The sequence below is a fragment of the Sanguibacter sp. TS_SC_8 genome (genome assembly GCF_055361235.1).
The window spans coordinates 455,627-570,969 of sequence record NZ_CM143955.1 but is presented as its reverse complement, the minus strand read 5'-3'; the positions used below and the strand labels follow the sequence as shown (position 1 = coordinate 570,969).

Genomic DNA, 115,343 nt, shown 5'->3' with positions numbered 1-115,343 from the left:
CGGGGTTCACCCGCTGGATCTTCTTGTAGCCCCCGTCGCTGTAGTCGTCGCCCGAGCCCTTGGCTGCAGTGAACAGGTACCCGTCGATCGACCAGGCGGTGGCCACCTCGAGCGGCTCCTCCCACGGGCTGTCGCCGTCCTCGGTGATCGCCTCGAGGGTGTAGGTCGAGGAGTACTCGTCCTCTGCGTCCTCTGCCTCGAGGGAGAGCACGGAGCTGCCCACCGACAGGAGGCGCTCGCCCTCCCAGACCGTCGTGCCGTCGAGGGTGGACAGCACCTCGACGCCTTCGTCGTCAGAGAGACTGATCTGCCCGGCCGTGAAGGTGGACGGGTAGGCCAGGGCGTTGATCTCGTTCTCCCACAGCGGGTCCGCGTCGAGCGAGGTCGGGTCGAGACGGCTCATCACTTGCTCGTCATCGTCCCCGTCGCCGTCGCTGACCACCAGCAGTGCGCCGTCGAGCCCGAAGACCGATGCGATGCCGTCGACGGTGGTGGTGGAGATCACGGAGCCGTCGCTCGCATCGAGCGTCCCGATCGTGGTGCTCTGCTCGGTGCTCATGTCGTCCCACCCCGACACCAGCGAGACCGCGACCGTGGCGCCACCGTCAAGGCTCACAGCGCTGACGAACCAGGTGTGGTCGACGTCCGGCTCGACCGAGACCAGGTCGACCGTCCATCGCTCCTCGCCGTCCGTGATGTCCAGGAGGGTGACGGACGGGACGAAGTCGACGGCCACCGGGGCGGGGATCCGGCTCTCGTCCACGTCGTTGCCGTAGACGGTGTCTTCGAACCCGGCGTAGTAGCCCAGGTACTCGTAGTCGTAGTCGTCCCAGTCGCTGACGAAGTCGGCCGGCCAGAAGTCCGCGTAGTCCGGCCAGTCGACGTCAGCGGTCCAGTCGTCCTCGTAGAGCTGCTCGGCCGCCTCCTCGGCGTCGAGGTAGGCCGTGCCGTTGATGACGCCGAGGTCGTAGTGGGCGTCGAACTCCTCGTACCAGCCGCTGCTGTCGGTCTGCTCCATCTCCCAGGTGTAGGCGTCGAAGGTGGACCACACGAGGGCCAGGTCATCGCCCACCGCCACCGGGATCTCGGTGGCGACGTAGTCGGCGTAGGTGTCGGCTTCGTCGAGCAGGTCCACGGTCCACGCCGACGTCGGCTTGGTCGCGAGGTCGACGACGCGCGGGACGGTCTGCGCGGCGGAGGTGCCGTCCCCCGGGAGCACGAGTGCGAGCGTCACCCCGATGGCGGCGACGACGACGACGGCACCCGCCGCCACCAGCAGGCCCTTCTTCGCCCGAGGCTTGCGAGGAGCGGTCGGTGGCCACTGTGCGGGCGGCTGCTGCCCGTAGGGCCCGGGGTACGGCTGCCCGGGGTACCCCTGACCGGCAGGCGGCTGGGCCGGGTACTGCTGGGCCGGGTACTGCTGGGCCGGGGACTGCTGGGCCGGGGACTGCTGGGCTGGGTACTGCTGGGCTGGGTACGGCTGGGGAGCGGCGGGCGCCCAGGGCTGCTGCGGGGCGGGTGGCTGCGGCGCGGGCTGCTGCGCGGCCGGTGGCTGCCACTGCTGCTGGGGCTGCGGGGGCTGCGGGGGCTGCTGCTGCCACTGCGCCTGCTGCGCTGGGTCCTGCGATGCCGCGTCACCAAGAAACCTGTCGTTCATGCCAACCCCTCGAACCACATCGCGGACACCGTGGATGATCTTCCACGCCGAATCGTAGCGATTCTGGCGAGACGATTGACCGAGATGCCGTCCAGTGACCGGAATTCACCCCCTGGACGGATCCGACCTCCACCCACCGGCGCGGCCGCTAGACCGACGGCGCCCGATCATCGGCAGTCCGCAGCCGCGCAGCCGCGAAGCGCAGGTGCTCGGCGTCCTGGAACGGTCCGCCGTTCTCGTGCCCGTTATAGGGGTAGACGACCATCTCCTTCTCCCCCGCATAGTGGTTGAACGCCGCATACACCGTCGAGGGAGGGCAGATCTGATCCATCAGGCCCACCGAGAACAGCCCCGGCACGGTGACCCGCGCGGCCAGGTTCACGGCGTCGAAGTAGCTGAGCGTCCCGAAGGCCGTCTCGACGAGGTCACGGTGGGTGTGGAAGTACTGGATGAGCTCGGCGTAGGGGCCGGCGTCGGTCAGCACGGAGGCCCGGCGCACGTGCGACAGGAACGGCACGTCGACGATCGCGGCCCGCAGCGGCGGGTGGCCGAGCCCGTCGCGCAGCTCGGTGAGCGCGGCCGCGGCCAGGGAGAGCGCACCGCCCTGGGACCCGCCCGAGACCATGACGTCGGTCGGGTCGACGGCGTCGTGGCTGCGCGCCACCCGCACGGCGCGCTCGGCGTCGGTGAAGATGCGCCGGTAGTAGTACGTCTCGGGAGAGTCGATCCCGGAGGTGAGGAACCCGGCGGCGTGCGCCCCGGTGGACCCCGCGTCGCCGGTGCTGCCGATCTGATGGCCGCTGCCCTGACCGCGGTTGTCCATGACCAGGTGCGCCCGCCCGGCGACGGCGTGCAGCACGTGCTCGTGGCTCAGCCCGCGCCCACCGCCGTACCCGATGTACGTCACCACGGTCGGCAGCGGGCCCCTCGCCCGAGCGGGCCGGTGCAGCCACCCCTTGATCGGCTGCCCGCCGAACCCCGTGAACGTGACGTCCTCGGTGATCACCTCGCTCAGACCGGTGTCGACCCGATCGAAGGTCGCCTCGAGCGGGTGCGCGTCGTCCTGCTCGGCGAGGGTGCGGAGCCAGAACTCCTCGAAGTCGGCCGGTTCCACGCGCTCGGGCCGATAGGCCTCGAGCTCGGGGAGCGACAGGTCGAACTGAACCATGACGGTGTCCTTCAGGTGTCAGGAGTGGTGAACGGGGTGGGTCAGGGGTGCCAGGTGGTCAGACGCCCGCACATGCCGTACCCCAGGCCCGGGTCGGGCGGCGTCGAGGAGACGCGGGCACGGCCCAGGTGCGGGGCCATCCCGGCGGCCAGGTCGACCAGCGCCTGGTCGGTGGTCCGGGCCGCGGCGGCGACCGTCGTCTCCCAGGTGGCGCGCCATCCGGGGACGCGGTCGCGGACGAGCCGCGCGGCGGCGTCGTACAGCTCCTGCATCGGGCCGGCGGGGCCCTCGGCGAGGACCCGGTCGCGCAGCGCGCCGAAACCCTCGACCGCCAGGTCGCGGCGGGCCCGCGCGGCCGCGGCGAGCGCGGCGTCGTCGGCCCCGGGCCGCACGACCGGCAGCGCCGCGGCGTCCCGGTACCGCCCGACGTCGGCCAGCACCTGGGGCGGGAACGTCATGATCGCGTCCCCGGCCTCGGGCAGGCCGGCGTTGGACATGATGACGAGGATCTCCAGGTCGCCGTCGTTGACCAGCCGGTGCACGACGCCGGGCTGGAACCACAGCACGGTCCCCTCCTCCAGCGGGTGCTCGGCATAGCCGTCGGGGCCGAGGGTCTGGACCGCTCCCGTCCCGCCGAGCACGACGTAGCCCTCGTCGGAGGCGGTGTGCAGGTGCGGGGTCCCCCCGCCGACCGCACCCGCGCCATCCGTCGTCGGCCAGTCGTAGACGCGCAGGCGGGAGATGCTCGTGCCACCCGGGAACGGGTGCGCTGGGGCGGCGGTCGGCGTGGTCGGCGGTGGGAGCTGCGGGGAGGGGTCCGTCATCAGGCCGGAGCGACCTCGGGGCGGTGCGCGAGCACGCCGCGACCCACCTCGGCCAGGTCCGCGCCGCGCGCGGGGTCGGCGCCGCCGTCCGCCACCACGACCGCGTAGCGGAAGGTCAGGGAGTCCTGGGGGGCGAAGGGGATCTCCTCGCTGTAGAACGGCGCCGCGCACACGCAGGCGAACCATTCGTTGCGGGCGAACCACTCGGGGTCCTGGCCCGGGGAGGCCGGACCGCGGGGGTTGGACGCGTCGTCGACCATGACGAGGGTGGACTGGCGGGCGCTCTCGTCGTGGGTGCCGGTGAAGCCCATCCACGGTGCGCGCTGACCGCGGATCTCCTCACCGCCCGCGAAGTCGGGGGCGAGGATGGTGCCGCCGGTGAAGGACCGCGGTCCACGCCAGAACAGTCCGCCGTAGCCGGCGTTGTCGCGGCCGTTGGTCGTGGGGCTGCCGATGGGCAGGTCGCCGCCGGAGACGTTGGTCAGGGTGGAGGAGAAGGTGAGGACCCAGGCGGCGGGGCCGGCGGGGTCGGCGGTGGTGGTCTCGCTCGGCTCGGCGAGGGTCACGGAGAAGGACCGCACCTCGGTGACCACGCGCTCGCCGGCCTGGGTGAACCAGGCCAGGGACTGCGTGACGCTCACGCCGTCGTCGTCGGCCTGCTGCGAGGTGAAGCCCTCGTGGACCATCGAGCCGTCGTTGTCGAGCTGGACGTATCCCTCGTCCTTGACGAAGGTTGGGCCGCCCCAGAAGTTGTGCGGGCCGACGTTGGGCAGCGACCACGCGATGCCCTTGTGCCACACGTGGTCGTGCGGCCGGAACAGGCTGACCACGTCTCCCCCGACGGTGCGGATCGGGTGGAAGTACGGTCGCGGCGACTCGAGCTGGACGTCGGTGGGCTGGTAGACGTACCGGACCAGCTCGGTGGTGGCGCTCGCGCCGGGCGCGGGGGCGAGGTGGACCGTGAGGGCCGTGCCGTCGTCGGACAGGGTGAGGCGGGTCATCGGATCTCCTCGGGAGCAGTGGTCGTGGGGGTGGTCGTGGGAGTGGTGCTAGGGGCGCTCGTGGTTGCGGGCGTCGTCGCCCACGGGGCGCCGGTCCCGTTCATCGCGGCACCGAAGGGGTGGGCGGCGTCGATCTCGCCGCGGCGGACCGGGTGCCCGGTGAAGGCCGAGGCGTAGAGCGCGGCGACGAACTCGATGGTGCCGCGGGCATCCGTGGCGCTCACCGGCAGGGGCTGCCCGGCGTCGAGCGCGTCGAGGATCGCGACCACCTGGGAGGAGTGGCTCGACGTCGCGGCGTCGGGGTCAGCGACCCACAGCTCCTTGAGCTCTTCGTGGCCGGGGGCCGGGGTGAAGGTCCAGTCCGCGTCGGTGTAGCCGTAGAGGTGCTCGAGCTCGATCGTGGCGCGGGTGGTGTCGAAGCGCAGCGAGGAGGTCTGGCGGGGGGAGACGACCGAGTTGACGATGGTCGCCAGCGCGCCGCTCTCGAAGCGCACGATCGCCATCGACACGTCCTCGGTGTCGGTGTCTCGGGCCTGCCGGCCAGCCATCGCGGTGACCTCGGCCCAGGGGCCGAGCACCGCGAGCAGCAGGTCGAACTGGTGGATCCCGTGACCCATCGTCGGGCCGCCACCCTCGGTGTCCCACCGCCCGCGCCACGGCGCGGCGAAGTACTCCGCGTCGCGGTACCAGAGGGTGTTGCACAGCGCGACGAGCGGTCGACCGAGGGGCGACGGCGCGCCCTCCATCAGGGCCAGCAGCCGCTGCGCACCGGCGCCGAACCGGTGCTGGAACACGACGCCCACGTGCGCGCCGGTCGTCTGCTCGAGCGCGATGAGCTCGTCGAGCTCGGCCAGGGAGAGCGTCGGCGGCTTCTCCAGGAGCACGTCGACGCCGGCGGAGAGCACCTGCACGGCGAGGGCGAAGTGGGACTGCGGCGGCGTGCAGATGTGCACGAGGTCGAGGGGCTCCCCCGCCTCACGGGTCCTGGCGAGCACGTCCGCGAGGTCGGTCGAGGCGACGACGGGCTCGGCGCCGTCGGTGGTGAAGCGCTCGGCGAAGGCCGTCGCCCGGGCCTGGTCGACGTCGATCGCGTGGGTCAGGCGCACCCGGCCGGCGGCGTCGGTGAGGGCTTGGGCGTGCGCGTGCGCGATCCCGCCGGTGCCCACGATCGCAGCCCGGTAGAGGCGGGTCATGAGGTGACCAGCTCGGGTGAGCCGGCGGCGTCGGGCACGGTGCGCGGGGGCGGGACCGGCCGCGGGACGGTGATGTCGATGCCGAGCGCGAGCTCGTCGACGACCACCGGCAGTCCGCTGACCAGCGAGGTGTTGCCGGAGATGCCGACAGCGACGGCGCGCACGCCGTCGACGTAGCCGGCCGGACGACCCAGCGGGTCCGCACGAGGCCCGTCGACGGGAGACCGGAACACGTCCTGCAGGAGGATCGCGTCGCCGCCGCCGTGCCCGCCGATCCCGGCCGGGATGGCCACCCGACGTGCCCGCTCCCAGTGCTTCTGGACGGTGAGGGTGTCGCCGAAGGGGCGCACGTCGTCGCCCTCCCACGCGCCGGGGGTGGCCGAGGGGTCGAGGATCGAGCGGCCCCGCTCGTCGAACTCGATCGAGCCGCGCTCGACGACCTCGAGCTCGGCGCGACCCTTCGTCCCGTTGACCGTGACGCGGTAGCCCTCCCAGGGGCCGTGGGCGTTGAGGGAGTAGGTGAGCGTCGCGCCGCGGCGGTAGTCGACGAGGAGCGCGAGGTTGTCCTCGATGGTGATGCCGGGGCTGAAGACGTCCTGGTCACGGATGTAGCCGTCGTGGTGCTCGGCGTCGAGGTAGAGCTCGGCGAGGCGCTCGTCGGCGCGCAGGTCGAGGGACCATCGGTCCCCGGTGCGCCCCTCCCAGCCGCGTGTGCCGTCCGCGCTGCCGGTCCCGCGCGCGGGGCGCGGCGGCAGACCGGCGGCGGCGTCGGCGTCGGCCATCTCGCGCGCGACGACGGAGGTGTCGCCGTAGAACTTCAGCCCGCCGCGGGCGTACACCCGCTCCGGGGCGTCGCTGATCCACCAGTTGACGAGGTCGAAGTGGTGGCTGGACTTGTGGATGAGCAGCCCGCCGGAGTTCGCCTTCTCCCGGTGCCAGCGGCGGAAGTAGTCCGCGCCGTGCACGGTGTCCAGGACCCACTCGAAGTGCACCGAGGTGACCTCGCCGATCTCACCGGAGTCGATGACGCGCTTGAGCTCGCTGTTGCGCGGGGCGTAGCGGTAGTTGAACGTCATGACGACGGTGCGCCCGGTCTCCTCGACCGCCGTGGTGATGATGCGGCAGCCCTCGGCGGAGATGGTGAGCGGCTTCTCCACGACGACGTCGGCCCCCGCGCGCAGGGCACGGTCCACGAGCTGGGCGTGGGTGTGGTCGGGGGTGGTGATGATGACCGTGTCGACGCGCTGCTCGCGGATCATCTGCTCGAGGGCGTCGGGGGTGTAGCCCGGGACGGTCACCCCTGCCGATTCGGCAATCGCGGTGTAGGCCGCGAGACGGGTCGGGTTCGGCTCGCAGTAGGCGACGAGCTCGGCGACGTCGGCGTGCTCGCCGAGGATCGCGGTCACATACATCGAGCTGCGGTGGCCGAGGCCGGTGACGGCGTAGCGGCGACGGACGGGGGTGGTGTTCTCGGAGGTCACGGACTCTCACTGCTCCAGGCGCGTTTCGACGGTGAATTGCGGTATTGGTGCTGCGGCGTCAACGACGACGCCGCTCTTGAATCGTTATAACCATAGCCTGCCGAGGGGGGTTCGGGTAGCGCTTTCCCGAACCGCCCGCCAGCACCGCCGAACTCGTGAGCGGCCCGCCGAACTCGTGAGCCAGGCCTGCTTCTCGCCGGATTCGGCGCCTCGCTCACGAGGTCGACGGCTGGCCCACGAGCTCGGCTAGCCGTTGGGATCACGCTCGGAAGAAAGTTCGCTCAGATCGTTTCGATTCTGGGCGAGATCGGGTACGGTTCTTGGCAAGCCACTCCACCACGTGGATTTCTCGCTACGGAGGCATTACAACGATGGAATACACCGCAGAGACCGACGCCAAAGACGGCGCCGCTCAGACCACCCCGGTCACCGCGACGATCACGCTGCACCCCGACTACCAGGTCGGCGCGATCGACCGCCGCCTCTTCGGCTCCTTCGTGGAGCACCTGGGCCGCGCCGTCTACACCGGCATCTACGAGCCCGGCCACGCCACGGCCGACGAGCACGGCTTCCGCCGCGACGTCGCCGACCTGACCAAGGAGCTCGGCGTCTCGATGGTCCGCTACCCCGGCGGCAACTTCGTCTCCAACTACGTCTGGGAAGAGGCGGTCGGCCCGGTCGAGAACCGCAAGCCCTTCATCGACCTCGCCTGGCGCACGGTCGAGCCGAACATCGTCGGCACGGACGAGTTCCTGCAGTGGGCCGAGCGCGAGGGCATCGAGCCGATGATGGCCGTCAACCTCGGCACCCGCGGGGTCTCGGCCGCCGTCGGGCTGCTCGAGTACTGCAACGGCGTCGCCGGCAGCAAGTGGGCCGACATGCGCATCGCCAACGGCCGCGCCGAGCCGTACAACGTCAAGCTCTGGTGCCTGGGCAACGAGATGGACGGCCCGTGGCAGATCGGCCACAAGGACGCCCACGAGTACGGCAAGCTCGCCGCCGAGACCGGCAAGGCCATGCGGCTCACCGACCCGAGCATCGAGCTCGTGGCCTGCGGCTCGTCCTCGATGTACATGGACACCTTCGGGGAGTGGGAGCGCACGGTGCTCTCCTACACCTACGACATCGTCGACCACATCTCCATGCACGCCTACTACGAGGAGAAGGACGGCGACCGCACCAGCTTCCTCGGCTCGGCGACCGCGATGGACCGCTTCATCGAGCGGGTCGTGGCCTCGGCCGACTCGATCGCCGCCCAGAAGCGCTCGGACAAGAAGATCACCATCTCCTTCGACGAGTGGAACGTCTGGTACCTGGAGTCCCGCTTCCCGGGCGAGAAGAACCTCCCTCTGCAGCGTGACGCCCCGCGGATCATCGAGGACGTCTACTCCGCGCTCGACGCCGTCGTCGTCGGCGACCTCATGATCACCCTCCTCAACCACGCTGACCGCGTCCCGGTCGCCGCGCTCGCCCAGCTGGTCAACGTCATCGCCCCGATCATGACCGAGCCCGGCGGCGACGCCTGGCGCCAGACGACGTTCCACCCCTTCGCCAACACCGCCCGCCTGGCCCAGGGATCCGTCCTGGACCTGCGCGTCAACGTGCCCCAGGTGACAACCAAGGCGCACGGCGACGTGCCCCTGGTCACTGCGGCGGCGACCTGGGACGAGTCCGGTGACGCGGGCGCGGTCGGCGCACTGTCCCTGTTCCTCGTCAACCGCTCGACCGAGCCGGCGTCGGTCACCATCAGCTACTCGGGCCTCGACGTGGCCCTCGACGGCGGCCTCGAGCTGCTCGCCGACCACGTCGGCATGCGCGAGGGCAAGGAAGCGGCCGAGCTCGTCTCGACCGCCGTCCGCACCGCCCCCGCCTCGGAGAACGGGACCGTCACCCTGACCCTGGCACCCGAGTCCTGGTCCGCCTGGCACGGAACCGCCAAGCGCGCCTGACCCCCCGGTAGTCGCACCCGGAGGTGCCGAGCCCTTGCTCGGCACCTCCCGGGATGCGAGCCCCGTCAGCCCACCGCCCCGTCAGGCCGCCAGCCCGCCCGGCCGCCCTGTCACTCGGTACGTGCATTCGTCTTCGGTGCGCGTATTCGAACACGCGCAACGAAGACGAGTAGGCGCACCGTCCGCAGCCTGCGGGCCGCTGAACTGCGGCGAGCCGCCCACGTCCAGGAACGGTGGACGGCAATCCCCGTCGGGCAGGGGTCAGCGTCGGGCCGACGGAAGGAGGAGGTGCCGGATCGGCTTGCAGTTCGCCGCGACCTCAGGCGGGAGGAGCGCCAGGATTCGACGGATGAGCCGTTCCGGATCGCGGAAGTCATACTTCGTCACCCGGAGGATTCGGTAGCCGGCCTCCACAATCGCATCCTGGCGTCGCTTCTCCCGGATCAGAGCGTCCGACGGCGCACCGTCAGGATGGTCCTGGTACTTGTCCGTGCCGTCGTACTCGAGGAGCACTCGCCACTTGGCCCACCCCAGGTCAGCCCAGAAGTCACCCAGGTGGGTGGAGACGCGCACCTGGCTCTCGGGACGCGGCAAGCCATATGCCCACACGAGGTAGCGCAGGTGCGACTCCCCCGGCGACTCCGCACCGGCGTCTCCGGCGTCCAGCACCAGCCTTGCCAGCCGCGCACCGTTGCACGGCCCTCTCTCGTCGAGCGCGTTGGCGACGTCCGTTCGGCCCACGCCCATCGACAAGAAGGAGTCCGCCACGACCAAGCCCGGGAGGGCGGGCATCGTCGTCAAGCAGTCGACCAGGGTCCGGACCGGCGAGGTGACCTGGATCCCGGAGCTCATCAGGATCTCATCTGGTCGGAGCGCCCCCTTGTGCCGGACGATGTCCGGGGCTCGCGTGCTCGAGGCAGAGACTTGTTGGGTGAGGTGAACCCGCGACGGACAGCGCCACAGGAATCCCCCCAGTACGAGTGCGGCGGAATCGTGGCTGATGGTCCCCTTGCCGTTCCCCTGCGCGGACACCGCCGCAACTCGTGCGAGGTGCATCCGCCGCTCATCCTGAGGACTGCGCGACCCCGCTGGCGGTGCCGCCTCGACCGGGAGATAGGCGCCGCGCCGTACTCGAACCCACTCCCCGGACCGCACAGCCCTCGCGACGACCGGTATCGGCAGATCACGAGCCACAAGAATCGATGACGGATGCGGCATCGTGACCGGCCGTCGATTCCGGCCCGGCACGCGCGTCCAGTTTTCCTCCCGTGCGCCGTCGACGGACAACCTGCTAGGTCGGGCAGTCCCTGGGTCGGCAGTGTCGAGCGGTCGATGCCGCGACTGGTGTGTCGGGTCGGGCTGCACAGGGGCGCGAAGTGGTCCTTCCGGGGCAGACGACAGCGGGGGGTGCGGGCGCGACGCGCAGGTAGGCATGGCGGCGGTGTCGCCCTCAGGTCCAGGTTCCATGCTCCATCTCACAGGCTCAGATGCGACGCGCGTCCACCCACCCGCAGCCCCTGTGGACAAAGGTCGTGTCCGCTCTCCCACCGTCCACAGATTCCTAGTGCACGGGCCGCACCCGATCGCCCGATCGGACCTGGCGTCGGTGCCACACCGCCCGCCCAGCCCGCCTACCCGATCCCCTGCCACCCCACCCCGAGATCCGCCCAATTCACAGCTACGCGTGGCTACGGTGCGTGCATTCGTCGCGGGTGCGCGTGTTCAAACACGCGCACCCGCGACGAATGCACGCACCGTATGAACGGAGGGACGGGAGGGGACAGAGCAGGGGTCCCGCTGAGCTGGCGGGCTCAGCGGGACCCCCTGACACAGGTGCGAGGCACCCGGCGACCGGCAACGACCTACCGCGCAGGCCGCGCCGTCCGGAACTCCACGCCCACCACCGCGAAGGCGACGAGCCCGCCGACGATGATGACCAGCGGCTTGAGCATCCACACGAGCACGACGCACATGACGACTGCGGCGAACAGCATGAGCGAGCCCGCAGGGTCCTCGCCGATCTCCCGCATGCCCCGGCGGACCAGCGGGAACCACCGGTCACCCGGCGTCCACGCGCTCGCCGCCCGCAGCAGCGCGACGCTCAGCGCGACGCCGAGGCCCGCGCTGACCACGCCCACGACCGGGCCGCCGGGAAGGGACCCGGTGCTCACAGCCCACAGGTTGAGCGCGACGAGGAAGAAGGCCAGCAGCGACCCGACGGCCACGAGCCACACGCCCGAGCAGGCGGACCTGAAGTCCTCCCACAGCTCGGCCACGCCGTCACGCTCCCCGCGCAGGTGCCTGCGCAGGTGCCCGACGCCGGCCGTGACCGCCGGCAGAGCCGTCACCACGGCGAGGCTCAGCACAGTGACATACACGCCGGTGAGCAGCACCTCGGCGAAGAGGGCGAACTTCCCGAAGCTGCCCGGGACCGAGTCCGCCGACCTGCGTCGGCGTGCTTCCTTGCGGGCGTCCTTGCTGGGTGCATCCATGGTGACGACTCTTGCCGACATCGCTCAGCCCTTCAAGCCCTGGGTGGAGACGCCGTCGACGATGAACCGCTGGAAGATGATGAAGAAGATCAGCACCGGCAGCAGCGCCAGGACGGCCATCGCCATCTGTGCTCCGTAGTCGGAGACCGAGGTCTGGTCGACGTAGAGGCGCAGGGCGATCGGCAGGGAGTACAGGTCAGGCTTCTTCAGGTAGAGGAGCGGACCGAAGAAGTCGTTCCAGCTCCAGATGAAGGCGAAGATCGAGGCCGTCATGATCGGCGGCTTCATGAGCGGCAGCATGATCGAGCGGAAGATCCGCACGTGCCCGGCCCCGTCGATGCGGGCCGCCTCGTCGAGCTCGCGCGGCAGGTTGCGCATGAACTGGACCATGAGGAAGACGAAGAACGCCTCCGCCGCGAGGAACTTGCCGATCAGCAGCGGCACGAAGGTGTTCACCAGTCCGAGCTGGTTGAAGATGATGTACTGCGGAATGATCACCACGTGGAACGGCAGCAGCAGCGTCGCGATCATCAGCGTGAAGAAGACGGCGCGGCCCGGGAAGTCGATCCGGGCGAAGGCGTAGGACGTGATGGTCGAGGACAACGTGATGCCGATGACCGACATCACCGCCAGGAACAGCGAGTTGCCGAAGAACGTCCAGAAGGACACTCCGCCGATCCCGCTGAGCGCCTTGGCGAAGTTGTCGAGGGAGGCGTCGGTCGGGATGATGCTGATGTTGCCGATGATGTCGCTCGTCGGCTTGAGCGAGGACATGAACATCCACACGGCCGGATAGAGGATCACCACGGTCACCGCGAGCACGAACACGTGGAAGAGCACCGACTTCACGGTGCTCTTGCGCTTGTGCGCCTTGCGCAGCAGGGCGCTCGCGTCGAGGTCGTCGGGCGAGGACGAGCCCGCGGAGTTGATCTTGGTCAGGTGTGGCGCGGTGGCGGTCATTTCGTCTCCCCCGAGTAGTGGACCCAGCTCTTCGACGTCTTGAAGAAGACGAAGGTGATGAGGCCGACGACGAGCACGAGCACCCAGGCCATCGCCGAGGCGTAGCCCATCCGGAAGTCGGTGAAGCCGCGCAGGTAGAGGTACAGGGTGTAGAACATCGTCGATCCGGCAGGACCACCGGTGCCGCCGGAGATGATGAACGCGGACCCGAAGATCTGGAACGAGTGGATCGTCTCGAGCAGCAGGTTGAAGAAGAGGACCGGGGAGAGCATCGGCAGCGTGATCTTGAGGAACTTCCGCACGGAGCCGGCTCCGTCCATCTCGGCCGCCTCGTAGAGCTCGGTCGGGATCTGCTTGAGCCCGGCGAGGAAGATGACCATCGGCGCACCGAACTGCCAGACGGTCAGCAGGATCATCATCGGCATGGTCATGCTCGGGTCACCGACCCAGCCGCCGGCGTCGCGCCCGAAGAACTGGCCGATCTGGTCGACGATGCCGTCGTCGATGAACATCGCCTTCCACACGATCGCGATCGACACGCTCGCTCCGATGAGGGAGGGGGCGTAGAAGATGGACCGGTAGGCGCCCTGGCCGCGGCGCTTGTTGTTCAGCAGCATCGCCACCGCGAGGGCGGACGCGAGCTTGATCGGGGTTCCGACCAGCACGTAGATGCCGGTGACCTTGACCGACTGGATGTAGCGCGGGTCGTTGAAGAGCTGGGTGAAGTTGTCGAGACCGACCCACTGGGGGGCGGAGAACATGTTGTAGTCCGTGAATGCCAGGTAGAGAGACGCCAGCATCGGTCCCGCGGTGAGCAGGAAGAAACCGAGTAACCAGGGGGCAAGGAACGCGTAACCAGCGCGGGCCTCGGCTGCCCTCCGAGAGCGTCGCGCAGGCGAGCTCTTCGGGGAGGTGACAGCGCGAGTTCCGGTCGCCTCGTCGGTGAGGGACACGATGGGAATCCGATCAGTCGTTTGTTGTCAGTGCAGCTGCGTGCGGTGGGCCGCACCGGCGTCGAGCACGATGCCCGACGCCGGTGCGAGCCTTGGCACCCAGCGACCGGAGGTCGCTGGTCACCGGTCACGCGAGAGCGTTCGGAGGCGGTGAGGCCTCAGATCACTTGTTGACAGTCATCGCCGCTTCGGCGAACCACTGCTCGACGAACTGGTCGACAGTGATCGTGCGGTAGGCGAACTCTTCGCCCAGGCGCTTGAACTCAGCCTCGATGGAGCCGAAGCCCATGACCGGGAGCGGAGCGGAGGCCGTGACGTCACCGGCGACGGACTCCTCGTAGGCCATGACGCGCTCGTCGATGGAGCCGGCCTCGACGTTCATCGCGTCGCGCTGAGCTGCGACGGCGGGAACACCCTTGGACGTTCCGAAGATCGTGCCGACCTCAGGGTCGTTGATGAGGAAGTTGATCAGCGTGGCGGCTGCAGCCGGCTCTTCGGAGTTCGCAGAGGCGGAGAGCAGCATCGACGGCTTGAAGAACATGTGCTTCTTGCCGTCGTCGCCCGAGGGGATCGGGAGCATGCCGATGTTGTCGGTGCCCGAGTCGGCCGAGTAGCCGGCGAGGAAGTTGTCCCAGCTGAACTCGGAGGCGACCTCGTTGACCGTGAACCCGCCGAGCGGCTCGAGCTGCTTGCCACGAGCGATCGGGTAGGTCGAGTCGACCGGTGCGCGGATGGCCTCGGCCGAGTTCAGCCACTCGGTCATGTGCTCGGGGGTGAAGTTGAGCTCACCCTCTTCGGTGAACGGCTCGATGCCCTGCTGGATGAGCCACTGGATGAAGAACCAGAAGGTCAGCGTGTAGTCGCCGCTGCCGTAGAGGACCGGGTCGGACGCTGCACCTGCGGCGGAGACCTCGTTGACGAAGGTGTTGTACTCCTCCCACGTGTAGTCGGCCGCAGGCACCTCGATGCCGAGCTGCTCGAGGAGGTTCGGGTTGTAGAACATCGCGAGCGTGTTGGTCGACGTCGGGATGCCGAACTGCGAGCCGTCGAGCTGGCCGGAGCCGAGCAGCGCATCGTCCAGGCCGGACACGTCGAGGGCCTTGCCGTCGCCGACCTGGCCGTCGAGGTTGAGCAGCTGGTTGGTCGAGCCGTACTGGCGCAGGTAGGACAGGTCCATCTGGAAGACGTCGGGGAGCGAGCTGCCCGCGGCCTCGGTGCTGCGTGCAGTCCAGTAGTCCGGGAAGGCCTGGAAGCTGGTCTGCACCTTGATGTTCGGGTACTTCGCCTCGAAGAGGTCGATGGACTCCTCGTACTTGGCTGCGCGGTCGTCGTTGCCCCACCACGCGAAGGTGATGGTGACTTCCTTGGCCTCGTCGAGGGTGGCCGAGGGCGCGGGGGCTGCTGCTCCCCCACCGCCACCGGAACATGCGGAAAGTGCCAGTGCCGCGAACGCTGCGGCGGCGATACCCTTGAGGGTTGATCGCTTGATCGACATCTGAGCCTCCTTGCTCATCGTGAATGAAAGCGCATTCCCGACGTTAGCCGCGCCGCCCTGCGCGCTCAACGATGGAAGTGAATCGTTACAATACCGTTGTTGGACGAGAAGTCCAGCCCCCGAACGCCCCCGAACGCCGCCGTTCGCCGCCGATTCCCGCCAAAACTGCGGATTCTCGCGGTTCTTGACAGTCAGATCTCGTGCCAACCTGTTTCGCCAACCCGGACAATTTGACTCCGGGTCGTTGAATCCATTCACAGTCCACCCAGTCTGAGGCCTCCCGCCATGCCCCACTCGCTCGGCCAACCACCCGTCCGCTCGATCCTGCGCAACCACAACTACCGGCTCTTCCTCCTCGCGCAGTTCTTCGGCGGGACGGGCACGTGGATGCTCCGCCTGTCCCAGGACTGGCTCGTCCTCAAGCTCACAGGCAGCCCCGCCGCCGTCGGGATCGTCGTCGCGCTCCAGTTCGTCCCGCTGCTCACCTTCGGCCCGCTCGGCGGTGTGATCGCGGACCGCCACAACAAGCGCCACCTCGTGATGGCAGCCCAGGCCACCGGCGCGATCCTCGCCGCCACCCTCGCCGGGCTGACCATCGGCGGCCTGGTGACGGTCCCGCTGCTCTACGTCTTCGCGCTGCTCTCCGGATGCGTCGCGGTCTTCGACCAGCCCGCCCGTCAGGTCCTGGTCAACGAGCTCGTCGGGGACGGTCAGCTGCGCTCGGCGATCAGTACCAACAACGCGCTCAACCAGCTCAGCGGCCTCGTCGGACCGGCCCTGGCCGGAGTCCTCATCCACCAGCTCGGCCAAGGGTGGGCGTTCGCGACCAACGCGGCGCTGTGCCTCGTCGTGGTCGCGCTCGTGGCGGCCATGCGGGTGGACCAGCTCCACCGGGTGCCGACGGTCGCACGGTCCCGCGGGCAGCTCAAGGAGGGTTTCCGCTACATCCTGGACCGGCCACGTCTCCTGTGGGTGGTCATCCTGGCGGGCTTCATGGGCGCCTTCGGCATGAACGGACCGGTCGTCCTGGCGGCCTTCGCCGACTTCGAGTGGGAGACCGGGTCCGGCGGCTTCGGGTTGTACAACTCGGTCGGCGCCATCGGCGGGTTGATCGGGGCGATCACCGCCGCGCGGATGGCCAGTCTCCGGGTGCGCACGATCGTGGTGGGTGCGGGCGTCTTCTCCGGCGTCGAGATCATGGCGGCCCTGTCACCGACCCACGGGGTCTTCCTCGTCATGCTGGCGGCCGTCGGCGCCGCAACGATGTTCTTCCTGACCAGCGCGGGGACCTACGTCCAGCTCACCGCGTCGCCCCGGGTGCGCGGGCGGGTCATGGCCGTCTACCTGCCGCTCCTGCTCGGCGGGCACGCAGCCGGCGGCCTGCTCCAGGGGTGGTTCACCGAGCACCTCGGCGTGCGCGGCGGCCTCGTGCTGACTGGTGGGCTCGGGCTGCTGGCCACCCTCGGCGTCGGGCTCGCGCTCGCGCGGCTGCGGCGACGAGGCGCCGGCACCACCGACGGCACCGCCGCTGTCGCCGTCGACACCGACCCCAGCACCCCCGACACCACCAGCACCCACCCCGCCTAGACGGCTCCGCTCATCTCCGCTCACCCCCGCACCCGCTCCTGGTCCCGGCGCCGTCTCCTTGCTACGGTCGGTCATGACCTCGGACCCGACCCGCACGCCGGTGATCGACGCCCACATGCACGTGTGGGACCCCTCCCGCTCGCGGTATGCGTGGCTCACCCCGGCCAGCGATCCGTCGCTGGCTGTCCTGGATCACGTCTTCGACCTCGCCGAGGTCAGCCATTCGCTCACCGAGCACGGCATCGATGCCGTCGTGCTCATCCAGTCGGCCGACACGGTCGAGGACACCCTCATCATGTTCGACCAGGCGGCACTGTCCGGTGGACGGGTCGCGGGGGTCGTGGCCTGGGTCCCCCTCGACCGGCCCGACGCCGCAGCCGACCTCCTCGACGCCTGGTCCGCCCAGCCGGTGGTCGGCGTCCGGCACCTCATCCACCGCGAGCCTGACGAGCGCTGGCTGCTTCGCCCCGATGTCGACGAGGGCCTCGCGCTGCTCAGCGAGCGAGGTCTCGCCTTCGACGTGTGCGCGGAGTCCGTGGCGCTGCTCTCGCTCGTGCCCGCCATCGCCGAGCGGCACCCGGCTCTGCGGATGGTCATCGACCACCTCGCGAAGCCGCCGGTCGCCCCGCGGTGGCAGGACCGGCCCGGCGCGGGACAGGTCGGCAGCAGCCAGGCGTGGCGGCCGTGGGCGCAGGCCCTGGCGGCCGCGGCCGAGGCGCCGTCGGTCTACGTCAAGCTCTCCGGGCTCACCACCGCGGCCCCTCAGGGCGCTTCTGCGGAGGCGCTCCAGCCCTACGTCGACCTGGCGCTCGAGGCGTTCGGGGCCGAACGCACGCTCATCGGGTCGGACTGGCCCTTCGCTCGCCTGTCCGTCGAGTCGTTCGGGCAGGCGTGGTTCCAGACCGTGGAGACGGTGACCCACCTCGCCCCCGCCGATCGTGCACGCGTGCTCGGCGGGACCGCGCGGGCCGTCTATCGCCTGGGTGAGGTCACGCTCCCACCGCCTGAGCCGAGCAGGTGATCGTCCGGACGGGTGAACTGTCAGGGATGGGAAGAACTGGGGGGTGAACTGGCGGGTGAACCTTGACGATCCAGTGAGCCAGGGCCTCGCGCACCCGGCTGGGGCCCAGAGATCTGGTCCATACTCTCTGCTATGTCACGCACAGATGAGGTGGTCGACGGGATCAAGTCGATGCTCCTGGACGGCCGTCTCTCCCCTGGGGACCGGCTGCCCATCGAGAAGGACCTCGCGGTCGAGCTCGGCGTGTCCCGCGGGTCCCTGCGCGAGGGCCTGCGGGCGCTGTCGACGCTCGGCATCGTCGACAGCCGTCAGGGTGACGGCACCTACATCACCAGCCTCGACCCGGGGCGGCTGCTCGCCCCGCTCTCCTTCGTCGTCGACCTCCAGGGCGACGGCGACGCCTCGGACTTCCACGGTGTCCGCCGGGTCCTGGAGACCGAGGCCGCCGGCCTGGCCGCGCTGAGGATCGACGCCGACGGACTCGCCCGGGCGCGCCGTCCCCTCGACGAGGCGGCGAGGATCCTCGCCGCCGACGAGGTCGACCACGACCGCCTGCTCGAGACGGACATCGCCTTCCACCGCGAGATCGCGGCGAGCTCGGGGAACGCCGTCCTGAGCGCCCTCGTCGAGACCCTGGCCAGCCGCACGGTCCGGGCGCGGATGTGGCGCGCGCTCACCGAGGAGGGCGTCGAGCACCGCACCCATCGCGAGCACGAGGCGATCCTCGCGGCCCTGGTCGCCGGCGACCCCGACCGCGCCCGCCTCCGCATGGCCAACCACCTCCTCGAGATCGAAGACTTCGTCGGCTCCACCCCCGACCTCCCCCCCACCTGACCCGACCACCCGCCTCCCCCGTGAGTGCTGGGTTCTCCACGCGAAACGCCGGGGCAAAGTCATATGGTCAGAGCAACGCTCGTCTGAATGGAGCGTGTGATGGTCAAGTTGTTCCCTGCTGGGACTCGGACGAAGTTCGTGGATCTGGTGTGTTCGGGGGTGTCCGTTCAGGTCGCTGCTCAGCGTGTCGGGGCTCATCCGGCCAGTGGCTCGAGGTGGTGGGCTCAGTCTGGTGGCATGGAGATCTCGCGTGGTGCCACTGGTGGTTTGCCCGGTCCGGTTCCTCCTGCTGAGCCTGGGGGCCGGGAGGTGACGCTGGCCGAGCGCGGCATGATCCAGGCGGGCCTGCATGACGGCTGGAGCTACGCCAAGATCGCCCGGCTCGCGGGTCGCAACAAGTCGGTGATCTGGCGGGAGGTCAAGCGCAACACCAGCCCCGACGGCGTCTACTACGCCTCGGTCGCCCATCGCAAGGCCTTCCAGGAGCGCCGGCGCCCCAAGGCCCTCAAGCTCGTCGACAACGCGCCGTTGTGCGACTTGATCGCGGTCTGGATGGACGACGGGTGGAGCCCGAAGCTCATCTCGTCGATGCTGGAGTTCCACTTCGCCGGCGACGAGACTATGCAGGTGAGTCACGAGACGATCTACCAAGCCCTCTACGTCCAGACCCGCGGGAGTCTGCGGGCCGACCTGGCAAAGAACCTCTCGTTGAAGCGCCGCAGACGCGTCCCCAACATCGACACCCGGCCCAACAACAGCCCCTACAAGGACGCGTTGAAGATCAGCGACCGGCCCGCCGAGGTCCAGGACCGGGCGGTCCCGGGGCACTGGGAAGGGGACCTGATCATCGGGTGCGACGGGACCGCGATCGGGACCCTGGTGGAGCGGGCCACGCGGTTCACGATCCTGCTGCACCTGCCCGGTGACCACACCGCCGAGACGGTCGCGGCTGCGATGATCGAGGAGATGAAGGACCTCCCTGACCACCTGCGCCGCTCGATCACCTGGGACCGCGGAACCGAGCTGGCCCAGTACGCCCAGATCCAGACGGCCCTGGACCTGCAGCTGTACTTCTGCAACCCCCACTCGCCCTGGCAGCGGGGCACCAACGAGAACACCAACCGGCTCCTGCGGTTCTGGTTCGAGAAAGGCTCAGACCTGTCCGTTCACACCCCCGACGACCTCCGCCAGGTCGCCGCCAAGCTCAACCGCCGGCCCCGCCCCACCCTCAACCTCGACACCCCCGCCAACCGCCTCAACGACCTGCTGCTGGCGGCATAGCCCACCCCGTTGTCCTGACTACTTGACTTTGCCCCGGGGAATGCGCGTATTTTCCAGCACTCAGCGGGGTTGGAGGGGCTAGCGGGGCTGGAGGGGGGCTGGGGTGGGGTGGTGGGCTCTGAGGTGGAGGGTGTGGGTTGATCGGCCGGTCGGGGTGGGCAGGCGCAGCGTCACCGTGCGGTCGGCGTCGGCCGTGAGCACGACCTCCTGCACGACGCCGCCGCGCCAGACCGCGTCGACCGTCACCGCCCCGCGGGCCCGCAGCCCGCGCAGCGACCCGTCGAACCACTCCTGCGGGAGCGTCGGGAGCAGGTCGATGACTGTCTCCTGCGCGCTCGTGGCGTGGGACTGCACGAGCATCTCCCCCACCCCGGCGGTGAAGCCGAAGTTGCCGTCGATCTGGAACGGAGGGTGGGCGCAGAACAGGTTGGTGTACACCCCGGCCGCGGACGACCCCGGCTCAGCGTCCGCCATGGGCGCGAGGAAGGTGCGCAGCGCGGCGACCGCACCGTCGGCGTCGCGCAGCCGCGCGCGCAGCGCCAGCCGCCAGGCGAGGGACCACCCCGTCGACTCGGGGCCGCGCGCGTCGAGGGTCGCCAGCGCCGCCGCGGCGAGGTCGGGCGCCGCGTCGGGGTCGATGTGGCCGCCCGGGTACGCCCCGTAGAGGTGGCTCTGGTGGCGGTGCTCCGGTTCGGCGTCGGCCGGGTCGTGCGCCCACTCCGCGAGCCGGCCGTCCGGCAGGACCCGCTCCCCGGGCAGACGCCGCAGCGCTGCCTCCGCGCGCACCCGCCACAGCCCACGGTCGTCGAGGTCCGCACCGCGCCTCGCGTCCGGGCCCGCCCGGTCGCCGTCCCCGGCCAACGTGTCGACCGCGTCCAGCGCGTCCAGCCCGTCCAGCGCGTCGAGGCAGCGGCGCAGCAGGTCACCGATCATGACCAGGTCCGAGGTGGTCGACGTCGTCACCGCGGCGGGCAGACCGTCGGCGGCGACGTAGTGGTTCTCCGGCGACGTCGCCGGTGAGGTGCCCAGGGTGCCGTCGGACAGCTCGACGAGCCAGCTCAAGGCGAAGTCCGCCGCGCCGCGCATGAGGGGCCACGCCTGCTCGCGCAGGAAGGCCTGGTCACGGGTGTAGTCGTAGTGGTCCCACAGGTGCCGGGCCAGCCAGACTCCACCGAGCGGCCACGCCGTCCAGCCCGGGTCGCTGATCCCGTCGCCCGCAGGCAGGGCAAAACCCCACGCGTCGGAGTTGTGGTGGACGGCCCAGCCCGGCCGGCCGTAGAGCCCGTCGGCCACCGTCGTCCCGGTCGAGCGCAGGTGGCCCACGAAGCGCAGCAGCGGCTCGTGGCACTCGCTGAGGTTGGCCGGCTCGGCGGGCCAGTAGTTCATCTCGGCGTTGATGTTCGTGGTGTAGTTGCAGGACCAGGGCGGACGCACGGCGTCGTTCCAGATCCCCTGCAGGGTCAGCGGCAGCGTCCCGGGCCGTGAGCCCGCAATCATGAGGTACCGGCCGTACTGGAACATCAGGGCGGCGAGACCGGGGTCCCGGTCCCCGGCCGCGAACCGGCTGAGCCGGACGTCGGTGGTGACGGCGGGACCAGGACCGAGATCCAGCTCCACCCGGCCGAACAACACCTCGTGGTCGCTCACGTGCCGGGCCTGCGCGGCGTCGAGTCCCGGGACGGCTCCGGACCCGCCTTCTGCGGCCGGGTCGCCGGCGCCCGTCCCCCCGGCCACCAGCGTCTCGACGAACCGGTCGAGTCGCTCACCCACCGCGGCGCGGACTGCCGCGCCGTCACCGTGGGGGGAGGTGAGGGGATCGACGTAGTCGGTCCCCGTCGCGAGCACGACGACGATCTCGCTCGCCCCGGTCACCTCCAGCGTCACCTGCTCGTCGTGGTGCACGGCCCTGACGACGCCGTCGGTCAGCACGCGCACGAGCACCTCCGCGGTCACCGCGGCCCCGGCCGCGAGGTCGTAGGTCACTGGCTCGGGTGAAGGTTCGTGGGTGGGGAAGACCTGCGAGGGCATCCGCACCTCGGCCACCAGGCCGTGCCCGTCGTCGGCGCCCACCCGGGCATCGACCCGTGCTGTCGGGTGCGCCGACGTGATCGAGACGACCGTCCGCGGAAGCTGCCCCGCGCTCGCGCGGCGGTGCACCACGAGGGCTTGGTCGGGGGCGCTCACCCAGGACCTGGTGCTCGTGCGCCCGGCGCCGCTGTTCCAGGAGTGCTCCGCGACCGCGGACCGCAGGTCGAGCGACCGCCGGTAGCCCGGCGCCGCCGCAGCAGCCCCGTCCCCCGCGCGGGCCGGCTCGTCCGCCGGGCCCGCCGGGGACGGCTCCTCGCTCTCGGTCAGCCACAGGTCGACCAGCGGCTGATAGGCCTGGGAGTGCCCGTGCTGCAGCCGCTGGACGTGACGCTCGGCCGCGCGCACGTCACCGGCGGCCAGGGCAGCCCGGGCCTCCTCGACGATCGAGGGTCCCTCGCCCGCGCGCAGAAGCGGACTGCCGGCAGCCGTCGCCGGCGACCCCGACCAGCAGGTGTCGTCGTTGATCTGGAACCGGTCCCGGACCGTTCCCCCGAAGCACATCGCCCCGATCCTGCCGTTGCCGAGCGGGAGCGCGTCCGTCCACTCCTGGGCGGGCCGGTCGTAGGCCAGCAGCAGCGGGGCCGGCCCACCACGCGTGTGGCGGCCCGGGAGGGTCGTTGCTGCCTGGCTCACGCCTGCGGAGGTCGAGTCGCTCACAGAGAATCACCCTTGATCGTCGTGACAGTGCAAGCACCCACGGTAGCCGAAGGTCCGATCTTTAAGGCGGACGGGCCCATTGTTCGAGGGCGCATCGCAACTTTCAGCGCGATCAACCCTCGGTTCTACGGGACCGAATACGACCGCACCCCTCACGGCGCGGAGGGCGGCTTCAACCCACGGACCGCCCGCCAGTGACGATGATCTGATGAATTGCCCTCGACGAGGCATTGCGGAGCAGGCAATCACATGCGGTTGACGCCCCCGGTTAGGCTGGTTTGCTAACATACTCAGGGTTACGTCGGACAGAGCTGTCCGACGACCAAGGGGGGGTGCTGCGTCCATGCCGTCCTCACACCTGTCCCCGCTCGGTGCCCCCCTCGAAGCCAGGCCTGGTCGCCCGGTCCTCCTGCAGACCCGGGCCCACGAGGTCAGGCTCGCCGTCGACGCGGTGAGCCGCGGGCAGGGTGGCTACATCTGGACCGCGCCGGTCGGCAGCGGCAAGAGCTCCCTGCTCGAGTTGATCCTGGACGCGTTGGCGGACTGTCCGCCCAACCAGCCCCACGTCGTCGTGCACCTGACCGCCCGGCCGCCGGCCGGTGTCCAGGCACCCATCTCCCCCGGTGGCACAGAGACTGCCAGTGGACACTGGTCGGGGCCTGCACACGCTGCGCAGAACCTGATGGCAGCAGCGGACACCCTGATCAGCCAGCTCGCCCGGCACTCCGGCGTCGATGCCCCTGAAGACCTGCGCGGGTTCCTCTCCGGCACGACCGATCACCACCACAGCCCCGAGCTCGTCGGTGCGGCACTCGCGCGCTACATCCATGCCGCACTCACCGGCACGACCATCGTGGTGGTCGTCGACGACATGGACGACCTCGACCACGGGAGCCGCGCCCTTGCACTCGACCTCGTCGCCCACCACCAGATCCCCTCGGTCCTGCTCGCCGCCGCCGCCCGGATCACCTGGGACGCCCCGCTGCCGTACCCGGTGGTGGTGCGCAAGATCGCTCCCCTCTCCGCCCAGGAAGCTCTCCGGCTGCTCACCCACCACCACCTCATGGAGGCCAGCACGCTCGGCCTCTCCCCCACCACAGCCCGGGGAGGCGTGGCCCCGACGGTGGCGGGCGCCCTCGCCCGCCAGCTCAGCGGGAACACCGCGTGCCTCATCCAGACCGCTGCCGAGCTCACCTCTGCCCAGCTGGACGGCACATCGATCCTGCCGAACCCGCTGCCCGCCGTGCCTGCACTGGCCGAGCTGCACGGCCCGGACCTCGTCGATCTGACACCAGCGCAGAGGCGCGCCCTGCTCATCGCCGCGGTCACCGTCGTCGACCGCATCGACGTGCTGCTCGGTGCTGCCTCGATCACCATGGACGAGATCCTCGCAACCCCGCTCGCCACCGTGCTCCGGTTCGCCGGAGGGCGCTTCGCCTTCGCCCATCTCGGTGTCCGGGCCCTCGTGCACTCCGAGGCCACGGTGGCCGAGCGCACCGAGGCCCACGCGGCGCTGGCCCAGACCCTGTCGGCGTCAGACCCGGACGACGCCGCCACCTGGCACCGGACGCTGGCAAGCCTGGCCGGCGACCCCCGCGTGTGCCCCGACCTGCTGACCATCGCCGAGCGGCTCATCGACCGCGGTGACGTGGTACACGCCCACGAGGTCGCCCGCGAGGCTGCCTGCCAGGGTGAGGGCTCCGACCGCGCTGCCGCCGAGCGGCTCGCCGGAGTAGCTGCGCTGCGCTCGGGGCACATCCGTGACGCAGCCGAGTGGCTGCGCCCAGCCATGCGATCCGACGACCGCGAGGTCGCCGCCTGCGCCCTGCCCGCCTACGTCGTGGCCGTCGCCGCTCTCCATGGCCAGGTGCCCGACGACGAGATCGCGCAGCTGGTCGAGAGCCTTGACCCCGCTGCGGACAGCCCAACAGTGACCGACGGCCTCGTCCGGGCGCTGGCAATCAGCGGCCGGATCCACGCCGAGCGCGGGGACGCCGATCTCGCCGTCACTGCTCTCGAGGGGGCACGGACGCTGGCACGCGGGGAGGTCACCGCCACGACCCGAGACGCACTCAGCGTGGAGACGGCGTGGGCCTCGATGTTCGCCGCGGCCGTGGGGACGTCCCCACCGGCGGTCGCAAGTGCCCGCAGCGCCGACCGCCAGACCTTCGCCAGCACCGCCCGCGCGCTGCACCTCGCTCTTGACGGCGACCTCGGGGGCGCTGCCCGAATACTCACGCATGCGTTGACCACCCTGTCCCCGCTGGACGACGGTGGACCCTGGTGGGCGGTGTCCCACCGTGCCGCATCGCCCTTCGCGGAGGCGCACCTGCGCGTCGCAAAGGCATTGGTGGACATGTGGTCCGGTGACTTCCTGCGGGCCGGGGACGAACTGCACGCAGCCGCCTTCCGGCTCCCCCTCTCGCTGCCCTTCGCCGGCCTGGGCACCGCAGCCGCACGACGGCTGAGCATCCTGCAGAACGGCCATCTGGACGACGTCGCCACGGCGCTCAGCGCTGTGAGCACCGCTGCCGCTCCACACCCGGTACGGAGGGAGGCCCACATCGACCGGTCCATCCTGGCCGCCCTCTCAGGCCAGCCCCACCGCCGGGACACCAGTACCCGGATCACAGAGGAGAGCGCCAAAGCCGAGCTGAGCGACGCATCCGAGACCCGTTTCCCGGAGCTGCCCGGAATGGCCGATGCCACGACACTCGGTCCACCCGGCCCTGCCTCGGCGTATCAGCGCGCGCACTACGAGCTCATGACGGCTCGCGGGCTCGCGGCCGGGACGCCTGAGCGTGCCCTCGAGCATCTGCAGTCGGCGGTCGAGCTGTTCTCGAGCACCGGGGCGCATGCCTGGACCCGGATCGCCGAGGCGGACATCGACCGGCTCTCCCGGGCCGGGGCCAGCCCGGCCGATGAGGCCTTGCCCACAGCGCTGTCCACGCAGCTGCACGGACGCTGGGGTGCTCACCTCACCCAGCGTGAGCTCGCCGTCGCTCTGCTGGTGGTGCAGGGTGCGTCCAACCGCGACGTCGCCCAGGCACTGCACCTCTCGGTGCGAACGGTCGAAGTCCACCTCGGACGAGTCTTCCGCAAGACAGGGGCGCGCTCACGCGTCGGCCTCACTGTGCTGGCCCACACAACCCTCTGATCAGTCGCCGTGTAGGTGATTCCCCGTAGGCCCGGCGCCGCGGCCGTTATCGATCATGTGGGAACACCTGATGTTTCGCCCGGGTGAAGAACCTACGGTGGCGATGTCCCAGTGACGGACACCCTCCGTACGGAGCGTGGCCCCGGAGATGACGCGCAACGTGGCGGAGTCGTCCCTTCCTAGTGAGGCACATCCATGCATCTTCCCAGTTCACGGCGGCGCAGCAGAGCTGCTGCGGCCGTCATGACAGCGGCGCTCGTCCTGGCCGCGTCGCTCTCAGCCAGCGCCGCCGCCCAGGCCGCTGCCCCGGCCTGCGCACCCGCCTGGAGCGCGTCCGACGTCTACACCGGCGGCGCGCAGGTCTCCCGCGCCGGCGTGAACTACACAGCCCGGTGGTGGACCCAGAACAACGCCCCGTCAGCCGAGCCCTACGGCCCCTGGGCCTCCACCGGAGCCTGCGGCTCGACGCCGGACCCGGACCCCACCCCGGATCCGACGACGGAACCGAGCACCAACCCCACCAGCGAGCCGACCACCGAGCCGACTACCGATCCCACGGGCGAACCGACCACCGACCCCGGCAACCCTGACGAGAAGTGCCGTCCGGACGGGCTCGCGGGCACACCCGGCCTGGACATCCCCTACTGCGACGTCTACGACGCCGACGGCCGCGAGATCCTCCCCAACGGCCTCGACCGTCGGATCATCGGATACTTCACCAGCTGGCGGACCGGAGCGAACGACGCCCCCCAGTACCTCGCAAGCGACATCCCCTGGACCAAGCTCAGCCACATCAACTACGCCTTCGCCCACATCGGCGCCGACGGCAAGGTCTCCGTCAACGACGCCGCCACCGGCAACGCCGCCACGGACATGACCTGGCCGGCCGAGCCGGCCGCGGCGATGGACCCGGCGTACCCCTACACGGGCCACTTCAACCTGCTCAACAAGTTCAAGAAGGCGAACCCGGGCGTCAAGACGCTCGTCTCCGTCGGCGGCTGGGCCGAGACCGGCGGACACTTCGACGCCGCGGGTGACCGCGTCGCCGACGGCGGCTTCTACACGATGACCGAGTCCCAGGCCAAGATCGACGCCTTCGCCGACTCTGCGGTGGAGTTCATCCGCACCTACGGCTTCGACGGCGTGGACATCGACTACGAGTACGCCACCTCGAACACCAAGGCCGGCAACCCGGACGACTTCGCGTTCTCCGACGCCAAGCGGGCCACGCTGTTCAAGAACTACTCGGCGCTGATGAAGACTCTCCGGGAGAAGCTGGACGCCGCGAGCGCGGCCGACGGTGAGTACTACATGCTCACTGTCGCGGCACCGGCCTCCGGGTGGCTGCTGCGCGGTATGGAGGTCCACCAGGTCGTCGAGTACCTCGACTACCTCAACATGATGTCCTACGACCTGCACGGTTCGTGGAACGAGTTCGTCGGTGGCAACGCGCCGCTCTTCGACGACGGCAAGGACGCCGAGCTGTCCGCCGGAGGGGTCTACAACGCCTACAAGGGCATCGGATATCTCAACGGCGACTGGGCGGCGCACTACTTCCGCGGTGCCATGCAAGCCGGACGGATCAACCTCGGCGTGCCGTTCTACACCCGTGGGTGGCAGGGCGTGACCGGCGGCACCAACGGCCTGCACGGCAAGGCAGCCCTCCCCGACCAGGCGAAGTGCCCGCCAGGGACCGGCACGAACATCGGCTCGACCGCCAAGTGTGGCAACGGAGCGACCGGGATCGACAACCTCTGGCACGACCTGGGCGCAACCGGCGCTGAGGTCCCCTCGGGCGTCAACCCCATCTGGCACGTGCTCAACCTGCAGAAGGGTGTCCTGCCCGACTACATGTCGTCCTACGGAGCACCGTCCGGCCCGATCGTGGGCACCTACGAGCACCACTACGACCCTGTCTCGGCGACCGAGTGGTGGTGGAACCCGCAGACTCAGGTGTTCCTCTCGGGCGACTCCGACCAGGCCATCGCCGACAAGGGCGACTACGTCGCCGACAGCGGTCTTGGTGGCGTGATGATCTGGGAGCTGGCCGGTGACTACGACTACGACGCGACCGCCGGTGAGTACACCATGGGCGACACCCTCGTGACCCAGCTGCACGGCACGCTCTCGGCGACCACGCCCTACGGCGCCACGAAGTCCAACGCACCGATGCCGACCAAGGCCATCGACCTGGACATCACGTTCACCGAGTTCGCTCTCGGCGACAACAACTACCCGATCAACCCGAAGGTCAACTTCACCAACAACAGCTCGGCCCCCATCCCGGCCGGTTCGACGATCACCTTCGACTACGCGACGTCCACCCTGGCGGACATGGGCGAGCAGAACGGCTGGGGCATCAAGCAGATCTCAGCCGGTCACACCGGGAACAACATCGGTGGGCTCAAGGGCGACTTCCACACCGCACAGCTCACGGTCCCGCAGGGCGGCATCGCCGCCGGGGCCAGCAGCTGGGCCAAGCTGTCCTGGACCATCCCGATCGCGCAGATCTCCAACGTGCGCGTGACGATCAACGGGACACCGTACGCGACCACGTACGACCACCCGCGGGGAGTGACTGTCGTCGTCCCCGGCGGCGGATCCGGCGGTGGGCCCGGTGGTGGGCCCGGTGGTGGCACGACTCCCGGCACCTGCACCGCACCGGCCTGGTCGGCTACCGACGTCTACTCCGGTGGGGCGAAGGTCTCCCTCGGCGGCCACACATGGACCGCCCGCTACTGGACCCAGGGCAACGCCCCGGGCGCCAGTGACTGGGGGCCGTGGGCAGACACCGGCGTCTGTTGATCCCCCCGCTCTCGCGGAGCCGGTGGCTTACCACCGGCTCCGCACCCCAGGCGGCGCGGGCTCGACGTCCGCGTGGCTACCCTCTCCCCACAGTAAGGAAGACCATGAAAATCCGTGCAGCACTCCTAGCCGTCGTTCTCGGATCGGCGGCGATCGTTCCGGTCGCCGCCGCCCCGAGCGCGCAGGCCCACGGCTGGGTCACGTCCCCGGCCAGCCGCCAGGACAACTGCGCCACAGGCGCGACCTCCTTCGACTGCGGTCAGGTCAAGTACGAGCCGCAGAGCGTCGAGGCACCCAAGGGATCGACCCAGTGCAGCGGAGGCAACGCCGCCTTCGCGATCCTGGACGACGCATCCAAGCCGTGGCCCGTCACCGACGTCAAGTCGAGCATCGAGCTCAAGTGGAACCTCACCGCAGCGCACAACACGAGCCTGTGGGAGTACTTCGTCGACGGCAAGCTCTTCAAGACCTACGACCAGGGTGGCGCTCAGCCCGCCAAGAACATCACGCACTCGCTGACGAACCTGCCCAACGGCAAGCACACGATCCTCGCTCGCTGGAACGTCTCCAACACCGCGATGGCGTTCTACAACTGCGTCGACATCAACGTGACCAACGGCGCCGTCACCCCGACGCCCGAGCCCACGACGCCGCCGACCACACCCACGACGCCGCCCACCACCCCCCCGACCACTCCGGGCACCTGCGCGGCAGCCGCCTGGGTTGCCGGAACCGTCTACACCGGCGGCAAGGAGGTCAGCCACGCCGGTCACACGTGGAGGGCCAAGTGGTGGACCCAGACCGACGTGCCGGGCACGGGTGGCACGTGGGGGGTGTGGACCGACCTCGGATCGTGCACGACCCCGCCGGTCGACCCACCCGTCGACCCCACCGACCCGCCAGTCGACCCCACCGACCCGCCAGTCGACCCGACCGACCCGCCGGTCGTCACCCCCGGTGACCCCAACGCCCGTGTGGTCGGGTACTTCACCAACTGGGGCGTCTACGGTCGCAACTACCACGTGAAGAACATCGAGACGTCAGGTTCGGCCGACAAGCTCACCCATATCCTCTACGCCTTCGGCAACGTCAAGAACGGGCAGTGCACGATCGGTGACGCCTACGCCGACTACGAGAAGACCTACACCGCCGCCCAGAGCGTCGACGGTGTAGCCGACCAGTGGGATTCCCCGCTCGCCGGAAACTTCAACCAGCTGCGCAAGCTCAAGGCCCTCCACCCCGATCTCAAGGTCATCTGGTCCTTCGGTGGCTGGACCTGGTCCGGTGGATTCGCCCAGGCTGCAGCCAACCCGGCCGCCTTCGCCAAGTCCTGCCGGAACCTTGTCGAGGACCCGCGCTGGGCTGACGTCTTCGACGGCATCGACGTCGACTGGGAATACCCCAACGCCTGCGGCCTGACCTGCGACACCAGCGGGTTCTCCTCCTACAAGAACGTCATGTCCGCGCTGCGCACAGAGTTCGGCACAGACCTGGTCACCTCGGCGATCGGCGCCGACGCGACCGCCGGCGGCAAGATCGAGGCCGCTGACTACGCAGGCGGCGCCGCATACGCGGACTGGATCATGCCGATGACCTACGACTACTTCGGTCCGTGGGAGAAGAACGGCCCGACTGCACCACACTCGGCCCTCACGACCTTCACCGGCACACCGAAGGTCGGATTCGACTCCACCACCACGATCAACAAGCTCACGAGCATGGGCATCCCCTCGGACAAGCTGCTGCTCGGCATCGGCTTCTACGGCAAGGGCTGGACCGGGGTCACGCAGTCGGCTCCGGGTGGCTCCGCCACGGGTGCCGCTGCGGGCAAGTACGAGGCGGGCATCGAGGACTACAAGGAGCTCAAGGTCTCCTGCCCACCCACGGGAACCGTCGGTGGAACGGCCTACGCCTTCTGCAACGGCAACTGGTGGAGCTATGACACCCCTGCCACGATCACCACGAAGATGGAGTACGCCAAGCAGGAGGGCCTCGGCGGTGCGTTCTTCTGGGAGCTCTCCGGCGACACGAGCGACGGTGAGCTCATCACCGCGATCGACTCGGGCCTGAAGCAGTAGTCTCCTCGCACGACGCACGACGCCCGTGAGGACCTCGGTCCTGACGGGCGTCGTGCGTCCGGCTGTCAGCCTCGCGACCGGTTCACCTACAGGGGGATGTCGGGAAGCATCATGTGCGGCACCGGGGCCATCGGGTCGATCAGCCACTCGGCGCGCAGCTCCTCCCACACCTCGACCGGCACGGCCGTGTGGGAGTGCGCGAGGAAGGACTCGACCTGGCCCGCGCCGCGGGCACCCACCACGGTCGAGACGACCGCCGGGTGCGCCCGGACGAAGGCGAGCGCGGCGTCGGGCAGGGAGACGCCGTGGCGTTCGCAAATGTCGGCGATCTGGTTCGTCTTGGCCAGCAGCTCGGCCGGGGCGGCCGCGTAGTTGTACTTCGCGTCCTCGGGCGGCCGCGGGCGGGCGAGCAGGCCGGAGTTGAACACCCCTGCGATGACCACGCCCACCGACCGCTCGAGAGCGGCGGGCAGCAGGTCGGCGAGGGCACCCTGCTCCAGCAGCGTGTACCGGCCGGCGCACATCACGAGGTCGATGTCGGTCTCGCGGACGAAGCGGGTGAGCATCGGGGTCTGGTTCATCCCCACCCCGATGGCGCGAACCACACCTTCGTCCCGCAGCTCGACGAGGGCGGGGATCGCGAGCCGGGACGCGTCGTCCCAGTGGTCGTCGGGGTCGTGCAGGTAGACGACGTCGACGTGGTCCATCCCGAGCCGGTCCAGGGACTCCTCGAGGCTGCGCCGGATGCCGTCGCGGGAGAAGTCCCAGACCCGGCGCAGGTCCGCCGGGACGACGAAGTCGGTGTCCTGTTCCTCGGCCGTCTCCGGAGACGGCACGAGCAGCCGGCCGACCTTGGTCGAGACGACGTAGTCGTCGCGCGGGTACTGCGCGAGGTGGGCGCCCAGGCGCCGTTCGGACAGCCCCAGCCCGTAGTGCGGGGCGGTGTCGAAGTAACGGACGCCACCGGCCCAGGCGGCCTCGACCGCGCCTGCTGCCTCGACGTCCGTCGTCGTGCGGAACAGGTTGCCCAGCTGTGCGGCGCCCAGACCGAGGGTGCTCAGATTGACGCTCATCTGCCCAGAGTGGCAGGTCATGGGGCTGCGTGCACGTCGGGCCGCGGGGTCGAGCCGCTTCCGGGACGCCCGTGGGGCCCGACGACGGCTGGTGCCGCCGGCGGACCCCACGGGTCTGTCCCGGGTCGCGGGTGCATGGCGCCCCGCGCGAGGGCTACCGGACCGTCACCACGATGGTCCGGGTCCCGGTGATGCCCGCGGCGTTCTCGAGCTCAGCCAGGTACTCGTACCTGCCCGGCGCCCGACCGGACACGGCCGTCGTGGCGTGCTGCGCGCCCGGGGTGGCGGCCGTGAGCGACTGGGTGTCGAGCAGCGCGCCATTCTCGTACAGGCGGTAGGTGGTCGCGTTGGACCCCCACCACATGTTCATCGAGACGGTGTAGCTGCCGTCGCGGTCCCAGTTGTCATGGGACAGCGTCCCGGCCCCCGGTCCGGCGTCGCGCACCACGACGGTGTGCTCACCGCAGGAACCCTGCGGACCGCCGACCGTGCCACCGGCGTTGCTCAGCTCGCAGGTGTACACGTACGTGCCGTTCGGCTTCCCGCTGATCGCCGCCGTGGCTTTCTGGGCCGCCGGGGTGGCGTCGGTGAGCTGGACGGTCTGCACGGCCGTGCCGTTCTCGAAGAGCGTGTAGCTCGTCGCGTTCTGTCCCCACCACATGTTCATGGTGATGGTGTAGTCGCCGTCGAGCAGTCCCGTGTCCCAGCCGTTGTCGTCGCTCAGCGTGCCCCGTGCCGGAACAGGTCCGGTCGGGGGTGCGACAGGTGCGTTGACGTAGCTGATGGACGGCGCCGGCGGCGTCTGCATCCCGGCACCGAGGAAGTAGCTCGTGTGCGGGGGCTGGTTGTAGGAGATGTTCTGCCACGTGACGCCCAGTCGGTAGACCGGGTCGTGCATGAGGGTGCGCAGCTTGTGCTCGGTGACGTCGGTCGTGGTGAAGATGCGCAGCGCGGACGAGTCGTCCGTGCGGTAGACGAGCTCTTCACGCCAGTCGCCGAAGAGGTCCGCCTGGATCGCCGGGTTGCCCTTCGTGTCGTTGCTCGTCCGGGTACCGGTGAAGCGTTCGATCTCGACCGACTCTCCGGTCTCCCAGTCCCACTTGCTCACCGTCGGCACGCCCACCCGGGTGGTCGCGTCGAAGGAGTGGTCGGTGATCTCCCGCAGGAGGTCGCCGTCCCACCAGGTGAGGAAGTTGGCCGCCGGGATGGCCGTGCCGATCTCCTCACCGGTCGCTGCGCGCAGGGACCCGGTGGGCGAGTTCCACGCGTAGTCGCCGCCGATCGCCCAGGCCTCGGCGCCGGGGTGCGTCGGGTCGATGTCCGCGGCGGCGCCGCGGCCGGTGTCACGGTCTCCGGGGATGTCCCAGATGATCTCCCCGGTCCCGGCGTCGCGCATGGTCGCTGCCCGGCCGCCGGAGTCGCCGATGCTCTCGTGGACGGCGAAGACCTCGAGCCCCGGACGGTCCGGGAGGTGGTCGGAGAGGTGCATGGCGTCGCCGTGACCGAGCTCGGTCGTGTACAGCCCGGTCCCGTCGTCGTCGATCGTCATGGAGCCGAAGACGATCTCGTCCTTCTGGTCACCGTCCACGTCGGCGACAGACAGGTTGTGGTTGCCCTGGTGCGCCCACTCGTCGCCGGCGACGTCGGAGTCGAAGACCCAGCGCTGGGCGAGGCTCGTCCCGTCGAAGTCGTAGGCGGCCAGGACGGTGCGCGTGTAGTAGCCACGGGTGAAGACGGCGCTCGGGTGTTCACCGTCGAGGTACGCGACCCCGGCGAGGAAGCGGTCGACCCGGTTGCCGTAGGTGTCGCCCCACGCGCCGACGTCGCCGCGCACAGGGGTGTAGTCGATCGTGTCGATCGCCGCTCCGGTCCGGCCGTCGAAGACGGTGAGGAACTCCGGCCCGGTGAGGACGTAGCCGCCCGAGTTCCGGTAGTCGGCCCCGGCGTCGCCGATGACTGTGCCTGCACCGTCGACGGTCCCGTCGGCGGTCTTGACCATGACCTCGGCCTTGCCGTCACCGTCGAAGTCCTGGGCGAGCACCTGGGTGTAGTGGGCGCCGGCACGGATGTTGGGGCCCATGCCGATGCGCCACAGCTGGGTGCCGTCGAGCTCGTACGCGTCGAGGTAGACGAGGCCGGTGTAGCCGCCCTGGGAGTTGTCCTTGGAGTTGGACGGGGACCACATGACGACGTACTCGTAGGCGCCGTCGCCATCCAGGTCAGCCACCGACGTGTCGCCGGCGTAGTAGGAGTAGGGCTGACCATCCTTGGTGTAGGCGTCGGCGGGCTTGGTCAGCAGGATGTCGATCGAGCCCTGCGACCAGACGCCGAAGTCGGCGGTGGCGCCGGTCTCGGTGCCACCGATCACAGGGACCACCCGGTAGACGGAGGCCGCAGTCCCGGACGTGTCGGCGTAGTTGGTGGTGCTGCCGAGCGGGCGCGGCGTGATCTTCTTCCCGTCGCGGTACACGTTGAACGCGATGTACTCCGGGTCGAGACCGAGCATCCGCCAGCCGAGGTAGACCCCGTCGTCGCCGGAGACCGCGACCGGGGACCGGTCCAGGTATTCCATCTGGCGCGCGAGGACGGTGTCCGCGGTGGACTCCAGCCGCGCGGAGCGGGCCGACTCACCACCGGCGTTGACGGCGGTGATCTCGTAGAAGAACGGCACGGTCGTCAGGACGGTCGTATCGGTGTAGGTCGCCGACGTCGAGGTGCCCAGGTAGGTGGCCTCACCGCCGGCGGTCGTGGCCCGGTAGACGGAGTAGAACAGCGCGCCGTCGTCGGCCTCCCAGGTGAAGGTGACGTCGTTCTTGCCCACAGCGCCCAGGGTCAGGCCGGTGGGCGCCGCGAGGACCGCGACGTCCGGGTCGATCGTGGTCACCTCGAGCGCGTTGGACGCGACGGACTCCATGCCCGTGGCGTCCACCGCAGTCACGGTGTACGTGTAGGCCTGCCCGACGGCGGCCCCCGTGTCGGTGAGGGTCGTCCCGGCCTGCTCGGCGACGAGCACGGCCTCGGCGGCCGTGGCGGCCTTGCGGTAGACGCGGTAGGAGGTCGCGGCGTCGACTCCCTGCCAGGACAGCGCGACCGCGACGTCCGCGCCGGTGATGGTCAGGTCGTCGAGGGTGAGTGCGCCGGGGGCGAGGAGCAGCGGGGTGACCTCCACCCCGTTGAGGCGTGCGCCCGTGCCTGAGATGGCCAGGTTGAGCTGGCCGTCGGTCACGAGGACCGGGGTGTTCATCTTCTCCGAGACGGCGGCCTTGCCGGCGTTGGATGCCCCGTAGCTCTTGTCCTCGATCGTGATGTTGGTGCGGCTCGAGCCGATCCAGTCGCCGTTGTAGGTCTTGACCGCGTACGTGCCGTTGGGCACGTCGAGGGCGAACACCTGGGTGGGGCTGGGCAGCAGGAAGTCGCGCTGCAGCGCGTTCGGCGGCGGGGTGTACCCGTCGCCGCGGTCGCGCCCGGCCAGGCCGGCGGCGTCGAGGAAGCCGTAGCCGATCTCCGCGGTGTACCCGGAGTTCTGGTTCACCTCGGTGTAACCGGGCATGAGGAGGTTCCCGGCGAGCTGCATGTCGAACTTGTAGAGCGCGTTCGAGGTGGTCACCCGCACCGGCAGGGACGGTTCGGAGTCGCCGCGGCCGTTGACGGCCACGACCCGGAAGTCGTAGGACGCGCCCTCGGCGAGCCCGCCCACGGCGAGCTGGGTGAGGGTCGAGGTGCCCACGAGCGTGTAGGTCTCATCACCGGCGGCGGCGTCCTTGCGGAACACCTTGTAGATGTCCGCGCCCTCGGTCGCGGCCCACTTGATGAGTGCGCCGGCGTTGGAGACGTCTCCGGCGACCACCGAGAGGGGTGCGGCGGGGACGGCGTCGGGCAGGTCGACCTCGGCGACGAGGCCGGCCAGCGGCGTGTCCAGGCTCTTGATCTCCGTGCCGATGAGCCGGGCCATCTGGATGGCGCCGTACTCCTGGAAGTGGGTGTCGTCCGCGGTGCCGCTCGGGCGGCCCGCGTAGACGCCGGCCGGCACGTGCAGGAACACCGACTTGGCGGCCTCGAAGCCGAGGGTGTCGAGGTACTCCCGGCTCGCGCGGGACAGGTCGACGAGCGGGACGCCCTCCTGTGCGGCGAGGTCGGTGGCGGCGGCCACGTACTCCGGGAAGGAGACGGTGAACTTCCCGGCGGCGTCGACGCTGCGCCGGGAGACGGGGGTGACCACGATCGGGGTGGCCCCGCGCTGGACGGCGCCGTCGACGAAGGTCCGCAGGTAGTTCGCGTAGTCGGCCGGGCCCGCGTAGCGGTCGTCGACCCCGTAGGAGTTGTCGTTGTGACCGAACTGGACGAAGAGGTAGTCGCCCGGCTTGATCTGGCGCAGCACCTCGTCGAGACGGCCCTGGGAGATGAAGTTCTTCGTCGAGCGTCCGCCGATGGCGTGGTTCTTGAACGCGACGCCGTCGGTGAAGAACCGGTCGATCATCTGTCCCCAGCCCGCCTGCGGGGCGTAGTCGGAGGTGTAGCTCTGGACGGTGGAGTCACCGGTGATGAAGGCCGTCGGCGTGGTGGCCGCGGTGCGGTCGGCCTTCCGGGTGATGGTCAGGGCGTTGAGGTTCGCGGCGGCGCCGTCGAGCTCGAGGTTGAGCTGGCCGTCCACGAGGGCCACGTCGAAGGACATCTCGAGGTACTCACCGGCGACCTTGGAGGTGGACTGGACCTTGGCCATCGTCTCGGCGGTGACGGCGATGGTCGTCGCACCCGCGGAGTCCCCGGCGACGAGGGAGACGGTGTAGTCCCCGTTCGGCAGGTCGGCGATCAGCTCGGTGTCACCGATCGTCACGAAGTCCGTGCGCAGCGGGTCGCTCGCACCGGCCCCGCGGTCGCTCGCGCTGACCTTGGCCGGCTCGACGAACCCGATCCGCGTCGCGGCGGTGTAGGCCGAGCTCGCATCGAGCGCGGTGTAGCCGGGTGCGACGGCGCCGGAGCCGAGGTCGAGGCGCAGCACGCCGCCGTCGGGCAGCGGAGCGGGCGCGGCGAGCGGGCTCGCGGTGATCGCGGAGTGCGGGGACCTGCCGGCGGTGGTGAGGGCGTGGACCCGGTAGTAGTTCACGGCGGTGGTGTCCGCGGCGGGGTCGACGAGCGTGAAGATCCTCTCGCCGGTGCGTCCCACCTCGGTGAACGTGCCGTCAGGAGCGTCGGATCGGCTGAGCACGTAGCCGGTCGCGCCGGCCACCTGGTCCCAGCGCACGGTGATCGCGTCCTCGGTGACCTGGGCCATCCGGACCCAGGCCGGGGCCTTGAGCACGGGGTCGAGCGGGTCGGCCGGGTCCGGCGGTGTGGTCGGGTCGGTCGTGGGATCGGTCGTGGGATCGGTGGTCGGGTCTGTGGTCGGGTCGGTCCCGGGGTCGGTTGCGACCGGGGTGAGCGTCACGGAGTTCACGTACGCGCCGACCCCCGCCCCGGTGAAGTACACCGAGAGCTGGCCGTCGGCCACGACGGCACGCCAGGTCTGGGAGACGACCCCCTGGCGGGCTTGGACGGTGCCCGCGAGGACGCCTTCGAGGGAGACGACGGTCTTCGTCGTGCTCGTCCCGGCGAGGGTGTCCCCCGAGGTCACGGTCACGTCGTAGGAGCCGTTGGGGACATCGACGAAGAAGGACCAGGCGGTGCCGATGACGAAGTCACGGTCGGCGTCGCTCTGGGTCGCCCCGCGGTCGCGGGAGGCGAGGGCGACTCCGGCGTCGGGGACGACGCCGTAGCCGAGGTCCGCTGTGTAGGCGAGGGTCTCGTGCACCCCGTCGGCGCCTGCGGCGACGGGGCTGATGGCGGTGCCGAAGTCGAAGACCCGCGCGACGGCTGCGGGATCCGGGTCGGCGGCCTGGGCGGGGAGGACGGTGAGTCCGGCGAGTGCGGTGGAGAAGGCGGCGATGCCTGCAACCGTGCGCATGAGGCTGCGGCGCCCGGGCGCGGACGCCTCGGCGCTGTGCGTGCCCGGGCGATGTGCCCCGGGTGGGGTGGTGTGGTCCATGAAGGTCTCCTGCTCGTGGAAGCTCGATGGGTGAGTTCCGACGCAGGCGTGATGTGCGTGCCTGCGACAGGGGTGTGCGCGTCCGGGGCGACTCCTGTGTCCCGGGTCTCGGGCCAGGGGACCGTGGCGCTGTTGCCACGGTCGTCGGCGGACGCGATGGTGCGGGTGGTGCAGGTTGTGCGGCGGTGACCCGGTGCGGACCGGTCGCGGCGGGTGGTGCACGGAGCACCGACCTGCTTTGAATCGATTCAACACCGCGAGCGAATTCGTCCGTGAATCTGCTCGTGGAGGTCACCTGACCTGGGAAGCGCTTCCCAACTTCACCCGACCCTGACAGGGTGAAGTTTCAATGTCAACAGGTAGCGGCCAATCGGTGCCGGCCAGCGGCGCGTGCGTCGGCCAGTCTCAGCCGGGGTCGAGAGCGGTCAGCACCCGCTGGACGCTCGAGGCCAGCCCCCACCGCGTGGCGAGCACGTCGAGGGTTTCGGGGTCGGCCGGGGTGGTGGGCAGGGCGTCGTGCACGACGCCGACGGGAGCGTCCGGGGCGACCCGCACCACGGCGGGGGCGACGTCGAGGTAGGCGGCGGCACCGAGGAGGCGCGTGCGCTGGCCGGCGGTCATCCCGGCGTCGCCGGAGTCGCGTGCGGCGAGGATCCCTGCGAGGTCGCCGTAGCGGGCGACGAGCGTCGCCGCGGTCTTCTCACCGATCCCGGGCACGCCGGGGAGGCCGTCGCTCGCATCGCCGCGCAGCACCGCCATGTCCGCATAGGCCTGGCCCGAGGCGACCGCGTACTTCTCCGCGAGCCGCGCCTCGTCCACGACCTCGAGGTTCTTGATGCCGCGCTGGGTGTAGAGCACGCGGACCCGGGCGTCGTCGTCGACGAGCTGGAACATGTCACGGTCGCCGGTGATGACGTCGATCGGCGAGCGGTCGGCGGCCGGCCTGCCGCGCTCCTGGGCGACGAGAGTGCCGATGACGTCGTCGGCCTCGTAGCCGGGCGCACCGATGCGGGCGATCCCGAGGGCGGCGAGTACGTCGACGATGACGGGAACCTGCGGCGCGAGCAGGTCGGGGACCTCCTCGGCCGCCACCCCGCCGGGGAGGATCTCGGCGACGCGGTGCGCCTTGTACGTGGGGATGGCCGCGACGCGGAAGGCGGGGCGCCAGTCGTCGTCCCAGCAGGCCACGAGGCGCGACGGCCGGTGGTCGGTGACGAGCCGGGCGATCATGTCGAGCAGCCCGCGGACCGCGTTGACGGGTGTGCCGTCGGGGGCCGTGACCGTGTCGGGGACGCCGTAGAAGGCGCGGAAGTAGAGCGAGGCGGTGTCGAGCAGGAGGAGCGGGCGGCGTTCCGTCATGACGTCACGGTACGACTGCGGGGCTCAAGCCGTCGAGCACCTTGAGGGCTGTGGCGACCTCCCCCGGGTCGACGTCGCGGGCGAGCGTGGCGAGCACGGCGTCGGCGCGGTCGAGCAGGCTGCGCCCTGCCGGAGTGAGCACCACCTCCTTGTCTCGGCGGGAGCCGGGCGAGGCGTGCGCGGCGAGGTGGCCGTCCTGCACGGCGGCCTCGACCTGGCGGCTGATGCTGCTCTTGTTGAGCCCGAGCGCGGCGGAGATCGCCTGCTGGTTGGTGGCGCTGCCGGGCGACCCGGTCGCGCAGAGGAGTGCGTAGCGGGGCGAGGAGATGCCGACCTCGGCCTGGAGGCGCGACTCCATGGCGCGCTCCAGCGCGGCCACCGCGCGACGGGCGCCGAGCCAGAGATCGACGAGCTGCTCGCCGCCCACGCACTCCTGCCCGTGTGCGGGCGGGGTCCGGTCGTCTGTGGGGGTGTCGGTCATGGGTCCAGTGTTGACCCATGACCGTCCCATGTGCAACCGTTGCACACGCAACCGTTGTCTCGTCGCCAGCCTCAGGAGAGCCCGTGCACGTCCTCGTCGTCTTCGACCACCCCTACGGCGCGACCGCGTCGGACAACGTCCCCCACCGGCGGAGCCTCTCAGCCGCCATGCTCGCCGCCACCCTCGCGGGCCTCGACGCAGCGGGCCACACCCACGACGTCGTCGATCTCGCCGCCGAGGGATTCGACCCCGTCCTCTCCGCCGAGGACCTCGTCGCCTGGCGCACCGGGGCACCCCCGCGCGCCGACGTCGCGCGGCTCCAGGCGCGGCTCGCTGCCGCCGACCACCTCGCCCTCGTGTTCCCCACCTGGTGGATGGCGATGCCCGCCGGGACGAAGGGGTTCCTCGACCGCGTCCTCACCCGCGGCTTCGCCTTCGACGAGCCCCGCCCCGGCGGCGCGCTCGTCCGGCGGCTCGACCGGCTCGGTGGCGTCACCGTCCTCACCGCCATGACCACCCCGCGAGCGCTCTACCGCTCCTGGTTCGGCCGCCCGGCGCACCGCGTCCTCGTCCAGGGGACGTTCCGGCTCATCGGCATCCGCCGCGTGCGCTGGATCGCCGTGCACCGCTCCGAGCAGCGCGGCGCCGCGAGCCGGCAGAAGTCGCTCGCGCGCATCACCGAGCGGTTCCGCACCCTGAGCTGAGGCTGCGACGATGGGATCCACCCTCCAGCCGAGAGCGAGAACCCCACGATGACCCTCGACGACCTCCTCGCCGACCTCGACGCCGGCCGCACGATCACCGGGGACTCCCCGCTGCACGCCGTCATGCACGAGGTGAGCCAGCAGGCGCTGCGCATCACCGCCGAGCTCAACGGGAGCTACCACGAGCCGGCCCGGGTGCGGGAGCTGCTCGCGGAGCTCACCGGGCGGGACATCGACGCGTCAGTGGCGGTCTTCCCGCCGTTCTCCGCCGACTTCGGGCGGAACATCAGGCTCGGGAAGCGCGTCTTCATCAACTCCGGGTGCCGGTTCCAGGACCAGGGCGGCATCGTCATCGGCGACGACTGCCTCATCGGTCACAACGCCGTCCTGGCCACGCTCAACCACGACCTCGACCCGGGCCGCCGGGCGGACATGCACCCTGCCCCCATCGTCATCGGTCGCAACGTCTGGCTCGGCGCGAACGTGACCGTCCTGCCGGGCGTGACGATCGGGGACGACGCCGTCGTCGGCGCGGCGTCCGTCGTCACCAAGGACGTCCCCGCGGGCTCGGTCGTCGTCGGCTCGCCGGCGCGAGTGGTGCGCTCACTGCGCTGACCGTCGCCCTACCCGTCCTCGCCCACCGGCTGGAAGCGTCCCAGCAGGTCTGTGACGTGCCGCTCGAGGGCAGCCTGGAAACCCGCATGCTCTGCGACGGCGTCCGGGAACACCTGACCGAGCGTGAGCATCCGCGCGACGAGGCCGTCGTCCGGCCCGGTCGCAGTCCGCCGCAGCTCGGCCGCCAGCGGGTCGTCCAGGACGAGAGGCGTACCGGCGAAGGTCTTGCCCCGGGCGACGAACACCATCCACGCGGCGACGGCACGTGCCGCCCCCTCCGGGACGACGCTCGCGGCGAGGCGGTCAGCCACCGTCCCGAGCAGTCGGAAGGGCAGCTTCTTCGATCCGTCCATGGCGACCTGGATGGTGGTGTGCCCGGTGCTCGGGTTCCTGAACCGCTCGATGAGCGACTCCGCGTACTCGGTGAGGTCGAGGCCGGGGGGCGCCTCCAGGGTCGGGACGACGTCGTCGAGCAGGAGGGTGCGGGCGACCGCCTCGAGCTCGGGGTCGTTGATCGCGTCGGCGATGAGGCGGTGACCGGTGAGCGCACCGAGGTAGGCGAGCATCGAGTGGGTCCCGTTGAGCATCCGCAGCTTGGCCTGCTCGTACGGCGCGACGTCGCTGGTCAGGGTCGCGCCGGCGCGCTCCCAGGCGGGGCGGGGCCCGGCGAAGGAGTCCTCGATGACCCACTGCGTGAACGGCTCGGCGACGACGAGCCCGTCGTCGCGCAGCCCGGTGAGCTCCTCCGCCTCGGCGCGGTGGGCCGGCGTCGTGGCCGGGACGATGCGGTCCACCATGGTGCACGGGAAGGTGACCGACCCGGCCAGCCAGGCGCGCAGTCCGTCCCATCGCTCCGCGGAGGCGGTGCCCTCCTGCGCACCGGACGCAGCACCGGCCTCGATGAACTGGGTCACCAGCGCCTGCACCACCCGGCCGTTGTCGACCATGTTGTCGCAGGTCATCACGGTGATAGGCGGGCCACCGTTGGCCTGGCGCAGGGCCAGGCCACGCACCAGCAGACCGATCGGCGAGCGCGCGGGGACAGCGTCGCCCGACGCCGCCACGCCCGATCCCGCCACCTCAGATCCCGCCTTTTCGGCGTCGGCACCCGACCCGGCCATCTGCGCGACGAGAGCCGCCAGGTCGGCGCGGACGTCGTCGTCGGACAGGTCGAGGGCGCCGTCCCCGCCGATCCGGTAGCCCTTCTCGGTCACGGTCAGGGTGACCACGTGGGTCGTGCTCGCCGCGAGCGCCGCCAGCACGAGCAGGGTGTCGGTGCCGGGATAGGCGACGCCGCGCAGCGAGCCGATGATCCGCAGCGAGGACGCGTCGGCGCCCTTGGTGAGCACCCCGTAGAGGCCGTCCTGAGAGGCGAGCTGGTCCACCACGGAGGCCGAGCGCTGAGTGACCCCGAGGATCCCCCAGCCGGTCTCCCCGGTGGCCGCCGCAGCGTCCTCGGTGAAGACCGCCTGGTGGGCGCGGTGGAACGCGCCGATGCCCAGGTGGACGATCCCCACGGTGACGGCGGTCGGGTCGACGACCGGTCCGCTCACCTTCGGTCGAGCCTGCGGTCGGGCCTGCGGTCGGGCCTGCGGTCGGGCGAGCGCCTGGTCGAGGGTGGCCAGGCTGAGTCGAACGGTGTCGAGGACGGGCGCGCCGGGGGTGAGTCGGGGACTCTGGGGACTGCGCATCTGCACTTACCTTTCTAGCCGGCTGCGGGACCCGCCACCGGCACGGAGGTGGAGTTCCTGATGATGAGCTCGACAGGAAGCACGGTTCGGGTGGTCACGTCGACGGCGCCTTCGAGACGCTCGACGAGGAGGTCGACGCCTCGCCGTCCCAGGGCCGCGAGCGGGATCTGGACCGTCGTGAGCGCGGGTGAGACGAGAGAGGCGACGGGGACGTCGTCGAAGCCCACGACAGACATGTCGCCGGGGACGGAGATGCCGCGGTGCCGGAGCCGGTCGATGACGCCCAGCGCCATGACGTCGTTGTAGGCGATGACTGCGGTCGCACCGCTTGCCACCGCGAGGTCGGCGGCAGGATAGCCGCCGGAGAAGTAGGGACGGAAGTGGCCGAGCTGGACCACGGTGAGGTCGGGGAACGCCTCGGCCACCGCTGCCATCCCTCTGCGCCGCTCCTCACCGGACCACGAGTGGGCGGGCCCGCTCGCGTAGGCGATCGTGCGGTGCCCGAGGGCCCGCAGGTGGCTGACCGCCTGGAGGATCCCGTCGGCATTGTCGATCGTGATGGACGGGATATCCCCGACCTCACGGTTGAGCATGACCACGGCCTTCCCCGCGACGGCGTCGAGGAGCTCCGCGCTCACGGCTCGGGGCGAGGCGAGGATGATGCCGTCGACCCGGGCGGCCAGGCTGCCGATGAGCTCGATCTCCTGCGCGGGGTCCTCGTCGGAGTCCGCGACGAACACCGCGTAGCCGGCCGCCCGAGCTCTGCTCTGCACGCCCTTGGTCACGGAGGCGAAGAAGGGGTTCTCGAGGTCGGGGATGAGCAGGCCCAGAGTGTTCGTCCGGCCCACACGCAGGCCGCGAGCGGCCGGGTTGGGACGGTAGTCCAGCTCCCGCGCCGCGTCGATCACGCGTCTCCGGGTGGTCTCGTTGACCATGCTCGGGGCGGACAGTGCGCGGGAGACTGTGGAGATGGAGACCCCGGCTTTCGCTGCGACGTCACGCGCTGTCACCATGGGTCACCTCCCTGTCGCAGTAGTCGTCAACCCAGTCTGCAAACGATTGTAGGGATCCGTCAAGTCCTCGGCACAGTCCTCGGTACGCGGGTTGCTTTCTCATGGCGAGGCGCGCACGATGGACTGCAAACGATCGCAGCATTTCATCACTGCATGGTTCAACGAGGAGGCGGCGTGACGTCACAGCAGGCAGCAGGGACCCCCACAGCGGGACCCGCCCTGACCACCACCGACCAGGCCGGCAGCCCCGAGCACTGGACCCTGCACCCGGACCGGGCGCTGCCCGCCGACCCGGTCACCAGGGCGCTCGCCCGGGAGATCTACGCCTCAACGGCCCGCCTGCCGATCGTCTCGATGCACGGTCACGTCGACGCCCAGGTGCTCGACGAGAACCCGCTCTTCGGCGACCCGACCGAGCTGCTGATCATCCCCGACCACTACCTCGTGCGGATGATCGTGTCCCAGGGCACGAGCCCCGACGGCGTCGCCCACATGGGAGTCGCGCCGCTGGACCCCACCAGCCCGGTCATCCCGCGCACCGACCACCGCGCGATCTGGCGCACCTTCTGCGAGAACTGGCACCTGTTCCGCGGCACGCCCACGCGGTACTGGATGGAGCACGAGCTCGTCGAGGTGTTCGGGGTGCACCGCCGCCCCAGCGCCGAGTCCGCCGACGCCATCTACGACCACCTCTCCGAGGTCCTGACCACCGACGCCTTCCGGCCACGTGCGCTCTTCGACCGGTTCAACATCGAGATCCTCGCCACGACCGACCCGGCCAGCAGCGACCTCGCCCACCACGCGAGCCTCGCCGCTCAGGGCTGGGGCACCAAGGTCGTCCCGACGTTCCGCCCCGACCCGCTGCTCCACCTCGACCGCGCCGACTGGGCCGGCGAGATCGCCGACCTCGGTGCGGCGTCGGGCATCGACGTCGTCTCCTACGCGACCTTCCTCGCCGCGCTGCGCCAGCGCCGCCAGGCCTTCATCGCAGCCGGCGCGCGCGCCACCGACCACGGCCACCTGCTCGCCGACACCACCCCGCTATCCGGCGCCGAGGCGAACCGGATCTTCGACCTCGCTCTGGGCGCAGGGCACGTCGACGCCGCCGCGGCCCAGGCGTTCAGCGGGCACATGCTCTTCCAGATGGCGGCCATGTCCGCCGAGGACGGCCTCGTCATGCAGCTGCACCCCGGGGTGCTGCGCAACCACGACCAGGCCCGGCTGGAGACCTTCGGCGCGGACAAGGGGTACGACATCCCGATCGCGGTCGAGTACACCCGGGCGCTGCGCCCCCTGCTCGAGGCGTTCGGCCACCACCCCGGCTTCCGGATCATCGTGTTCACGATCGACGAGACGGTCTACTCCCGCGAGCTCGCCCCGATGGCCGGGGTGTACCCAGCCATGAAGCTCGGCGCGCCGTGGTGGTTCCTCGACTCCCCGGACGGCATGCGCCGGTTCCGGGACACCGCGACCGAGACCGCCGGCTTCTACAACACGACCGGCTTCGTCGACGACACCCGCGCCTTCGCCTCCATCCCGGCCCGGCACGACCTCTCCCGCCGGATCGACGCCGGGTACCTGGCCCGGTTGGTCGCCGAGCACCGCCTCGACCTCGACGAGGCCGTCGAGACCGCGGTCGACCTCGCCTACAACCTGCCCCTCGCGGCGTACACGCAGCGGCGCTGACCGCACCTCCCTCTTCCTGGATCGGATCCTCATGTTGATCAGTGATGTCAGCGTCGTCGTGACCAGCCCTGGTCGGAACTTCGTCACGCTCAAGATCACCACCTCCGACGGCGTCGTCGGGCTCGGCGACGCGACCGTCAACGGCCGCGAGCTCGCCGTCGCGAGCTACCTCACCGACCACGTCGCCGCGCTGCTCGTCGGCCGCGAGGCGAACAACATCGAAGACACCTGGCAGTACCTCTACCGGGGTGCCTACTGGCGCCGCGGGCCGATCACGATGGCAGCGATCGCCGCGGTGGACATGGCTCTGTGGGACATCAAGGCCAAGGTCGCCGGGCTGCCGCTCTACCAGCTGCTCGGCGGCGCGTCCCGGATCGGGGCGCTGGCCTACGGCCACGCCTCCGGCTCAGACATCCCGGCCCTGTTCGACTCGATCCGCAACCACCTCGAGCTCGGCTACAAGGCCATCCGCATCCAGACCGGCGTGCCGGGCCTGGGCCAGGTCTACGGCGTCGCCTCCGACCAGAAGCCGGGCGCGCGGTACGACTACGAGCCCGCGAAGCGCAACGTCGTCGACGGCCGCCCGCTCCCGGTCGAGGAGGCGTGGGACACCCGCGCCTACCTGCGGCACGTGCCGGCGGTCTTCGAGGCGGTCCGGGGCGAGTTCGGCCCCGAGCTGCCGCTGCTGCACGACGGCCACCACCGGATGACCCCGATCCAGGCCGCCAAGCTCGGCAAGTCCCTCGAGCCCTACGACCTGTTCTGGCTCGAGGACTGCACCCCGGGCGAGGACCAGGACGCGCTGCGCCTGGTCCGTCAGCACACCACGACGCCGATCGCGATCGGCGAGGTGTTCAACTCCGTCTACGACTACCAGACGCTCATCACCGAGCGCCTCATCGACTACGTGCGCTCCGCCGTCACGCACACCGGCGGGGTGACCGCGATGAAGAAGCTGCTCGACTTCGCGGCGGTCTACGGCATCAAGTCCGGCATGCACGGGCCGACCGACATCTCCCCGGTGGGGATGGCCGCCGCGCTGCACATCGACCTGGCCATCCACAACTTCGGCATCCAGGAGTACATGAAGCACTCCGCCGAGACCCTCGAGGTGTTCCAGACCAGCTACACCTTCACCGGTGGGCTGCTCCACCCGGGCGAGAACCCCGGGCTGGGTGTGCACCTCGACGAGGAGATGGCGGCGAAGTTCGAATACACGCCGGCGTACCTGCCGGTCAACCGGTTGCAGGACGGGACAGTGCACGACTGGTAGTCGCGCCCGGGCGCGCAGTCGCGTTCTGCGCGCCCGAGCCGTCGCGTGTGACGATGGGTGATGACCTCACCGGCTCCCCTGCCCGACGACGACCTCGCCGCCGCTCTTGTCGAGCGCCGGCGCACCCTCACCCTCGACCTCGAGCGGGTGGTCGAGGACCTGCGCACGGTCCGCGACTCCCGCGGCACACAGTCCGACGACGACGAGCACGACCCCGAGGGCGCGACGATGTCCGCGCAGTGGTCGCACAGCACGGGCATCCGCACCGAGCTCGAGGCGCGCCTCGTCGAGGTGGAACGAGCGCTGCTGCGGATGGAGCTGGGGACCTACGGCGCGTGCGTGCGGTGCGGGGACGAGATCCCGCGCGAGCGCCTGCAGGCCCGCCCGGAGGCGGACCGGTGCGTCACCTGTGCGCTCAGGTGACGGTCCCCAGCTGCCACGGGATGAACTCGTCCTGTCCGAGGTCGAGGTCCTCGGAGACGGTGACCTTCCCCGACGCCACCGCGAGGATCTCGGCGAAGATCTCCCGGCCCACCTCCTCCACCGTCGCGGTCCCGTCCACGATCCGGCCGCAGTTGATGTCGATGTCCTCACCCTGGCGAGCGTAGAGCTCGGAGTTGGTCGCGAGCTTGATCGACGGCGTCGGCTTGGCCCCCAGGACCGACCCGCGCCCGGTCGTGAAGCAGACGATGGTCGCCCCGCCGGCGATCAGCCCGGTCACCGAGACCGGGTCGTAGCCGGGGGTGTCCATGAAGGAGAAACCCTTCGCGGTGATCGGCTCGGCGTACTCGTAGACCGCCACGAGGTCGGCCTGGCCGCCCTTGGCGACCGCCCCGAGGGACTTCTCCAGGATCGTGGTGAGCCCGCCGGCCTTGTTCCCGGGTGAGGGGTTGTTGTCGAGGGAGCCGCCGCCGTCGGCCGCGTACTGCTGCCACCAGTCGATCCGGCGCAGCAGCTTCTGCCCGACCTCCTCGGTCACCGCGCGCCTCGTGAGCAGGTGCTCGGCGCCGAACACCTCGGGGGTCTCGGCGAGCACGGACGCCCCGCCGTAGGAGACGAGCAGGTCGGAGGCGAAGCCGAGGGCGGGGTTCGCGGTGATCCCGGAGTAGCCGTCCGAGCCGCCGCAGTTGAGCCCGAGCACCAGCTCGCCGACGTCGCAGGTCTCGCGGCGGCGGCTGTTCACCTCGGGCAGCATCTCCCGGATCGCGGCGACGCCCTGGCGCACGGTCGCGCGGATCCCGCCGGACTCCTGGATGGTCAGGTGCTTGAGCACGGTGTCCGGGGAGAGGTCGAGGCCGTCGATGAGCGAGCCGACCGCGATCATCTCGCAGCCGAGCCCGACCACGAGGATCCCGGCGAAGTTGGGGTGCTCGGCGTAGCCCTTGAGGGTCCGCACGAGCATCCGGGCACCTTCGCTCACCGGGACGAGACCGCAGCCGGAGGAGTGGGTCAGCGCCATGACGCCGTCCACGTCGTCGAAGGCGTCCAGGACGGGGCCGCGGAACTGGTCCGCGATCATCTTCGCGGTGCTCGCCGAGCAGTTCACCGAGGTGAGGATGCCGATGTAGTTGCGGGTGCCCACCCGCCCGTTCGCGCGGCGGTACCCCTGGAAGGTCGGTCGCGGTCCGTCTGGGACGGTGAGCTCGTGGTGCACGGTGGCGAACTCGTGCTCGCGCTCGGCCAGGTCCATCCCGAGGTTGTGGGAGTGCACGTGCTCCCCCGCACCGATATCGCGGGTCGCCACCCCGATCGACTGCCCGTACTTGCGCACCTGCGCGCCGGCCGCGATCGCCCGTGTCGCCACCTTGTGCCCACGCGGGATGCCGGGCAGGTCGCGGATGGTGACCGCGACGTCGTCGCCGGCGAGCAGCAGCAGGGCGGCGCCGGCGGGGACGCCGGGGGCGAGGTCGGTCGGGGTGAGGTCGGTGGACATGGGGTCCTCGATCGTCGTGGGTGCGAGCGTGCGGAAACGTTTACATGCTAGCGTTTCTCGTGGACGCAGACCAGTCCCGCGCACCCGGACGAGAAGTGAGGACGTGATGGTTTCCCTGCCGAAGGCCGCGACCATCAAGGACGTCGCCGCCGCAGCCGGCGTTTCGATCGCGACCGTCTCCCGCGCGCTGAACAGCGGCGAGCGGGTGCTCCCCGAGACCGTCGCCCGGGTCCGCGAGGTGGCCCTCGCGCTGGGGTACACGCCGTCGCGCACGGCCCGCGGCCTGGTCACCGGCCGCTCAGCGAACATCGGCGTCATCCTGCCCGACGTCACCAACCCCTTCTTCGCGCCGCTGCTCGCCGCGATCGAGTCCGCTGCCCAGGCCCAGGACCACGGCGTGCTCATCGGCGACTCCCGCGAGGACCCCGCCGCCGAGCTGCGCATCGCGCGGCGCATGACCAGCCAGGCAGACGGCGTCGTCCTCGTCTCCTCCCGCCTGCCCGACGACGAGATCCGCGCCCTCGCCTCCCGCGTCCCGGTGGTCCTGGCGAACCGCCGCCTGGCCGGGCTGGACAGCGCCGTCATCGACGTCACCCCCGGCTTCACCGGCGCCATCGCCCACCTCGCCGCGCTCGGGCACATCCGCGCGCTCTACCTCGCCGGCCCGGCCGGCTCCTGGTCCGGCCAGGCCAAGGAAGCCGCCCTGCACGACGCCGCTCTCACCTCAGGCATCACATTCACCATCTGGGGACCGCACCGCCCCACCTTCGACGGTGGCCGCCGGGTGGCCGACGACGTCCTGGCCTCCGGCCACGGTGCCGTGATCTGCTACGACGACCTCATGGCCCTCGGGCTGCAGTCCCGGTGCGCGGACCGGGGGGTCGACGTGCCCGGGGAGCTGAGCATCATCGGCTGCGACGACGCGCTGCCCGAGGGGATGGCCCGGCCCGCGCTGACCACGATCGCGGGTCGCTCGGACGAGCTCGGCCGACTCGCCGCGGACCTGCTCGTCGCGCGGATGGCGGTGCCCGCAGCGCCCTCCCGGACCCTCTCGGTCCCCTCCCACCTGATCCCCCGGGCCTCGACTGCGGCCCCGGGCCGGGGCCGGTGCGTAGAGTAGGGGTGTGTTCCACCGTGATATCAGCCAGTGCAGCGACCTCAACCCCGCCAACCGCCTCTGCCGGATCGGCCGGCACCACCGGCAGCACCCCGTCCACACCCGGCACGCCACGACCCGCGGACGCCTCGCCGTCTGCGTCGGCGTCTTCGCGGCGCTCGGCGCGTGCAGCGGCCCGGTCGACGAGCCCGGAGCCACCGAGGTGGCCTCGGACGGTGCGGTGACCGTCACTGTGGTCATGAAAGACATGCGGTTCGAGCCCTCGGTCATCGCGGTCGAGCCCGGCACGCACGTGATCATCGAGGCGAAGAACTCCGACTCCATGCCGCACGACCTCGTCTTCGAGAACGACCTGTCGACCGACCTGCTCCCCCGGGACAAGTCCGCCACCCTCGACCTCGGCGTGATCGAGGAGAACCTCGACGGCTGGTGCAGCGTGAGCGGGCACCGCGCCGCAGGGATGACGCTGACGATCGAGGTCACGGGGGCGAGCTGACCGCTCCCCCTGTCCAGCGGTACCCCGATGGGGTACCGTCGATGGGGATCAGACGCACCGGTTCGGCCGGTTTCCTGGTTCAGTCCCACCTAGCTACACCTAGCTACACCTAGCCACCTGGCACCCCGGACGAGGTGCGCCGTACCCGGTCAGCGACAAGACGGCGCGTGGAGGGTTGTCATGTCCTGGATCGTTCTTGTCGTCTCCGGTGTCTTCGAGGCCGTCTGGGCCACCGCGCTCGGCCGCAGCGAAGGCCTCACCCGCCTCGCCCCGACCATCGTGTTCGGCGCGGCGCTCGTCGTGTCCATGGCCGGCCTCGCCTACGCCATGCGTGAGCTGCCGACCGGGACGGCCTACGCCGTCTGGGTGGGCATCGGCGCGGTCGGCACCGTGACGTACGCGATGGCCACGGGCACCGAGCCCGCCTCGCTCGTGCGGATCCTGCTGCTGCTGGGGATCGTGGCCTGCGTGGTGGGGCTCAAGGTCATCGACTAGTCGACATGGCGACTAGTCCGTGACACGATCAGTGCATGGACGACCTCGACCTCACCTCGGAATGGTTGCGCGGAGTGCTCTCGACCTGCACCCTCGCGGTCCTGGCCCGCGGCAGCGCGCACGGCTACGCCGTCGCCCAGCACCTCCAGGCTGCGGGCATCGGACTGGTCAAGGGCGGCGCGCTCTACCCGGTCCTCAACCGCCTGGAGCGCGAGGGGGCAGTGACCTCCGACTGGCGCGAGGGCGAGGGCGGCCCGGGTCGCAAGGTCTTCACCCTCACCGACCACGGCCGCACGCGGCTCGCGGCACTGCGCCACGGGTGGCCGCCCTTCAGCGCGGCCGTCGCCGACCTCATCACTCCCGAGCCACCAGGAGCCGCCGCGCACCCTGGCCACACACCTGCCGCCGACCACCCAGGAGAGACCTCATGAGCGCATCGACGACGCACCCGTGGGCTCGACCCGAGGACGAGGCCTGGGGCAACCGCCTCGCGCACCAGCTCGCCATGACGCACTCGGTCCCCACCGACCTCGTCGACGACGTCCTCGGTGAGGCACGGGAGGCGTGCGCGGTCTCGAGCCGCAGTGCCGTCGAGATCTTCGGCGAAGCAGATGCCTACGCCCGAGATGTCCTCCGCGAGCGCGTCCCGGTGGCCGATCGCGCTCGACTGGACCTCGACGGTGGGTCACCTCGGGACCGCAGGAGTGTCCTGCTCCTCACCTCCGGGTCGAGCGCGGCGATCATCAGCATCCTCACCCTCGCACGGGAAGGCTGGTGGACCGAGGTCGACCCCGCCGAGATCGCCGTCTTCCTCGGGGTCGTTGCGGCCTGGGTCGGTGGGTTGTGGGGTGCGCTGGACCGCAAGGCCGGGTACCTGCGCCGGGGCTGGAGCTGGTGGGCCGGGGCCGCAGCCGCCCTCGGTGGAGCGATCGCCATGGCGATGACGCTCCGTGACCAGCCGCCGCTGGGTCGCATCCCGGTGATCCTCCTGCTGCTCGCCTCGATCACCGTCGTCGTCCTGGGCGCCACGACGTCGACGGGGACGACCCCAGCCACCGACGACAGCGAGGACCTCAACCCGCAGGAGTGGTTCGACCGTCTCACCGGTCTGCTCCGCGGCCGCTACTACCTCCCACGTGCCGCTGCCCGCCGCCAGGTGGCCGAGGCGCACAGCCACTGGCACGACAGCGGATCCGCGCACCCCCGCGACCAGTTCGGCACCCCCGAGGTCTACGCCCTCGAGCTGCTGGACGGCGCCCCGGAGCCGGCCACCGGGCGTCAGCTCGCCAAGGCCGGGGCGATGACCGCCTTTGCCGCCTGGTGGGTCTTCTCGACGACGACCTCCGTCCTCGACGGCGACGCCCTGTGGGAGATCCTCGTGAAAGGAACGCTCGTGCTCGTGACTACGGGGCTGGCGGTCGAGGCCTGGCGCCAGGGGCAAGGGCAGGGGCGAATCCGTCGTCCATCTGATTGAGTCGTCCATCTGATTGAGCAGAGCGCGGACTACCGGCCGGGACGGCCTACGCCGTCTGGGTGGGCATCGGCGCGGTCGGGACCGTGACTCACGCGATGCCCACCTGCACCGAGCCCGCCTCGCTCGTGCGGATCCTGCTGCTGCTCGGGATCGTGGACTGCGTAGTGGGGCTCAAGGCTATCGACTGGTCAGTGGGTGCATGCTGCAGCGAGGTCGATGGGCACTGCCCGACGGCGGTCCCTTCCTGGTGCCGCCGTCGTCGCGTCGGGGATGGGTGCCTTTGCTTGGTCGGACATGTCAGACGGTCGAGCTAGTGTCGAGGTAGTGGTTGGGAAGCCCGGAATTCCGGGGTTTCTGGGCTGGTGTTCGGCTGGTGACGGGGCCTTCGGTCGTTTGTCGGTGGGTCGGTCTAGGGTCGAGGTAGTGGTTGGGAACCGGGTTTGCCGGTTCTCTCGGGCATGGTCTTTCGTCTTTCGACAGCGACGTCGGGTGGTGAGTCATGGCAGGCAGCGCGAGCAGGACGGCGGGCAGTGCGGCGGGCAGTGCGGCGGGCAGTGCGGCGGGCAGTGCGGCGGGCAGTGCGGCGGGCAGTGCGAGCCCCGGCGGTGCCGGTGGGCTGACGCTCTTCGGCGAGGCTCCGGGTGCGAGTTTCGGGCTGCCTGCTCAGGCTGGTCAGCCTGCTCGGCATTCTCAGCCGGGGGCTGGTCAGCCTGGTCAGCCGGTGGCGGTGCAGTCTCGGGTGCGGTGTGCGCGGATCGCGGAGCTGGATCGGGCGATCGTGTCGTTGACGGCGGAGCGGGCGGGGTTGTTGGTCGCCGAGCGCGAGTGCGGGGTGTGGAAGGAGGCGGGGTTCGCCTCGTTCGAGGCGTGGCGGGGGCAGGTCTCCGGTGAAGGGCTGCGCAGTGCCCGGACGCAGGTGAGCGTGGCGGTGATGCTGGAGGAGTCCCCCGAGGCCGCGGACGCGGTGGCTACCGGTGCGGTGACGTTGGTGCATGCGCAGGTGCTGGGCAAGGTCCGCGAACGCGCCGAACGGACCGCTGGTGGGGCGTTGACCGGTGCGGACACGCGCGAGCTGGTGGATCTGGCGGCGGGGGAGGATGCGGATTCGTTCGCCAAGACCGCGGAGCGGTGGTTGGCGCGCCGGGACAGCGTCGCCCACGACGCCACGCACGAGGAGTCGCGTCGGCGCCGGTTCCTCTCGATCAGTCACACCCCGACCGGCACGCACATCAAGGGGTTCTTGGACGTGGTGGCTGGGCAGAGTGTGCAGATCGCGGTGGAGGCGGCGATGACCCGGCCCGAGGCCGGTGACGACCGTGACTACGGCCAACGGTGCGCGGACGCCCTGGTGGACGTGGCCGACCGGGCAGTCAACGGGGGCTCCCTCAAAGGTGGGGCGCTGGTGCGCCCGCACGTGTCGGTGATCATGACCGAGGCCACGTTCGCCCAGGCCCAGCGTGAGCTGACCCGCCGCGCCGCCCAAGCAGCAGCCGAAGCCGCGGGCGCCAGTCCCGACGCTGACGTCGGTGCTGAGGTGGGTGTGCCGGGGTTGGTGGATCCGGTGACCTTCGAGGACGGGACCCCGGTCCCGCTCAGCGAGGTCGCCCGGATCCTGTGCGACGCCGAGCTCACCCGCATCGTGGTTGATGCCGACGACGTCCCGATCAACCTGGGCCGCACCGCACGGGTGTACTCCCGCGAGCAACGCCGGGCGATCATCGCCCGCGACCGCGGCTGCCAGTTCACCGGCTGCGCCCACCCCGCCCGCTGGTGCGAGGTCCACCACATCCACTGGTGGGACCGAGACCACGGAGAGACCTCCCTCGACAACGGCATCCTGCTCTGCCGATTCCATCACCAAGAGGTGCACCGCAAGAACCTCACCATCCACCGCCGCACCGGCGGAATCCGCGAGGTACGGGCCACCCGCCACAAGGGGCGGGAAGCGTCCTCGACGCGAGCAGAGTGCCGCGTGGGATCCGAGCGCATTCTGACGCCCGCGCCGAGCGCAGGAGCGAAGCTCGCGGCTGGACCCGAATGCGAGGTCGATCCGAATCGAGACACCCGACACGGCCGTGGCCACGGGGTGAGTCTGGACCAGGACACGAGAACCGACCACGTTCTCAGAGGCAGTCCCCCAGGCTCACACATCAGATCACCAAGAATGGTGAACGATCCGAACAGCAGGCGATCCAGCGCGAGAGGAAGAGTCGTGCAGGGAACACTCGCCGGCGATCCGTCGCGCGACTCCTCGGCCTGCGTTGTGCAGCCACCAGGTGTCCCCCGAGCCCCTCCATCAGATCCCAGCTTCGGCGTAGAAGCCGGTGATGTGCCGCTCGACAGTCGCCTGCGCACCCGCGACGTCGCCCGCCGAAACGGCACCGAGGATGGCGCGGTGCTCGCGCCGCAGGCGTGCTGCGGTCGCGGGCCAGTCCTGCACCGTCGCGGCGGCGGCCAGCACGTAGCTCTCGATCGCACCGCGCAGACCGAGCATGGCCGCCTCGACGAGGACGTTCCCCGACAGGCGCGCGAGTGCGACATGAAAGGCGGAGTCGAGCTCTTGGAAGGCCTCGGGCGTGAGGTTCTCGTCGTCCATCTGGTCGAGGACCGCGACGACGTCGTCGAGCATTCCGTCGGTCTCCAACGCGTCGCCACCACCACCGCCAGGTCCGACCTCGCCGTCATCGTGAGCACGAGCGTCACCGACAGCACCACTGCGACCGCGGGCGTCGGAGCTCCCCCGCGCGCCGGCCGCCCGCGCGCCGGCCGCCCGCTCGCCGACCGCCCGCTCGCTGGCCCGGCCCACCGCCCACGTCTCGAGGAGCACCCGGAACTCGACGACGTCGCGCACGGGCAGGGTGCCGACGGCGAGGTGCAGGCGCATCGCCGAGCCGAGACCGGCTGCGGGCCGGTTGATGACGCTCGCCCCTGAGCCAGGCCCGGAGCCGACTGCGGTCCGCACGATGCCCATCGCCTCGAGCACACGGATCGCCTCGCGGACGGAGGGACGCGAGACGCCGAGCTCCTCGGCGAAGGCCCGCTCGGCGGGCAGCCGCTCACCGATCGCCCAGCGTCCGGCGGCGAGGTCCGCCTCGATCCGGGCGAGGACCACTTCATGGGTGCGCACTCGGTCAGCGTATCGCCGCCGCCGGTCCGCGCTTCGCCGCACCCGGCCAGCGCTTCCCCACCCGGTCGGCGCGGCCCCACCCGGTCGGCGCGGCCCCGCAACCGTCGGCGCGTCCCGCACTCGGTCCGCGCTTCCCCACCCGGTCGGCGCGGCCCCGCGCCCGTCGGCGCGTCCCCGCACCCGGTCGGCGCGTCCCCGCACCCGGTCGGCGCGTCCCCGCACCCGTCGGCGTATCTCCGCACTCGGTACGGGTATCACGGCCGCCCAGCGACTCCCCCGCACCCACCTTTACCGACGGGCCAGGACCGGGTGTCACATCCGGAGCGATCGACGGCATATCGTGGGAGCGTTGAAGCGCTCTCGTTCGTTGACCTTTGTGGGCAGCGAGGTCTGCGGCCGATCGAGTATTGAACAAGGGGCTCGTCCCCGAACAGGAGAATGATGACCGCGAAGACGTCCAGCCTGTCCGCACACGCACTCGTGGCGGGTTACGGCAGCACCCCGACGATCAACGGGATCGACCTCTCGGTCTCCCCCAGCACCGGTGCGATCGGGGTCATCGGCCGTTCCGGCATCGGCAAGTCGACCCTGATCCAGGCGATGACCGGAGGGCTCAAGGCTCGCGGCGGGCGAGTGAACTTCGACGGCGCGACCGTGGGACGCCTGGGCATGCGGGACAAGAAGCGCTTCGGGGTTGCGGTCCGGTCCGTCGCGCAGAACGGCTTCAGCGGGCTGGACTCGCGCCAGACCGTGGAGAAGGCGATCGAGGGCGAGCTCACCAAGGCCCGCAAGGCCGGCCGCGCGACCGGGGCGACCGCGGCGGACACGATCGCCGTGATGTTCCTCGAGCCGCGGTTCCTCAAGCGAACGATCTTCTCCCTCTCCGGCGGCGAGCGCCAGCGTCTCGCACTCGCCGCCGCCCTGGCCACCCGCCCCGAGATCCTCCTGCTCGACGAGCCGACCACAGCCATGGACCAGTCCCTCAAGGACGCCGTGAGTCGGCGCCTGTGGGAGGTCGTGGAGGAGAACAACATCGGGCTGCTCGTCGCCTCCCACGACCTCGACCTCATCAACCGGCTGTGCACCAAGGTCCTGGTGCTCGACGACGGCGCCTTCGTTGAAACCGGCAGCATGCAGGACCTGCTGACCAACCCCCAGCACACCGTCACACGCGAGCTCGCCGCGGCATTCCCAGAGACCGTCGGATCGTTCGCCTAGGTTCGACTCGTCTGCCCAGCACCGACACGTCGTCCCTCCCGCGGACTCCGCCCGCGGCCCCGTCTGTTGCAGCCCGCCGTCCCCGGACGGCGGGCTGACTGCGCTCTGCCCCCAGGCCTGCTTTCTGCACCCCGGCCACTCTCCGCGACCCGGGCTGTTTTCTGCACCCATGACCGCCTTCCGCACCCCCGACGGAAAGCGCTATCCTGTGGTCAGGCCACATGCACTATCGTGGAGTTCTGTCAGCAACCCACCTCCCCCAAGGACCACCGTGCGCATCGCTCTCGCCGCGACCTGTCTCGCCGACGCCATGTTCCCCCAGGCTCCGCAAGCCACGGTGCGCCTGCTCGAGCGCCTCGGCCATGAGGTCGTCTTCCCGCCCACCCAGACCTGCTGCGGGCAGATGCACGTCAACACCGGGTACTTCAAAGACGCGTTGCCCATCATCAAGAACCACGTCGAGACCTTCTCCCCGGTCCTCGACGACGAGTGGGACGCGATCGTGGTCCCCTCCGGCTCGTGCACCGGGTCGATCCGCCACCAGCAGGCGATGGTGTGCCGCCGCCAGGGCGACGAGAAGCTCGCCGCCACGGCAGAGGCCGTCGCGTCGAAGACCTACGAGCTTTCCGAGCTCCTCGTCGACATCCTCGGGGTGACCGACGTCGGAGCGCACTTCCCGCACCGCGTCACCTACCACCCCACCTGCCACTCGCTGCGGATGCTGCACGTGGGCGACCGCCCCCTGCAGCTCCTGCGCGCCGTCGACGGCATCGACCTCGTCGAGCTGCCCGACGCCGAGTCCTGCTGCGGATTCGGCGGCACCTTCGCGCTGAAGAACTCCGACACCTCCGTGGCCATGCTCGGGGACAAGATGACGAACGTGCGGTCCACCGGCGCCGAGGTGCTCACCGCCGGGGACTACTCCTGCCTCATGCACATCGGCGGGGGGCTGAGCCGCACCCGCGCCGGGGTGCGCACCATGCACCTCGCCGAGATCCTCGCGAGCACCCGCGCCGAACCCACCCAGCCCACGACCGTGGGCGACCCGGCCGCCGACCGCTCCGCGACCACGATCGAGGTGTCCCGATGAGCACCTTCCTGGGCATGCCCTCCCTCGCCGCCCCGGGCGCCGGCGCACCCCGCCCCGGCACACCGTCGGGCGACGCCGAGGCCCGCACCCGCGTCGGCGACGACGTCCCCCACCCCGACGCCCCGCTGCGCTGGGGCGAGACCTTCCCCGACGCCGCGCGGGCCGCCCTGGGCAACTCCCAGCTGCGCCGCAACCTCGCCCACGCGACGTCGACCATCCGGGCCAAGCGCGCCGCGGTCGTCGACGAGGTGCCCGACTGGGAGGAGCTGCGCACGGCCGGCTCCGACCTGAAGATCCGCGTCCTGGCCGACCTCCCGGCACTGCTGGAGGAGTTCGAGCGCAACTTCACCGCCCGCGGCGGCATCATCCACTGGGCGCGGGACGCCGCCGAGGCGAACCGCATCGTCACCGACCTCGTCAAGGCCACCGGCGAGACCGAGGTGGTCAAGGTCAAGTCCATGGCCACCCAGGAGATCGGCCTCAACGAGGCCCTCGCCGCCGAGGGCATCGCGGCCTTCGAGACCGACCTCGCCGAGCTCATCGTCCAGCTCGCCGACGACATGCCGTCCCACATCCTCGTCCCCGCCATCCACCGCAACCGCTCCGAGATCCGCGAGATCTTCCTCGAGCGGATGGAGCACACCCCAGACGGCATGACCGACGCCCCGCGCGAGCTCGCGATGGCCGCCCGCGCGCACCTGCGCCGCAAGTTCCTCGCCGCGAAGGTCGCGATCAGCGGGGCGAACTTCGCCGTCGCGAGCACCGGCACGCTGACCGTCGTGGAGTCGGAGGGGAACGGGCGGATGTGCCTCACCCTCCCCGAGACCCTCATCACCGTGATGGGGATCGAGAAGATCGTGCCGGACTTCGAAGACCTCGAGGTCTTCATGCAGCTCCTGCCGCGGTCCTCGACCGGGGAGCGGATGAACCCGTACACGAGCCTGTGGACCGGGGTCACCCCCGGCGACGGCCCGCAGAACGTCCACCTCGTCCTGCTCGACAACGGGCGCACCGCCGCCCTGGCCGACGACGTGGGCCGGGCCGCGCTCAAGTGCATCCGCTGCTCGGCGTGCCTGAACGTGTGCCCCGTCTACGAGCGGGTCGGCGGGCACGCCTACGGCTCGGTCTACCCCGGCCCGATCGGCGCGATCCTCACCCCCCTGCTCACCGGGTCGACCGGGCACGCCGACCCGAACAACACCCTGCCCTTCGCCTCGACCCTGTGCGGGGCGTGCTACGAGGTGTGCCCGGTCAAGATCGACATCCCGGCCCTGCTCGTGCACCTGCGCGCGCGCACGGTCGAGGAGGACAAGGCCCGCCACCGGCCCACCGCGTGGGGGGCGGCGATGAAGGCCGCGTCCTTCGTCATGGCCGACTCCCAGCGCTTCGCCACGGCCGAGAAGGGCACGGCCGCGCTGCGCCTCATGGCCGGCAAGAAACAGCGGATCTCAGCCCTGCCCTACCCCGGGTCGCTGTGGACCGGCGCCCGGGACATCCCCGCCCCGCCCAAGGAGACCTTCCGGCAGTGGTGGGCCCGCACGCACGACGCCGCCAGCGCCGACGCCGCCGCACCCGCCGCACCGAGCTCTCCGACTGCACCGGCCACGCCGACGACCCCCGAGGACGCATCATGAGCGCACGCAGCGACATCCTGCACCGGGTCCGCACGGCGCTCGAGGGCGTCACCGGTCACCAGGCGCTCGCCCCGGTGGCCCGCGACTACCGCCGCACCGGGGACCACGCCCCCGGCTCCCCCGGCGCCATCGACCTGCTCATCGACCGCCTCGAGGACTACAAGGCCCACGTGCACCGGGTGGACACCGACGAGGCGGTCACCGCCCTCGTCGGCGAGATCCTCGGCACCCTCTTCGCCGAGTCCGACTCTGCCGAGTCCGCTGCCGCACACGGCGCGCCCCGGGCGCGCGCCGTCGTCGTGCCCTCCGGGCTGCCCAGGCACTGGGTGGACGGGCTGCCGTCCGGCACCGCGGTGCTCACCGACTCCCGCGAGGCGCCGATGAGCGCCCTCGAGCTCGACGAGGTCGACGTCGTCATCACCGCCGCCCGGGTGGCCATCGCCGACACCGGGACGATCGTGCTCGACGGGGCGCAGGACCAGGGGCGCCGGGCCATCACCCTCGTCCCCGACGTCCACGTGTGCGTCGTCCGGGCCGACCAGGTGGTGGACTCCGTGCCGGAGGGCGTGACGATCCTCGCCGAGCACCCCGCGCGCCCCCAGACGTGGATCTCCGGGCCGAGCGCGACCAGCGACATCGAGCTCTCCCGGGTGGAAGGCGTGCACGGACCGCGCACCCTGCACGTCGTCGTCGTCGGCTGACGCCATGACACGACGCACCACAGGCCAGCAGGTCACCGTGCTGGTCGTCGCGGTCTTCGCGATCATCGCGGCGACCATCGGGTCCGGTGCCTTCGGCGGAACGCCCATCGCCGAGGCCGCCGACGGCGCGCTCTCCGCCTCCTCGACCCCGGTCGCCCCGGCCGGGCCGGCGTTCGCCATCTGGTCGGTCATCTACCTCGGCCTCCTCGTCTGCGCCGTCTGGCAGGTGCTACCGGCCCAGCGCGACAATCCCCGGCTGCGTTCGATCGGGTGGCTGATGGCCGTCTCGCTGGTCGCGAACGCTGCCTGGATCCTCGTCGTGCAGGCCGGGTGGCTCACCGTGAGCGTCGTGGTGATCGTGGGGCTGCTCCTCGTGCTCGTGGTCGTCCTCGAACGGCTGCTCGCCTCACCCCCGGCCTCGCGCTGGGAGGCGGTCGTCGTCGACGCCACCTTCGGCCTCTACCTCGGCTGGGTGACCATCGCGACGATCGCGAACGTCACCGCTGCTCTGAGCGCCGCCGACATCGGCGACCTGGGCCTCGGCGCGACCGGGTGGTCCGTCGTCCTGCTCGTCGCCGCGGCCGCCATCGGCGTCGCCTTCGCGGTGCACACGGACGGCCGGTTCTCGGTGAACCTCGCTCTCGGCTGGGGGCTCGCCTGGGTCGCCGTCGGGCGCTGGCAGGGACCGCTGGAGAGCTCCACGGTCGCGGCCTGCGCCGCGGTCGCGGCGGTCATCACCCTCGCCGCTCCGGTGGCGGTCCGGCTCGCTCGACGCTGACCTCGCGGCGCTGGTCGCCCGGCGCTGATCGGCCGGCGCTGACTGCCCGGCGCCGATCTCCCCGCGGGGTCTGGGAGAATGACCCGGTGAGCACCGACGCACCCGACAGCCTGTTCGACCTTCCCGACGGGGCCCGCGTCCCCACCACCCGCGTGGTGCTGCTGACCGGGCCGTCCGGCTCGGGGAAGTCGAGTCTCGTGCGGCGCCTGGGGCTCGCCTCGGTCGCCCTCGACGACTTCTACCACGACCACGACCACCCCGGGATGCCGCACCGCTTCGGCATCGCCGACTGGGACTCCCCGCAGAGCTGGGACGCCCACGGCGCCCTCGCCGCCCTCATCGAGCTGTGCACCACGGGGCACGCCGACCTCCCGCTCTACGACATCCCTACGTCGCGGCGCACCGGGACCTCGCACGCGGACGTGACCGGTGAGCACGTCATCGTCGCCGAGGGCATCTTCGCCTCCGAGCTCGTCGCCGCCTGCCGCGCGGAGGGCATCCTCGCCGACGCCATCTGCGTGACCCGGCCACGCCTGGTGACCTTCTGGTTCCGGCTGCTGCGGGACCTGGGCGAGTCCCGCAAGCCGCCGCTCACCCTCGTGCGGCGCGGCTGGGGCCTCATGCGCGACGAACCCGCCTCGGTCCGGCAGTGGGTGTCCCAAGGGTGCCGGGCGGTCCGCGTCACCCAGGCCGAGCGGGACGTCCGCGCGCTGCACGCGTCGGCGCACGCCTGAGCGAGCTCGTTCAAGCCGTCTGCTCGATCAACCTGGCTGCACGCTCAAGCGGTCTGCACGCTCCAGGCTGGCTGCACGCTCAGGCTGGCTGCTCGCTCAGCGCGCGCCCGCGCATCCGCAGCCCGAACATCCCGCCGTCGACCGCCAGCGCGGTCCCGGTGGTCGAGGAAGCGAGCGGGCTGACGAGGTAGCACACCGCGTGCGCGACCTCCTCGGGGCTGACCATCCGGCCGGTGGCCTGGCGGGACTCCATCGCGGCGAGCTCGGCGACGGGGTCGGCGGCCGCGGCGATGTGCCCGCGAGCCATGATCGTGTCGACCGTGCCGGGGTTGACGCAGTTGACGCGGATGCCGTCGCGGACGTGGTCGGCCGCCATGGCCAGGGTGAGCGCCTGGACCGCCCCCTTGGAGGCGGTGTACACGGCACGGTCGGGCAGACCGGCCCAGCCGGCGATCGAGCAGGTGTTGACGATGGCCGCATGGTCGGACTCGCGCAGGTAGGGCAGTGCCGCGCGGGTCGCACGCACGATGCCCAGGACGTTGACGTCGAGCACCCTCAACCACTCGGCGTCGTCGTTGTCCTCGATCGTGCCGCGGGCACCGATGCCCGCGTTGTTGACGAGCACGTCGATGCCGCCGAGCGCGGTCGCCGCCTCGGTGATCGCCCGGCGGACCGCCGCGTCGTCGGTCAGGTCGGCGACGACGCCGCTCGCGCCGGCAGGCACGCCCTCGAGGGTGCGGTCCAGGCTCACGACGACGGCGCCGCGGGCACCCAGCGCCCGCACGATCGCCGCGCCGATCCCGGCTGCACCGCCGGTGACGACCGCCCGGAGTCCGGCGAGCTCGCCTCCGAGGTCGAGGTCGGCGCGCGGCTCCGTCCGCTGCTCGGTCCCGCCGGCGACACCCTCGTTGTCGACCGGGCTGGTGGGAGCAGGGCGAGGAACAGGGCTGGGAACAACCGCCTTCGGAGCGACTGGCCTGGGAGCTGCCGGCTTCGGGATCGCGGATCTGGGCGCAGCAGGCTTCGGTGCGGCGGGCGTCGGTGCACTCATCGTCGTGACTCCTTCGTCAGGCGTGACTGATCATGGCTGCGCTCCCACGAGTGTAGTGACGCGCGCACCCGACGTCGGGACGTTGGACCCGCGGACAGCGCTTCCCCGAACGCTACGGTCAGGATGGACGAGGCGCCAGCAGTGTGGCGACGCCCGCCCGCCGTGGCGACGCCCCGCCACCCGTCGCAACAGCCGCACGTAGGAGTCGTCATGGTCCACCGCATGATCCTCAACCAGACCGCGTACTTCGGCCGGGGTGCGATCTTGGAGATCCCCGGGGCGCTCGTCGCCCAGGGTGCCACCAAGGCCCTGGTCGTCACCGACCAGGTCCTGCTGGACACCGGGGTCGCCGCGAAGGTCACCGCCCTGCTCGACGACGCCGGCTTCCCCTACGAGGTGTTCAGCGACGTCCAGCCCAACCCACCGATCGAGAACGTGCTGGCCGGCGTCGAGCGCTTCCTCGCTTCGGGCGCCGACGCGCTGCTGGCCATCGGCGGCGGCTCACCCCAGGACACCTGCAAGGCGATCGGCATCGTCGCCGCGAACCCGGAGTTCGCCGACGTGCGCAGCCTCGAAGGCGTCGCCGCGACCGCGAACCCGTCCGTCCCGATCATCGCGGTGCCCACCACGGCCGGCACCGCGGCCGAGGTGACGATCAACTACGTCATCACCGACACCCAGAACTCCCGCAAGTTCGTCTGCGTGGACCCCCACGCCATCCCCGTGCTCGCCGTCGTCGACGCGGACATGATGGACGGCATGCCGGCCGGGCTCAAGGTCGCGACCGGGCTTGACGCCCTCACCCACGCCATCGAGGGCTACACGACCCTGGGCGCCTGGGAGCTGACCGACACCCTGCACCTCAAGGCCATCGAGATCATCGCCCAGTCCCTGCCCGGCGCCGCGGCGGGCGACCCCGACGCCGTCGAGCGCCTGGCCCTGGGCCAGTACATGGCCGGGATGGGGTTCTCCAACGTCGGCCTCGGTCTCGTGCACGCCATGGCGCACCCGCTCGGTGCGCAGTTCGGCACCCCGCACGGGGTGGCCAACGGCATCCTGCTCGCGGCGGTCATGGAGTACAACGCCGAGCACACCGGTGAGAAGCTCCGTCACGTCGCCACAGCGCTCGGTGTCGCCGAGGTCGCCAGCATGCCCCTCGACGTGGCACGCAAGGCGGCCATCGACGCGGTCCGTGACCTGGCCCGTACCCTCGGCAACCCCTCGAGCCTGCGTCAGGTGGGCGTCGACGCCGACGGTCTCGACGCCCTGACCGACGCCGCGCTGGCCGACGTCTGCGCGGGTGGCAACCCGCGGCCGGCCACCCGCGACGAGGTCCGCGCGATCTACCGCTCGGTCTTCTGAGCTGAGCCGGCCAGGTCGGGACGGGCTGAGCGGGTCGGGTCGGGACGGGCTGAGCGGGTCGGGTCCACCGGCGGGACCCGCCAGCCTGTCACCGGCCGGTGGCCTGTCACCGGCAGACGGTTCGTCACCGGCCGGTGGCGCAGCAACCGCATCGCGTTGGCGATGACGACGAGCACCGACACCTCGTGCACGAGCATCCCGAGGGACATCGTCACGCCACCGAGCACCACTCCGGCCAGCAGCAGCACCACCGTGACCAGCGCGATCGCGATGTTCTGCAGCATGGTGCGCACGGTGCGCCGCGCCAGGCGGATGGCCTCGGGCAGCAGGAGGAGGTTGTCGCTCATGAGGGCGATGTCCGCGGTCTCGACCGCGACGGCCGATCCGGCCGCCCCCATCGCCACCCCGATGTCCGCGAGCGCCAGGGCGGGGGCGTCGTTGACGCCGTCGCCCACCATGGCCACCACGTGTCCCTGTCGCTGCAGGTCGGCGACCGCCTCGAGCTTGTCCTCGGGGAGCAGACCGGCACGGACCTCGTCGACGCCGGTCACCCGGGCCACCGCCTCCGCCACGAGCGGGGCGTCGCCGGTGAGCATGACGACCCGCTCGATCCCGGCGGCGTGCAGCGCGGCGACCATCTCCGCGGCGTCCGGACGGATCTCGTCGGCGACCGCGATCACGCCGACGACCGTGTCGTCGACCGCGACGATCATCGCGGTGCGCCCAGCGGCGGCGAGGTCGTGCGCCACGGCTGCAGCCCCGTCCCGGTCCACGACCCCGAACTGCTCGAGCAGCGCGGAGTTGCCCACGAGAATGCGGCGGTCGCGAGCACGAGCCATGATCCCCTTGCCCGGGACGGACTCGGTGTGGTCGGCCAGCACCGGCGCTCCCACGCCCTCTGCGGCCGCCGCGGCCACGACCGGCCGGGCGAGCGGGTGCTCGGAGCCGGCCTCGGCGGCCGCGGCCCAGAACAGCACCTCGGCCCGCTCCGAACCACCCAGCACGACGACGTCGGTCAGCACCGGCCGCCCCCGCGTCAGGGTGCCGGTCTTGTCCACCGCGACGACCGAGATCTTCGCGGAGGTCTCCAGGTACTCCCCACCCTTGATGAGGATGCCGTCCTTGGCCGCCCGCCCGATCCCGGCGACCACGGAAACCGGGATAGAGATGACGAGCGCACCCGGGCAGCCGATGACCAGCAGGGTGAGCGCGAGCACGACGTCCTGGGTCGCCACGCCGAACACCACGGCGAGCGCGATGATCGCCGGGGTGTACCAGGCGGAGAAGGAGTCGATGAAGCGCGCCGTCCTCGCCTTTGCGTCCTGGGCGTCCTCGACCCGGTGGATGATCCGGGCGAGCGTGGTGTCTGATCCCACACCCACCGCGGCGACCTGCAAGAACCCGCCGCGGGAGACGGTGCCCGCGAAGACGCGGTCCCCGGCGACCTTCTCGACCGGGAGCGACTCCCCCGTGATCGAGGCCTCGTCGAGCACCCCGGTCCCGGCCACCACCTCGCCGTCGACAGGGACCATCGCGCCGTTCTTGACGAGCACCACCTCACCGACGGTGACCTCCGCGGCGGACACCTCTACCTGCGCCCCGTCGCGGAGCACCACCGCCGTGTCGGGAGCGACGGCGACGAGCTCGGCGAGCGCCGACCGGGTCCGGTTCAGCGTCGCCGTCTCGAGCGCGTGCCCGACGGCGAAGAGGAACGTCACCGCCGCGGCCTCCCACCGCTCTCCGATGACGACCGCCCCGATCGCTGCGATCGAGACGAGCAGGTCGATGCCGATAACCCGGGCCGCCGCCGCACGAGCCGCCTTGATGACGATCGGGGTCCCCGCGACCACCGCCGCACCGGTCATCGTGATCGCCCCGACCAGCTCGGCGTCGAACACGCCGGTCGCGGTCCGGGACGCGACGATCAGCGCCCCGGACACCAGCGGGACCTTCCATCCCTGCCACACCCGCCCGATCGTTGTCATCATCGTTCCTCCCTCTGGACGCTCTCCGCCTCGTGACGCCTGGTCGCTGATCGGCATGACATCGCCTAGATCATCGACGGACGGGCGGTGTAGCCGGCGTCGGCGACCGCGGCGACGAGGTCAGCGACGGAGACGGCAGCCGGGTCGTGGTCGATCTCGATCCGGGCGGACGCGAAGTGGACCGTGACGCCGGTGACCCCGGCCAGGCGGCCCACCCTCTTCTCGATCTTGGCCACGCAGGACGGGCAGGAGAAGCCCTCGGCGCGCAGGGTCGTCCTGGTGGTCGATGCAGCAGCGGTGCGGGTCGCGGTGGGCTGTGCTGTGGTCGGCTGTGATGCGGTGGTGGTCATGATGACCTCGTCTCTGATCAGTCCCCGCGGGGTGCGGGGCTCTGACTACGACGCTATGAGAACGCGCCGGAACCAACCATGACGCAGATCAGTTAGCCGCAGATCAGACGCGCACCGCTCCCCGGCGTCACTCGCTCGCGGCCAGCGCGACGAGCCGGTCCCGGTCGACCACCGCGGTCCACCCGCGGCCGGAGTCGATCACCCCGTCCTTGCGCAGCCCGCTCATCACCCGGGAGACGGACTCCGGCGTCGACCCGGTCATGCCGGCCAGGTCGCGGCGGGTCAGCGGGAGCTGGATGAGGGTGCCTCGTCCGTCCTGTCGGTCCTGGCCGAACTTGTCTGCCAGCCGCACCAGGCGGGAGGCGACCCGCTGCGCGACCGTGGCGGTGGACACCCGCGCGACGTCGGAGCGTGCCTGGGCAAGCAGGGCGGCGGTGTCGTCCAGCACCCGCAGCGCGACCTGCGGATAATCCCCCAGCAGCTCCCGGAACTGCTCCGTCCCGATCTGCAGCGCGCACGTGGTCGCCAGCGCCTGGACCGTCTCGGAGTGCCGGAGCTGACCGAGGATCTGCAGCCCGCCGAACAGGTCACCGGGGGCGAGCAGGTCGACGACGACCTCCTGCCCGTCGGGTGTCCCCCGCCAGGCCTTGGCCCGGCCCGCTGCCATGACGTAGAGGTGCTCGGCGGGGTCACCCGCCCGGTAGAGGGCGTCGCCGGTGGACCAGGCGAGGGAGACCATGCGCGCATCGATCCCGGCGAGCGCGTCGTCGGGCAGGTCGGCGAAGAGGGGTACCCGGCGCAGCACCCGCATCCGGACCGGTTCCGGGCAGTGGTGCGGCGTCGCGCAGGCCTCGCGCAAGGGGATGTGACGCCGATCGGACCTGGCCGTGGGGGTGCGGGGATCCGGGGACATGACCCGAGCCTAGGCCGTCCCGGCCGGGCCGCTGATCGCCCGGGCACGGCGAAGGGCCCCGGACCAGATGGTCCGGGGCCCTTCGCTGACGCCGTCGGTCACCCGAGACGGATCACTCCGCGCCGGCCGTGGCGGCGAGGCCACCGGTCGGGGGCAACTTGGTGATGTCCACCGGGCCGTCGCCGATCACGAGCGCCGCGGCTGCGGCGACCGGACCACTCTTGTGGTTCGCCTTGGGGACTCCCTTGAAGGTGAACTCTCCGAGGATGCCCTCTCCCTCGGCGTCGACTAGGACGATCTCCCCGGCCTTGATGTCGCCGAAGAGGATCTTCTCCGAGAGCACGTCCTCGATCTCGCGCTGGATCGCACGACGCAGCGGGCGCGCACCGAGGACCGGGTCGTAGCCCTTCTCGGCGAGGAGCGTCTTCGCGGCGGGCGAGAGCTCGATGCCCATGTCCTTGTCCCGCAGACGCCCGTCGAGCTTGGCGATCATCAGGTCGACGATCTGGACGATCTCGGCCTGGGTCAGCTGCGGGAAGACGATCGTGTCGTCCACGCGGTTGAGGAACTCGGGCCGGAAGTGCTGCTTGAGCTCCTCGTTGACCTTGGCCTTCATGCGCTCGTAGGTGGTGCCCAGGTCGCCGCCGGCGTTGAAGCCGGTCTGCATGCCCTTGGCGATGTCCCGGGTTCCAAGGTTCGTGGTCATGATGATCACGGTGTTCTTGAAGTCCACGACGCGGCCCTGGGAGTCGGTCAGACGACCGTCCTCGAGGATCTGCAGGAGCGAGTTGAAGATGTCCGGGTGAGCCTTCTCGACCTCGTCGAAGAGCACGACGGAGAACGGCTTGCGGCGCACCTTCTCGGTGAGCTGGCCACCCTCGTCGTACCCGACGTAGCCGGGAGGGGAACCGAAGAGCCGCGAGACCGTGTGCTTCTCGGAGAACTCGGACATGTCGAGCTGGATGAGCGCGTCCTCGTCGCCGAAGAGGAACTCCGCGAGCGCCTTGGCGAGCTCGGTCTTACCCACACCGGTCGGACCGGCGAAGATGAACGAACCACCCGGACGCTTGGGGTCCTTGAGGCCGGCCCGCGTGCGACGGATCGCCTGCGAGAGGCCCTTGATCGCGATGTCCTGCCCGACGATGCGTCGGTGCAGCTCGTCCTCCATCTTCAGCAGTCGCGAGGACTCTTCCTCGGTCAGCTTGAACACGGGGATCCCGGTGGACATGGCCAGCACCTCGGCGATGAGATCCTCATCCACCTCGGCGACGGTGTCCAGGTCCCCGGACTTCCAGGCCTTCTCGCGGTCGGCGCGCTTCTGCGTGAGCTGCTTCTCGGTGTCGCGCAGCCCGGCGGCCTTCTCGAAGTCCTGCTCGTCGATCGCGGACTCCTTGTTGCGGCGTGCCTCGGCGATCTCGTCGTCGAGCTCACGCAGCTCCGGCGGCGCGGTCATCCGGCGGATGCGCAGGCGTGCGCCGGCCTCGTCGACCAGGTCGATCGCCTTGTCCGGCAGGAACCGGTCGTTGACGTACCGGTCGGCGAGCGTCGCCGCAGCGACGAGCGCACCGTCGGTGATCGAGACGCGGTGGTGGGCCTCGTAGCGGTCGCGCAGACCCTTGAGGATCTCGATCGCGTGAGCCAGGGACGGCTCGGCGACCTGCACCGGCTGGAAGCGGCGCTCGAGGGCGGCGTCCTTCTCGATGTGCTTGCGGTACTCGTCCAGGGTCGTCGCACCGATGGTCTGGAGCTCACCACGGGCGAGCATCGGCTTGAGGATCGAGGCCGCGTCGATGGCGCCCTCGGCCGCACCGGCTCCGACGAGGGTGTGGATCTCGTCGATGAACAGGATGATGTCGCCGCGGGTGCGGATCTCCTTGAGGACCTTCTTCAGGCGCTCCTCGAAGTCACCGCGATACCGGGACCCGGCCACGAGCGAGCCGAGGTCGAGGGTGTAGAGCTGCTTGTCCTTGAGCGTCTCGGGGACGTCGCCGGAGACGATGTCCTGCGCGAGCCCCTCGACGACCGCGGTCTTGCCCACACCCGGTTCGCCGATGAGCACCGGGTTGTTCTTGGTGCGACGGCTGAGCACCTGCATGACGCGTTCGATCTCTTTGCTGCGACCGATGACCGGGTCGAGCTTGCCCTCGCGGGCAGCCTGGGTCAGGTTGCGACCGAACTGGTCGAGCACGGCGGAGCCGGCCGGGGTGCCTTCGGCAGGTGCGCCCGAGGCGACCTGCTCCTTGCCCTGGTAGCCCGAGAGCAGCTGGATGACCTGCTGGCGGACCCGGTTGAGGTCGGCGCCCAGCTTCGTGAGGACCTGGGCGGCGACGCCCTCGCCCTCGCGGATGAGACCGAGCAGGATGTGCTCGGTGCCGATGTAGTTGTGGCCGAGCTGCAGCGCCTCGCGCAGGGACAGCTCGAGAACCTTCTTCGCCCGAGGCGTGAAGGGGATGTGACCGGAGGGGGCCTGCTGGCCCTCGCCGATGATCTCGGTCACCTGAGAGCGCACTGCATCCAGGGAGATGCCCAGCGACTCGAGGGCCTTGGCGGCCACTCCCTCACCCTCGTGGATGAGACCGAGCAGGATGTGTTCGGTCCCGATGTAGTTGTGGTTGAGCATCCGTGCCTCTTCTTGGGCAAGGACAACCACCCGACGGGCTCGGTCGGTAAATCTCTCGAACATGTGCGCTCCTCACAGGTGCGGGCCGGAACTGGAAGGCTCCCAGGCCTGACCGCATCGACTCTAGTAGCCACCAACGAGTCAGTCCCCCTCGATATGCCCTTGTTCGCCGCAGGCGTGATGACTGCTCCCTGACCGAGACCTCGCAGAGGTCGGTCACAGCCCTGCCCGACCCCGCAGCAGCCCCGGATCCCCGGCGCGCATCGCCACCTCCGGCCCGACGGAGGACCCTGTCCGACCTGCAGACACCCGGCCCGCCCTACGGGCGCGTCACCAGTCCGGCCCTCCCTACGGGGCGTGCTCTCAATGACGGGGCGTGCTGTTGTCGGCACGCCCCGTCGTCAAGAGCACGCCCCGTACGCAGGTTGCGCCGGAGGTCCGCCCGGAGGTGGGCCCGCCGGCGGAGGACGTCAGCCGAGGACGTCGAGGACCCCGAGCGCGACCAGGGCGACCGCGACCGAGGCGGCGAACTCTCCGAGGCCGAACTGGATCGGCTTCGCTGCGGTCCGCGGGACCCACCACGACCGTGCGGCGAGCACGGCGAACACCACCGCGGCCGGCCACCAGGGCTGCCCGACGGCGGCCGTCAGGACCGCCGCACCCGCGACGGCGAGCACGTGGTAGCCCACCGAGACGGCCAAGAACCCGCGGTCACCGCGCCGGCGGATGAGGGTCTTGACGTAGAGCACCGTCCCGAAGAAGTAGGCAAGGACGAGCGTGGTCGCCACCCACACCTGGGACCAGGCGACCGGGCCGGTCTGCGGGAGCCAGCCACCGGCGTCGGGCAAAGAGAGCGGCAGGGAGAGGGGCAGGGAAGGCTGCAGGCCGGCGGAGTAGGCGACCGGGAGCATGAGGCAGGCCGCCAGGACGGTGGCGGCGTCGTTGAGCAGCGACCGGTCGCGGCGCTGGTGGGAGCACCACAGGCTGATCACGACGAGCGGGGCGAAGACCGGTGCCCACACGACGAGCGCAGGGCGCAGCGCGAGCACCGCGGCCGCGGGGACGACGAGCGCGAGGGAGTAGGCGCGCACGGGTGGGAGGTACTTCGCCTTGCGCCGCGACTTCAGCCACAATCCGAGCGCGTAGAAGTCGAGGTAGCCCACCACCCACAGCGCAGCGAGGGGCAGGTGGACGAGCGCGGGCCCCGCGGCGAGCATGCCGACGACGAACGGGACGGCGAGCATGGCCCACGCCCCGTGCTGGTCGGGCACCCAGCCGGGCGACCGGCGGCGCGTGCGGCGCGTGGGACGCGTGCGGCGCGGTCGGCGCGTGGGACGCGGTCGCGGCGTCGGCCCGGCGGTCCGACCGGGCGCCGTGGGATGCATGGCGCCCATCGTGCCAGCGGCGCTGCGGGCGCCCCTGGGACCTCCGGCCCTCGCGTCCCGGCGGAGTCGCGACCTGTGGGAGTCTCGCCCCCTGTCGGGGGCGGGACCCGTCGGAGGCGGAAGCTGTCGGAGGCGACTCTCGGCTAGGTGATCGGCCCCGACCAACTCAGGCCGAAGCCGAAGACATACGCGTTGCCCGCCGAGTCGACGTAGGGCTCGGTGTCCTCACCGACGTCCTCGAGCTGCGCCTCGACGGCATCCATGGACGCCGGGAAGCCGATCGGCAGGCGCCCCTGCGGCTCGGACAGGCCGAGCGCCACCTCGATGAGTGCCTCGTCACTGATCCCGAAGCCGACGACGATCGCGTCGGACACAGCCTCGAACTCGGCCGGGACGGTCGGGTTGGTCGCCTTGAGGACCGTGATCACCGGGATGTCCTTGCCGGAGGCCTCGACGGCCGCCACCGCACGCTCGAAGGCATCGAGGTCCGACTCGTTCTCGATCCGCGACGTCGCACCGTAGTAGGACCGGTTCTCCTGCGCGCCGTCGGGCAGGATGTCACCTGAGATCGAGACGCGGCGCACGTGCTCCCCGTCGGCGGTGTAGGGACGGTACTGCAGGGACAACGGGTACCACTCCCCGGTCGTGGTGTCGTGGCCGACCGGGGCGAAGTGGGTGCCGTTGCCCGGGCTGCTCATGCCCACGAGGACCAGGTCGACATCGGTGAGATCCGGGGCCGTGTAGCTCGTGACCACCCCGTCGGCGTCGAGGACCGCCTCGTCGGTGACGACGGTGCCGACGTACTCCTCGGCGACCTCGACATCGAGCCCGGGACCCTCGGTGTACTCCACGGGACCGAAGGTGCCGCCGGTGTTCGCGCTGCGGGTGGTCCGGTACGCACGCGGGATGTAGACGGTCGCGTCCTGCCGGTCCGCGGGGTCGGCCGCGGCGATGGTCTCGCTGTCGTTCTTCAGCAGGACGGCCGAGTCCAGCTGGGCCTGGTAGCCCGCCGCGACCTTGTCGGCTGAGCCGGCGATCTCGCGAGAGACCTCGAGGTCGAGGTAGGCGTTCTCGTACAGCCCCGGCTGGAACATCATCGTGAGGATGCGCGCGCCCGACTCCCGGAACCTCGTGTCGGCGTCCACCGCGACCGCACCGGCCTCGAAGTCCGCCTGCCACAGGTCGAAGGCGGCGAGGACCGGCTCGACGTCGTTGTTGCCGCCGAACATGTCGTGGCCGGTCGCCAGGATCGCGTAGTGCCGCTCGTCCACCGTGAGGTCCTCGGCGCCCCAGGCGGTACCATCGCTCGAGCCCGGGTCCGAGACCGACCGGGTGACGTTCCAGTCGGTGATGACCACGCCCTGGTAGCTCGCCCGCAGAAGGGCGATCCGGCCCGTGTCGTACGCCGCGCCCGTCCGGTCCTCGAAGAGAGGGTCGCCGTTCGCGTCGAGCACGATCGAGTAGGACGTCATGACCGACGCCGAGTCCAGCGCCCCGAGGAACGCCTGGGTGTGCGCGTCGAAGGTCCCCCCGGGGAAGACGGCGTACTTGCCGGCGTTGGTGTGCGGCTCCCGGCCGCCCTCCCCCGGCCCCTCGCCGGCCCAGTGCTTGATCATGGCGTTGATCGACTCCGGGCCCCAGCCCTCGACCCCCGGGGAACCCTGGAAACCCTGGACGGTGGCCGCCGCCAGCTGGCTCGTGAGCTCCGCGTTCTCCCCGAACGTTCCCTCGGTGCGCAACCAGCGCGGATCCGACGCGACGTCGATCTGCGGGGTGATCGCCGACGTGATGCCCAGCGCCCGGTACTCGGCCGAGACCATGGTGGAGAACTCCTCCACCGTCTCGACGTCGGTCGCCGCCAGGCCCAGGTTCGACGGCCAGCGCGAGAGGCCATCGCCGGAGGCGTTGTAGCTGGCGGCACCGGCGGTCGAGCGCGGGTCGGAGGCGAGGTTCACCGGGATGTAGGGCTCCTCGGCGCTCGCGAGGGACTCGACGTAGGCCTGCATCTCGTTGGACCACGTGACGTTGGCCTGCACGTCGTTGGGCCCGGCGTGGTTCACGTTGCGCACGTGGGACTGCGACAGGTACGTCTCCTGCACGTCGGTGAGTCCGTCGGCAGGTGAGTACTCCTGGGTGCCGAACAGCATGAGACCGGCGATCTGCTCGATCGAGAGCTCCTCGGCCAGAGCCGCGGCGCGGACCTGGGGCGACTCGCGCCAGTCCTCCCAGGTGTCGAGCGTGCCGTTGGCGTTCATGTCCTTGAACGCGAGAGCCTGCCCAGCCACCTCCTCGGAGAGCAGAGTCACTCCGCTGTCCGCGCCGTAGGACAGGACCGGACCGGCACCCGGGTTGGTGACGACGGTGAACGTCGTGGTGCCGTCGGTGACCTCTCGCGTCGCGAAGGACTCGCCTGCTCTGCTGGTCGTGGCCTCGGGGCTGCTGGTGGAGCACGCGGCCAGGGCCAGCAGCGCGATGCCGGTGACCAGCGCCACCCCTGCGGCCCCTCGTGTCCGGTGGCCGCGTCGCGCTGTCGCTGCCGCTGTCGCCGCTGTCTTCATCGACATCCTCTTCCTGCCTGTCCGTGTGCCCGGTCCCTCACCCCAGCACACGTCCCGGCGGCGATCGTCTGGTCCTGCGCACGCTGTCGACCCGGGCGCACAACCTGTCACCGGCACCTCCCGGGAACGACGACGGCCCGCCACCCCGGGTCGGGGCAGCAGGCCGTCGTCACAGACTCAGCGTCGCCGCAGGCTCAGCGTCGCCGGCTCAGCGTCCGCGCAGCTCGCGGTACCGCGAGACGAGCGCGTTCGTCGACGCGTCGGAGTCCTGGGCCGGGGCCTCGACGGAGGACAGCTTCGGGGCGAGCTGGTTGGCCAGCGCCTTGCCGAGCTCGACACCCCACTGGTCGAAGGCATTGATGCCCCACAGGACCGACTGGGTGAAGGTGATGTGCTCGTAGAGCGCGACGAGCTGACCGAGCACCGAGGGGGTGAGCTTCTCGGCGAGGATCGTGTTCGTCGGACGGTTCCCGGGCATGACCTTGTGCTCGACGATGGCCGCGGGGGTCCCGTCGGCGGCGACCTCGGCGGCCGTCTTGCCGAAGGCGAGCGCGGCGGTCTGGGCGAAGAAGTTCGACATGAAGAGGTCGTGCATCTCGCCGAGGTCGTGGTTGGGCACCGCGAAGCCGATGAAGTCGGCCGGGGTCATCTTCGTGCCCTGGTGCAGCAGCTGGTAGAAGGCGTGCTGGCCGTTGGTGCCCGGCTCGCCCCAGAAGATCTCACCGGTCTGCCCGGCGAAGCCGCCGGCCGCGTTGGCGCTCACGGGGGTGCCGTCGATGTGCACGGACTTGCCGTTGGACTCCATGGTCAGCTGCTGCAGGTACGCCGGGAAGCGGTGCAGGTACTGGCTGTAGGGCAGCACCGCGTGCGAGCCGGTCCCGTAGAAGTTGTTGTACCAGACGTTGAGCAGCCCCATGAGGACGGGGACGTTCTGGGCGAACGGCGCCGTCCGGAAGTGCTCGTCCATCTGGTGGAAGCCGTCGAGCATCTGGGCGAAGCCGTCCGGGCCGATCGAGAGCATGATCGCCAGGCCGACCGCGGAGTCGAAGGAGTAGCGCCCGCCCACCCAGTCCCAGAACCCGAACATGTTCGCGGTGTCGATGCCGAAGTCCGCGACGCGCACGGCGTTCGTGGAGACCGCGACGAAGTGCTTCGCGACGGCGGAGGCGTCGCCGTCGTAGGCACCGATGAGCCAGTCGCGAGCGGTGCGCGCGTTGGTCAGCGTCTCCTGCGTGGTGAAGGTCTTGGACGCGACGATGAACAGCGTCGTCTCGAAGTCGACGTCGTGGACCTTCTCGAAGACGTCGGTCGGGTCGATGTTGGAGACGAAGCGGCACTCGATGCCGCGGTCGGCGTAGTCGCGCAGCGCCTCGTAGGCCATGACGGGGCCGAGGTCGGAGCCGCCGATCCCGATGTTGACGACCGTGGTGATGCGCTTGCCGGAGTGACCGGTCCACTCCCCGGAGCGGACCTTGTCGGCGAACTCACCCATCGCGTCGAGCACGGCGTGCACGTCCGCGACGACATCCTGGCCGTCGACGACGAGCTGGGCGTCGCGCGGCAGGCGCAGCGCGGTGTGCAGGACGGCGCGGTCCTCGGTGACGTTGATCCGCTCGCCGGCGAACATCGCGGCGATCTTCGCCTCCAGGCCGGCCTCGTCCGCGAGCGCCACGAGGGCGTCGATCGTCGTGTCGGTGACGAGGTTCTTGGAGTAGTCCAGGTGCAGCTCGCCGGCGTCGGCGGTGAGGCGCTCACCGCGGGAGGGATCGGCGGCGAAGAGCTCGCGCAGGTTCGTGGCAGCGAGGGTCGCGTGCTCGTCGCGCAGCGTGCTCCAGGCAGCTGAGGCGGTCAGGTCGTATGAGGACACGGGGCGTCACCCTTCAGATTCGGTTCAGGAGTGGGCGCGCCGAACAGGGGGACACGACCCTCATTGAGGGTAGTCGGTCCGGGCCCGCGGGGGCAGGGCCTTGGTCACGGTGGCGCGGTGGCGGCGGGGTGGTGACCGCGGGCGGTCGCGCGCCGTCGCGAGCGGCAACAGTCCTGGTCGCGGCTCTGGCCACCGCTGACCCGGACGGCTACGTTGGCACCATGCCCACCGTCGGTGCCACGCCTCCCACCCGTTCGATGCCCCTCCCCGCAGCGGGCTTGCCCACAGCGACGCCGGAGAGCATGGGGATCCCGTCCGCCGCGCTCTCGGCGCTGGTCGACCGTCTGGAACGCCTCGGGGCCGACCCGCACGCCTTCACCGTCGCCCGGCACGGGCACGTCGTCGTCAGCGGCGCATGGGCCCCGTACCGGCTCGAGGACGCGACGCTCGTCTACTCGATCTCCAAGACCTTCCTCGCGACGGCTGTCGCCTTCGCCGTCGCGGAGGAGCTGCTCGACCTCGACGCCCCGATCGCCGGCTACTTCCCCGAGGTCGAGGCACCCGGCCGGTCCGCGCAGATGCGGGTGCGGGACCTGCTCTCCATGGCCACCGGCCACGAGGCAGACGTCGTGGAGCCGATCTTCGGCCCCGGCCCGGTCGCCGCGGTGCTCGCGACCGAGCCCGAGCACGAGCCCGGCACGGTCTTCACCTACAACCAGTCCGGTCCGTTCCTGCTCTCGGCCGCGATCACCGCGCTGACCGGGCAGAGCGTCGGGGAGTACTTGCGCCCGAGGCTCTTCGAGCCGCTCGGGATCGGCCCGCGCTGGTGGACCCCAGCCGGCGATGTCGATCTCGGTTTCACCGGCCTGCACGCCCGGGTCGGTGACGTCCTCGCCCTCGGGCAGACCCTGCTCGAGGGCGGCTCCTTCGGCGGGGCCAGCGTGCTCCCGGCGGGCTGGGTCGACCTGGCGACCTCGGTGCACGTCGCCACCTCCCCGCGCCCCTCACCCCCGGACTGGCAGCAGGGCTACGGGTTCCTGCTCTGGCGCAGCCAGCACGGATTCCGGGCCGACGGCGCGTGCGGCCAGCTCTGCCTCGTCCTGCCCGACCACGACGTCGTCGTCGTGCTCACGAGCGCCACCGAAGACCTGCAGGGTGAGCTCGACGCGGTGTGGGAGACACTGCTGCCCGCGCTCGCGGCCACCCCGCTCGCCGAGGACGCCCCAGCCCAGGCTGCGCTCGCGGACCGGCTGGCGCGGGCCGAGGTGCCGCTCGCCCCGGCGACGTCGACCGCGCCCTTCACTCACGGGACGGTGCGTCCCGAGGGCCCCGGGTGGACGGTCGACGTCGAGGGCCTGAGCTTCGCGGTCGGCGCCCAGGAGTGGCGGCGGACCCACGTCCCGGTCGGGTCGTCGGTGCTCCCCGTCGCGGCTCGAGGTCGCACCACCGGCGACGGCGGGTGGGAGGCCACGGCTGTCGTGACGAGCTCCCCGCACCGGATGCTCCTGCGGGCGTCGCCCGGCAGCTCGGTCGTCGAGGTGCGCTGGCACGTCCCGCCGTTGCGCAGCGACGACCCGCGCGACCTCGCGGTGCCGGCCTGGGCCGCCGGCGGGCCGGGGACGTCAGCGACCTGAGGGTCGGGTCCACTGCTCGAGCGGGATCTGCCCGGTGCGCTCGTCCGGCAGGCAGATCCAGGCTGCGACGTAGAACCACACGCTCAGGCCGAAGAAGAAGACCAGGACGACGAAGATGAGGCGCATCACCCAGGGGTCGATGCCGAGTCGGCGGGCGGTGCCCGCGGCGACGCCGCCGAGGATCCGGTCGCTGGCGCGGATGAGACCCAGGCGCCGGATCCAGGCGAAGAACTTCTGCATCGGGGTCGGCTGCGGTGGGGGCGGGGTCTGTGCGTACTCTGGCGTGCTCATGTCTCCATCGTGGCTCTCCCCGGTTCCGCGCGCATCCGTGATCACCCTGATCTCTCCCCTGATCCATGCCTGATCCAGGCCTGGTGCGCGCCTGGTGCGCGCCCGATCAGCGCCCGATCAGCGCCGACCGGCGCGGCGGGCGGCGACCCCGGAGATGGGATGATGGACCCCGTCCTCACCCTGCATTCCCACCCCGCTTGCCTCACCCGCAGTCCCCACGCCCCGGAGCACCATGACCAGCGAAGACCTGTACGTCATCATCGACCGTCTCACCGGGGGCGTCGTCGTGCCCCTCGGTGTCTGGGAAGATCCCGAGGCCGCCGCGGAGGAGATCGAGGACACCTACCCCGAAGTCACGGGCCAGTACGCGGTCCGCCGGCTGGTCGACGCCGAGGGCCTCACCGACGAGTCCTTCGAGTTCGCCGAGCACATGCCCTCCGAGATCCCGGTCTCCCCGATCTCCACCGTGACCGGTGGCACCCTCCTCGCCGGCGACCTCTTCGCCAAGGTCAGCGGCGCCCGCTGCACCCAGCCGATCGACGGCGCCCCGTGCGGGGCCGTCATCCTTGTCGACGACGTAGTCCGCGTCCTCGAGTCCGGCGACGTGCTCGTCACCGCCGCCGCATGGGCCGGCTGGAACGCCGACCGGTGCGCGGCGCACTCCGACCTGTCGACCTGAGGACCGCTTCGGGGTGAGCACGTGCGACACCTGCGCGCCCCGAAGCACCCTTGCTCAGCAGGGACCGCTGTCCACTGCTCAGCACAGGACGGCGTCACCGACCATCCGCCCTCAGGTCACCGCGAGGATTCGGTCGGATCAGACCCGGTGACAGGCAGGCGGTAGATGTCCTGCCACGGGTGCTCACCGTGACCAGACTCGATCCAGCCGTCCTTGCGGATCTCCGTTCGGACCTCCTCCAACGCCTGCCCCATGCCCGGTGCCCAGTCCTCACGCGGCACCATCGTCTTGCCGAGCGGGAGGCTGCCCCAGCTGTACGGAGCAGCGAAGGTCGGGCTCTCGTACGCCACCCGATCGCCGATCAGCCCCACGAAGTGCCACATCTGGGTCTGCGAGGTCAACAGCCCCAGCATCGACGTCCACACTGACCGGGTCGCGGCATCTTCCAGCTCCACCACCAGCACCTGGGGCGCTCCGTCACGATGTTCCATGTCCATCAGGGCAACCATCCTCAGTCTCAGGAGTCGACAGCCACAGGCGCCCTGGTTCATCCCCGGTTCGACGGAGAAGGGCTCTCTCGAGACTAGGCCGCAGGTCTGCGGCGGCGCCATCGCTGGCGCTGAGACGCACTGTTGGCGCGGTGCGGGTGAAGCCGTGCGAGCCGACGCCGCCGCTTCGGTTGAGGCCGCTCAGCCCCGGTACACCCCGACCACCTGCGCCCCGATGACGTTCACGTCGAACCTCCCGGCGTGGACCACCTGGCGCACGCTCGCCGCGGTGCGCGCCGCGGCGTCGTCCACGTAGCGGGCGAGCAGGGCGGCGAAGGCGGGGGTGTCGGTCGCGTCGACGAGCTGGTCCTCGAGGCCTTCCATGACCGTGCGGTAGCCGGGGTTGTCCCCCGCGAGCACGACGCCGCGGCTCGCCGCGAGGGCCTCGACGACCGAGATGCCGAAGCTCTCTCCGCCGGTTGAGGGCAGCGCGACGACGTCGGCCCCGGCGAGCAGGGCGGCCTTCCCCTCCTCGGCGACGTAGCCGATGAACTCGACGCAGCCGCCCAGGGAGCGGGCCGCGACGAAGGTCTCCAGCTCTTCCCGCAGCGGTCCGGTGCCGCCGAGGACCACCTGGACCGGGGTGGGGGTGAGGGAGCGCAGGGCCGCGACGGCGCGCAGCAGCTCCCCGGCGCCCTTGCGCTCGACGAGCCGGCCGAGGAAGACGATCCGCACGGGCGACGCCTCGTCCGCCACTCCCTCAGGAGAGGCAGGCCCGGCCGCGGTCCCGGCCACGCGGGCGTCCTCGGTCACCCGAGCCCCCGCCCGGGCCACCTCGACCTCGCGCGCCTGGGCGAACCGCGCGACGTCGACCGGGTTGCCGATGACGACGGGGGCGACCCCGAGGGCGTCTGCGGCGAAGACCGCTGCCGGCGCGGACACCGCGATGACGCGGGTGAATCGGCGCAGCTGGCGGCGCTGCACGAGACCGAGGAGCCGGGTGCCCCACCGGGTCAGCCGCGTCCACGGCAGGATGTGGAAGGTCCCCACCACCCGGGTGCCGGGCCGGGCCCGGGTGATCACCCGGCCGGCGAGCAGCGGGCTGTAGGGCATGTTGATGTGCAGCACGTCGAAGTCGACCGCGCTCAGCAGCGCCGTGATGGGGCCGGCGGGCGCCGGCAGCGGGATCCCGAGCCGGTTCCCGTTGAACTTCAGCCGGAGGTTGCGCGCCAGGGAGTGCATGTTCGCCAGGTCGGTGCGCACGGTCGTGCTGGAGAGGTAGTGCACCTCGTGCCCCTGGCCGGTCAGCCACGCCCCGAGGGTGAGCACGTGCTGCTGCACGCCGTCGGGCCGGTCGAGGGAGTCGTCGATGACGAGCCCCACCCGCAGCCCTTCCCGCAGCCCTTCCCGCAGCGCGCCCGACGCGCCGGGCACCGCGTCCCCGCTCACGCGTCGAGGATGATCGTCACGGGCCCGTCGTTGACGAGCTCGACCGCCATGTCGGCCCCGAACCGGCCGGTCCCCACGCTCAGACCGCGCCCGCGCAGGTCCGCCACGACGGCGTCGACCAGCGGCTCGGCGATCGTGCCCGGGGCGGCCCCGTTCCACGACGGTCGGCGCCCCTTCTTCGTGTCGGCGTAGAGAGTGAACTGGCTCACGACGATGACCTGGGCACCGATGTCGAGGGCGCTGACCTCACCGACCCCGGCGCCGGGCGCGCCGTCCGGTCCGGTCGCGGAATCAGCTGCGGGCGCGGCGAAGAGCCGCAGCTCGGCGATCTTGCGGGCGATCGCGGCGACCTGCTCGGCGCCGTCGTCGTGCGTGACGCCCACGAGGGCGACGAGGCCCGGCCCGTCGAAGGACGCGAGCACCTCACCGGCGACGCTGACGCTCGCGCGGGACACCCGCTGCACGACGGCGCGCACCTCACCACCCCCCGCGGGGGCCGGAGGAGGGACCGCTGCCGCCGCGCGGACGCCGTCGCCCACCGAGGGCAGGGCGGACGTCGGAGAGGTAGATCAACGCCGGGATCACCGCGAACAGCACCGCCAACCCCAGGAACCCCCCGCCCAGCGGGGGGTACAGGCCGATGAAGCCGAGCACCGCCGCGATCGCGAGGATCCCGGCCCAGAAGTTCTTGGTGCGCTTGCCCGCGCTCACGAACGCCGCAGCGGGGCGGCGGAGGGCGTCGACGAGCGCGTAGACCTCGACGGCGAGGAGCACGAGGGTGATCGTCACCAGGAGGTAGAGCTGCAGCGAGGCGAACATGTCCCACAGCCTAGGCCAGCGCGGTGCTCACATCGGTGCGAGCGCCGCGCGCGCCTCCTCCGGGGTGGCGCCGGCGGCCTCGTGCAGGTCGACGATCGCGGACCGCAGGATGAGGATGAGGGACTGGACCTGCCAGTCGCCGCTGCCCAGGCTGCCCGGGTCCGCCGCGGCGGCGATCTGGCGGATGTGGGCCCGGGCGGCCCGGGGATCCTTGCCGGCCGCGACCGCCTCGGCGAGCTCACGGGTGGCCGAGGCGAGGTCTTCCAGGAGCGCGGCGAGCTGGGCGACGCCGTCCCCGGTGGGCAGCGACATCGCACGCCGTGCGATCACCCGGACCGTGCGCATGGTCCGGTCGACCAGGACCGCGCTGCGCCTGATCTCCACGAGCTCGGCGCGGTACTTGCGGCCGTTCGCCGTGACCCGGGAGTTCTCGAGCGCCTCACGGGTGACCGACTGCCACTCGTCGAGGGCCGGTTCGCTGGCCCGCCCGCGCAGCAGCGCCGCCTCGCGGTCCGCAGGCTCACCGCTGCGCACCCCGGCGGCCACCGCGTCGAGGGTGCGGGACAGCTCGATGAGCCCTTCCCCGCCGATCCGGCGCGGCTGGCGGCGCAGGTCCCCGGGGGTGAAGGCAGCCACGAGGAAGGCCACCGCGGCGCCGACCAGAGCATCGGTCCAGCGCCCGAACCCGCCCCCGGTCGAGGCGAGCGGGAGCCCGACGATGACGATCGCCTGGACACCCGCCTGGGTGGTGAGCAGCGCCCCGCGGTCGATGAACCGGGCGACGAGGGCGGAGACGGCGAGCACGAGCCCGATCTGCACCACGCCCACGCCGATCACCCGGACGACGAGCTCACCCAGCCCCACCCCCACGGTGACGCCGATGCCGAGCTCGGCGACCCGGCGCATGCTGCGGTCGGTCGTGAAGCCGAGGCAGATCCACACGCACACCGGTGCGAAGAACGGGTAGTCGTGGCCGAAGATCACCAGCGACAACCCGTAGGAGAAGCTGGCCGCGACCGACACGAGGATGATCGGCCAGAACCCGGACCGCACCCGGGTGCTGCCCTGCCGGGCGCGGCTGCGCAGCATCACCGAGGCCCGGGAGAGCTGGGACAGGACGAGGGAGCCGTCCGGCGACGCACCGTCCCCGGCGCCGTCGCCCGCGGTCATCGCGGGTTCAGGCCGCGGGCCACCGGACCGCGGGGGGCCGGACGGTCCACCGACACGCCCTCACCGGGCACGACGAGCTCCTGGCCGGCCGCGACGTCGCCGCCCTCGCAGGCCACCAGCAGGTCGGTGTCCGTGGGGGCGCTGCGCTTGATCACGGCGAGCGCGATCGGGCCGAGCAGGTGATGGCGCGCCACCGAGGTGATCTGTCCCACGACCCGGTCCTGGGCGCTGACCTCGGCCCCGACCTCGGGCGTGAGGTGCCCCGACCCGTCCAGGTGCGCCATCACCAGACGCCGCGGTGGGCGTCCCATGTTGTGCACCCGGGCGACCGTCTCCTGCCCGCGGTAGCAGCCCTTGTGCAGGTGCACCGCGGTGCGCAGCCAGTCGAGCTCGTGCGGGATGGTCTTGTGGTCGACCTCGGTGGCCAGCCGCGGCCGCCAGGCCGCGATGCGCAGGGCTTCGCTCGCCCAGGTCCCGGCGAGCCGCCAGCCGGCCGCCTCACGGGCAGCGACGGCGTCGGGCAGGGACGGGCGCGGGACCAGGACGAGGCGCCAGGAGCGCTCGGCGCCGGGGTGCTCGTCGTCGGGCAGGCCGTAGCGGGTGCCCCCGGGCAGGGTGCGCGGCCACGGGTCGCGCCAGGTGATCGGCTCGTCGGCGGTGCCCTCGGCGTCGAGCGGCTCCCCGATCACGGCCCACTGCTCGGTCGCGTCGGTGATCTCCACCTGCCGCATGAACTTCATCTTCGTCAGCCAGGCCGTGAGGTCCCCGACGTGGCCGGCCTCGGTGATCAGCCACGTCGTCGCGCCGTCGTCGACGACCCCGGCGGCGTGCTCGATGTGGCCGTGCGGGGACAGCACGAGCGTCTCGGTCGACTCCCGCACGCCGAGCGCGGTGAGCTCCTGGGAGGTGATCGAGTTGAGCCAGCTCAGCCGGTCCGGGCCGGAGACGGTGATCACGCCGTAGTGGGAGAGGTCGACGAAGGCACCGCCGCGTTCCAGGGCGCGCTGCTCTGCCGTGGGGTCGCCGTAGTGCCAGGCCACACCGGAGTCGACGCCGGCGGCCGCGACCGCGCCGCGGCGGGCGAGGACGGGACTGGGGCCGGGCATCAGGCGTCCAGCCGGGTGAGCTTGGCGGAGGCGTAGGACTGCAGGGGGTGACCGAAGGCGGCCAGCTCCCACACCCACATGAGTTCACCCTCGACCAGGCCGTACAGCCGGCTCGAGGCGGACACGTCGGCCGAGGATGCCGTGCGGGCCATGAGGTCGCTCACCAGGTCCACGCGGGCGTCGCCGATGGCGCCGACGTAGAGGGTCACCCGGCCGGCCGGGTCGGCGAGCAGCACCTCGAGCGGTGTCTTGCCCTCGGGCAGGTCGTCCGGGCGCTCGGGGGGGACACGCCAGTACCCGGTCTCCGTCGACCAGACCGTCAGCTCGGGGGTCGCGGTGCCCGCCGTCTCGGCGCCGTCGGTCCACTCGGCCGGGACGGTCTCGGGCACGCTCGGGTCGAGCAACCGGATCGTCGACTCGTACCGCAGGTACGGGCCGCCGTCGTGGTCGAAGGTCACGTCCTGGACGAAGGCGACCTCGTCGATCCCGGGGTAGGTGATCACACCCTCCCCGCGCCAGGACCCCACGAGCCAGGCCAACGGGTAGACCTCTGGGGCGAGCCCCTCCGGGAACGCGAAGGCCATGGCTAGCGCTGGCCCTTGAAGAGCTTGTAGACGACGAACCCGGCGAACCAGGTGATCGTCAGGGTGGCCGCGATGAGCAGGCCGAGGAAGATCATCTCGATAACTTCAACATCCATGGCGACATCTTACGTCGCGCTACCCTGACCGCATGAGTGCACCTTCACCGACTGCATCACACCGCCTGGTCATCAAGTCGACCGCGGGCGCCGAGGCGCCCGAGGCGACCAACCAGGCCTTCACCGTGGCCGCGACGGCCCTCGCGGCCGGGGTCGAGGTGAGCCTGTGGCTCACCGGTGAGTCCACGTGGCTCGCCGTCCCGGGTCGGTCCGGCGACCTCGTGCTCGAGCACGCGGCGCCGTTGGCCGAGCTCATCGAGGCAATCATCGAGGCCGGCACCCTCACCGTCTGCACGCAGTGCGCGGTGCGGCGCGGGCTCACCCAGGCGGACCTGCTCCCCGGTGTCCGGATCGCCGGCGCGCCGAAGTTCGTCGAGGAGATCATGGCGGCGGGGACGCAGGCGCTGGTCTACTAGGACCTGCAGAAGACACCGAAGACACAGCCGACCACGGCGACCAGCACGGACAGGATCCCATGGACCAGTGGACGAAGGACCTCCAGGCCCAGGCGCTCGAGCGGCTCGAGGCCGCCCGCGACCTCCAGGTGAAGATCGCCGCGACCCAGGCGACCGCGTCGAGCCGCGACCGGTCGGTCACGGTGACCGTCGGCGCGACCGGGACCCTGACCGACATCGTCTTCGACGACACCCGGGACACGCCCCCGGATCGGCTGCGGCTGGCTGTGCTCGAGGCGCTGGGTGCCGCCCAGGCGAAGGTCGCCACCCTGGTCGCCGACCTGGCGCAGGACTTCCCCGGCGGGGAGGGCATCGCGGCCATGCTCCGCGGTGAGGTCCCCGCAGACACCCGGGCCAGGCTCGACGCCGAGCTCGCCGCCCGCCGATCCGGGACCCTGTGATGGCTGACCTCGAGGTCGACTACGCCACCCTGATGCGGGCCGCCGGTGAGTTCCGCGACGTCGCCGTCCGCGTCGACCGGGCCGAGTCCCACCGTGCCACGAGCCAGCTGGCTCGCGGGGCGTTCGGCAAGCTCCCCCAGGCCGAGGAGCTCTACCAGGCGTACAGCGACCAGGACCGCGCCGTCGCAGACGCCCTGGGGGAGCTGGAGGCGGTCTACGACTCGGTCGCCGACGCTCTCAAGGCGACCGTGGACCGGTACGCGGGCGCGGACGACTCCGTCGCGCAGGCCATGGAGGCCGGGACGGCCGTCGTCACCGAGTATGGCTCGGCCTACCCGGCGGTGACCCGGTGAGCCTGTCCGCAGCGGAGTCGGTGTGGGACAAGATCAACGGCTGGATGTCGCCGCTCGACGGTCTCGTCGACGGTCTGCTGCGCCCGCTCGTGGCACCGCTCGCCGACATGTTCGACTGGGTGACCGGCGACTCCGCCCAGGTCCGCTCGACGGCCCAGCGCTGGCGGGACCTGGCGACCATGCTCGACGCCGTCGTCGACCACCACGCCCGCGCTATCGCCCCGGTCGCGGCCGACTGGGACGGCGCGGCGCACGACGCCTTCGCTGCCGCCATGTCCGACCTCCGGGCCCAGGTGCAGGAGATCGCCGAGGCTGCGTCGCAGACGAGCGATTTCCTCGACGACGCCGCCATGGAGATCGAGGTGGCCGAGGAGCTCGTCGCCGCCATCATCCGTGAGCTCATCGAGTGGGCCCTGCTGACCCTCGTGGTCAGCGCGGCGCTGGCGGTCGTCACCTTCGGGGCGTCGGCCCTCGCCGGAGGCGCGGCGGCGGCCGCCGAGGCGGCGGTCGCGACGTCGCGGATCGCGACGGTGCTCACCAAGATCGCGGCGGCCCTGACGAGGCTCGCCCAGCTCGCCACGGCGCTGCGCACGGCGAAGATGTTCTCCGCGCTCTCGGTCATCCGCACGCTCGCCGTCCGCCCGCTCGTGGGCGGCGCCACGGGGCTGTCCGGCAACCCGGTCGTCGGGGGCGTCGAGGCCATCGGGGACGGCCTCAAGACGATCGCGCTCGACGAGCTCGACGACCAGCGCTCGGGGCAGACCGGACAGCAGACGCCGGTGCGCGATCACCTGGACGACGTGCTCGGGCCGGTCGCGCGCGCCCTCGACCCGGTGCTGGACGTCGTCGACCCGGTCCTGGACGCGCTCGAGGTGGTCGACGACCACCTGCCGGCGAACCCCTTCGGGGGCTGATCGCGGTCAGCGCCTGCGCGACGCCCGGATCACGGTCACGAGGGCAGCCCCGACCACCACGAACCGCAGGATGAAGTAGGCCGCGACGCCGACGATGGCACCGATCAGGGCACCCGGGGTGGCTCCGAAGGAGGCGGCCCCGATGAGTCCCCCCACCAGCGCGAGCCCGCCGATCAGCACGATCGCCACGACAGTCTCCACGACGAGCCAGCGCGCGTCGTCGACGACGGTGCGTCCCAGGTCCGGCAGGAAGTCCTTCTTCTGGTCGTTCACGGCCTGCCTGAATCCTTGGCGGGCGGCCGCGCCCATGCTCAGCGGCGGGGGCGACGTCGGGGGCGGTGTCGGCGGCTGAGTCGTCGGAGGGACTGCGCGGTGGTCCTGTTCGCTCATGCAGCCATTGTCACCCGGGTCTGTGCTCACCCCCGGTCGGCGCGCAGGCCGTCCGGCACCTCAGCCGACGAGGAGCCGGCCCACGACGTAGACGAGGATCCCGCCGACGGCGATGGGCAGCACGATCGCCGCGAGCGCGGCACGCGGGCGGCGCAGCTCGGGCAGCTTGTCGAAGAGCACCAGCAGCGAGCCGATGAGCATCCCTGCCACCAGCCCCGTCCACACCCCGTCGAGCCAGACGAGGTCGGGCATGACGAGGGCGACCCCGATGGCCGCTGCCACCGAGACGGCGATCGTCGCCCCGAGGGCCAGCCACCCGGGCAGCCGCACCGCCGACGCCGCAGACGCCGCCGCGAGCGACGCGGCGCTGAGCACCACGAGGGACATGCCGTCGTCGGTCTTGTACGCACTGATCCAGCCGGCCGCGGACACCGCGACGACCATGCCGCTGACGCCTCCCACGAGCGACTCGACGAGGCGCTCGCGCCCGTCACCGCGCAGCAGCTCGTTGATGAAGGCCAGCAGGACACCCATCGCGACGACGAGCGGGAGGTTGCTCAGCCACGGCTCGCTCACGGTCACCTGGGCGGCGGCCAGCGCCCCGAGCCCGGGGAGCGCGACGACGAAGAAGGTCCCGCCGGGTACCGGCAGCCCCAGCAACGGCGCCCATCCGGCGGCAAAGAGGATCACGAGCACCGCGATGACCACGAGCAGCGGCACGGCGCCGAGGTACGCGCCACCGGCGATCGCGGCGGCTGCGCAGGCGGAGGCGACGGCGCGCGTGGAGAGGTTCACACCAGTGAGTGTCCCAGACGCACCCCATGGTCCCCGAACTGCGGGGCGAGACGTGGAAGAATCAGCGACCGACGCTCGCCACCATCTGGTCGAGTCCACAAGCACAGGTCCGGTCGCGGTACCGTGATCGCCAGTCTGAGAGAAGGGTGGGAATCGTGGCCGAGCTGTTGCTGCTGACACCCTCCGCAGGCGGGTCCGCTCAGGTGCTGCCCGCCCTGGGTCTGCTCACCCACCGGATCCGGGTCCTGCCGATGGAGCCGTCGGCGCTCGTGGACGCCCCCGACTCCGACGTCGTGCTGCTCGACGCCCGCCGCGACCTGGTCGGCGCACGCACCACGTGCCGTCTGCTGCGCGCGACCGGGCTGACCGTGCCGTTGATCCTCATCCTCACCGAGGGTGGGCTCATGGTGGTCACGGCCGAGTGGGGCGCGGACGACCTGCTGCTGGAGAACGCGACCCCCGCCGAGGTCGAGGCGCGGCTGCGGCTGGCGCGCGAGCGCAGCTCCCACAACGGTTCTGGCGACCAGCCCGAGGAGATCTCGTCCGGGGAGCTGATGATCGACGCCTCCGGGTACACCGCTCGCCTGCGCGGGAACCCTCTGGACCTCACCTACAAGGAGTTCGAGCTCCTCAAGTACCTCGTGCAGCACCCGGGCCGGGTGTTCACCCGCGCGCAGCTGCTCCAGGAGGTCTGGGGCTACGACTACTACGGGGGCACCCGGACCGTCGACGTCCACGTCCGTCGCCTGCGCGCAAAGCTCGGCCCGGAGTACGACCAGCTCATCGGCACGGTCCGCAACGTCGGGTACCGGTTCGACCCGCTCAAGGACCGCCGGGCGGCTCAGGCGGCAGAGGCCGCAGAAGCCGTCGACGCGGCCGACGCGGCCGCGAACGCGCCCGGTGGTCTGGGCGACGCCTCGACCGCTCCGGTAGGTTCCCCAGGGTGACAACTGACTTCACCGACGTCCTGATCCCCGGCGACTGGCGCCACGAGTTCGTCCCGGCGAACGGTGCGCGGTTCCACGTGGCCCTGAGCGGGCCGTCCGACGCATCCGCGCCCCTCATCATGCTGCTGCACTCGTTCCCGCAGTTCTGGTGGGCGTGGCGCCACCAGCTGGCGGCGCTGGGCGCGGCCGGGTACCGGGTCGCGGCGATGGACCTGCGCGGGACCGGGGCGTCCGACAAGCCGCCGATCGGCTACGACGTGCCTACCCGCACCCGGGACGCGGCCGGGGTGATCCGGTCCCTGGGCGCGGACCGGGCGATCGTCGTCGGGCACGGTATGGGCGGTGCGGTCGCCTGGTCGATGGCCGCCCTGCAGCCCGCGCTGACCGAGGCGGTCGCGGCCATCTCCTCCCCGCACCCGGCCCGGATGCACGTCCCGCTGCGCACCTCCCTGACCCGGACGGCGCTGACCCGGCTGGCCTATCTCCAGCTCCCCAACCTTCCCGAGCGCAGTCTCACCCAGGCCGCCCTGCTCGGCCAGATCCTGCGCACCCGCCCGGAGTTCACCTGGCCCGACGACGTGGTGGAGACCTACGCCAACGCCATCCGGGTGCCGTTCGCCGCGCACAGTTCCCTCGAGGCCGTCCGGTGGTTCTCCCGCGCGATGCCCTCGGGCAGCGGCCGCCGTTACCTCTCGACCGTGCGGACCCCGGTCTCGGTCCCGGCGCTGCAGATCCACGGCGCTCTCGACACGATCGTGCGCCCGTCCCTGGCCGACGTCGACAGCTCGGCGCTGTGCCGGAACCTGCGCTTCGAGATGGTCGCCGGGGCCGGGCACTACCTCCCCGAGGAAGCTCCCGAGATGGTCAACGCCCTCCTGCTGGACTGGCTCGGCTCGCTCTGACGGCGTCCGGCTCAGCCGGTCTTGAGCAGCGCGGCCGCGGCGACCGGGTCCATCTCCCCGATCCCCGCCGACGGGCACAGCCGGGCGATCGGGCAGGCCCCGCAGGCCGGCCGCCGGGCGAAGCAGACCCGGCGTCCGTGGAAGATCGTCCGGTGGGAGAACTGCGTCCACTCCGCACGCTCGATGAGAGCGCCGACCTCGTGCTCGACCCGCACCGGGTCCTCGCTCGTGGTCCAGCCCCACCGGCGCACGAGCCGTCCGAGGTGGGTGTCCACGGTGATCCCGGGAACACCGAAGGCGTCCCCGAGCACGACGTTGGCGGTCTTGCGGCCCACCCCGGGCAGGCTCACAAGGTCCTCCAGGGTGGCGGGGACCTGCCCGTCGAAACGCTCGACCAGCGCGACGCCGATCCCGGCGAGGGCCCGCGCCTTCGGCCGGAAGAACCCGGTCGTGCGGATCGCCTCCTCCAGGTCGCGCGGGTCGGCGGCGGCGTAGGCGCCGGCGTCGGGGTAGCGGGCGAACAGCGCCGGGGTGACCAGGTTGACCCTCTTGTCGGTGCACTGGGCGGACAGCACCGTCGCGACAAGGAGCTCGAGCGGAGTGGTGAAGTCCAGCTCGCAGTGCGCGTCCGGGTAGACCGCGGCCAGCTCCCGGTTGATCCGCCGGGCCCGACGCCGCAGCGTCACGTCCGCAGCGCCCGTTCCGGGAGCGCTCCCGGTCCCGCTTGTCCCTGCCGCGCTGGCCGCCGCCATCCCTGCCTCCGACTGTGCGATATCGCTCAAGAAACCCCGCCCTCCTGCCGATCTAGCGGGTACCGCATGAGCGTAGTGAAAACCTGGCGTGCCGAGAGGGGTACCAGCGAGTGACTCCCGACCCACGGCCCATCCACGCGATGGACGCCGAAGAGCTCCGCCTGACCTGCGCAACCCTGCGTCGGGAGATCACCCAGATCGCGCACTGGCGGCGCCTGGTCCGCGCCCGGCTCGACCTCACAGTAGCGCGCGCGGTGCTGCCTGAGCGGCTGGGCCAGCACGCCGGCGCCCTGGGCACGGCCGCACCGAACCTCACCTACGGGGTCCTCGTGGGAATCACCCAGGCGGACGGGGCAGGGCTGTCGGTGACCGACCTGCCGCGGCTGCGTTCGGCCGAGGACACCCTGGCCGAGTACGAGGCCACGGTCCGGCGGGCGCTGCTGCTCGCGACCGACGCGCTCGTGGACCATCTGAGCCAGGACCCCGACTTCCGCGCCCTCCACCTGCCCGCGGCGTCAGAGCGCGGCGGTACGACCGACGGGGTCGTGCAATGTACCGTGAGTCAGCGCACACAAGGCAGACTGTGACGCGATAGATATCCAGCGACTCCGTGAAGGACGTATCCCGTGGACAACGACGACGTCGTGCTCTCTGCGCCACTTTTTGCCACCATGGAGGAAGCCGAGACCCGCGCGCTCCTGGCCTCGATGACCAAGGTCGAGCTTGCTCGCGGAGACGTGCTCTTCACCGAGGGGCAGGCCGGCGACCGTCTGTACGTGATCCGCGAGGGCAAGATCAAGCTCGGTCGCAGCTCCGGTGACGGCCGGGAGAACCTCATCGCGGTGCTCGGCCCCGGCGAGATGTTCGGTGAGCTGTCCCTGTTCGACCCGGGCCCCCGGTCCCTCGGCGCCTCCGCCGTCTCCGACTCGGTCGTCTACGAGCTGGGTCACCCGGCCCTCGTCGCCGCGCTGGAGGAGAACCCCGGCGTGGCCAAGCACCTGCTCACCGCGCTGGCTCGCCGCCTGCGCCGGACCAACGAGGCTCTCGCCGACCTCGTGTTCTCCGACGTCCCGGGCCGCGTCGCCAAGGCTCTGCTCGACCTGTCCACCCGCTTCGGCGAGCCGGTCGACGAGGGCATCCGCGTCGCCCACGACCTCACCCAGGAGGAGCTCGCCCAGCTGGTCGGCGCGTCCCGGGAGACCGTCAACAAGGCCCTGGCCGACTTCGCCGGGCGGGGATGGGTCCGCCGCGAGGGTCGCGCCGTCGTGCTCCTCGACATCGACCGCCTGGAACGCCGCGCCCGCTGACCGGCGCCCCTGCACGCACGAGAGGCGCTGCCCCCGGTCCGGGGACAGCGCCTCTTGTCCGTGCTCAGCGTGTTGTCCGTGCTCAGCGTGCTCAGCGCACCGCGCGCCTGGCGGCGGCGGGTCAGTACTCGGCGATCTCGACCACCATGTCGACCTCGACCGGGGAGTCGAGCGGCAGCACCGCGACCCCGACCGCGGCACGCGCGTGCACCCCGGCCTCCCCGAAGATCTCCTTGAGCACCTGGCTCGCCCCGTTGATCACCGTGGGCTGGCCCGTGAAGCCCGGGTCGCTCGCCACGTAGCCGGTGACCTTGACGATCCGGGTGACCTTGTCGAGGGATCCGATCTCGGCCGCGACGGCCGCGAGGGCGTTGAGCACCGCGATGCGGGCCAGTCCGACGGCGACGTCGACCGACACCGAGGTCTCGGTGTCGCCGACCTTGCCGGTCGCCGGGAGGCGTCCGTCGACGAAGGGCAGCTGACCCGACGTCCACACGTGCCGACCGGTGCGCACCGCCGGGACGTAGGCGGCGACGGGCGCCGCCACGCCGGGCAGCACGATGCCGAGCTCGGCCAGGCGCGCTGCGACCGAACTCATGCGCCGTCGCCGGTGGGCCGCTTGAGGTACGCCACGAGGCCGTTGCCGTCCGGGCCTGCGACGATCTGGACGAGCTCCCAGCCGTCCGAGCCCCACATGTCGAGGATCTGCTTGGTTGCGTGAATCATGAGCGGAACTGTCGAGTACTCCCACGTCTGTGCCATGTCCTGAGGGTAGTCCCCGGGGTACCGCCCTCGCAGCCCCCGTCTCACGCTCTCTCTCACACAATCCACCCAACTCTCCCCAGGTCCCGTCCGTGGTGCCAGATACCGCTCCCGTACTCTGTCTTCATGGCAAACTCTGCGCTCGGTGAGGACACACCGCTGTCCTCTGGGGCTCCGGTCACCCGTTCCCGACACTCGGTCAACGTCTTCCAGGCGCTGGCGCTGCTGCTGACCTTCGTCATGCTGGCCGGCGTCGGCGGGGTCCTCACCGCAGGACTGGTGATTCCGGTCGCCGCCGGCGCGAGCGCGGTCGCCAAGGGGTCCACCCAGGCGTTCTACGACCTGCCGACCGACCTCGAGCCGGGGACCCTCGCGGAGGCCTCCTACATCTACGCCAACGACGGCACGACGCTGCTCGCGACGTTCTTCGTGGAGAACCGGGAGATCGTGCCGCTCACGAGCGTCTCCCCCTACCTGCAGAACGCGGTGATCTCGACCGAGGACCGCCGGTTCTTCTCCCACGGCGGCATCGACCCCAGGGGGATGACCCGCGCCGCGGTGAACAACTTCCTCAGGAAGGACTCGGGCCAGCAGGGCGCCTCGACCCTGACGCAGCAGTACGTCAAGAACGTGCTCATCGAGAAGGCCAACTCCGTCGGCGATGCCGTGGGCGTCGCCGAGGCCCGCGAGGGCACGATCGACCGCAAGCTCCGCGAGGCCAAGCTGGCGATCTCTCTCGAGAAGCGGATGAGCAAGGAAGACATCCTCTCCGGCTACCTCAACATCGCCCAGTTCGGGCTCAACGTCAACGGCGTCGAGGCCGCGGCCAAGCGGTACTTCGGCAAGTCCGCCGCGGACGTGTCCATCGTCGAGGCCGCCACGATCGCCGGCATCACCCAGCGCCCCACGGCCTTCGACCCCACGAACGACCCGGTCGCCTCCGAGCGCCGTCGCAACGTGGTGCTGGACAACATGTACAAGGAGGAGTACATCACCAAGGAGGAGTACGAGGCTGCTCGGGCGACTCCCCTGGTCGACACCCTCAACGTCCAGCCGATCGACCGCGGATGCGTCGCAGCGGGCGGCGCGGCCTACTTCTGCGACTACGTCACCAAGGTGATCAAGCAGGACCCGGCCTTCGGTGACACCCCCGAGGCACGCGACGACCTGCTCAACCGCGGCGGCCTGACGATCGTCACCACGATCGACCTCACCAAGCAGGCCGTGGCCGACGAGGAGCTGCGCGCCTCGGTCCCCGTCAACGACGCGAGCGGCATCTCCAACGCGATGGTCAGCGTAGAACCGGGGACCGGGAAGATCCTCGCCATGGCGCAGAACAGCGACTTCTCGACTGCCCAGCCCGCTCCGGCCGGCTCGACCTTCATCAACTACAGCGCTGACCTCACCCACGGCGGGTCACGCGGCTTCCAGCCCGGCTCGACCTTCAAGACCTTCGTGCTCGCCGAGTGGCTCCAGTCGGGGCACACGCTGCGCGAGAAGGTCAACGCGAGCCAGCAGACCTGGACCGCCGCGAGCTTCGCGGCCACACCGAAGGCGTGCCGCAACCTCGCCGGGACCACCTGGGCCCCGCGCAACTCCGACGGCGCCGGCAAGGGCATGCGCAGCGTCCTGCAGGCCACCGCGCTGTCGATCAACACCGCGTACGCCGCGATGTCGAGCCAGCTCAACCTGTGCGACGTCGCCGCCACGGCCGACAAGGTCGGCTTCCGGTCGGCCATCGGCGACCCGGTGGACGTCCAGATGGGCATGGTCCTCGGGACCCAGAACACCACCCCGCTGTCCATGGCGAACGCCTACGCCACCTTCGCGTCGGGCGGGACCTACTGCGACCCGGTCGCGATCCTCTCGGTGACCAACGCCGACGGCTCCGAGCACCCGGTACCCCAGGCCAACTGCAAGCCGGTCCTGGACACCGCGACCGTCAACGGTGTGAACTTCGCGCTCCAGCAGGTGCTCTCCCCCGACGGCGGGGCCAAGGCCTCGGCCCTGGCTGGCCACACGGCGGCAGGCAAGACGGGAACGACGAACAGCGCCGGGAACGCCTGGTTCGTCGGGTACACCCCTGCGCTGTCGACCGCCTACTGGATGGGCGACCCGAAGCAGAAGATCCAGATGCAGAACATCAATATCGCTGGGAAGACCCACAAGATCATCTACGGGTCGACGATCGCCGCTCCCACCTGGAAGCGCTACATGGACCGGGTGCTGGCGAACACGCCCAACCTCCCCTTCGCCGACATCGCCGAGGCCCAGCTCGGCAAGGACCCGGTGGTCACCCCGCCTCCGTCCCCCACCACACCGACGGTTCCGGCGGATCCCGCAGCACCGGCGAATCCCGCAGCGCCGCCCCCCGACGCGTCGGCAGCAGCGCCGGGGAACTCAGGCGGTCAGGGGAACCGCGGGGGCAACGGCTGATGCCCCGTGCCCTGATCACCACCCTGGGTCTGGGCGCCGCAGCGGGCGTCGGCGCGCTCGCGTGGGCCCACCTGGAGACGACGATGTTCACCCTGCGCGAGGTGAGCGTCCCGGTGCTCCCGCCGGGCCAGCCCGACCTGCGCATCCTGCAGATCTCCGACCTGCACCTGACCCCGTCGCAGGAGTCGAAGATCGCCTGGGTCCGGTCCCTCGCCGACCTCCAGCCGGACCTCGTGGTCGACACCGGGGACAACATGGCGCACGTCGACGTGCTGCCTTTCCTTGAGTTCGCCCTCGAGCCGCTGCTCGCGTTCCCCGGGGCCTTCGTCATGGGGTCCAACGACTACTACGCGCCGTCCTTCAAGAACCCGGCCCGCTACCTGCGGGCCGACGCCCGGCTGGGTGGGTCCTTCGATCCTGCTCCCCTGCCCGCGGCCGAGCTCGCCCAGACCATGACGGCGGCAGGGTGGAAGGACCTCACCAACCGCCGGGACACCGTGGTGGCCGACGGCCGACGGATCGCCCTCGTCGGTGTCGACGACCCGCACCTGGACCGGGACGCCTTCCCGGCACCTGCCGCGCCGTCGGGCCCGGCGATCGACCTGCACCTGGGCGTCACCCACGCCCCGTACACCCGTGTGCTCGACCAGATGCACGACGACGGCTCCGACCTCATCCTGGCCGGTCACACGCACGGGGGGCAGCTGTGCGTGCCGTTCTACGGCGCCCTGGTGACGAACTGCGACATCGACCGAAAGCGCGCCAAGGGCCTGCACGGTTGGCCCGGGCCGCGCCCGGACGCCCCCGGTGGCAACGGATCCACCTGGATGCACGTGTGCGCCGGTCTGGGCACCTCCCCCTACGCACCGGTCCGCTTCGCCTGCCGCCCCGAGGCGACGCTGCTCACCCTGACGGCCCGCTGACCCGGTCCACCCCACGCACAGAGGGGCCAGTTTCGTATCGCGGCTGGTGTCCGCTATTCTGATCAGGCTCCAACAACACACATCGAAGTCTTGATGTGCGCGCTGAAGCAACTCGGGGTGTGGCGCAGCTTGGTAGCGCGCGTCGTTCGGGACGACGAGGTCGCAGGTTCAAATCCTGTCACCCCGACGAGTAGCACAAAGGGCCGTTGACCTGCGAACACGCAGGCTCAGCGGCCCTTTGTCGTGCGGCACCCAGCAGCGGCGCCCAGCAGCCAGCATTCGACCGCCAGGTCGTCTGTCTCGCGCCAGGTCGTCTATCTGGACAGACGACTCGGCGCCTCATAGACGACCCCGCCGTCTCGGTGCAATCAGTGACAGCGAGTGCACGTGAGGGACCTCACGCCGGTGGGGCGACCATCTTGCAGGCCGCCAGCACGACGGACTCGCGCCGTCGGGCACGCACCTGGGCGTCGCCGCCCGGGCCGTCGCTCGTGAACAGCCCCGGGTTCTGCTCCCAGCCGGTCGCGACCGCGAACAGCATGGTGATGAGGTCTTCCTCGTGCCAGCGCGGATCGATGGTCCCGGCGGCCTGCGCGGCCTCGAAGACCGAGGCGTTGGGGTCGAGGCGCCGCACCTTCGCACCGGCGACGGCCTCACCCTCGCCCTCCAGCCGCGCCCAGGAGAGCATGCGGGCGTGCTCCGGGTGCGCGCTGACGTGGTCGAAGACCGCGCCGGCAAAACCGGGGAGGTCATCGGGTGTGAACGGGATGGCGTCGGCGAGGAGGGCGAAGTTCTCCTCGATCGTGGCGATGAAGAGGGATCGCTTGTCCCCGAAATAGGCGTAGAGGCGTTCCTTGTTCGCCTGGGCGGACGCAGCGATCCGATCCACCCGCGCGCCCGCGAGGCCGTGCTCGGCGAACTCGACACGCGCGGCGTCGAGGATCCGTTCCCTGGTGGAGGCACCGTCGCTTCTCATGCTGTTAGTCTAACCCAACCAACTAGTTCGTTCCCTTAAAGGATAATCGACTTCATGACGTCAGCACCCGCTTCGACCCTCACGGTGACCGAGCACCCGGCGGACCACCCGCGCCGCTGGTGGCTCCTCGCCGTCATCTCCCTCACCCAGCTCATGGTCGTCCTCGACGGCACCATCGTGAACATCGCCCTGCCCGCCGCCCAGCAGGAGCTCGGCATGTCCGACGGCGACCGCACCTGGGTCGTCACCATCTACGCCCTCGCCTTCGGCGCGCTGCTGCTGCTCGGTGGACGCATCGCGGACTACTGGGGCCGCAAGCGCACCTTCATGACGGGCATGATCGGCTTCGCGATCGCCTCCGGGATCGGCGGCTTCGCCTCCTCGACCGAGATGCTGCTGGCCGCCCGCGGGCTGCAGGGCGCCTTCGCGGCCCTGCTCGCACCCGCCGCTCTGGCGATCCTCACCATCACCTTCCCCTCCGGCAAGGACCGGATCAAGGCCTTCGCGGTGTTCGGCGCGATCGCCGGCGGTGGCGCCGCGATCGGCCTCATCCTGGGCGGGGTGCTCACCGAGTACGTCAGCTGGAACTGGTGCCTGCTCGTCAACATCCCGATCGCCGCGATCGCCGTGATCGCCGGCTGGCCGCTAATCCGCGAGAGCCGCGCACACGGAGACACCCGCTACGACGTCCCCGGTGCCATCCTCGTCGTCGCCGGTCTGGGCTCGCTCGTCTACGGCTTCGCTCAGGCGGAGGAGGGTTGGGTCCGCGCCGAGACCCTCGGCTTCCTTGCGCTCGGCGTCGTCCTGCTCCTCGCCTTCGTCTGGGTCGAGTCCCGTACGAACCACCCGTTGCTCCCGCTGCGCGTGGTGGCCCACAAGGCCCGCGGCGGCGCCTTCCTCGTCGCCATGCTCACCGGCGCCGCGCTGCTCGGCGGCCTGCTGTTCCTGACGTTCTACTTCCAGATCGTGCTGGGATACTCCCCGGTCGTCGCAGGCCTCGCCTCGCTGCCGATGACCGTGACCATCATGATCTGCGCGCCGATCCTGTCGAAGATCCTCCCCCAGGTGGGTGTGCGCCTGCCGATGACCGTCGGCCCCGTCATCGCGGCCGCCGGCCTGTTCTACATGGCACTCTTCGTGACCGTCGAGGGGAACTTCGCCGCCCAGGTGCTGCCCGGTGTGGTCCTGCTCGGCGTCGGCCTCGCGTGCCTCTTCGTGCCGCTGCAGAACGTCGCCCTGTCCGGGGTGGACGAGCACGACGCCGGTGTGGCGAGCGCAGCGGTCTCCGCCGCACAGCAGATCGGCGGGTCCATCGGCACCGCGCTGATCACGGCGTTCTACGCCGCCGCGGTCACCAGCTCGATGGGCTCCGGCTCGGCGCAGATGGAAGCGCTGGTCGACGGCTACTCGGTTGCCTTCGTGTGGGCCGGCGCGCTCATCCTGTGTGCCGCACCGATCTCCTTCTTCCTCATCAAGGTGTCCAAGCACGAGCTGCTCGACGCACCCGACGTCGTCCACATGGGCTGACGCTGCACCGCCTCGCCACCCCGCACAACCCCGCACTGCACGACGGCGGCCCACCGGAGATCCGGTGGGCCGCCGTCGGCGTCTCAGGACCCGGTGACCCAGCCGGGCGCCGACGCCGAGATCTCCACCGTGCCGAGGTCGCCCAGGACGACGGTCACCGTCTCCCCGCTGTCCACCCCTTCCGGGGCGGCGATATACGACGTCGTCGGGACGAAATCCGCGGTCGCGGGCTGGTCCGGGTACGCCTCGCCCAGGACGACGGTCACGGCCTGACCGTCGGCGGTCGCGCTCAGCGCAATCTGCGGGTTGGAGCTGCTCCCGAACGTCACCACCCAGAGGTCACCGTCCTGCGTCACCCAGCCCGCCCCGGCGGTCGCGTCGGGTGGTGCGGTGACGCCCTCAGGCACGCCGGGCACCGAGAGCGAGGCTGTCGCCCCGGTCGTCGTCGAGTACGGGTCGCCGGAGTAGTCGTCCCCGCAGCCGGCCAGGGCCAGCAGAGCGACGGCAACACCCAGCGTGGTCAACCGCGCGGTCGGCCGGGTGAGGTGGTGTCGGTCCATGGTGGTCGTGTCCATGGTGGTCCTCCTGGTGGTCCGGGCCCTCAGGCCGATGGCGGGCGGAAGGTGACTGCAAGGTCGATGAGCAGCCGCGCGCCGAATCCGGTCGCTCCGCGGGAGCGCCAGGAGTCGTCGGTCTCCGACTGCATGGTCCCGGCGATGTCGATGTGGGCCCACGGGATGCCGGCGGTGAACTCCGCGAGGAACAGGGCAGCCGTCGTCGCACCGGCGAACTTGCCGCCCATGTTCGAGATGTCGGCGATATCGGAGTCGAGCTGCTCGCGGTAGCGGTGCTCGAGGGGCAGCTGCCAGATCCTCTCGTCGCTCGAGGTGGCCGCCGCCCGGGCCTGGTCGACGAGATCCTGGTTGGTGCCGAAGACGGCCGCGGTCGCTGGGCCGAGCGCCATCAGCGCGGCGCCGGTCAGCGTGGCGATGTCGACGATCGCGTCGGGGCCCTCCTCGGCCGCGAGCACGAGCGCGTCGGACATCACCAGGCGCCCTTCCGCGTCGGTGTTCTTGACCTCGACGGTCGTCCCGTTGCGGATCGTGAGCACGTCACCGAGCTTGACCGCCGAGCCCGAGGGCATGTTGTCGGTGCACATGAGGAAGGCGGTCACGGCCGTGGGGCAGGCGAGCGCGCGCAGCGCCGTCATGGCCGCCAGCACCGCCCCGGCCCCGGACATGTCCATCTTCATGGCCAGGTGCATCGGGTCGGACGGCTTGAGGCTGATGCCGCCGGAGTCGTACATGATGCCCTTGCCGACCAGGGCGAGCGTCCCGGTCGGGGTGACCGGCGCGCCGTCGGCATCGGTGGGCACGTACCGCAGCTGGATCATCCGCGGCTCCTCGGTCGATCCGGCGTTGACACCCAGCAGCCCGCCGCAGCCGAGGTCGATGAGCTGCGCCTTGTCGAAGGTGGTCACGTCGAGGCCGTGCTCGGGGCCGATCGCGAGGGCGAGGTCGCCCAGGTCCGCGGCGGTGAGGTGCCCGGGCGGCGCGCTGGCCAGGTCACGGGACAGGGAGGCCGCGGCCGAGACGACCATCCCGCGCTCGGCGCCGGTGACGACCGCGTCGCGGTCGCCCGTGGCGACGATCTGCAGCGCGGTCAGCGCCACGTCCTGAGGTGCGGTCTTGAGCGCGGTGTAGCGGTAGCGCGCGAGCAGCGCACCCTCCACCACCACCTGCCCGACGACGTCGGCCGGCACCGTCGACACGTCCGGCAGGACCAGGGCGATCGACGCGTAGCGCGCGGCCGCGCGCGCGAAGGCCGCTGCTGCGTCGCGCAGGGCGGCGGCGTCCAGGGCGTCGGCCTCCCCGACGCCCACGGCGACCACCGAGGTGGCGTCGTGGCGGGCGACCACGAAGGTCTGGCCGACCTTGCCCTCGAAGCCGACGTGGTCGAGCGCGGCCCAGTCGAGGCCGATCTCGGCCGGGACGGTGCCGCCCACACCGACCGGGTAGCCGGCGGCCTGGACGTCGGCGTCGATGGTCTCCACCACGGAGACCGTGAGCGCCTCCAGGGCCTCGCGGGAGGGCGCGGGGGTGAAGCTCTCCGGGATGAGTCTGTGCTGACCTGCGGTCATCGAATCGTCCTCACTGGGGTGGCGGCGGCTGGCGGCGGGCGTGTGCTCGAATGACACGACCGTACCCATTCCGGACCTCCTGCGACAGTGCTGCGTGGCAGGTCACGCCGCATGCGGCCTAGAAGCGCCAGATGAGCGGAACCACGAGGGTCGCGAAGGCGATGAAGAAGACCGCGAGCGGGAGGCCCAGCTTCCAGTAGTCGGCGAACCGGTAGCCGCCCGGCCCCATGACCATGGTGTTGGCGGGAGTGGCCACCGGGGTGAGGAAGGACGCCGCGGCCGCCACCGTCACCGCCATGAGCAGCGGCAGCGGGGAGATCCCCGCGTCGACTGCGACCGCGATGGCGATCGGGGCGATGATCAGGGCGGTCGCCATGTTGCTGATCAGCTGGCCGAGCACGACGGTGACCACCGCGATCCCCAGGACCAGCAGGTGCGGGCGCTCGGCCCCGATCACGTCGATCAGGCCTGTCGCGATGGCGTCCGCGACGCCCGTCTCCTCGATCGCGACCGAGAGCGGGATCATCCCGCCCACGAGCAGCACGGTGGTCCACGAGATCGACCGGTGCGCCTCGGCGACGGTGAGGACGCGCGCCAGGACCATCGCGCACGCGGCCAGCAGCGCCGCGACGGAGGCGGGGACCAGGCCGGAGGCGAGCAGCACGACCATGCCGAGGACGATCACGAGCGCGGACCGGGCCTTGGCACCCATCGGCACCGCCTGGCGCCGGATCGTCTGCGGGGAGTCGACCACGATCACGGCCGAGTCGACCGTGGTGGTGTCGAGGGCGTCCCACGACCCGCTGAGCAGCAGGGTGTCCCCGGCCGCGAGGACCGTGCGCCCCCGGTCCTCCCCGCCGCGCTGGATCGCCGCGATGACGAGGTCGCCGCTCTCGGTGACCATGCCCGGGAACACCGTCTGGCCGATGAGCTCTGAGCGGGGTGCCACGAGGACCTCCGCCGCGCCGGCGTCCCGGCTGATCAGGTCGTCCTCCGAGGGCAGGGAGTACTGCACGGCGAGGGTCCGGGCGTGCTGGCTCAGGTCGCGCGGGATGAGGTCTGCCACCCGCACCGGGAGCAGCCGGGGGCCGAAGAACACGACGATGAGGATCGTCCCGACCACGAGCGGGATCCCCGCCAACGCGAACTCGAAGAATCCGAAGGCCCGCTCCCCTGCCGACACGGCCAGCTCCGAGACCAGCACGTTCACCGGCGTCCCGGTCATCACGAGCAGCGACCCGGCGTGCGCGCCGAAGGCCAGCGGGATGAGGAACTGCGACGGGCTGAGCTTGAGCCGCACCGCGGTCACCACGACCATCGGCAGCAGCGCCGCGACCGCGCCGTTCACGCTGATCAGCGCGGTGACCACGGCCACGAGCGCCATGATCAGCACAACGAGGCGGCGCCGGCTGTCGCCCGCCTTCTCGACCAGGCGTTGCCCCGCCCACGCCGTCACTCCGGAGGCGTCGAGCCCGTCGCTGACGACGAACAGCGCGGCGATGAACACGATGACCGGGTCACCGAAGCCGGAGAACACCTGGTCGAGGTCGAGCACCCCGGTGAAGAACAGTGAGAGGGCGACCCCGACGGCGACGAGGCCGACCGGGATCTTGTTCCACACGAAGACGATGACGGCCACGACGAGCACGGCCACGGTGATCCACATGTCGCTCACACCCCCAGACGCTACACCGGGCGCTCTGCGCTGGTCAGCGTCCCGCGACCACCCCGCGCCGGGCGCGCGACGCGGCGGCGAGCTCACGCAGCAGGTCGGCGGTGGTGTCCCAGTCGATGCACGCGTCCGTCACCGACTGACCGTAGGTCAGCCCCTGCGCCGCGGGCTTCTGCGCACCGGCGACGAGGAAGCTCTCGATCATGATCCCGGCCACCCCCTGGCTGCCCGCGGCGACCGAGGCGGCGATCTCGCGGACCACCTCGGCCTGGCGGACGTGGGACTTGCCGGAGTTGCCGTGGCTCGCGTCGATCATGAGGCGCGGCTCGAGCCCCGCGGCAGCCACGATCCCCAGCGCGTCCGCGACCGAGGCGTCGTCGAAGTTGGGTCCGCCGCGCCCACCCCGCAGGATGACGTGGCAGTCGGGGTTCCCGGTGGTGGCCACCGCGGCGGCCCGGCCCGCGGAGTCGATCCCGAAGAAGGTGTGCTCGGCCGCGGCCGTCACGCAGCCGTCGACCGCAGCCTGGACGTCGCCGTCGGTCGCGTTCTTGAACCCGATCGGCATCGACAGGCCCGAGGCGAGCTGCCGGTGCACCTGGCTCTCGGGGTTGCGGGCCCCGATCGCTCCCCAGGACACGGCGTCGGCGATGTACTGCGGGCTCGTCGGCTCGAGGAACTCGCACGCGGCCGGCACCCCTTCGGCGAGCACGCCGAGCAGCACCTCGCGGGCCAGACGCAGCCCGCGGTGCACGTCGAAGGAGCTGTCCATGCCGGGGTCGTTGATGAGCCCCTTCCACCCGACCGTGGTGCGCGGCTTCTCGAAGTACACGCGCATGACGATGCACAGGTCCTGCTCGAGCTCGTGCTCGAGCGCGGCCAGCCGGCGCGCGTAGTCGAGGGCCGCGACCGGGTCGTGCACCGAGCAGGGGCCGACGACGACGAGGAGCCGGTCGTCGGTCCCGTTCATGGTCTTGCGGACGTCTTCGCGGCTGCGGGCCACGAGGTCGGCCGCCTCTGCGGTGAGCGGCAGCTCGGCGAGCATGTCGGCGGGTGCGGGCAGGGGATCGAGCGCACGGATGCGCAGGTCGTTGGTGCGCGGGGTATCCATGACGATCTCCGATGAGGTGGGGGTGGACATGAGGTGGGGCTCCGAGTCTGGGCGGGTCTGAGGGGGCGGGCATCTCAGACGGGGCCACAGAGGCCTACCGGTGTCGCGGAGTCGGCCCGTCTGAAACGACGAAGGGCCTCGACGCGACGGCGTCGGGCCCTGTGCTGGCTCCGGGTGGAAGGTTGGTCAGGCGAACGCCCGCTGAGCTCCACCAAGAGCCAGCGTAAAGCGCCGATACCAACGATTCCCGATCACGGGGTAGACGGTAACACACCCGCCCTCCGCCGAGCGCGCCCCGCCCACTCCGCTGAGTGCGGCCGAACGGCTGCCTGATGTCCGGTGTGGGCAGCCGTTCGGCCGCACTCAGCGGGGGTTCATCCACAGCTTGGCGCACACCGCTTTTGGTGGTCTCCGCGGTCGTACGTTCGGGACGTGCCCAGACAACGCAACCGCGGAAGCCACCAACCCCACCACACCAGCCGGACCCGCCGGCCGGGACAGCGCTCTCGCGCCCCGGATCTGCCAGGCATCGTCGCTCCCCTGCGCGCGGCGCTGCGGTCGGGTCCGCTCCATTTCCTCCTCCTGATCAGTGGCGTCATGGGGGCGACTGCACCGTCGTCGGCGCCCTCGCCCTCGCCCTCGCCCTCGCCCTCGCCCTCGCCCTCGCCCTCGCCCTCGCCCGACGATGACGCGCCCACCCTGGCCGGCATTGCTGCCGTCTTCGAGGCCGTCCCGTGCACCGAGACCACGGCCGCGCTCCATCTCGTCGCAGCATTGAGCCAGGACGAGGATCTCCGCATCCGCATCGCCAGCACGCTCTCCGCGAGGCACCAGCCCCTCCCCGCCTGGCTCGCTCATCTCGACGACGCACGCGTCGTCGGCGACGTGATCCTCGTGACCGATCCCCTCGGTGAAACCTCCAGCTACACCTTCGCCGTCCGCATGGCCGGCGGCGTCCGGTTCACCGTGGTCGTCGGCGTCGCCCACGCCGTCGCCGGCGCCGTCCGGGAGGCGATGGTCGTCCTCGACAGGCCGGACGCCGTCGCGGCGACCTCCTGCGAGGTGATCCGGTGTGCCAGCACGGTCGGCGGTGAGCCAGTTGTCACGCATCCCGATCCTGGTGATGCGCGTGCCGCCATCAAGGACGCGATCGCGCAGGGCTCCCGGGTCGATCCCCCGTTCGAGTCACCGACATGGCCGGCGAACCGGGCGCTCGTAGAGTGGGCCCTCGGTCTCCTCCCCCCGGATGGCAGCGCCCCGGTCACGCCGTTGCGGAGCGAGGAGAATCTCCGCCAGATCGCCGACACGTTCTTCGCCTCCACCGACGGGGTCGACTTCCCGCCCGGGCTGTTCCGCGGCTACCTCCACCTCATCCTCCGCTTCGTCGTCGTCGCAGGGGGCACCGATCCGCTGCTGTGGACACCTCAGACCGTCCAGGCGCTGTTCGACTGGGCCCTGCGCGCTCGCGTGCTCGATCGCGAGGACGCCGTGCTGCTCAGCGACCTGCTCATCACGTGGGTGCCGTACACCTGCCAGCTGCGCGGCGTCGACCCGCAGGTCACCGAGCGGTCTCGCGACGTTGTCGGAGAGCTGACCGACGGTTTCGTCGACGCCGTCGACGAGAGCGTGACCCGCGAGGAAGAAGAAGAGGAATCGGACGAGGACGATCCCGTGCTCGCCGCCGGCGGCGAAGACCAGCTTGCGTCCCTCGACACGGTCCCGCTCCCCGACGAGCCCTTCGACTGGACCAGGGTCCCCGCCGGCATCCGACCCGCCGTCGCCGACTGGCTGGCCCTCGCCGACCGGTGCGCGGACGACCTGTTCGACGTCGAGCATCGCACGGTCTTCCGGCGCTGCCTCGCCCGGGCCGCGGCGAGCGACCCCGGACTCTTCCACCACCCGGAGTCTGCTGTCCCGGTGCGCGGTGTCGCCGGGCTCGTCGACGCTGCCACCGACGCCAACCGCTCGGTCGGACGGAAGGAGCATGTGTCTCAGCACGACGTGATGGAGTGGTTCGAGAGCCACCGGGAGGCGACGGACCCTCCGGTCTCCGCGGACATCTGGTCCTATCTGTATCCCTTCGCCTGCGTGCTGAAGATGCACTCGCCCACTCTGCTCGTGGCCCGTCGCCGGGCCGAGCTCATCGAGCTGCGCAACCGATGGTGAACCCGGTCGCCGCAACCTCGACCCGGCACCGCCCTGAGCACCAGGGTCGGGACGTGGCCAAAAGCGACGAGCGCCGTCCCCGCAGGCCCCAGCACCGCACCCCGCGCCAGGTACCTCCCCACGGGAACGGGCCCGGAGCCGAACCGGAGATGCTCAGCACGCTGCGCACCGCCCTCCGCTCTCCCGAGCCGCTCGACCTGCTCGAATGGATGAGCGGTCTCGTCGAGGTGGGCGAGCCGCACACTCTCCCCCTACCCGGGCAGCCCGCCACCACGGTCACGCTCGAGGAGCTCGTCCTCTCGACGGCACCCCGAGCGCGGAAACGACCGCGGCGCTGCGGGTCATCAAGGAGTTCACCCAGGACACCGAGCTGAGCACCCGCATCGGCGCCATGCTGGCCGGGCGTCACCACCACCTTCCCCTGTGGCTGTCCCACGTGGACGACGCGCAGATCGTCGGCGCCGTGCACTTCCTCACCGAGTCCCTCGGCGACGAGGCCGTCGGCGTGAACCCCACCGTTCCGGGGAGGCCCTGGGCACCCCCACCCTCCTCGTCGCCGCACGCCGCACCCAGATCATCACCGACCGCAACCGCTGGTCCCTCCGCTGAGTGCTGGATCCTTACGCGCGACACGCCGTCGAACGCGTGGAGAACCCAGCACTCAGCGGAAGTGGAGAGGGGCAGGGAGGGGGACGGGTTAGGCCGTCAGGCGGGTGGCTACCAGCTCGGCTACCTGGACGGCGTTGAGGGCTGCGCCCTTGCGGAGGTTGTCGTTGCTCACGAAGAAGACGAGGCCCCGGCCTCCGGGGACGGACTGGTCCACCCGGATCCGGCCGACGAGGCTCGCGTCGGCGCCGGCCGCGTCGAGCGGGTTGGGCACGTCGGCCAGCTCGACACCGGGAGCCGCGGCGAGCAGCGCCCGCGCCTCGTCCGGGGTGATCGCCCGGGAGAACTCGGCGTTGATCGCGAGGGAGTGCCCGGTGAACACCGGCACCCGCACGCAGGTCCCCGCGACCGCAAGGTCAGGCAGGCTGAGGATCTTGCGCGACTCGTTGCGCAGCTTCTGCTCCTCGTCGGTCTCCTCCGAGCCGTCGTCGACGATCGACCCGGCGACCGGCACGACGTTGAAGGCGATGTTCTTCACGTACTTGACCGGCGCGGGGAAGGTGACCGCCGCGCCGTCGTGCACGAGGGCCAGGGTGTCCTGCCCGACGGCGGCGCGCACCTGGGAGTCGAGCTCGGCCGCGCCGGCCAGGCCGGAGCCGGAGACCGCCTGGAAGGTCGTGACGATGAGCCGTTCCAGGCCCGCCGCGTCGGCCAGCGGCTTGAGCACCGGCATGGCCGCCATGGTGGTGCAGTTGGGGTTGGCGATGATGCCCTTGGTGGCGGCGTCGATGGCCTCGGGGTTGACCTCGGAGACGACGAGCGGGACGTCGGGGTCCAGCCGCCAGGCGGAGGAGTTGTCGATGACGATCGCCCCGGCGGCCGCGAAGCGCGGCGCCTGCTCCTTCGACGTCGCACCTCCCGCGGAGAACAGCGCGATGTCGATCCCGGACAGGTCCGCGGTCGCGGCGTCCTCGACGACGATGTCCTGGCCCTGCCACGGCAGGGTGGTCCCGGCCGAGCGGGCGGAGGCGAAGTAGCGGATCTGCGCGACCGGGAAGTCACGTTCGGCCAGCAGGCGGCGCATGACCGCCCCGACCTGCCCGGTGGCTCCGACGACGGCGACGTTCACACCTGATGCACTCATGAGCAGACTCTTTTCACGATGACACGGTCAAGAAGAGAAGAAGGGACGGGGCACGCAGGTCAGCGACCGGTGCCGCCGTAGACGACGGCCTCGCCCTCGCCGTCCAGACCGAAGGCGGAGTGCACGGCGCGCACGGCGTCGTCCAGGCTGTCCTCGCGGGTGACCACGGAGATGCGGATCTCGGAGGTGGTGATCATCTCGATGTTGATCCCGGCGTCGCGCAGGGCGCCGAAGAGGCGGGCCGAGACACCGGGGTGGGACTTCATGCCCGCCCCGACGAGGGAGATCTTGCCGATCTGGTCGTCGTACTGCAGGGAGTCGAAGCCGATCTCCTCGCGGACCCCGTTGAGCGCGGTCGTCGCGAGCGGGCCGTCGTCCTCGGGCAGGGTGAAGGAGATGTCGGTCAGGCCCGTCGCCGCGGCGGAGACGTTCTGCACGATCATGTCGATGTTCGCGCCGGCGCTCGCCACCACCTCGAAGATGCGGGCCGCGGTGCCGGGGACGTCGGGCACGCCGACGACGGTGATCTTGGCCTCGCTGCGGTCGTGCGCCACTCCGGAGATGATCGGGTCTTCCATGGCTTCTTCTCCTTCGTTCGGACCGGCCGCGGCGCTCGCGGGGACGTTGGTGACCAGCGTTCCTTCTTTGCCCGAGAACGACGAGCGGACGTGGATGGGGACGTCGTAGCGTCGGGCGTACTCCACGCAGCGCAGTGCGAGGATCTTCGCGCCGTTGGCCGCCATCTCGAGCATCTCCTCGTAGGTGATGCGGTCGACCTTGCGCGCGGTCGCCACGATGCGCGGGTCTGCGGTGAAGATGCCGTCGACGTCGGTGTAGATCTCGCAGACGTCCGCACCGAGGCCGGCGGCGAGCGCGACGGCGGTCGTGTCGGAGCCGCCGCGGCCCAGCGTCGTGACGTCGTTGGTGTTCTGGGTGACCCCTTGGAACCCGGCGACGATCGCGACCGAGCCCTTCTCGATGGTCTCCCGGATCCGGCTGGGCACGACGTCGACGATGCGCGCCTTGCCGTGCACGGCGTCGGTGATCAGCCCTGCCTGCTGGCCGGTGAAGGACTTCGCCTTGACGCCCAGGTTGTTGATCGCCATCGCGAGCAGCGACATCGAGATCCGCTCGCCGGCGGTGAGGAGGATGTCCATCTCTCGCGACGGGGGCAGCGGGGTGATCTGCCGGGCGAGGTCGATGAGCTCGTCGGTCGTGTCACCCATCGCCGAGACCACGACGACGACGTCGTTCCCGGCCCTCTTGTACTCGGCGATGCGCTTCGCGACCCGCTTGATGCTCTCGGCATCGGAGACGGATGAACCGCCGTACTTCTGCACAACAAGTGCCACGTGCCTGCTCCGTTACGTTGCTGGTCCCGTCGATCTAAACGTCCACCAGGTGTTGTCCGAACGCACCGAGTGTAGGTGCCCCCGCCCCCGAGCACCAGCACGACCGCCATACGGACCGCGCTGGCTGCCCGACCCGCCGCGATGCACCCAATGCCGGGATCGTTCGTCCTTGTAGGATCACGGCCATGACGAGCGCGCAGCCGTATCCACAACCCGCCTACGGGATCACCGTCGGGCCACCACCGCCGCCTGACCTCACGGACGAGTTCGGGGTGATCGCCCACGGCGTGCAGCGCAGCTTCGGGTCCGTCACCGCTGTGGCGAGCATCGACCTGCGCGCCCGGCGGGGCGCCGTGACGGCGCTCATCGGACCCAACGGCTCGGGCAAGACGACGCTCATGCTCATGCTCGCCGGGCTGATCACCCCCGACGCCGGCCACATCCTCGTCGGCGGGTTCGACCCGGTCACCCAGAACTACTCGGCCCGCTCCCAGGTGGGGTGGATGCCCGACTCCTTCGGCACGTGGGACTCCCTGACCGCCCGGGAGGTGCTCACCACGACCGGGGCGACCTACCGGATGTCCAAGGAGCACTCCCGTCAGCGCGCCGCCGAGCTGCTCGCCACGGTGCACCTGGACGACCTGGCCGACGCTCCGGCGCACGTGCTCTCCCGCGGGCAGAAGCAGCGTCTCGGGCTGGCCCGGGCGCTCGTCCACAACCCCGCGGTGCTCATCCTCGACGAACCCGCGAACGGCCTCGACCCGCGGTCGCGGATCGAGCTGCGGACCCTGGTCCGCGCCCTCGCCGCGACCGGCACCACCGTGCTGATCTCCAGCCACATCCTCACCGAGCTCGACGAGATGGTCGACGACGCCGTCTTCATCTCCCGCGGGCGCACCGTCGCCCAGGAGTCCGTCGTCGAGGCCCGGATCCACCACCGCACCTGGCGGATCAAGGCGCTGACGCCCGCGCCCCTGCACGCCTGGTTGAGGTCGGTGGGCGTGGCCTTCGTCGAGCATGCCGACGGCGGGCTGCTCATCCAGATCGGCGGCGAGGACGCCGCCGCCCGGCTGCTGCGCGACGTGATCGGAGCCGGCGTCCCCGTCGTCTCCATGGCCCCCTCCGGCGGCGCGCTGGAACAGACGTATCTCTCCCTCGACGAGGACCGACGATGAGCACCTACCCGTACCCGCCCGCCCCCGCGACGTACCAGCCCCCGAAGCAGCAGGTCCAGCGCGAGCGCGGGGACTGGTCGGTGTCCTGGCACGGGGTGAGCACCGTGGCCAGGCTCGAGCTCACCCAACGCCTGCGCTCGACGAAGTGGAAGGTCTCGCTCGGGGTGTGGTTCCTCGTGGTGGGCGGCATCTGCCTGCTCATCTCCACCTCGGTCAACTACGAGAACACCGGGCTCTCCCAGCCGGGTCCGCTGATGTTCAGCCTCAACGTCATGTTCATCCTGTCGATGGGCCTGCTCGTCACCCCGACCCTGAGCTCGGCCGCGATCAACGGCGACCGGATCGCCGGCACCCTGGCCATCCTCCAGGTCACGCTGCTCACCCCGATCGAGATCACCCTCGGCAAGCTGCTCGCCGGGTGGGTGGCGTCGCTGGCCTTCGTGGTGGTCAGCGTGCCGTTCATCCTCTGGTCCTTCCTGGCGGGCGGGGTCGCAGTCGGTGCGGTGTTCAGCACCCTCGTGCTGCTCACGCTCATGCTCGGCGTCGTCTCCGCGGTCTCCCTCGGGTTCTCCGCACTGGTCACCAAACCGACCGGCTCCACGGTGCTGGCCTACCTGACCGTGGCGGCCCTGACGGTCGGCACGCTCATCGTCTTCGCCCTCACGCTCTTCCCGATGTCCGGGTCGGAGCGCTACTCCATCCAGCAGGCCTCCGAGTGGGACGACAAGACCGGCGATGTGGTGGCCTGCGAGTGGCAGGAGACCGAGCAGTCGGTCGTGCACACCGAGCGCACCTGGTGGCTGCTCGCGATGAACCCCTACGTCGTCGTCGCCGATGCGGCGCCCGGCCGGGAGTTCTTCTCCGGCGGGAGCCCTGACCCGCTCGCCGGGATCCGGGACGGAGTCCGCTCGGCCCGCGCCGGAGCCGACGAACCGTACTCCACCTGCCCCGCGTCGATCTCGGGTGTCGAGGAGGTCGATCCCTCGACCGCGCCCGTCTGGCCGCTCGGGCTCGCCATCAACCTGCTCATCGGGGCCGGCGCGATCGTCGTGACCGTCCGGCGGCTGCGGATCCCGCAGGGCAAGCTCGCCCGCGGCACCCGGGTCGCCTGAGCAACGGGGCGGGAGTCCCCGCAGACGCCGCGGTCAGGACTGGAGCGCGTCGTACTCCGCCTCAGCCGCGACGTCGTCGGCGACGTCGAGGCGGAGGTGACCGAGGATGAGCTGGAGGACCCGGAGCGAGCTCGCGGCACGTTCGCCCCAGCTCGACAGGTAGGAGAACTGCCACCACCACAGCGCCTCGACCTCGTTGCCGGCCTCGAAGTGCGCCAAGCCTTGGGTCAGCGCCGAGGCGATCGTGGCGACGTCGGAGGAGATGGCCGACCCGTCGACCTCGGCGCCCAGCACCGGGTCGACGACCTCGACGTACTCGTCGATCCCGTCGAGCACCCGGGCCAGCCCCAGGCGCAGCGGGTCGAGGTCGGTCTCCTCACCGGCGTCCGGCTCGAACCGCGCCGAGGGCACGACGTCGATCATCGCGCCCAGGCGCGCACCGGCGCTGAGGATGTCGGAGGTGGCCAGGAGCAGGAGCGGGATCGCCGCGTCGGTCGCGGCGCCGGATGCGACGTCAACGCACGTCTGCAGGAACCGGTTGGCCTGGGGCACGAAGGTGGCGGCGATCGCGCGCAGGTCGGCCGCGTCGGCCAGGACCTCGCTCGCGTCGACCCGGTTCGTCTCGACCATCGTCTTGTCAACCACTGACAACTCTCCGTCCCTCGAACGCCCGACCGAGGGTGACCTCGTCGGCGTACTCCAAGTCTCCCCCAACCGGCAGTCCGGATGCGAGGCGGGTCACACGCAGGCCCATCGGGCCGAGCAGCCGCGCGAGGTAGGTCGCGGTGGCCTCACCCTCGACGTTGGGGTCCATCGCGAGGATGACCTCCTGGACCGCGCCGTCGGCGAGCCGGGTGAGCAGCTCCTTGATCCGCAGGTCGTCGGGGCCGACGTTGTCGATGGGGTTGATGGCCCCGCCGAGGACGTGGTACTTGCCTCGGAACTCCCGGGTCCGTTCGACCGCGACGACGTCCTTGGGCTCTTCGACGACGCAGATCACGGCGAGGGACCGGCGCGGGTCCTGGCAGATGCGGCACTGCGCGGATTCCGCGACGTTGCCGCAGATCTCGCAGAACCGCACGCGCAGCTTGACCTCGGTCAGGGCGTCGGCGAGCCGGCGCGCGTCGTCGGCGTCGGCCGCGAGGAGATGGAACGCGATCCGCTGCGCGCTCTTGGGCCCGATGCCGGGAAGCCGGCCGAGCTCATCGATCAGGTCTTGGACTGCGCCTTCATACACAGCCCAAGCCTACGTCGCGGCGGGAGGGGCTCAGACCTCGGAGTCGAGGATCTCCTCGATCACCACGCCGCCGAGGATCTGGGCGATCAACGGCGCCCCGACCTGGCCGGAGGACGCGAGGTCCTCGTCGTCGGGCTGAGGGTCGTCGACGATCTGGGCGCGCGCCTCGTCCTGCGCGCGGGTCGCCGCGACGTGCCGCTCGGCGGCCTGGCGCGGGCTCTCCGTGCTCTGCCTGGTCGGCGCGGGTGCGTCTGCGGCTGCGGCTGGCCGAGCGGGGCTGGGCTGAGCGGGGCTGGGCCGGACGGGGCTGGGCGATGGTGGGCGACGTGACCCGAACTCCGGGGCGGGCTCGTGGTCGAAGTCCCCGGGCGGCTCCTCGCCGTACTCGGGCGCAGGTTCCTGGGACCCGGGGGTGTTCCCCGGGCTGCGATCGCTGGAGCCCGTGCGGACAGACTCCGCCGCGGCCGCGCCGGGAGCGACCGGTGCCGTGGCGCCACCGTCGCCCGACGACGTCGCGGGCGACGGTCCGGCAGGGGCGGCCGCAGGCGGGACCGGCACGTCCCAGGAGGCCGCCGCCGCGACCGGGTCGACCCCGGCGACAGCGCCCGACGACGCCGACCGGTCGGCATCCTGCGGCGGAGCGCTCGGCGCCGGGGCGCCGGTGGGCCGCGCCGGGGCGCGGCCAGGCTCTTCGATCCCACCTTCGACGCGGATGTCGAAGCCGAGCGTCTCGCGGATCGCGCGCTGGACGAGCTCGGCGCCTGGGCCGCTGCGGAACGCGGTCGCGAGCCCTGCCGAGGCGAAGGTCAGGCGCAGGGTGCTGTCGTTGAGGTCGGCGACCTGAGCGTTCTGGGCCACGAGAGCCCAGGTGGCCTTGCGCAACCGGCTCAGGGTGTCGAGCACCTCGGGCCAGCGCCGACGCAGCATGTCGGTCGTGGACGCTCCGGCGCCGGCCGACGTCCCAGCGGGCGCTGCGGCTGTGGACGGCTGCGGGGGTGCGGGTGCCACGCTCGGGGGGACGGGCGCGGGCTGAGCCGAGACCTGGTGCACCGGAGCGGGCGGGGGGACGGCGGGCGAGGGGGTAGCGGGCTGCGTCGCGGCGGGCGGAACCGCGGGCTCCGGCGGGGCTACCGGCTGGACCACCGCAGCGGGCTCAGCCGTCTGCACGGCCGGGGTGTCCCACGGGGGCGGTTCGGTCGCGCCGCTGGTGGGCGCGGAGGTGGTCGCCGCGGGGCTCGTCGCCGCAGTGCCCGTCAACGCAGGGCTCGTCACGGACCCCACGGTCCGGGGGATCACGGGCGCGGTCTGGTCGACCGGCGACTCCTGCGTCGCCGCGGCGACCGGCACACCGGCGGCCGGAGCGACCGCAGCAGCCGCCGGGGCGGCTGCGACAGGCACGGGAGCGGCTGCGACAGGCGCTGCCACCGTCGCGACGGGCCGGGCCACCGCACCGCTGGCGAGCCCACGCTCGAGGCGGTCCAGGCGGGCGCCGATCCCGGCGGTGGTGTCGTCCGCGGCCGGCAGCAGCAACCGGGCGCACAGCAGCTCCAGGTGCAGGCGCGGTGAGGTCGCCCCGCTCATCTCGGTCAGGGCGGCGTTGACCACGTCCGCCGACCGGGACAGCTCGCTCGCACCGAGGTTCGTCGCCTGGGTGCGCATCCGCGCCAGCTGGTCGGCGGGCACCGAGCGCAGCACGGCCTGCGCGGCGTCGCCCGAGACGGACAGCACGATGAGGTCGCGCAGCCGCTCCAGGACGTCCTCGACGAAGCGGCGCGGCTCGTGGCCGGTCGCGATGACGTGGTCGACTACCCGGAACATGCTCGCGCCGTCGCGGGCGGCGAGTGCGTCCACGACGTCGTCGAGCAGGGTGACGTGGGTGAAGCCGAGCAACGAGACGGCGCGCTCGTAGTCGAGCGTGGCGCCCTCTGCCCCGGCCATGAGCTGGTCGAGCACGGAGAGGGAGTCGCGCACGGACCCGCCGCCGGCCCGCACCACGAGCGGGAGGACGCCGGCGCTCACCGCGATGTCCTCGCTCGCGGCGAGCGAGGCGAGGTAGCTCTGCAGGGTCTCGGGGGCGACGAGCCGGAAGGGGTAGTGATGGGTCCGCGAGCGGATCGTCCCGATGACCTTCTCGGGCTCGGTCGTGGCGAAGATGAACTTCAGGTACTCCGGCGGCTCCTCGACGATCTTGAGCAGCGCGTTGAAGCCCTGCGCGGTGACCATGTGGGCCTCGTCGAGGATGAAGATCTTGAACCGGTCACGGGAGGGGCTGAACGTCGCGCGCTCCCGGAGCTCGCGGGCGTCGTCGACACCACCGTGGCTCGCGGCGTCGATCTCGACGACGTCGAGGCTCCCCGGCCCGCCGCGGGCAAGCTCGATGCAGGACTCGCACTCCCCGCACGGGGTGTCTGACGGCGTCTCGGGGGTGTTGCGGGCGCAGTTGAGGATCCGCGCGAGGATCCGCGCGGACGTCGTCTTGCCGCAGCCTCGCGGCCCGGAGAACAGATAGGCGTGGTTGACGCGGTTGGAGCGCAGAGCCTGCATGAGAGGCTCTGTCACGTGCTCCTGGCCGATCACCTCGGCGAAGTTCTCTGGACGGTAGCGGCGGTACAGGGCTGTGCTCACACCGCAACCTTAGACGGTGCGTCCGACATCGAGGGCCGATGGGGCGACGGTCAGCACGACCGTGCGCACAGGTCGGTCACCGGTGCAGAGCCACCTTCGCCAGCCAGTTGCCGAGGAACTGCGCGGCCTGGACCATCACGATGATGATGAGCACGACGACGATCGTCACCGCCCAGTCGAACTGCCGGTAGCCGTAGACGATCGCGAAGTCACCGAGCCCGCCCCCGCCCAGGTACCCAGCCATCGCAGACATGTCGAGGACCCCGACGAACAAGAACGTGTACCCGAGGATGAGCGGCGCGAGGGCCTCGGGGATGAGGACGGTGAAGACGATCCGCAGCGGGGACGCGCCCATCGCCCGTGCGGCCTCGACCACGCCCGGATCGATGCTCACGAGGTTCTGCTCGACGAGCCGCGAGAAGGCGAAGGAGGCCATGATCACCATCGCGAAGGTCACCGCCTCGATGCCGATGCGTTTGCCCACCACGGCAGTCGTCAACGGCCCGATCGCGACGATGAAGATGATGAACGGGATCGGCCTGATGATGTTGACGAGGATGTTGAGGACGCTGAACACCGGCCCGTTGGCGAGCAGGTTGCCCTTGCGGGTCGCGTAGAGCGCAAGGCCCAGCAGGAGGCCGGCGAAGCCGCCGATGATCATCGTGATCGAGACCATGTACATGGTCTGCCAGAAGGAGTCGCCGAGGATGGGGAGCAGGCGGTCCCAGTCGGTCTCGCTCATGGGTTGCTCCTCGAGGACGGGACAGGGGCGTCGGGGTCGGCGAGCGGGTCGGCTGCGGTGCCGAGGTCCGCGATGGTCGTGTAGCTGCGCAGCGCCGCCAGGACGGACTCGATGGCTGCCTGCGAACCCAGCAGCTCCCAGGTCACCGACCCGAAGGGGCGCTCGGCGACCTCCGAGATGCCACCGAAGACGATCGTGCCCTCGACGTCGTGCTCGCGCAGGACCTTGGTCAGACGCGCGCCCGACGTGCCGTCCTCATGGACGTTCACCGTGACGAGCCGCCCGGGATGACGGTGCCGCAGCCGTTCCAGCACGTCGGCGGTCGGCCTGTCCCGCAGGGCGCTGTCCACGAAGGCGCGGGTCGCGCGCTGCTGGGGGTTGGCGAAGACGCTGTAGACGTCACCAGACTCCACGACACGTCCGTGCTCCATGACGGCGACGCGGTTGCACGTGGAGCGCACGACATCCATCTCGTGGGTGATGATGATGACCGTGATGCCCAGCTCACGGTTGACCTTGCGCAGCAGGGCCAGCACGTCCTGGGTCGTCTCCGGGTCGAGGGCGCTCGTCGCCTCGTCGGCGAGCAGGATCTTCGGTGAGGT

General features: G+C 71.0%; 94 protein-coding genes, 1 tRNA gene, 2 pseudogenes and 1 riboswitch (2 of these 98 running past the window's edge). Of the genes and pseudogenes, 44 read left to right on the top strand and 53 right to left on the bottom strand.

The genetic code is table 11. The features are described from left to right. From ACWA15_RS02520 to ACWA15_RS02495, 6 genes are all read right to left on the bottom strand, one after another. Positions 1 to 1,657, bottom strand: partial view of an outer membrane protein assembly factor BamB family protein gene (locus ACWA15_RS02520; RefSeq protein ID WP_464057891.1) — the 5' portion only. The gene continues 356 nt to the left of window position 1, outside the view; only the first 1,657 of its 2,013 coding nucleotides appear in the window; its start codon is at positions 1,655 to 1,657; the stop codon falls past the left edge of the window. A 148-nt stretch (positions 1,658 to 1,805) separates the two neighbouring features. Beyond that, entirely contained in the window at positions 1,806 to 2,825 is a 1,020-nt protein-coding gene (locus ACWA15_RS02515) for an acetylxylan esterase (RefSeq protein ID WP_464057890.1), read from the bottom strand. Between the two features lie 41 nt (positions 2,826 to 2,866). After that, on the bottom strand, positions 2,867 to 3,649 hold the full coding sequence (locus ACWA15_RS02510; protein ID WP_464057889.1) for a cupin domain-containing protein: 783 nt from the start codon (positions 3,647 to 3,649) through the stop codon (positions 2,867 to 2,869). Then, a complete protein-coding gene (locus tag ACWA15_RS02505) occupies positions 3,649 to 4,650 on the bottom strand; it encodes a DUF6807 domain-containing protein (protein ID WP_464057888.1) in 1,002 nt (333 codons plus the stop codon). The genes ACWA15_RS02510 and ACWA15_RS02505 overlap by 1 nt, the downstream gene beginning before the upstream one ends. Next, the gene (locus ACWA15_RS02500) at positions 4,647 to 5,843 is read right to left on the bottom strand and encodes a Gfo/Idh/MocA family protein (protein WP_464057887.1); all 1,197 of its coding nucleotides are present in this window, start codon (positions 5,841 to 5,843) and stop codon (positions 4,647 to 4,649) included. Before ACWA15_RS02500 ends, ACWA15_RS02505 begins: the two co-directional genes overlap by 4 nt. Then, positions 5,840 to 7,324 (bottom strand): Gfo/Idh/MocA family protein, encoded by a 1,485-nt coding sequence (locus ACWA15_RS02495; RefSeq protein ID WP_464057886.1) that lies wholly within the window; start codon positions 7,322 to 7,324, stop codon positions 5,840 to 5,842. The genes ACWA15_RS02500 and ACWA15_RS02495 overlap by 4 nt, the downstream gene beginning before the upstream one ends. A gap of 371 nt (positions 7,325 to 7,695) precedes the next feature. Between ACWA15_RS02495 and arfA the strand changes: the two genes are divergently transcribed. Continuing rightward, positions 7,696 to 9,273, top strand: a complete 1,578-nt coding sequence (gene arfA, locus ACWA15_RS02490) for an arabinosylfuranosidase ArfA (protein WP_464057885.1) — start codon at positions 7,696 to 7,698, stop codon at positions 9,271 to 9,273. Between the two features lie 261 nt (positions 9,274 to 9,534). Here the strand turns inward: arfA and ACWA15_RS02485 are convergent, their stop codons facing one another. The 5 genes from ACWA15_RS02485 to ACWA15_RS02465 form a co-directional block, all read right to left on the bottom strand. Beyond that, entirely contained in the window at positions 9,535 to 10,125 is a 591-nt protein-coding gene (locus ACWA15_RS02485; protein WP_464057884.1) for a hypothetical protein, read from the bottom strand. 1,010 nt (positions 10,126 to 11,135) lie between these two features. Next, positions 11,136 to 11,765: a hypothetical protein gene (locus ACWA15_RS02480; RefSeq protein ID WP_464057883.1), complete on the bottom strand. Its 630-nt coding sequence runs from the start codon at positions 11,763 to 11,765 to the stop codon at positions 11,136 to 11,138. Between the two features lie 24 nt (positions 11,766 to 11,789). Further along, a complete protein-coding gene (locus tag ACWA15_RS02475) occupies positions 11,790 to 12,725 on the bottom strand; it encodes a carbohydrate ABC transporter permease (RefSeq protein ID WP_464057882.1) in 936 nt (311 codons plus the stop codon). Then, positions 12,722 to 13,678 (bottom strand): carbohydrate ABC transporter permease, encoded by a 957-nt coding sequence (locus ACWA15_RS02470; RefSeq protein ID WP_464057881.1) that lies wholly within the window; start codon positions 13,676 to 13,678, stop codon positions 12,722 to 12,724. The genes ACWA15_RS02475 and ACWA15_RS02470 overlap by 4 nt, the downstream gene beginning before the upstream one ends. A gap of 163 nt (positions 13,679 to 13,841) precedes the next feature. Next, positions 13,842 to 15,173 (bottom strand): ABC transporter substrate-binding protein, encoded by a 1,332-nt coding sequence (locus ACWA15_RS02465; protein ID WP_464057880.1) that lies wholly within the window; start codon positions 15,171 to 15,173, stop codon positions 13,842 to 13,844. A 285-nt stretch (positions 15,174 to 15,458) separates the two neighbouring features. Between ACWA15_RS02465 and ACWA15_RS02460 the strand changes: the two genes are divergently transcribed. The 4 genes from ACWA15_RS02460 (at position 15,459) to ACWA15_RS02445 (ending at position 19,896) form a co-directional block, all read left to right on the top strand. Then, on the top strand, positions 15,459 to 16,760 hold the full coding sequence (locus ACWA15_RS02460) for an MFS transporter (RefSeq protein WP_464057879.1): 1,302 nt from the start codon (positions 15,459 to 15,461) through the stop codon (positions 16,758 to 16,760). A 73-nt stretch (positions 16,761 to 16,833) separates the two neighbouring features. Next, entirely contained in the window at positions 16,834 to 17,781 is a 948-nt protein-coding gene (locus ACWA15_RS02455) for an amidohydrolase family protein (protein WP_464057878.1), read from the top strand. Positions 17,782 to 17,913: 132 nt separating this feature from the next. Then, positions 17,914 to 18,615 carry a FadR/GntR family transcriptional regulator gene (locus tag ACWA15_RS02450; RefSeq protein ID WP_464057877.1) on the top strand — a complete coding sequence of 234 codons (702 nt, stop codon included), beginning with the start codon at positions 17,914 to 17,916 and terminating at the stop codon, positions 18,613 to 18,615. 99 nt (positions 18,616 to 18,714) lie between these two features. Beyond that, entirely contained in the window at positions 18,715 to 19,896 is a 1,182-nt protein-coding gene (locus ACWA15_RS02445) for an IS30 family transposase (protein ID WP_464056987.1), read from the top strand. 78 nt (positions 19,897 to 19,974) lie between these two features. Here the strand turns inward: ACWA15_RS02445 and ACWA15_RS02440 are convergent, their stop codons facing one another. Continuing rightward, positions 19,975 to 22,641, bottom strand: coding sequence for a glycosyl hydrolase family 95 catalytic domain-containing protein (locus tag ACWA15_RS02440; RefSeq protein WP_464057876.1), 2,667 nt, complete (start codon positions 22,639 to 22,641; stop codon positions 19,975 to 19,977). A 343-nt stretch (positions 22,642 to 22,984) separates the two neighbouring features. Between ACWA15_RS02440 and ACWA15_RS02435 the strand changes: the two genes are divergently transcribed. The 3 genes from ACWA15_RS02435 to ACWA15_RS02425 all read left to right on the top strand — a co-directional run bounded on the left by ACWA15_RS02435 (position 22,985) and on the right by ACWA15_RS02425 (position 30,681). Continuing rightward, positions 22,985 to 25,798, top strand: a complete 2,814-nt coding sequence (locus ACWA15_RS02435; protein WP_464057875.1) for a LuxR C-terminal-related transcriptional regulator — start codon at positions 22,985 to 22,987, stop codon at positions 25,796 to 25,798. A gap of 195 nt (positions 25,799 to 25,993) precedes the next feature. After that, on the top strand, positions 25,994 to 28,603 hold the full coding sequence (locus tag ACWA15_RS02430; protein WP_464057874.1) for a glycosyl hydrolase family 18 protein: 2,610 nt from the start codon (positions 25,994 to 25,996) through the stop codon (positions 28,601 to 28,603). Positions 28,604 to 28,707: 104 nt separating this feature from the next. After that, positions 28,708 to 30,681 (top strand): glycosyl hydrolase family 18 protein, encoded by a 1,974-nt coding sequence (locus ACWA15_RS02425; protein ID WP_464057873.1) that lies wholly within the window; start codon positions 28,708 to 28,710, stop codon positions 30,679 to 30,681. 86 nt (positions 30,682 to 30,767) lie between these two features. On the opposite strand, the gene ACWA15_RS02420 is transcribed toward ACWA15_RS02425, so the two are convergent. The 4 genes from ACWA15_RS02420 to ACWA15_RS02405 all read right to left on the bottom strand — a co-directional run bounded on the left by ACWA15_RS02420 (position 30,768) and on the right by ACWA15_RS02405 (position 39,616). Continuing rightward, positions 30,768 to 31,754 (bottom strand): aldo/keto reductase, encoded by a 987-nt coding sequence (locus ACWA15_RS02420; RefSeq protein ID WP_464057872.1) that lies wholly within the window; start codon positions 31,752 to 31,754, stop codon positions 30,768 to 30,770. Positions 31,755 to 31,908: 154 nt separating this feature from the next. Further along, positions 31,909 to 37,776: a rhamnogalacturonan lyase family protein gene (locus ACWA15_RS02415; RefSeq protein WP_464057871.1), complete on the bottom strand. Its 5,868-nt coding sequence runs from the start codon at positions 37,774 to 37,776 to the stop codon at positions 31,909 to 31,911. A gap of 405 nt (positions 37,777 to 38,181) precedes the next feature. Further along, positions 38,182 to 39,135: a 5'-3' exonuclease gene (locus tag ACWA15_RS02410; RefSeq protein ID WP_464057870.1), complete on the bottom strand. Its 954-nt coding sequence runs from the start codon at positions 39,133 to 39,135 to the stop codon at positions 38,182 to 38,184. A 4-nt stretch (positions 39,136 to 39,139) separates the two neighbouring features. Then, a complete protein-coding gene (locus ACWA15_RS02405; RefSeq protein WP_464057869.1) occupies positions 39,140 to 39,616 on the bottom strand; it encodes a MarR family winged helix-turn-helix transcriptional regulator in 477 nt (158 codons plus the stop codon). A gap of 83 nt (positions 39,617 to 39,699) precedes the next feature. Between ACWA15_RS02405 and ACWA15_RS02400 the strand changes: the two genes are divergently transcribed. Both ACWA15_RS02400 and ACWA15_RS02395 read left to right on the top strand, forming a co-directional pair. Beyond that, positions 39,700 to 40,320: an NAD(P)H-dependent oxidoreductase gene (locus ACWA15_RS02400; protein ID WP_464057868.1), complete on the top strand. Its 621-nt coding sequence runs from the start codon at positions 39,700 to 39,702 to the stop codon at positions 40,318 to 40,320. A 48-nt stretch (positions 40,321 to 40,368) separates the two neighbouring features. Further along, entirely contained in the window at positions 40,369 to 40,935 is a 567-nt protein-coding gene (locus ACWA15_RS02395; RefSeq protein WP_464057867.1) for a sugar O-acetyltransferase, read from the top strand. Between the two features lie 8 nt (positions 40,936 to 40,943). Here ACWA15_RS02395 and ACWA15_RS02390 read toward each other — a convergent pair whose 3' ends face one another. After that, on the bottom strand, positions 40,944 to 42,626 hold the full coding sequence (locus ACWA15_RS02390) for a mannitol dehydrogenase family protein (RefSeq protein WP_464057866.1): 1,683 nt from the start codon (positions 42,624 to 42,626) through the stop codon (positions 40,944 to 40,946). A gap of 14 nt (positions 42,627 to 42,640) precedes the next feature. Beyond that, positions 42,641 to 43,639 (bottom strand): LacI family DNA-binding transcriptional regulator, encoded by a 999-nt coding sequence (locus ACWA15_RS02385; protein ID WP_464057865.1) that lies wholly within the window; start codon positions 43,637 to 43,639, stop codon positions 42,641 to 42,643. A 174-nt stretch (positions 43,640 to 43,813) separates the two neighbouring features. Here ACWA15_RS02385 and uxaC point away from each other — a divergent pair, with 174 nt between their 5' ends. The 3 genes from uxaC to ACWA15_RS02370 are packed head-to-tail and all read left to right on the top strand — an operon-like array spanning position 43,814 to position 47,021. Then, the gene (gene uxaC / locus ACWA15_RS02380) at positions 43,814 to 45,325 is read left to right on the top strand and encodes a glucuronate isomerase (RefSeq protein ID WP_464057864.1); all 1,512 of its coding nucleotides are present in this window, start codon (positions 43,814 to 43,816) and stop codon (positions 45,323 to 45,325) included. Positions 45,326 to 45,356: 31 nt separating this feature from the next. Further along, on the top strand, positions 45,357 to 46,598 hold the full coding sequence (gene manD, locus ACWA15_RS02375) for a D-mannonate dehydratase ManD (RefSeq protein WP_464057863.1): 1,242 nt from the start codon (positions 45,357 to 45,359) through the stop codon (positions 46,596 to 46,598). Between the two features lie 60 nt (positions 46,599 to 46,658). After that, positions 46,659 to 47,021, top strand: a complete 363-nt coding sequence (locus tag ACWA15_RS02370) for a TraR/DksA family transcriptional regulator (protein WP_464057862.1) — start codon at positions 46,659 to 46,661, stop codon at positions 47,019 to 47,021. Here the strand turns inward: ACWA15_RS02370 and ACWA15_RS02365 are convergent. Beyond that, a complete protein-coding gene (locus ACWA15_RS02365) occupies positions 47,014 to 48,531 on the bottom strand; it encodes a UxaA family hydrolase (protein WP_464057861.1) in 1,518 nt (505 codons plus the stop codon). The genes ACWA15_RS02370 and ACWA15_RS02365 overlap by 8 nt on opposite strands. A 106-nt stretch (positions 48,532 to 48,637) precedes the next feature. On the opposite strand from ACWA15_RS02365, the gene ACWA15_RS02360 reads away from it, so the two are divergent. The 7 genes and pseudogenes from ACWA15_RS02360 to ACWA15_RS02330 form a co-directional block, all read left to right on the top strand. Next, entirely contained in the window at positions 48,638 to 49,651 is a 1,014-nt protein-coding gene (locus ACWA15_RS02360; RefSeq protein WP_464057860.1) for a LacI family DNA-binding transcriptional regulator, read from the top strand. A 4-nt stretch (positions 49,652 to 49,655) separates the two neighbouring features. Beyond that, positions 49,656 to 50,144 carry a cupredoxin domain-containing protein gene (locus ACWA15_RS02355; RefSeq protein WP_464057859.1) on the top strand — a complete coding sequence of 163 codons (489 nt, stop codon included), beginning with the start codon at positions 49,656 to 49,658 and terminating at the stop codon, positions 50,142 to 50,144. 107 nt (positions 50,145 to 50,251) lie between these two features. Next, positions 50,252 to 50,314, top strand: a riboswitch (guanidine-III (ykkC-III) riboswitch). A 10-nt stretch (positions 50,315 to 50,324) separates the two neighbouring features. After that, the gene (locus ACWA15_RS02350; protein WP_464057858.1) at positions 50,325 to 50,639 is read left to right on the top strand and encodes a DMT family transporter; all 315 of its coding nucleotides are present in this window, start codon (positions 50,325 to 50,327) and stop codon (positions 50,637 to 50,639) included. Positions 50,640 to 50,674: 35 nt separating this feature from the next. Further along, positions 50,675 to 51,070, top strand: a complete 396-nt coding sequence (locus ACWA15_RS02345; protein WP_464057857.1) for a PadR family transcriptional regulator — start codon at positions 50,675 to 50,677, stop codon at positions 51,068 to 51,070. Then, on the top strand, positions 51,067 to 52,113 hold the full coding sequence (locus tag ACWA15_RS02340; protein WP_464057856.1) for a hypothetical protein: 1,047 nt from the start codon (positions 51,067 to 51,069) through the stop codon (positions 52,111 to 52,113). Before ACWA15_RS02345 ends, ACWA15_RS02340 begins: the two co-directional genes overlap by 4 nt. 17 nt (positions 52,114 to 52,130) lie before the next feature. Continuing rightward, a pseudogene (locus ACWA15_RS02335) lies at positions 52,131 to 52,295 on the top strand (DMT family transporter); the annotation flags it as partial. 317 nt (positions 52,296 to 52,612) lie between these two features. Further along, positions 52,613 to 53,941, top strand: a pseudogene (locus tag ACWA15_RS02330) (HNH endonuclease); the annotation flags it as partial. Between the two features lie 468 nt (positions 53,942 to 54,409). On the opposite strand, the gene ACWA15_RS02325 reads toward ACWA15_RS02330, so the two are convergent. After that, positions 54,410 to 55,240: a FadR/GntR family transcriptional regulator gene (locus ACWA15_RS02325; protein WP_464057855.1), complete on the bottom strand. Its 831-nt coding sequence runs from the start codon at positions 55,238 to 55,240 to the stop codon at positions 54,410 to 54,412. 438 nt (positions 55,241 to 55,678) lie between these two features. Between ACWA15_RS02325 and ACWA15_RS02320 the strand changes: the two genes are divergently transcribed. The 6 genes from ACWA15_RS02320 (at position 55,679) to ACWA15_RS02295 (ending at position 61,395) form a co-directional block, all read left to right on the top strand. Continuing rightward, positions 55,679 to 56,458, top strand: coding sequence for an ATP-binding cassette domain-containing protein (locus ACWA15_RS02320; RefSeq protein ID WP_464057854.1), 780 nt, complete (start codon positions 55,679 to 55,681; stop codon positions 56,456 to 56,458). Positions 56,459 to 56,729: 271 nt separating this feature from the next. Continuing rightward, positions 56,730 to 57,548 carry a (Fe-S)-binding protein gene (locus tag ACWA15_RS02315; RefSeq protein WP_464057853.1) on the top strand — a complete coding sequence of 273 codons (819 nt, stop codon included), beginning with the start codon at positions 56,730 to 56,732 and terminating at the stop codon, positions 57,546 to 57,548. After that, entirely contained in the window at positions 57,545 to 59,182 is a 1,638-nt protein-coding gene (locus ACWA15_RS02310) for a LutB/LldF family L-lactate oxidation iron-sulfur protein (protein WP_464057851.1), read from the top strand. The genes ACWA15_RS02315 and ACWA15_RS02310 overlap by 4 nt, the downstream gene beginning before the upstream one ends. Beyond that, positions 59,179 to 59,883 carry a LutC/YkgG family protein gene (locus ACWA15_RS02305; protein WP_464057849.1) on the top strand — a complete coding sequence of 235 codons (705 nt, stop codon included), beginning with the start codon at positions 59,179 to 59,181 and terminating at the stop codon, positions 59,881 to 59,883. Before ACWA15_RS02310 ends, ACWA15_RS02305 begins: the two co-directional genes overlap by 4 nt. Positions 59,884 to 59,887: 4 nt before the next feature. After that, positions 59,888 to 60,661: a tryptophan-rich sensory protein gene (locus tag ACWA15_RS02300; RefSeq protein ID WP_464057847.1), complete on the top strand. Its 774-nt coding sequence runs from the start codon at positions 59,888 to 59,890 to the stop codon at positions 60,659 to 60,661. Positions 60,662 to 60,747: 86 nt separating this feature from the next. Continuing rightward, on the top strand, positions 60,748 to 61,395 hold the full coding sequence (locus tag ACWA15_RS02295; protein ID WP_464057845.1) for a uridine kinase family protein: 648 nt from the start codon (positions 60,748 to 60,750) through the stop codon (positions 61,393 to 61,395). Between the two features lie 79 nt (positions 61,396 to 61,474). Here the strand turns inward: ACWA15_RS02295 and ACWA15_RS02290 are convergent, their stop codons facing one another. Further along, positions 61,475 to 62,194 (bottom strand): SDR family NAD(P)-dependent oxidoreductase, encoded by a 720-nt coding sequence (locus ACWA15_RS02290; RefSeq protein WP_464059383.1) that lies wholly within the window; start codon positions 62,192 to 62,194, stop codon positions 61,475 to 61,477. A 462-nt stretch (positions 62,195 to 62,656) separates the two neighbouring features. Here ACWA15_RS02290 and fucO point away from each other — a divergent pair, with 462 nt between their 5' ends. Beyond that, positions 62,657 to 63,808 (top strand): lactaldehyde reductase, encoded by a 1,152-nt coding sequence (fucO, locus tag ACWA15_RS02285; protein ID WP_464057843.1) that lies wholly within the window; start codon positions 62,657 to 62,659, stop codon positions 63,806 to 63,808. On the opposite strand, the gene ACWA15_RS02280 is transcribed toward fucO, so the two are convergent. From ACWA15_RS02280 to pgi, 7 genes are all read right to left on the bottom strand, one after another. Next, positions 63,790 to 65,793, bottom strand: a complete 2,004-nt coding sequence (locus tag ACWA15_RS02280; RefSeq protein ID WP_464059381.1) for a heavy metal translocating P-type ATPase — start codon at positions 65,791 to 65,793, stop codon at positions 63,790 to 63,792. The genes fucO and ACWA15_RS02280 overlap by 19 nt on opposite strands. Before the next feature lie 65 nt (positions 65,794 to 65,858). Next, positions 65,859 to 66,143: a cation transporter gene (locus tag ACWA15_RS02275; protein ID WP_464057841.1), complete on the bottom strand. Its 285-nt coding sequence runs from the start codon at positions 66,141 to 66,143 to the stop codon at positions 65,859 to 65,861. Between the two features lie 127 nt (positions 66,144 to 66,270). Next, complete coding sequence (locus tag ACWA15_RS02270; RefSeq protein WP_464057839.1) at positions 66,271 to 67,056, bottom strand: Crp/Fnr family transcriptional regulator; 786 nt, start codon at positions 67,054 to 67,056, stop codon at positions 66,271 to 66,273. Between the two features lie 112 nt (positions 67,057 to 67,168). Next, positions 67,169 to 69,739 (bottom strand): ATP-dependent Clp protease ATP-binding subunit, encoded by a 2,571-nt coding sequence (locus ACWA15_RS02265; protein WP_464057837.1) that lies wholly within the window; start codon positions 69,737 to 69,739, stop codon positions 67,169 to 67,171. Between the two features lie 407 nt (positions 69,740 to 70,146). Further along, positions 70,147 to 70,947: a YwiC-like family protein gene (locus ACWA15_RS02260; RefSeq protein WP_464057835.1), complete on the bottom strand. Its 801-nt coding sequence runs from the start codon at positions 70,945 to 70,947 to the stop codon at positions 70,147 to 70,149. A gap of 257 nt (positions 70,948 to 71,204) precedes the next feature. Further along, complete coding sequence (locus tag ACWA15_RS02255) at positions 71,205 to 73,553, bottom strand: glycoside hydrolase family 3 N-terminal domain-containing protein (protein WP_464057833.1); 2,349 nt, start codon at positions 73,551 to 73,553, stop codon at positions 71,205 to 71,207. 274 nt (positions 73,554 to 73,827) lie between these two features. Further along, entirely contained in the window at positions 73,828 to 75,486 is a 1,659-nt protein-coding gene (gene pgi, locus ACWA15_RS02250) for a glucose-6-phosphate isomerase (protein ID WP_464057831.1), read from the bottom strand. A 221-nt stretch (positions 75,487 to 75,707) separates the two neighbouring features. On the opposite strand from pgi, the gene ACWA15_RS02245 reads away from it, so the two are divergent. Next, complete coding sequence (locus ACWA15_RS02245; protein ID WP_464057829.1) at positions 75,708 to 77,120, top strand: serine hydrolase domain-containing protein; 1,413 nt, start codon at positions 75,708 to 75,710, stop codon at positions 77,118 to 77,120. On the opposite strand, the gene ACWA15_RS02240 is transcribed toward ACWA15_RS02245, so the two are convergent. Next, the gene (locus tag ACWA15_RS02240; protein ID WP_464057827.1) at positions 77,109 to 77,411 is read right to left on the bottom strand and encodes a PspC domain-containing protein; all 303 of its coding nucleotides are present in this window, start codon (positions 77,409 to 77,411) and stop codon (positions 77,109 to 77,111) included. The genes ACWA15_RS02245 and ACWA15_RS02240 overlap by 12 nt on opposite strands. A 232-nt stretch (positions 77,412 to 77,643) precedes the next feature. Here ACWA15_RS02240 and ACWA15_RS02235 point away from each other — a divergent pair, with 232 nt between their 5' ends. Further along, positions 77,644 to 78,090 (top strand): hypothetical protein, encoded by a 447-nt coding sequence (locus ACWA15_RS02235; protein ID WP_464057825.1) that lies wholly within the window; start codon positions 77,644 to 77,646, stop codon positions 78,088 to 78,090. A gap of 116 nt (positions 78,091 to 78,206) precedes the next feature. Here ACWA15_RS02235 and ACWA15_RS02230 read toward each other — a convergent pair whose 3' ends face one another. The 7 genes from ACWA15_RS02230 to ACWA15_RS02200 form a co-directional block, all read right to left on the bottom strand. Then, positions 78,207 to 78,599: a hypothetical protein gene (locus ACWA15_RS02230; protein WP_464057823.1), complete on the bottom strand. Its 393-nt coding sequence runs from the start codon at positions 78,597 to 78,599 to the stop codon at positions 78,207 to 78,209. Between the two features lie 180 nt (positions 78,600 to 78,779). Beyond that, positions 78,780 to 80,027 carry a glycosyltransferase family 4 protein gene (locus ACWA15_RS02225; protein WP_464057822.1) on the bottom strand — a complete coding sequence of 416 codons (1,248 nt, stop codon included), beginning with the start codon at positions 80,025 to 80,027 and terminating at the stop codon, positions 78,780 to 78,782. Next, a complete protein-coding gene (gene dtd, locus ACWA15_RS02220) occupies positions 80,024 to 80,503 on the bottom strand; it encodes a D-aminoacyl-tRNA deacylase (protein WP_464057820.1) in 480 nt (159 codons plus the stop codon). The genes ACWA15_RS02225 and dtd overlap by 4 nt, the downstream gene beginning before the upstream one ends. Position 80,504: 1 nt before the next feature. Further along, positions 80,505 to 80,846: a DUF2516 family protein gene (locus ACWA15_RS02215; RefSeq protein WP_464057818.1), complete on the bottom strand. Its 342-nt coding sequence runs from the start codon at positions 80,844 to 80,846 to the stop codon at positions 80,505 to 80,507. A 27-nt stretch (positions 80,847 to 80,873) separates the two neighbouring features. Continuing rightward, a complete protein-coding gene (locus tag ACWA15_RS02210; protein WP_464057817.1) occupies positions 80,874 to 82,016 on the bottom strand; it encodes an FUSC family protein in 1,143 nt (380 codons plus the stop codon). Beyond that, positions 82,013 to 83,122, bottom strand: a complete 1,110-nt coding sequence (gene ygfZ, locus ACWA15_RS02205; RefSeq protein ID WP_464057815.1) for a CAF17-like 4Fe-4S cluster assembly/insertion protein YgfZ — start codon at positions 83,120 to 83,122, stop codon at positions 82,013 to 82,015. Before ygfZ ends, ACWA15_RS02210 begins: the two co-directional genes overlap by 4 nt. Beyond that, on the bottom strand, positions 83,122 to 83,706 hold the full coding sequence (locus ACWA15_RS02200) for a heme-binding beta-barrel domain-containing protein (protein WP_464057813.1): 585 nt from the start codon (positions 83,704 to 83,706) through the stop codon (positions 83,122 to 83,124). The genes ygfZ and ACWA15_RS02200 overlap by 1 nt, the downstream gene beginning before the upstream one ends. A 148-nt stretch (positions 83,707 to 83,854) precedes the next feature. On the opposite strand from ACWA15_RS02200, the gene ACWA15_RS02195 reads away from it, so the two are divergent. From ACWA15_RS02195 to ACWA15_RS02180, 4 genes are read left to right on the top strand one after another with little or no spacing between them, the layout of a single operon-like run. Then, on the top strand, positions 83,855 to 84,238 hold the full coding sequence (locus tag ACWA15_RS02195) for a DsrE family protein (protein WP_464057811.1): 384 nt from the start codon (positions 83,855 to 83,857) through the stop codon (positions 84,236 to 84,238). 59 nt (positions 84,239 to 84,297) lie between these two features. Beyond that, positions 84,298 to 84,678, top strand: a complete 381-nt coding sequence (locus ACWA15_RS02190; RefSeq protein WP_464057809.1) for a YbaB/EbfC family nucleoid-associated protein — start codon at positions 84,298 to 84,300, stop codon at positions 84,676 to 84,678. Further along, entirely contained in the window at positions 84,678 to 85,031 is a 354-nt protein-coding gene (locus tag ACWA15_RS02185; RefSeq protein ID WP_464057807.1) for a hypothetical protein, read from the top strand. Before ACWA15_RS02190 ends, ACWA15_RS02185 begins: the two co-directional genes overlap by 1 nt. Then, on the top strand, positions 85,028 to 85,945 hold the full coding sequence (locus ACWA15_RS02180) for a WXG100 family type VII secretion target (RefSeq protein WP_464057805.1): 918 nt from the start codon (positions 85,028 to 85,030) through the stop codon (positions 85,943 to 85,945). Before ACWA15_RS02185 ends, ACWA15_RS02180 begins: the two co-directional genes overlap by 4 nt. A gap of 6 nt (positions 85,946 to 85,951) precedes the next feature. Here the strand turns inward: ACWA15_RS02180 and ACWA15_RS02175 are convergent, their stop codons facing one another. Further along, positions 85,952 to 86,218: a hypothetical protein gene (locus tag ACWA15_RS02175; protein WP_464057803.1), complete on the bottom strand. Its 267-nt coding sequence runs from the start codon at positions 86,216 to 86,218 to the stop codon at positions 85,952 to 85,954. A gap of 177 nt (positions 86,219 to 86,395) precedes the next feature. Beyond that, the gene (locus ACWA15_RS02170; RefSeq protein ID WP_464057801.1) at positions 86,396 to 87,130 is read right to left on the bottom strand and encodes a hypothetical protein; all 735 of its coding nucleotides are present in this window, start codon (positions 87,128 to 87,130) and stop codon (positions 86,396 to 86,398) included. A 155-nt stretch (positions 87,131 to 87,285) separates the two neighbouring features. Between ACWA15_RS02170 and ACWA15_RS02165 the strand changes: the two genes are divergently transcribed. Together ACWA15_RS02165 and ACWA15_RS02160 are read left to right on the top strand one after the other, a co-directional pair. Then, a complete protein-coding gene (locus ACWA15_RS02165; protein ID WP_464057799.1) occupies positions 87,286 to 88,077 on the top strand; it encodes a winged helix-turn-helix transcriptional regulator in 792 nt (263 codons plus the stop codon). After that, complete coding sequence (locus ACWA15_RS02160; protein ID WP_464057797.1) at positions 88,074 to 88,979, top strand: alpha/beta fold hydrolase; 906 nt, start codon at positions 88,074 to 88,076, stop codon at positions 88,977 to 88,979. The genes ACWA15_RS02165 and ACWA15_RS02160 overlap by 4 nt, the downstream gene beginning before the upstream one ends. 11 nt (positions 88,980 to 88,990) lie before the next feature. On the opposite strand, the gene nth is transcribed toward ACWA15_RS02160, so the two are convergent. Continuing rightward, positions 88,991 to 89,752, bottom strand: coding sequence for an endonuclease III (nth, locus tag ACWA15_RS02155; RefSeq protein WP_464059380.1), 762 nt, complete (start codon positions 89,750 to 89,752; stop codon positions 88,991 to 88,993). Positions 89,753 to 89,841: 89 nt separating this feature from the next. Here nth and ACWA15_RS02150 point away from each other — a divergent pair, with 89 nt between their 5' ends. Both ACWA15_RS02150 and ACWA15_RS02145 read left to right on the top strand, forming a co-directional pair. After that, positions 89,842 to 90,318 carry a hypothetical protein gene (locus tag ACWA15_RS02150; protein ID WP_464057795.1) on the top strand — a complete coding sequence of 159 codons (477 nt, stop codon included), beginning with the start codon at positions 89,842 to 89,844 and terminating at the stop codon, positions 90,316 to 90,318. Positions 90,319 to 90,402: 84 nt separating this feature from the next. Continuing rightward, complete coding sequence (locus ACWA15_RS02145; protein WP_464059378.1) at positions 90,403 to 91,038, top strand: Crp/Fnr family transcriptional regulator; 636 nt, start codon at positions 90,403 to 90,405, stop codon at positions 91,036 to 91,038. 121 nt (positions 91,039 to 91,159) lie between these two features. Here ACWA15_RS02145 and ACWA15_RS02140 read toward each other — a convergent pair whose 3' ends face one another. Continuing rightward, a complete protein-coding gene (locus ACWA15_RS02140) occupies positions 91,160 to 91,636 on the bottom strand; it encodes a RidA family protein (RefSeq protein ID WP_464057793.1) in 477 nt (158 codons plus the stop codon). Then, a complete protein-coding gene (locus tag ACWA15_RS02135) occupies positions 91,633 to 91,800 on the bottom strand; it encodes a DUF4177 domain-containing protein (protein WP_464057791.1) in 168 nt (55 codons plus the stop codon). Before ACWA15_RS02135 ends, ACWA15_RS02140 begins: the two co-directional genes overlap by 4 nt. 126 nt (positions 91,801 to 91,926) lie before the next feature. Here ACWA15_RS02135 and ACWA15_RS02130 point away from each other — a divergent pair, with 126 nt between their 5' ends. The 3 genes from ACWA15_RS02130 to ACWA15_RS02120 all read left to right on the top strand — a co-directional run bounded on the left by ACWA15_RS02130 (position 91,927) and on the right by ACWA15_RS02120 (position 95,346). Then, a complete protein-coding gene (locus ACWA15_RS02130; RefSeq protein WP_464057789.1) occupies positions 91,927 to 94,236 on the top strand; it encodes a transglycosylase domain-containing protein in 2,310 nt (769 codons plus the stop codon). Further along, positions 94,236 to 95,159: a metallophosphoesterase gene (locus tag ACWA15_RS02125; RefSeq protein WP_464057787.1), complete on the top strand. Its 924-nt coding sequence runs from the start codon at positions 94,236 to 94,238 to the stop codon at positions 95,157 to 95,159. The genes ACWA15_RS02130 and ACWA15_RS02125 overlap by 1 nt, the downstream gene beginning before the upstream one ends. 113 nt (positions 95,160 to 95,272) lie before the next feature. Then, positions 95,273 to 95,346: transfer RNA gene (locus ACWA15_RS02120), tRNA-Pro, on the top strand. 210 nt (positions 95,347 to 95,556) lie between these two features. Here ACWA15_RS02120 and ACWA15_RS02115 read toward each other — a convergent pair. Beyond that, entirely contained in the window at positions 95,557 to 96,135 is a 579-nt protein-coding gene (locus ACWA15_RS02115) for a TetR/AcrR family transcriptional regulator (RefSeq protein WP_464057785.1), read from the bottom strand. A 54-nt stretch (positions 96,136 to 96,189) separates the two neighbouring features. Here ACWA15_RS02115 and ACWA15_RS02110 point away from each other — a divergent pair, with 54 nt between their 5' ends. Next, positions 96,190 to 97,662, top strand: a complete 1,473-nt coding sequence (locus ACWA15_RS02110; protein ID WP_464057783.1) for an MFS transporter — start codon at positions 96,190 to 96,192, stop codon at positions 97,660 to 97,662. Between the two features lie 83 nt (positions 97,663 to 97,745). Here ACWA15_RS02110 and ACWA15_RS02105 read toward each other — a convergent pair whose 3' ends face one another. From ACWA15_RS02105 to ACWA15_RS02090, 4 genes are all read right to left on the bottom strand, one after another. Then, positions 97,746 to 98,237, bottom strand: a complete 492-nt coding sequence (locus ACWA15_RS02105; protein WP_464057781.1) for a hypothetical protein — start codon at positions 98,235 to 98,237, stop codon at positions 97,746 to 97,748. Positions 98,238 to 98,263: 26 nt separating this feature from the next. Further along, complete coding sequence (locus tag ACWA15_RS02100; protein ID WP_464057779.1) at positions 98,264 to 99,802, bottom strand: leucyl aminopeptidase; 1,539 nt, start codon at positions 99,800 to 99,802, stop codon at positions 98,264 to 98,266. A 118-nt stretch (positions 99,803 to 99,920) separates the two neighbouring features. Continuing rightward, the gene (locus ACWA15_RS02095) at positions 99,921 to 101,468 is read right to left on the bottom strand and encodes an SLC13 family permease (protein ID WP_464059377.1); all 1,548 of its coding nucleotides are present in this window, start codon (positions 101,466 to 101,468) and stop codon (positions 99,921 to 99,923) included. 43 nt (positions 101,469 to 101,511) lie between these two features. Continuing rightward, the gene (locus tag ACWA15_RS02090) at positions 101,512 to 102,612 is read right to left on the bottom strand and encodes a 3-deoxy-7-phosphoheptulonate synthase (RefSeq protein ID WP_464057777.1); all 1,101 of its coding nucleotides are present in this window, start codon (positions 102,610 to 102,612) and stop codon (positions 101,512 to 101,514) included. A 567-nt stretch (positions 102,613 to 103,179) separates the two neighbouring features. Here ACWA15_RS02090 and ACWA15_RS02085 point away from each other — a divergent pair. Continuing rightward, positions 103,180 to 104,748 (top strand): hypothetical protein, encoded by a 1,569-nt coding sequence (locus tag ACWA15_RS02085; RefSeq protein ID WP_464057775.1) that lies wholly within the window; start codon positions 103,180 to 103,182, stop codon positions 104,746 to 104,748. 697 nt (positions 104,749 to 105,445) lie between these two features. Here the strand turns inward: ACWA15_RS02085 and ACWA15_RS02080 are convergent. Then, a complete protein-coding gene (locus ACWA15_RS02080) occupies positions 105,446 to 106,498 on the bottom strand; it encodes an aspartate-semialdehyde dehydrogenase (RefSeq protein WP_464057773.1) in 1,053 nt (350 codons plus the stop codon). Between the two features lie 59 nt (positions 106,499 to 106,557). Next, positions 106,558 to 107,850: an aspartate kinase gene (locus ACWA15_RS02075; protein ID WP_464057771.1), complete on the bottom strand. Its 1,293-nt coding sequence runs from the start codon at positions 107,848 to 107,850 to the stop codon at positions 106,558 to 106,560. A 185-nt stretch (positions 107,851 to 108,035) separates the two neighbouring features. Here ACWA15_RS02075 and ACWA15_RS02070 point away from each other — a divergent pair, with 185 nt between their 5' ends. After that, positions 108,036 to 109,025 (top strand): ABC transporter ATP-binding protein, encoded by a 990-nt coding sequence (locus ACWA15_RS02070; protein ID WP_464057769.1) that lies wholly within the window; start codon positions 108,036 to 108,038, stop codon positions 109,023 to 109,025. After that, positions 109,022 to 110,137: an ABC transporter permease gene (locus tag ACWA15_RS02065; RefSeq protein ID WP_464057768.1), complete on the top strand. Its 1,116-nt coding sequence runs from the start codon at positions 109,022 to 109,024 to the stop codon at positions 110,135 to 110,137. The genes ACWA15_RS02070 and ACWA15_RS02065 overlap by 4 nt, the downstream gene beginning before the upstream one ends. A 33-nt stretch (positions 110,138 to 110,170) precedes the next feature. On the opposite strand, the gene ACWA15_RS02060 is transcribed toward ACWA15_RS02065, so the two are convergent. The 5 genes from ACWA15_RS02060 to ACWA15_RS02040 all read right to left on the bottom strand — a co-directional run. After that, positions 110,171 to 110,767 carry a DUF5063 domain-containing protein gene (locus tag ACWA15_RS02060; RefSeq protein ID WP_464059376.1) on the bottom strand — a complete coding sequence of 199 codons (597 nt, stop codon included), beginning with the start codon at positions 110,765 to 110,767 and terminating at the stop codon, positions 110,171 to 110,173. Positions 110,768 to 110,774: 7 nt separating this feature from the next. After that, positions 110,775 to 111,374 (bottom strand): recombination mediator RecR, encoded by a 600-nt coding sequence (recR, locus tag ACWA15_RS02055; protein ID WP_464057766.1) that lies wholly within the window; start codon positions 111,372 to 111,374, stop codon positions 110,775 to 110,777. Between the two features lie 30 nt (positions 111,375 to 111,404). Further along, positions 111,405 to 113,999 (bottom strand): DNA polymerase III subunit gamma and tau, encoded by a 2,595-nt coding sequence (locus ACWA15_RS02050; protein ID WP_464057764.1) that lies wholly within the window; start codon positions 113,997 to 113,999, stop codon positions 111,405 to 111,407. A gap of 76 nt (positions 114,000 to 114,075) precedes the next feature. Then, complete coding sequence (locus ACWA15_RS02045) at positions 114,076 to 114,741, bottom strand: methionine ABC transporter permease (RefSeq protein WP_464057762.1); 666 nt, start codon at positions 114,739 to 114,741, stop codon at positions 114,076 to 114,078. Continuing rightward, positions 114,738 to 115,343: the 3' portion of a methionine ABC transporter ATP-binding protein gene (locus ACWA15_RS02040; protein WP_464057760.1), read on the bottom strand. The gene runs 489 nt beyond the window's last position; 606 of the gene's 1,095 nt are visible here — the last part of the coding sequence; its start codon lies beyond the right edge, outside the window — the gene reads right to left on this strand; its stop codon occupies positions 114,738 to 114,740. Before ACWA15_RS02040 ends, ACWA15_RS02045 begins: the two co-directional genes overlap by 4 nt.

Bases quoted from the DNA above. Each gene is read 5' to 3' on its own strand.
- ACWA15_RS02515 (WP_464057890.1), bottom strand. From the start codon at position 2,825: ATGGTTCAGTTCGACCTGTCGCTCCCCGAGCTCGAGGCCTATCGGCCC.
- ACWA15_RS02510 (WP_464057889.1), bottom strand. From the start codon at position 3,649: ATGACGGACCCCTCCCCGCAGCTCCCACCGCCGACCACGCCGACCGCC.
- ACWA15_RS02505 (WP_464057888.1), bottom strand. From the start codon at position 4,650: ATGACCCGCCTCACCCTGTCCGACGACGGCACGGCCCTCACGGTCCAC.
- ACWA15_RS02500 (WP_464057887.1), bottom strand. From the start codon at position 5,843: ATGACCCGCCTCTACCGGGCTGCGATCGTGGGCACCGGCGGGATCGCG.
- arfA (WP_464057885.1), top strand. From the start codon at position 7,696: ATGGAATACACCGCAGAGACCGACGCCAAAGACGGCGCCGCTCAGACC.
- ACWA15_RS02485 (WP_464057884.1), bottom strand. From the start codon at position 10,125: ATGAGCTCCGGGATCCAGGTCACCTCGCCGGTCCGGACCCTGGTCGAC.
- ACWA15_RS02480 (WP_464057883.1), bottom strand. From the start codon at position 11,765: ATGGATGCACCCAGCAAGGACGCCCGCAAGGAAGCACGCCGACGCAGG.
- ACWA15_RS02475 (WP_464057882.1), bottom strand. From the start codon at position 12,725: ATGACCGCCACCGCGCCACACCTGACCAAGATCAACTCCGCGGGCTCG.
- ACWA15_RS02465 (WP_464057880.1), bottom strand. From the start codon at position 15,173: ATGTCGATCAAGCGATCAACCCTCAAGGGTATCGCCGCCGCAGCGTTC.
- ACWA15_RS02460 (WP_464057879.1), top strand. From the start codon at position 15,459: ATGCCCCACTCGCTCGGCCAACCACCCGTCCGCTCGATCCTGCGCAAC.
- ACWA15_RS02455 (WP_464057878.1), top strand. From the start codon at position 16,834: ATGACCTCGGACCCGACCCGCACGCCGGTGATCGACGCCCACATGCAC.
- ACWA15_RS02450 (WP_464057877.1), top strand. From the start codon at position 17,914: ATGTCACGCACAGATGAGGTGGTCGACGGGATCAAGTCGATGCTCCTG.
- ACWA15_RS02445 (WP_464056987.1), top strand. From the start codon at position 18,715: ATGGTCAAGTTGTTCCCTGCTGGGACTCGGACGAAGTTCGTGGATCTG.
- ACWA15_RS02435 (WP_464057875.1), top strand. From the start codon at position 22,985: ATGCCGTCCTCACACCTGTCCCCGCTCGGTGCCCCCCTCGAAGCCAGG.
- ACWA15_RS02430 (WP_464057874.1), top strand. From the start codon at position 25,994: ATGCATCTTCCCAGTTCACGGCGGCGCAGCAGAGCTGCTGCGGCCGTC.
- ACWA15_RS02425 (WP_464057873.1), top strand. From the start codon at position 28,708: ATGAAAATCCGTGCAGCACTCCTAGCCGTCGTTCTCGGATCGGCGGCG.
- ACWA15_RS02420 (WP_464057872.1), bottom strand. From the start codon at position 31,754: ATGAGCGTCAATCTGAGCACCCTCGGTCTGGGCGCCGCACAGCTGGGC.
- ACWA15_RS02415 (WP_464057871.1), bottom strand. From the start codon at position 37,776: ATGGACCACACCACCCCACCCGGGGCACATCGCCCGGGCACGCACAGC.
- ACWA15_RS02410 (WP_464057870.1), bottom strand. From the start codon at position 39,135: ATGACGGAACGCCGCCCGCTCCTCCTGCTCGACACCGCCTCGCTCTAC.
- ACWA15_RS02405 (WP_464057869.1), bottom strand. From the start codon at position 39,616: ATGACCGACACCCCCACAGACGACCGGACCCCGCCCGCACACGGGCAG.
- ACWA15_RS02395 (WP_464057867.1), top strand. From the start codon at position 40,369: ATGACCCTCGACGACCTCCTCGCCGACCTCGACGCCGGCCGCACGATC.
- ACWA15_RS02390 (WP_464057866.1), bottom strand. From the start codon at position 42,626: ATGCGCAGTCCCCAGAGTCCCCGACTCACCCCCGGCGCGCCCGTCCTC.
- ACWA15_RS02385 (WP_464057865.1), bottom strand. From the start codon at position 43,639: ATGGTGACAGCGCGTGACGTCGCAGCGAAAGCCGGGGTCTCCATCTCC.
- manD (WP_464057863.1), top strand. From the start codon at position 45,357: ATGTTGATCAGTGATGTCAGCGTCGTCGTGACCAGCCCTGGTCGGAAC.
- ACWA15_RS02370 (WP_464057862.1), top strand. From the start codon at position 46,659: ATGACCTCACCGGCTCCCCTGCCCGACGACGACCTCGCCGCCGCTCTT.
- ACWA15_RS02365 (WP_464057861.1), bottom strand. From the start codon at position 48,531: ATGTCCACCGACCTCACCCCGACCGACCTCGCCCCCGGCGTCCCCGCC.
- ACWA15_RS02360 (WP_464057860.1), top strand. From the start codon at position 48,638: ATGGTTTCCCTGCCGAAGGCCGCGACCATCAAGGACGTCGCCGCCGCA.
- ACWA15_RS02350 (WP_464057858.1), top strand. From the start codon at position 50,325: ATGTCCTGGATCGTTCTTGTCGTCTCCGGTGTCTTCGAGGCCGTCTGG.
- ACWA15_RS02345 (WP_464057857.1), top strand. From the start codon at position 50,675: ATGGACGACCTCGACCTCACCTCGGAATGGTTGCGCGGAGTGCTCTCG.
- ACWA15_RS02340 (WP_464057856.1), top strand. From the start codon at position 51,067: ATGAGCGCATCGACGACGCACCCGTGGGCTCGACCCGAGGACGAGGCC.
- ACWA15_RS02320 (WP_464057854.1), top strand. From the start codon at position 55,679: ATGATGACCGCGAAGACGTCCAGCCTGTCCGCACACGCACTCGTGGCG.
- ACWA15_RS02310 (WP_464057851.1), top strand. From the start codon at position 57,545: ATGAGCACCTTCCTGGGCATGCCCTCCCTCGCCGCCCCGGGCGCCGGC.
- ACWA15_RS02305 (WP_464057849.1), top strand. From the start codon at position 59,179: ATGAGCGCACGCAGCGACATCCTGCACCGGGTCCGCACGGCGCTCGAG.
- ACWA15_RS02300 (WP_464057847.1), top strand. From the start codon at position 59,888: ATGACACGACGCACCACAGGCCAGCAGGTCACCGTGCTGGTCGTCGCG.
- fucO (WP_464057843.1), top strand. From the start codon at position 62,657: ATGGTCCACCGCATGATCCTCAACCAGACCGCGTACTTCGGCCGGGGT.
- ACWA15_RS02280 (WP_464059381.1), bottom strand. From the start codon at position 65,793: ATGACAACGATCGGGCGGGTGTGGCAGGGATGGAAGGTCCCGCTGGTG.
- ACWA15_RS02275 (WP_464057841.1), bottom strand. From the start codon at position 66,143: ATGACCACCACCGCATCACAGCCGACCACAGCACAGCCCACCGCGACC.
- ACWA15_RS02270 (WP_464057839.1), bottom strand. From the start codon at position 67,056: ATGTCCCCGGATCCCCGCACCCCCACGGCCAGGTCCGATCGGCGTCAC.
- ACWA15_RS02265 (WP_464057837.1), bottom strand. From the start codon at position 69,739: ATGTTCGAGAGATTTACCGACCGAGCCCGTCGGGTGGTTGTCCTTGCC.
- ACWA15_RS02245 (WP_464057829.1), top strand. From the start codon at position 75,708: ATGCCCACCGTCGGTGCCACGCCTCCCACCCGTTCGATGCCCCTCCCC.
- ACWA15_RS02240 (WP_464057827.1), bottom strand. From the start codon at position 77,411: ATGAGCACGCCAGAGTACGCACAGACCCCGCCCCCACCGCAGCCGACC.
- ACWA15_RS02235 (WP_464057825.1), top strand. From the start codon at position 77,644: ATGACCAGCGAAGACCTGTACGTCATCATCGACCGTCTCACCGGGGGC.
- ACWA15_RS02230 (WP_464057823.1), bottom strand. From the start codon at position 78,599: ATGGTTGCCCTGATGGACATGGAACATCGTGACGGAGCGCCCCAGGTG.
- ACWA15_RS02215 (WP_464057818.1), bottom strand. From the start codon at position 80,846: ATGTTCGCCTCGCTGCAGCTCTACCTCCTGGTGACGATCACCCTCGTG.
- ACWA15_RS02210 (WP_464057817.1), bottom strand. From the start codon at position 82,016: ATGACCGCGGGCGACGGCGCCGGGGACGGTGCGTCGCCGGACGGCTCC.
- ygfZ (WP_464057815.1), bottom strand. From the start codon at position 83,122: ATGCCCGGCCCCAGTCCCGTCCTCGCCCGCCGCGGCGCGGTCGCGGCC.
- ACWA15_RS02200 (WP_464057813.1), bottom strand. From the start codon at position 83,706: ATGGCCTTCGCGTTCCCGGAGGGGCTCGCCCCAGAGGTCTACCCGTTG.
- ACWA15_RS02195 (WP_464057811.1), top strand. From the start codon at position 83,855: ATGAGTGCACCTTCACCGACTGCATCACACCGCCTGGTCATCAAGTCG.
- ACWA15_RS02190 (WP_464057809.1), top strand. From the start codon at position 84,298: ATGGACCAGTGGACGAAGGACCTCCAGGCCCAGGCGCTCGAGCGGCTC.
- ACWA15_RS02185 (WP_464057807.1), top strand. From the start codon at position 84,678: ATGGCTGACCTCGAGGTCGACTACGCCACCCTGATGCGGGCCGCCGGT.
- ACWA15_RS02145 (WP_464059378.1), top strand. From the start codon at position 90,403: ATGGAGGAAGCCGAGACCCGCGCGCTCCTGGCCTCGATGACCAAGGTC.
- ACWA15_RS02140 (WP_464057793.1), bottom strand. From the start codon at position 91,636: ATGAGTTCGGTCGCAGCGCGCCTGGCCGAGCTCGGCATCGTGCTGCCC.
- ACWA15_RS02135 (WP_464057791.1), bottom strand. From the start codon at position 91,800: ATGGCACAGACGTGGGAGTACTCGACAGTTCCGCTCATGATTCACGCA.
- ACWA15_RS02130 (WP_464057789.1), top strand. From the start codon at position 91,927: ATGGCAAACTCTGCGCTCGGTGAGGACACACCGCTGTCCTCTGGGGCT.
- ACWA15_RS02125 (WP_464057787.1), top strand. From the start codon at position 94,236: ATGCCCCGTGCCCTGATCACCACCCTGGGTCTGGGCGCCGCAGCGGGC.
- ACWA15_RS02115 (WP_464057785.1), bottom strand. From the start codon at position 96,135: ATGAGAAGCGACGGTGCCTCCACCAGGGAACGGATCCTCGACGCCGCG.
- ACWA15_RS02110 (WP_464057783.1), top strand. From the start codon at position 96,190: ATGACGTCAGCACCCGCTTCGACCCTCACGGTGACCGAGCACCCGGCG.
- ACWA15_RS02105 (WP_464057781.1), bottom strand. From the start codon at position 98,237: ATGGACACGACCACCATGGACCGACACCACCTCACCCGGCCGACCGCG.
- ACWA15_RS02100 (WP_464057779.1), bottom strand. From the start codon at position 99,802: ATGACCGCAGGTCAGCACAGACTCATCCCGGAGAGCTTCACCCCCGCG.
- ACWA15_RS02095 (WP_464059377.1), bottom strand. From the start codon at position 101,468: ATGTGGATCACCGTGGCCGTGCTCGTCGTGGCCGTCATCGTCTTCGTG.
- ACWA15_RS02090 (WP_464057777.1), bottom strand. From the start codon at position 102,612: ATGTCCACCCCCACCTCATCGGAGATCGTCATGGATACCCCGCGCACC.
- ACWA15_RS02085 (WP_464057775.1), top strand. From the start codon at position 103,180: ATGGGGGCGACTGCACCGTCGTCGGCGCCCTCGCCCTCGCCCTCGCCC.
- ACWA15_RS02080 (WP_464057773.1), bottom strand. From the start codon at position 106,498: ATGAGTGCATCAGGTGTGAACGTCGCCGTCGTCGGAGCCACCGGGCAG.
- ACWA15_RS02070 (WP_464057769.1), top strand. From the start codon at position 108,036: ATGACGAGCGCGCAGCCGTATCCACAACCCGCCTACGGGATCACCGTC.
- ACWA15_RS02065 (WP_464057768.1), top strand. From the start codon at position 109,022: ATGAGCACCTACCCGTACCCGCCCGCCCCCGCGACGTACCAGCCCCCG.
- ACWA15_RS02060 (WP_464059376.1), bottom strand. From the start codon at position 110,767: ATGGTCGAGACGAACCGGGTCGACGCGAGCGAGGTCCTGGCCGACGCG.
- ACWA15_RS02045 (WP_464057762.1), bottom strand. From the start codon at position 114,741: ATGAGCGAGACCGACTGGGACCGCCTGCTCCCCATCCTCGGCGACTCC.